This is a genomic window from Halomonas fontilapidosi, assembly GCF_014192285.1.
GTDB lineage: Bacteria > Pseudomonadota > Gammaproteobacteria > Pseudomonadales > Halomonadaceae > Halomonas > Halomonas fontilapidosi.
Window position 1 is genome coordinate 682387 of the sequence record NZ_JACHXQ010000001.1, and the last position, 94194, is coordinate 776580.

84 protein-coding genes and 8 tRNA genes (1 of these 92 only partly in view) are annotated in these 94194 nt (G+C 65.6%); 39 read left to right on the plus strand and 53 right to left on the minus strand.

Annotated features, from left to right (window positions below; all coding sequences use genetic code 11):
- On the plus strand, window positions 1–93 hold the end of the coding sequence (locus FHR95_RS03125) for an efflux RND transporter permease subunit (protein ID WP_183313303.1). It extends 3021 nt beyond the left edge of the window; 93 of the gene's 3114 nt are visible here — the last part of the coding sequence; its start codon lies off the left edge, out of view; its stop codon occupies window positions 91–93.
- A gap of 70 nt (window positions 94–163) precedes the next feature.
- Here FHR95_RS03125 and FHR95_RS03130 read toward each other — a convergent pair whose 3' ends face one another.
- Together FHR95_RS03130 and FHR95_RS03135 are read right to left on the minus strand one after the other, a co-directional pair.
- Entirely contained in the window at window positions 164–589 is a 426-nt protein-coding gene (locus FHR95_RS03130; protein ID WP_183313304.1) for a DUF3617 domain-containing protein, read from the minus strand.
- 162 nt (window positions 590–751) lie between these two features.
- The gene (locus FHR95_RS03135; protein WP_183313305.1) at window positions 752–1312 is read right to left on the minus strand and encodes a flavin reductase family protein; all 561 of its coding nucleotides are present in this window, start codon (window positions 1310–1312) and stop codon (window positions 752–754) included.
- Between the two features lie 359 nt (window positions 1313–1671).
- On the opposite strand from FHR95_RS03135, the gene FHR95_RS03140 reads away from it, so the two are divergent.
- Window positions 1672–2562: a DMT family transporter gene (locus FHR95_RS03140; RefSeq protein ID WP_183313306.1), complete on the plus strand. Its 891-nt coding sequence runs from the start codon at window positions 1672–1674 to the stop codon at window positions 2560–2562.
- Between the two features lie 78 nt (window positions 2563–2640).
- On the opposite strand, the gene FHR95_RS03145 is transcribed toward FHR95_RS03140, so the two are convergent.
- The 11 genes from FHR95_RS03145 to FHR95_RS03195 all read right to left on the minus strand — a co-directional run bounded on the left by FHR95_RS03145 (window position 2641) and on the right by FHR95_RS03195 (window position 7441).
- Window positions 2641–2728 (minus strand) — tRNA-Ser (locus FHR95_RS03145).
- Window positions 2729–2833: 105 nt separating this feature from the next.
- Window positions 2834–3337, minus strand: coding sequence for a YiiD C-terminal domain-containing protein (locus FHR95_RS03150; RefSeq protein WP_183313307.1), 504 nt, complete (start codon window positions 3335–3337; stop codon window positions 2834–2836).
- Window positions 3338–3339: 2 nt separating this feature from the next.
- Window positions 3340–3900 (minus strand): nitroreductase family protein, encoded by a 561-nt coding sequence (locus FHR95_RS03155; RefSeq protein ID WP_040186021.1) that lies wholly within the window; start codon window positions 3898–3900, stop codon window positions 3340–3342.
- Window positions 3901–3981: 81 nt separating this feature from the next.
- Window positions 3982–4818 carry an NADPH-dependent 7-cyano-7-deazaguanine reductase QueF gene (gene queF, locus FHR95_RS03160; RefSeq protein ID WP_183313308.1) on the minus strand — a complete coding sequence of 279 codons (837 nt, stop codon included), beginning with the start codon at window positions 4816–4818 and terminating at the stop codon, window positions 3982–3984.
- A gap of 1 nt (window position 4819) precedes the next feature.
- On the minus strand, window positions 4820–5593 hold the full coding sequence (locus tag FHR95_RS03165) for an ABC transporter permease (RefSeq protein ID WP_040186019.1): 774 nt from the start codon (window positions 5591–5593) through the stop codon (window positions 4820–4822).
- Window positions 5590–6552 (minus strand): ABC transporter ATP-binding protein, encoded by a 963-nt coding sequence (locus tag FHR95_RS03170; protein ID WP_040186018.1) that lies wholly within the window; start codon window positions 6550–6552, stop codon window positions 5590–5592. The genes FHR95_RS03165 and FHR95_RS03170 overlap by 4 nt, the downstream gene beginning before the upstream one ends.
- A 192-nt stretch (window positions 6553–6744) precedes the next feature.
- Window positions 6745–6820, minus strand: a tRNA-Glu gene (locus FHR95_RS03175).
- Between the two features lie 183 nt (window positions 6821–7003).
- Window positions 7004–7078, minus strand: a tRNA-Gly gene (locus tag FHR95_RS03180).
- 24 nt (window positions 7079–7102) lie between these two features.
- Window positions 7103–7178 (minus strand) — tRNA-Glu (locus FHR95_RS03185).
- An 89-nt stretch (window positions 7179–7267) separates the two neighbouring features.
- Window positions 7268–7342, minus strand: a tRNA-Gly gene (locus FHR95_RS03190).
- A 23-nt stretch (window positions 7343–7365) separates the two neighbouring features.
- Window positions 7366–7441: transfer RNA gene (locus FHR95_RS03195), tRNA-Glu, on the minus strand.
- Between the two features lie 194 nt (window positions 7442–7635).
- Here FHR95_RS03195 and msrB point away from each other — a divergent pair.
- From msrB to htpX, 4 genes are all read left to right on the plus strand, one after another.
- Window positions 7636–8037 carry a peptide-methionine (R)-S-oxide reductase MsrB gene (gene msrB / locus FHR95_RS03200; protein ID WP_040186017.1) on the plus strand — a complete coding sequence of 134 codons (402 nt, stop codon included), beginning with the start codon at window positions 7636–7638 and terminating at the stop codon, window positions 8035–8037.
- A gap of 90 nt (window positions 8038–8127) precedes the next feature.
- Entirely contained in the window at window positions 8128–9093 is a 966-nt protein-coding gene (ylqF, locus tag FHR95_RS03205; protein WP_183313309.1) for a ribosome biogenesis GTPase YlqF, read from the plus strand.
- A 76-nt stretch (window positions 9094–9169) separates the two neighbouring features.
- Window positions 9170–10399 (plus strand): pyridoxal phosphate-dependent aminotransferase, encoded by a 1230-nt coding sequence (locus FHR95_RS03210; protein ID WP_040186015.1) that lies wholly within the window; start codon window positions 9170–9172, stop codon window positions 10397–10399.
- A gap of 120 nt (window positions 10400–10519) precedes the next feature.
- A complete protein-coding gene (gene htpX / locus FHR95_RS03215; RefSeq protein ID WP_183313310.1) occupies window positions 10520–11425 on the plus strand; it encodes a protease HtpX in 906 nt (301 codons plus the stop codon).
- Window positions 11426–11582: 157 nt separating this feature from the next.
- On the opposite strand, the gene pdxB is transcribed toward htpX, so the two are convergent.
- Window positions 11583–12761 (minus strand): 4-phosphoerythronate dehydrogenase PdxB, encoded by a 1179-nt coding sequence (pdxB, locus tag FHR95_RS03220; RefSeq protein WP_183313311.1) that lies wholly within the window; start codon window positions 12759–12761, stop codon window positions 11583–11585.
- 116 nt (window positions 12762–12877) lie between these two features.
- Between pdxB and FHR95_RS03225 the strand changes: the two genes are divergently transcribed.
- Window positions 12878–13159: a hypothetical protein gene (locus tag FHR95_RS03225; RefSeq protein ID WP_040186006.1), complete on the plus strand. Its 282-nt coding sequence runs from the start codon at window positions 12878–12880 to the stop codon at window positions 13157–13159.
- Between the two features lie 13 nt (window positions 13160–13172).
- Here the strand turns inward: FHR95_RS03225 and FHR95_RS03230 are convergent, their stop codons facing one another.
- A complete protein-coding gene (locus FHR95_RS03230; protein WP_183313312.1) occupies window positions 13173–13532 on the minus strand; it encodes a glutaredoxin family protein in 360 nt (119 codons plus the stop codon).
- Complete coding sequence (gene rlmKL / locus FHR95_RS03235) at window positions 13529–15733, minus strand: bifunctional 23S rRNA (guanine(2069)-N(7))-methyltransferase RlmK/23S rRNA (guanine(2445)-N(2))-methyltransferase RlmL (RefSeq protein ID WP_183313313.1); 2205 nt, start codon at window positions 15731–15733, stop codon at window positions 13529–13531. Before rlmKL ends, FHR95_RS03230 begins: the two co-directional genes overlap by 4 nt.
- A 263-nt stretch (window positions 15734–15996) precedes the next feature.
- On the opposite strand from rlmKL, the gene rmf reads away from it, so the two are divergent.
- Window positions 15997–16203, plus strand: coding sequence for a ribosome modulation factor (rmf, locus tag FHR95_RS03240; RefSeq protein WP_082042631.1), 207 nt, complete (start codon window positions 15997–15999; stop codon window positions 16201–16203).
- 79 nt (window positions 16204–16282) lie between these two features.
- On the opposite strand, the gene FHR95_RS03245 is transcribed toward rmf, so the two are convergent.
- Window positions 16283–17308 (minus strand): quinone-dependent dihydroorotate dehydrogenase, encoded by a 1026-nt coding sequence (locus FHR95_RS03245; protein ID WP_183313314.1) that lies wholly within the window; start codon window positions 17306–17308, stop codon window positions 16283–16285.
- A 212-nt stretch (window positions 17309–17520) separates the two neighbouring features.
- Here FHR95_RS03245 and mgtE point away from each other — a divergent pair, with 212 nt between their 5' ends.
- A complete protein-coding gene (mgtE, locus tag FHR95_RS03250; RefSeq protein WP_040185984.1) occupies window positions 17521–18873 on the plus strand; it encodes a magnesium transporter in 1353 nt (450 codons plus the stop codon).
- 99 nt (window positions 18874–18972) lie between these two features.
- Here the strand turns inward: mgtE and FHR95_RS03255 are convergent, their stop codons facing one another.
- From FHR95_RS03255 to FHR95_RS03270, 4 genes are all read right to left on the minus strand, one after another.
- Window positions 18973–23814 (minus strand): NAD-glutamate dehydrogenase, encoded by a 4842-nt coding sequence (locus FHR95_RS03255; RefSeq protein ID WP_040185983.1) that lies wholly within the window; start codon window positions 23812–23814, stop codon window positions 18973–18975.
- 190 nt (window positions 23815–24004) lie between these two features.
- Window positions 24005–25111 (minus strand): tRNA (uridine(54)-C5)-methyltransferase TrmA, encoded by a 1107-nt coding sequence (gene trmA, locus FHR95_RS03260; protein WP_183313315.1) that lies wholly within the window; start codon window positions 25109–25111, stop codon window positions 24005–24007.
- 65 nt (window positions 25112–25176) lie between these two features.
- A complete protein-coding gene (gene murI, locus FHR95_RS03265) occupies window positions 25177–25953 on the minus strand; it encodes a glutamate racemase (protein ID WP_040185981.1) in 777 nt (258 codons plus the stop codon).
- A 243-nt stretch (window positions 25954–26196) separates the two neighbouring features.
- Window positions 26197–26742, minus strand: coding sequence for a hemerythrin domain-containing protein (locus FHR95_RS03270; RefSeq protein ID WP_040185999.1), 546 nt, complete (start codon window positions 26740–26742; stop codon window positions 26197–26199).
- Window positions 26743–26862: 120 nt separating this feature from the next.
- On the opposite strand from FHR95_RS03270, the gene FHR95_RS03275 reads away from it, so the two are divergent.
- Window positions 26863–28200, plus strand: coding sequence for a replication-associated recombination protein A (locus FHR95_RS03275; protein ID WP_183313316.1), 1338 nt, complete (start codon window positions 26863–26865; stop codon window positions 28198–28200).
- A gap of 164 nt (window positions 28201–28364) precedes the next feature.
- Here FHR95_RS03275 and lolA read toward each other — a convergent pair whose 3' ends face one another.
- On the minus strand, window positions 28365–28994 hold the full coding sequence (lolA, locus tag FHR95_RS03280) for an outer membrane lipoprotein periplasmic chaperone LolA (protein ID WP_183313317.1): 630 nt from the start codon (window positions 28992–28994) through the stop codon (window positions 28365–28367).
- 114 nt (window positions 28995–29108) lie between these two features.
- Window positions 29109–32330, minus strand: coding sequence for a DNA translocase FtsK 4TM domain-containing protein (locus FHR95_RS03285; protein WP_246378334.1), 3222 nt, complete (start codon window positions 32328–32330; stop codon window positions 29109–29111).
- Between the two features lie 155 nt (window positions 32331–32485).
- Here FHR95_RS03285 and aat point away from each other — a divergent pair, with 155 nt between their 5' ends.
- The 3 genes from aat to infA all read left to right on the plus strand — a co-directional run bounded on the left by aat (window position 32486) and on the right by infA (window position 34334).
- Window positions 32486–33247 (plus strand): leucyl/phenylalanyl-tRNA--protein transferase, encoded by a 762-nt coding sequence (gene aat, locus FHR95_RS03290; RefSeq protein WP_183313319.1) that lies wholly within the window; start codon window positions 32486–32488, stop codon window positions 33245–33247.
- Entirely contained in the window at window positions 33244–33981 is a 738-nt protein-coding gene (locus FHR95_RS03295) for an arginyltransferase (RefSeq protein WP_183313320.1), read from the plus strand. Before aat ends, FHR95_RS03295 begins: the two co-directional genes overlap by 4 nt.
- A 134-nt stretch (window positions 33982–34115) precedes the next feature.
- Window positions 34116–34334 (plus strand): translation initiation factor IF-1, encoded by a 219-nt coding sequence (infA, locus tag FHR95_RS03300; RefSeq protein ID WP_040185975.1) that lies wholly within the window; start codon window positions 34116–34118, stop codon window positions 34332–34334.
- 146 nt (window positions 34335–34480) lie between these two features.
- Here infA and clpA read toward each other — a convergent pair whose 3' ends face one another.
- From clpA to icd, 3 genes are all read right to left on the minus strand, one after another.
- On the minus strand, window positions 34481–36757 hold the full coding sequence (clpA, locus tag FHR95_RS03305) for an ATP-dependent Clp protease ATP-binding subunit ClpA (RefSeq protein WP_040185994.1): 2277 nt from the start codon (window positions 36755–36757) through the stop codon (window positions 34481–34483).
- Window positions 36758–36894: 137 nt separating this feature from the next.
- Complete coding sequence (clpS, locus tag FHR95_RS03310; RefSeq protein WP_040185992.1) at window positions 36895–37221, minus strand: ATP-dependent Clp protease adapter ClpS; 327 nt, start codon at window positions 37219–37221, stop codon at window positions 36895–36897.
- Window positions 37222–37449: 228 nt separating this feature from the next.
- On the minus strand, window positions 37450–38706 hold the full coding sequence (gene icd / locus FHR95_RS03315; protein WP_040185974.1) for an NADP-dependent isocitrate dehydrogenase: 1257 nt from the start codon (window positions 38704–38706) through the stop codon (window positions 37450–37452).
- 175 nt (window positions 38707–38881) lie between these two features.
- On the opposite strand from icd, the gene FHR95_RS03320 reads away from it, so the two are divergent.
- The 10 genes from FHR95_RS03320 to FHR95_RS03365 all read left to right on the plus strand — a co-directional run bounded on the left by FHR95_RS03320 (window position 38882) and on the right by FHR95_RS03365 (window position 49961).
- Window positions 38882–41119, plus strand: a complete 2238-nt coding sequence (locus FHR95_RS03320) for an NADP-dependent isocitrate dehydrogenase (protein ID WP_183313321.1) — start codon at window positions 38882–38884, stop codon at window positions 41117–41119.
- 137 nt (window positions 41120–41256) lie between these two features.
- Window positions 41257–41868 (plus strand): pseudouridine synthase, encoded by a 612-nt coding sequence (locus FHR95_RS03325; RefSeq protein ID WP_183313322.1) that lies wholly within the window; start codon window positions 41257–41259, stop codon window positions 41866–41868.
- The gene (locus FHR95_RS03330) at window positions 41865–42314 is read left to right on the plus strand and encodes an NUDIX domain-containing protein (protein WP_183313323.1); all 450 of its coding nucleotides are present in this window, start codon (window positions 41865–41867) and stop codon (window positions 42312–42314) included. Before FHR95_RS03325 ends, FHR95_RS03330 begins: the two co-directional genes overlap by 4 nt.
- 124 nt (window positions 42315–42438) lie before the next feature.
- Window positions 42439–43551: a tRNA 2-thiouridine(34) synthase MnmA gene (mnmA, locus tag FHR95_RS03335; protein ID WP_183313324.1), complete on the plus strand. Its 1113-nt coding sequence runs from the start codon at window positions 42439–42441 to the stop codon at window positions 43549–43551.
- The gene (gene hflD / locus FHR95_RS03340) at window positions 43548–44189 is read left to right on the plus strand and encodes a high frequency lysogenization protein HflD (RefSeq protein ID WP_183313325.1); all 642 of its coding nucleotides are present in this window, start codon (window positions 43548–43550) and stop codon (window positions 44187–44189) included. The genes mnmA and hflD overlap by 4 nt, the downstream gene beginning before the upstream one ends.
- A gap of 46 nt (window positions 44190–44235) precedes the next feature.
- The gene (gene purB, locus FHR95_RS03345; RefSeq protein WP_183313401.1) at window positions 44236–45600 is read left to right on the plus strand and encodes an adenylosuccinate lyase; all 1365 of its coding nucleotides are present in this window, start codon (window positions 44236–44238) and stop codon (window positions 45598–45600) included.
- Window positions 45597–46772 (plus strand): cupin domain-containing protein, encoded by a 1176-nt coding sequence (locus FHR95_RS03350; protein ID WP_183313326.1) that lies wholly within the window; start codon window positions 45597–45599, stop codon window positions 46770–46772. Before purB ends, FHR95_RS03350 begins: the two co-directional genes overlap by 4 nt.
- An 88-nt stretch (window positions 46773–46860) precedes the next feature.
- Window positions 46861–47295, plus strand: coding sequence for a GNAT family N-acetyltransferase (locus tag FHR95_RS03355; protein ID WP_183313327.1), 435 nt, complete (start codon window positions 46861–46863; stop codon window positions 47293–47295).
- A 385-nt stretch (window positions 47296–47680) separates the two neighbouring features.
- Complete coding sequence (locus FHR95_RS03360; protein ID WP_183313328.1) at window positions 47681–49279, plus strand: isocitrate lyase; 1599 nt, start codon at window positions 47681–47683, stop codon at window positions 49277–49279.
- A gap of 214 nt (window positions 49280–49493) precedes the next feature.
- Entirely contained in the window at window positions 49494–49961 is a 468-nt protein-coding gene (locus FHR95_RS03365; RefSeq protein ID WP_040185964.1) for an outer membrane lipoprotein, read from the plus strand.
- Between the two features lie 125 nt (window positions 49962–50086).
- On the opposite strand, the gene FHR95_RS03370 is transcribed toward FHR95_RS03365, so the two are convergent.
- Window positions 50087–50368, minus strand: a complete 282-nt coding sequence (locus tag FHR95_RS03370; RefSeq protein WP_040185963.1) for a hypothetical protein — start codon at window positions 50366–50368, stop codon at window positions 50087–50089.
- 230 nt (window positions 50369–50598) lie between these two features.
- Between FHR95_RS03370 and FHR95_RS03375 the strand changes: the two genes are divergently transcribed.
- Window positions 50599–51081 (plus strand): FKBP-type peptidyl-prolyl cis-trans isomerase, encoded by a 483-nt coding sequence (locus FHR95_RS03375; RefSeq protein ID WP_183313329.1) that lies wholly within the window; start codon window positions 50599–50601, stop codon window positions 51079–51081.
- A gap of 79 nt (window positions 51082–51160) precedes the next feature.
- Here the strand turns inward: FHR95_RS03375 and FHR95_RS03380 are convergent, their stop codons facing one another.
- Together FHR95_RS03380 and FHR95_RS03385 are read right to left on the minus strand one after the other, a co-directional pair.
- Window positions 51161–51805 (minus strand): CDP-alcohol phosphatidyltransferase family protein, encoded by a 645-nt coding sequence (locus tag FHR95_RS03380; RefSeq protein ID WP_040185961.1) that lies wholly within the window; start codon window positions 51803–51805, stop codon window positions 51161–51163.
- Window position 51806: 1 nt separating this feature from the next.
- Entirely contained in the window at window positions 51807–53999 is a 2193-nt protein-coding gene (locus FHR95_RS03385) for an FAD-dependent oxidoreductase (RefSeq protein ID WP_183313330.1), read from the minus strand.
- A 188-nt stretch (window positions 54000–54187) separates the two neighbouring features.
- On the opposite strand from FHR95_RS03385, the gene msrA reads away from it, so the two are divergent.
- Window positions 54188–54826 (plus strand): peptide-methionine (S)-S-oxide reductase MsrA, encoded by a 639-nt coding sequence (gene msrA, locus FHR95_RS03390; protein ID WP_183313331.1) that lies wholly within the window; start codon window positions 54188–54190, stop codon window positions 54824–54826.
- Here the strand turns inward: msrA and FHR95_RS03395 are convergent.
- The 3 genes from FHR95_RS03395 to FHR95_RS03405 form a co-directional block, all read right to left on the minus strand.
- Window positions 54823–56007, minus strand: coding sequence for an MFS transporter (locus tag FHR95_RS03395; protein ID WP_183313332.1), 1185 nt, complete (start codon window positions 56005–56007; stop codon window positions 54823–54825). The genes msrA and FHR95_RS03395 overlap by 4 nt on opposite strands.
- 98 nt (window positions 56008–56105) lie before the next feature.
- Window positions 56106–56723 carry a C40 family peptidase gene (locus FHR95_RS03400; RefSeq protein WP_246378336.1) on the minus strand — a complete coding sequence of 206 codons (618 nt, stop codon included), beginning with the start codon at window positions 56721–56723 and terminating at the stop codon, window positions 56106–56108.
- 218 nt (window positions 56724–56941) lie between these two features.
- Window positions 56942–59407, minus strand: coding sequence for a DUF1266 domain-containing protein (locus FHR95_RS03405; RefSeq protein ID WP_183313333.1), 2466 nt, complete (start codon window positions 59405–59407; stop codon window positions 56942–56944).
- A gap of 213 nt (window positions 59408–59620) precedes the next feature.
- Here FHR95_RS03405 and FHR95_RS03410 point away from each other — a divergent pair, with 213 nt between their 5' ends.
- The 3 genes from FHR95_RS03410 to FHR95_RS03420 all read left to right on the plus strand — a co-directional run bounded on the left by FHR95_RS03410 (window position 59621) and on the right by FHR95_RS03420 (window position 63180).
- Window positions 59621–61066: an NAD-dependent succinate-semialdehyde dehydrogenase gene (locus tag FHR95_RS03410; protein ID WP_183313334.1), complete on the plus strand. Its 1446-nt coding sequence runs from the start codon at window positions 59621–59623 to the stop codon at window positions 61064–61066.
- A gap of 34 nt (window positions 61067–61100) precedes the next feature.
- The gene (gene gabT, locus FHR95_RS03415; protein WP_183313335.1) at window positions 61101–62399 is read left to right on the plus strand and encodes a 4-aminobutyrate--2-oxoglutarate transaminase; all 1299 of its coding nucleotides are present in this window, start codon (window positions 61101–61103) and stop codon (window positions 62397–62399) included.
- 166 nt (window positions 62400–62565) lie between these two features.
- Window positions 62566–63180: a hypothetical protein gene (locus FHR95_RS03420; protein ID WP_183313336.1), complete on the plus strand. Its 615-nt coding sequence runs from the start codon at window positions 62566–62568 to the stop codon at window positions 63178–63180.
- A gap of 15 nt (window positions 63181–63195) precedes the next feature.
- Here the strand turns inward: FHR95_RS03420 and FHR95_RS03425 are convergent, their stop codons facing one another.
- The 3 genes from FHR95_RS03425 to FHR95_RS03435 all read right to left on the minus strand — a co-directional run bounded on the left by FHR95_RS03425 (window position 63196) and on the right by FHR95_RS03435 (window position 65234).
- Window positions 63196–64260, minus strand: a complete 1065-nt coding sequence (locus FHR95_RS03425) for an ion channel (protein WP_183313337.1) — start codon at window positions 64258–64260, stop codon at window positions 63196–63198.
- A 112-nt stretch (window positions 64261–64372) separates the two neighbouring features.
- Window positions 64373–64615, minus strand: a complete 243-nt coding sequence (locus FHR95_RS03430; protein ID WP_040185949.1) for a GlsB/YeaQ/YmgE family stress response membrane protein — start codon at window positions 64613–64615, stop codon at window positions 64373–64375.
- A gap of 70 nt (window positions 64616–64685) precedes the next feature.
- Window positions 64686–65234 carry a DUF924 family protein gene (locus FHR95_RS03435; protein ID WP_183313338.1) on the minus strand — a complete coding sequence of 183 codons (549 nt, stop codon included), beginning with the start codon at window positions 65232–65234 and terminating at the stop codon, window positions 64686–64688.
- A gap of 85 nt (window positions 65235–65319) precedes the next feature.
- On the opposite strand from FHR95_RS03435, the gene FHR95_RS03440 reads away from it, so the two are divergent.
- The 4 genes from FHR95_RS03440 (at window position 65320) to FHR95_RS03455 (ending at window position 68607) form a co-directional block, all read left to right on the plus strand.
- Window positions 65320–65538 (plus strand): hypothetical protein, encoded by a 219-nt coding sequence (locus FHR95_RS03440; protein ID WP_040185947.1) that lies wholly within the window; start codon window positions 65320–65322, stop codon window positions 65536–65538.
- 86 nt (window positions 65539–65624) lie between these two features.
- On the plus strand, window positions 65625–67019 hold the full coding sequence (locus FHR95_RS03445; RefSeq protein ID WP_183313339.1) for a YcjX family GTP-binding protein: 1395 nt from the start codon (window positions 65625–65627) through the stop codon (window positions 67017–67019).
- The gene (locus tag FHR95_RS03450; RefSeq protein ID WP_183313340.1) at window positions 67016–68086 is read left to right on the plus strand and encodes a TIGR01620 family protein; all 1071 of its coding nucleotides are present in this window, start codon (window positions 67016–67018) and stop codon (window positions 68084–68086) included. Before FHR95_RS03445 ends, FHR95_RS03450 begins: the two co-directional genes overlap by 4 nt.
- A gap of 80 nt (window positions 68087–68166) precedes the next feature.
- Window positions 68167–68607 (plus strand): universal stress protein, encoded by a 441-nt coding sequence (locus tag FHR95_RS03455; protein ID WP_040185936.1) that lies wholly within the window; start codon window positions 68167–68169, stop codon window positions 68605–68607.
- A 64-nt stretch (window positions 68608–68671) separates the two neighbouring features.
- Here FHR95_RS03455 and FHR95_RS03460 read toward each other — a convergent pair whose 3' ends face one another.
- Window positions 68672–69478, minus strand: a complete 807-nt coding sequence (locus FHR95_RS03460) for a Cof-type HAD-IIB family hydrolase (RefSeq protein ID WP_183313341.1) — start codon at window positions 69476–69478, stop codon at window positions 68672–68674.
- A gap of 224 nt (window positions 69479–69702) precedes the next feature.
- Here FHR95_RS03460 and FHR95_RS03465 point away from each other — a divergent pair, with 224 nt between their 5' ends.
- The 3 genes from FHR95_RS03465 (at window position 69703) to gpgF (ending at window position 73902) form a co-directional block, all read left to right on the plus strand.
- Window positions 69703–71643 (plus strand): exoribonuclease II, encoded by a 1941-nt coding sequence (locus tag FHR95_RS03465; RefSeq protein ID WP_040185935.1) that lies wholly within the window; start codon window positions 69703–69705, stop codon window positions 71641–71643.
- Between the two features lie 125 nt (window positions 71644–71768).
- Window positions 71769–72887: an N-acetylglucosaminyl phosphatidylglycerol synthase gene (gene gpgS, locus FHR95_RS03470; protein WP_183313342.1), complete on the plus strand. Its 1119-nt coding sequence runs from the start codon at window positions 71769–71771 to the stop codon at window positions 72885–72887.
- Window positions 72865–73902, plus strand: a complete 1038-nt coding sequence (gene gpgF, locus FHR95_RS03475; RefSeq protein ID WP_183313343.1) for a glucosaminyl phosphatidylglycerol flippase — start codon at window positions 72865–72867, stop codon at window positions 73900–73902. Before gpgS ends, gpgF begins: the two co-directional genes overlap by 23 nt.
- A gap of 8 nt (window positions 73903–73910) precedes the next feature.
- Here the strand turns inward: gpgF and FHR95_RS03480 are convergent, their stop codons facing one another.
- From FHR95_RS03480 to sdhC, 10 genes are all read right to left on the minus strand, one after another.
- Window positions 73911–74780 carry an urea carboxylase-associated family protein gene (locus tag FHR95_RS03480; RefSeq protein WP_040185930.1) on the minus strand — a complete coding sequence of 290 codons (870 nt, stop codon included), beginning with the start codon at window positions 74778–74780 and terminating at the stop codon, window positions 73911–73913.
- Between the two features lie 117 nt (window positions 74781–74897).
- Entirely contained in the window at window positions 74898–75770 is an 873-nt protein-coding gene (gene sucD, locus FHR95_RS03485) for a succinate--CoA ligase subunit alpha (RefSeq protein ID WP_040185929.1), read from the minus strand.
- The gene (gene sucC, locus FHR95_RS03490) at window positions 75770–76936 is read right to left on the minus strand and encodes an ADP-forming succinate--CoA ligase subunit beta (protein ID WP_040185927.1); all 1167 of its coding nucleotides are present in this window, start codon (window positions 76934–76936) and stop codon (window positions 75770–75772) included. The genes sucD and sucC overlap by 1 nt, the downstream gene beginning before the upstream one ends.
- 139 nt (window positions 76937–77075) lie before the next feature.
- Window positions 77076–78515: a dihydrolipoyl dehydrogenase gene (gene lpdA / locus FHR95_RS03495; RefSeq protein ID WP_040185926.1), complete on the minus strand. Its 1440-nt coding sequence runs from the start codon at window positions 78513–78515 to the stop codon at window positions 77076–77078.
- A 54-nt stretch (window positions 78516–78569) separates the two neighbouring features.
- Window positions 78570–80150 (minus strand): 2-oxoglutarate dehydrogenase complex dihydrolipoyllysine-residue succinyltransferase, encoded by a 1581-nt coding sequence (gene odhB / locus FHR95_RS03500; RefSeq protein ID WP_183313345.1) that lies wholly within the window; start codon window positions 80148–80150, stop codon window positions 78570–78572.
- A 41-nt stretch (window positions 80151–80191) separates the two neighbouring features.
- Window positions 80192–83020: a 2-oxoglutarate dehydrogenase E1 component gene (locus tag FHR95_RS03505; protein WP_183313346.1), complete on the minus strand. Its 2829-nt coding sequence runs from the start codon at window positions 83018–83020 to the stop codon at window positions 80192–80194.
- Between the two features lie 222 nt (window positions 83021–83242).
- Window positions 83243–83953, minus strand: a complete 711-nt coding sequence (locus tag FHR95_RS03510; RefSeq protein ID WP_040185923.1) for a succinate dehydrogenase iron-sulfur subunit — start codon at window positions 83951–83953, stop codon at window positions 83243–83245.
- Between the two features lie 11 nt (window positions 83954–83964).
- Window positions 83965–85737, minus strand: coding sequence for a succinate dehydrogenase flavoprotein subunit (sdhA, locus tag FHR95_RS03515; RefSeq protein WP_040185922.1), 1773 nt, complete (start codon window positions 85735–85737; stop codon window positions 83965–83967).
- A 3-nt stretch (window positions 85738–85740) separates the two neighbouring features.
- Window positions 85741–86088, minus strand: coding sequence for a succinate dehydrogenase, hydrophobic membrane anchor protein (gene sdhD, locus FHR95_RS03520; protein ID WP_040185921.1), 348 nt, complete (start codon window positions 86086–86088; stop codon window positions 85741–85743).
- A complete protein-coding gene (sdhC, locus tag FHR95_RS03525) occupies window positions 86082–86459 on the minus strand; it encodes a succinate dehydrogenase, cytochrome b556 subunit (RefSeq protein ID WP_040185920.1) in 378 nt (125 codons plus the stop codon). Before sdhC ends, sdhD begins: the two co-directional genes overlap by 7 nt.
- 445 nt (window positions 86460–86904) lie before the next feature.
- Here sdhC and gltA point away from each other — a divergent pair, with 445 nt between their 5' ends.
- Window positions 86905–88191 carry a citrate synthase gene (gltA, locus tag FHR95_RS03530; protein ID WP_040185919.1) on the plus strand — a complete coding sequence of 429 codons (1287 nt, stop codon included), beginning with the start codon at window positions 86905–86907 and terminating at the stop codon, window positions 88189–88191.
- 512 nt (window positions 88192–88703) lie between these two features.
- Here the strand turns inward: gltA and FHR95_RS03535 are convergent.
- From FHR95_RS03535 to gltX, 3 genes are all read right to left on the minus strand, one after another.
- Window positions 88704–88779: transfer RNA gene (locus FHR95_RS03535), tRNA-Glu, on the minus strand.
- 23 nt (window positions 88780–88802) lie between these two features.
- Window positions 88803–88878, minus strand: a tRNA-Ala gene (locus FHR95_RS03540).
- 58 nt (window positions 88879–88936) lie between these two features.
- Window positions 88937–90418 (minus strand): glutamate--tRNA ligase, encoded by a 1482-nt coding sequence (gene gltX, locus FHR95_RS03545; RefSeq protein ID WP_183313347.1) that lies wholly within the window; start codon window positions 90416–90418, stop codon window positions 88937–88939.
- A 160-nt stretch (window positions 90419–90578) separates the two neighbouring features.
- On the opposite strand from gltX, the gene FHR95_RS03550 reads away from it, so the two are divergent.
- Window positions 90579–91319, plus strand: coding sequence for an SDR family NAD(P)-dependent oxidoreductase (locus FHR95_RS03550; RefSeq protein WP_040185918.1), 741 nt, complete (start codon window positions 90579–90581; stop codon window positions 91317–91319).
- Window positions 91320–91442: 123 nt separating this feature from the next.
- Window positions 91443–92030 (plus strand): helix-turn-helix domain-containing protein, encoded by a 588-nt coding sequence (locus tag FHR95_RS03555; protein WP_183313348.1) that lies wholly within the window; start codon window positions 91443–91445, stop codon window positions 92028–92030.
- Window positions 92031–92034: 4 nt separating this feature from the next.
- On the opposite strand, the gene FHR95_RS03560 is transcribed toward FHR95_RS03555, so the two are convergent.
- The 3 genes from FHR95_RS03560 to FHR95_RS03570 form a co-directional block, all read right to left on the minus strand.
- Window positions 92035–92628 (minus strand): hypothetical protein, encoded by a 594-nt coding sequence (locus tag FHR95_RS03560; protein ID WP_183313349.1) that lies wholly within the window; start codon window positions 92626–92628, stop codon window positions 92035–92037.
- 39 nt (window positions 92629–92667) lie between these two features.
- Window positions 92668–93015 (minus strand): TraR/DksA family transcriptional regulator, encoded by a 348-nt coding sequence (locus tag FHR95_RS03565; RefSeq protein ID WP_183313350.1) that lies wholly within the window; start codon window positions 93013–93015, stop codon window positions 92668–92670.
- A 118-nt stretch (window positions 93016–93133) separates the two neighbouring features.
- Window positions 93134–93373, minus strand: coding sequence for a hypothetical protein (locus FHR95_RS03570; RefSeq protein ID WP_183313351.1), 240 nt, complete (start codon window positions 93371–93373; stop codon window positions 93134–93136).
- Window positions 93374–93665: 292 nt separating this feature from the next.
- Between FHR95_RS03570 and FHR95_RS03575 the strand changes: the two genes are divergently transcribed.
- Window positions 93666–93869 carry a cold-shock protein gene (locus FHR95_RS03575; RefSeq protein WP_040185908.1) on the plus strand — a complete coding sequence of 68 codons (204 nt, stop codon included), beginning with the start codon at window positions 93666–93668 and terminating at the stop codon, window positions 93867–93869.
- A gap of 117 nt (window positions 93870–93986) precedes the next feature.
- Here the strand turns inward: FHR95_RS03575 and FHR95_RS16995 are convergent.
- Window positions 93987–94194: hypothetical protein (locus FHR95_RS16995; protein WP_221199175.1), on the minus strand; the 208-nt coding region annotated here is incomplete at its 5' end.

Sequence of the window (94194 nt, forward strand, 5' to 3'; positions counted from 1 at the left end):
GCCTACGACCTGCTGGCGCGGCGCACCGGCTCACCGGGCGACGTGGCCCGACGCCTGGAGCGGGAGATGGGTGAGACGCCCGCCGGCTATTGAACCGGTAAGCGCCAAAACGACAAAGGCCACCCCGCGGGGTGGCCTTTGTCGATGGCGACGGGACGATGCGTCAGCATTCGCCGAGACGCCGCCCCTCCATGCGCGTGATCATGTTGATCTCGCCTGCGGCCGAGTCGACCAGGATGTCGACGTTGCCCTCGACGCGATCGCCGAGGAAGTCCATGCGGCCGACGATATTGGCCTCTCCGCCCTCGGCCCGGCAGACCATGCGGTAGTCCAGGCCGTCGACCGTGACCTCGTGCTCGAGCAGCTCGCAGCCCTGCTCCTCCTCGATGAAGCTGAACTCTTCGTCGTCAATATCGCCCTGGGCGATGCACTCCTGATGGGTCTCGGTCTGGTCGGGGATCGGCAGGTCACTGCGCACGGAGGTGGTGCTGATGAACTCCCACTGGCCCGGCTCGATGTTCGGGGACTCGGCAACGGCCGCCAGCGGCAGCGCCATCAGCAGGCCGGCAAGAAGGGGACGGAACGACATGCGGGAACTCTCCCTGATGATGGATGGTATGCCACGCCCTCGGCATGAGGCCCAGCATAGCCCAATCGACGCCCGTCCCCCAATGCGGCCCCGGTCGGGACAGGCGATGGCGGGAGTCCAGTACCCCAAGTCGAGGCGGAAGCTGCCGACGGTCGAGTCGCCTCACAGCATCTGCGGCAGGAACTGGCCGCGCCGGTCGATGATCTTGCCGGCGACCATGAAGACACCGTCACCCGTGTAGTGCAGCGTTTCGGGATAGGCGGGCGTCGCCCGGGCACGAGCCGCCACCACCTCCCAGATGAAGAAGTCATGGCGGTCGACCAGGCTGTCATCGACGAGCCGGCACTCGAAGTGGGCATGGCACTCCTCGATCAGGGGCACCTCCACGGCTGTCGCTTGCGACGCGGTCAGGCCGAAATGGTTGAACTTGTCGAGCTCGGCGCCGCTACTGTTGCCGATGCCGATCACCTCATCGATCAAGGCCGTGGTCGGCAAGTTGATGACGCACTGCCCGCTCCGGCGCACCAGCTCGAAGCTGTGATTGCCGGAGGAGATGACGCAGCCGACCAGGGAAGGCGAGAAAGCCATTACGGTGTGCCAGCCCAGGGTCATGATGTTGGATTCGCCCTGCCAGGCCGAGGAGACCAGCACAATGGGGCCAGGCTCGAGATAGCGGCGCACCCGCTCCAGCGGCATGGCAAGCATCTCGACATCGTCACGCATCGGTTTCTCCCCTCGAAGTGGAAACGAAAGCTGAGGCCCCGGTGCCCTTTTCCGCAGCCCTCCCCCGCTATAGTGCTACAGTCTGGCCACCATGGGACGCCCCTGCCAGCGACAGCCGCTTGCGCTGGATGACCGTCACGTCCTGCTGCGCAACCTGGGCGATGGCCTGACCCCAGATCGGCGAACTCGCGCGCTATCACCGCGTCGCTGTCGTCACCGGCCGCGCCTGATTCTGCCCCAGGCACCTTCCTCTCCAGCCTCGCCGGACAGGACAAGGGCATTGCACGACACGCCTTTAGCTGGACAATGGCGAGCTCTCTTCCCCCTCCCGCTCTCACGCAATAGCAAGGTCATGGCTCATGCAACCCGATCAGCGCACGCTTCTCGCCTCCGCCATCGTGCTCGCGACGGGGGTGCTCTGGGGAGTCTACTGGCTGCCGGTTCGCGCCCTGGGGGAGATGGGGCTGACGGGGGCCTGGGGGACGTCCGCCATCACCGCGGCCACGGTGGCGATTCTCCTGCCCGCGGCCATTCGAGAGCGCCGTCAACTGGCTCGCACCCCGCCCGTGGTCCTGATCTCGGTTGTCCTGGGTGGCGCGGCTTTCGCGCTCTATTCGATCGGTTTCCTCTACGGACGGGTCGCGATCATCATCCTGCTGTGGTTTCTCAGCCCGGTGTGGAGCACGCTGATTGGCCGCTACCTGATGGGATGGCCCACGCCCGGCCTGCGCATCATCGCCATTGTGCTTGGCCTAGCGGGACTGGCCATCATGCTGGGCGCCGACGGCACGCTCCCGCTGCCCCGGGGAGCAGGAGAGTGGATGTCGTTGATGGGCGGCATCCTCTGGTCATTCTCCACCACCGGCATCCGCGCCAGATCCACCCTCACGGCCCTGCCCGCCACCTTCGTCTTCGCTCTCGGCGCAGCCGTGACGGCCCTCGTCCTTGCGCCGACGCTTGAGCCGCTGCCGAGCCTCACCTCACCTCAGGTCATCACGATGACGGGGCTGGCACTGCTGACGGGGGGCCTATGGTGGGGCCTGTCCCTCGTGGGGTTGATGTGGGCGGCAGTCCGGCTGGAGCCCGCACGCGTCAGCATCCTGCTGATGACGGAGGTGCTGGTGGGGGCGGTCTCCGCGGCGCTGTTCGCCGATGAGACCCTGACCGGGGTCGAGATGGCAGGGGGTGCCGTCGTGCTCATTGCAGGCCTGCTTGAGGTCCTTCCCGTGCGAACGACGAGAACGGCATGAGGCATCGATGAAGGGCTAGCTACTCACACATGAAAAAAGAAAAAGCCGCTGATTTCTCAGCGGCTTATTCGGCATTCGTGGCGGAGAGGGAGGGATTCGAACCCTCGAAGCCTTTCGACTTACGCGCTTTCCAGGCGCGCTCCTTCGACCACTCGGACACCTCTCCACATTGTGCTTCTCTCGCTTGGGCACGTGGCCTTTTGCTCAAGAACGGCGCATATACTATCGACTTAAGTGCCCGAATGCAAGCCGTTTTCCCTGTATCGCGCGCTCAGCCGTCGGGCAGCACCGCATAGTCGCCGCGGGCTTCCAGGCAGAGGGTGTCACCGCACCAGAGGCGCTGGACGAGGGCGATGCGACCCTTACCGCGCTGCGCCAGCCGTTCGGCAAGGGCCTCGGGGCCGCCGGCTGCTTCGGGCTCGCAGGTCAGGCGATAGTCGCCGGTCACCGGTGCCAGAAAGCGCTGGCTGGCCTCGGCCACCACCACATCCCGGGCGAGCCCATGACGGCGCAGCCAGAGGGTGGTCCAGCACCAGCCCAGCAGCGTGGTCTGGGCGGCAAGCGCCCCACCGAAACCGGTGCCCTTGTCATTCAGGCTGGGTGTGAGCGACAGCGACCAGGCCAGGCCGTCGCCATCGCGAGTCATTTCGCGGATGCCCAGCGCGGGGACCATGGGGATCGCCTCGCCCAGCCAGGCAAGGAAGGCGGCCATGTCGTCCTCGCTGTCGGCAGCGGGCAACGGCGGGCGGGGGTGGGGAACGCCGATCTCTCGCATGGTCAATCCCAGCGCTCCACGAAGGCTTCGATGTCGTGCTCCGGTGTAGGCTTGTGGCGTCCCCCCAGAGTTCCGAGGTAGAGGAAGGCTACCACTTCGTCGTCCTCGGCAAGCCCCAGCCCCTTGTGCACCGTGGGATCGAAGGCGTACTTGCCACTGCGCCACATGGCGCCAAGCCCCTGGGCGTGGGCGGCGAGCAGGATACCGTGGGCGGCGCAGCCGGCGGAGATCACCTGCTCGATCTTTGGCACCTTGGGGATGTCGGGCGTGACCTTGGCGATCACCGCGATGATCATCGGCGCACGCCGCGGCTTCTTGCGCGCGGCGTCTAAAGCTGCGTCGCCCACGTGGGGGTCTTCGCGGAACTCCGCCTCGGCAAACAGCTCGCCGAGGCGCGAAAGGCCCTCGCCGGAGAACTCAATGAAGCGCCAGGGGCGCAGTTCCTTGTGATCTGGCGCGCGCAGGGCCGCGCGGTAGATCGCCTCAAGCTGCTCGGGGCTCGGCGGCGGGCCCATCAGCTTACCCATGGAGCTGCGTTCGTGCAGCAGCGTCAGCGCGTCCATTGAGTGCCTCCCTTGGCGGCGGTCAGACGAGAATACTTCTCGACACTTTACCAGCTGACCGATCGACTGTCGTGCCGACCGCTACTGCCTGGCCAAGCGCAGCGGCTCCGGCGGACGCTCGCCCGGCGTGGCCCGCCAGGGGCTGATATCCAGCCCGCCGCGGCGCACATAGCGGGCCAGCACCAGCAGTCGCTCAGGCTGACAGCGGGTCATCAGGTCCTGGAAGATGTGCTCCACACAGTGCTCATGGAAGTCCTGATGCTGGCGATAGCCGATCAGGTAGCGCAGTAGCCCCTCGCGATCGATCCGCGGGCCTCGATAGCGGATCAGCACACTGCCCCAGTCGGGCTGGCCGGTGACCGGGCAGTTGGACTTGAGCAGATGCGAATGCAGCGTCTCCTCGACGGTCGCCTCTCCCACCGCCAAGTGCTCCTCGCTGGGCGTATAGTCCGTGACCTCGATGTCCAGATCATCCAGGCAGTCACCGGGCAGGTGGCGCGGCGTGAGCGCCTCGTGATCGACGTCGAACAGCTCGACGACTACCGGTGCCCCGGCTGCTTCGCCCAGGTCGTGCTCCAGGGTGTCGATGACCGACTGACGGCTCTCGAAGCAGGTCTGGTTGAAGCCGTTCAGGTAGAGCTTCCAGGACTTCGACTCGATCAGATTCGGCGATTCCGCTGGCAGGCGGAAGCGCGCCACCGCCACGATAGGCTTGCCGCGGGCGTTGAGCCAGGAGACCTCAAAGGCGTGCCATTCGTCCTCGCCGACAAAGGGCAAGGCGCCCTCCTCCAGTCCCAGGGGCGCGCGATTGGCGGCGCGCGGAATGGGATAGAGCAGCCCGGCGTCATAGTTCTCGGGGTAGGCGGCCTCGCGCCCCAGGGGGGCATGCGCCAGGGTATCGGGTCGATGGTGTGACATGTCAGCTCCTGATGCCCTTGCCGCGCTCCAGCATCCACAGGGCCACGCCAAAGAGCACGCTGATGAAGGCCAGGATGGCCGCCAGCGCCCAGCCCACGGGGATGTCGGAAACACCCAAGAAGCCGTAGCGGAAGACGTTGACCATATAGAGGATGGGGTTGAGCATCGACACGCCCTGCCAGAAGGCCGGCAGCAGCGAGATCGAGTAGAAGACCCCGCCGAGGTAGGTCAGCGGCGTCAGCACGAAGGTCGGCACGATGGAGATGTCGTCGAACTTCTTGCCCAGCAGGGCGTTGATGAAGCCGCCAATGGCGAACAGCGCCGCGGTCAGTACCACCACGACGACCGTCAGCAGCGGGTGTGCCACCTCGATGCGGGTGAAGAACAGCGACACCCCGGTCACGATCAGGCCCACGCCGAGGCCGCGGGCCATGCCGCCTGCCACGAAGCCGGTAAGGATCACCCAGTTGGGCATCGGCGAGACCATCATCTCCTCGATGGAACGCTGGAACTTGTTCGAGAAGAAGCTCGAAGCCACGTTGGAGTAGCTGTTGGTGATCACCGCCATCATGATCAGCCCCGGGACGATGAAGTCCATGTAGCTGTAGCCATCCATCTCGCCGATCCGCGAGCCGATCAGGTTGCCGAAGATGATGAAGTACATGGTCATGGTGATCGACGGCGGCAGCAGGGTCTGCGGCCAGATCCGCGTGAAGCGCTTGATCTCCTTGTGCACCAGGGTCCAGAGGGCGATGGCGATCTGCGTCGGGCTCATGCGCGTGCCTCCGCTGCGTCGGCCGCCGCCTTGTCGCTGTTGCCCTGCTCCACCATGGAGACGAACATCTCCTCGAGCCGGTTGGCGCGGTTGCGCATCGACATTACCTGCAGCCCCTGAGCACTGAGCGCCTCGAAGACATCGTTGAGGCGCTGACCGCGGTGCACCACTACCGCCAGCTGAGCGGCATCGACACGATTCACTTCGAAACCTTCCACTTCGGGCGCGGCCTCGACGGGGTGCGCCAGGTCGAGCAGGAAGGTCTCGGTATCGAGTTCGGCGAGCAGGTCACGCACGCTGGTGTCACGAATGATCTCGCCGTGGTTGATGATCCCCACGTTGCGGCACAGGCTCTCGGCTTCCTCGAGATAGTGGGTGGTGAGGATGATGGTGGTGCCCTCGTCGCGATTGATGCGGCGCATGTACTCCCACATGCTGCGGCGCAGCTCGATGTCCACACCGGCGGTGGGCTCGTCGAGGATCAGCAGCTTGGGCCGATGCATCAGCGCCCGGGCAATCATCAGCCGACGCTTCATGCCGCCGGAGAGCATCCGCGCGCTGCCGTTGCGCTTGTCCCACAGGCCCAGGTCGCGCAGCAGTTCCTCGGCCCGGGGCAGCGCCTCGCGACGCGACATGCCGTAATAGCCGGCCTGAGCCAGCACGATGTCGATGACCTTCTCGAACTGGTTGAAGTTGAACTCCTGGGGCACCACGCCGAGATGATACTTGGCCCGGGCGAAGTCGCGGTCGATATCGATACCGAAGATCGAGACCTGGCCAGCGGTCTTCTGCACCAGCGAGCAGACCACCCCCAGGGTGGTCGATTTACCCGCGCCGTTGGGGCCTAGCAGGGCATAGAAGTCGCCCTCGGCGACGTCGAGGTCGATGCCTTTCAAGGCATGGAAGCCATTGCCATAGACCTTGCTCAGGCCACGGATGGACAGTGCCGGTTCGGCCATGTGCGATCCCGTCAGAGAGGAGTGAATGTTGTCGCGCAAAACCGGAGAGATGGGGGGTGACCGCTGAAACTTCAAGGTTGGCCGTGCCCAGCCGGTGAAGCAGGCAGGAGCATGCTGACTCGGATCTCACCCGACGAAGTGAAACCGGCATGGGTAGACTGTTGCCGAAGAAGGTAGGGCGTGCAGGCGAGATGGCGTCCCATAGGGGGTTCGAACCCCTGTTACCGCCGTGAAAGGGCGGTGTCCTAGGCCACTAGACGAATGGGACGCAAAGGAGATTCGAGATGCAGCGGGAAACGAGATTCGACTGGGCCGACACATCGGATCGTGACCCGAGCCTTGGCTCGATACCACTTGTTCAAGCTTGGAGCGGGAAACGAGATTCGACCGGGCTGGCGTTCCAGCTCGTGAGCCGAGCCTTGGCCTGATCAAATATGCTACCCAAACCAAATGGAGCGGGAAACGAGATTCGAACTCGCGACCCTCGCCTTGGCAAGGCGATGCTCTACCACTGAGCTATTCCCGCAGGTCTCGCAATGTCAAACCGAAGTGGCGTCCCATAGGGGGTTCGAACCCCTGTTACCGCCGTGAAAGGGCGGTGTCCTGGACCACTAGACGAATGGGACGCATGGAGCGGGAAACGAGATTCGATCGGGCTGGCGTTCCAGCTCGTGAGCCGAGCCTTGGCCTGATCAAATATGCTACCCAAACCAAATGGAGCGGGAAACGAGATTCGAACTCGCGACCCTCGCCTTGGCAAGGCGATGCTCTACCACTGAGCTATTCCCGCACTCCGTTACCTGATGAGTCGAGTGGCGTCCCATAGGGGGTTCGAACCCCTGTTACCGCCGTGAAAGGGCGGTGTCCTGGACCACTAGACGAATGGGACGCAATGTCTCGCCTCGTCGAGGTGCGGCGAATATTACCCAGGCTTCGGGATGCTGTCAAGCGCATCAGGCGGGGCGTTGATATCGCGTGTTCGATTCCTCTGCGTGACTGGAAACACCCACCCGGGTTGGTGTCAGAATGGAAGAGGAGATACGCCGGGCCCTCGACCCCGGCGCCAGGACAAGGAGAGAGGCCATGCGCAGCAAGATCCAGAAGAGCGATGCCGAATGGCAGCAGCAGCTGACACCCGAGCAGTACCGCGTCACCCGCCAGAAAGGCACCGAGCCGCCCTTCAGTGGGAAGTACCATGTGAGTGACGAGCACGGCATCTATCACTGCGTGTGCTGCAACGCCCCGCTGTTCGAGAACGAGCACAAGTTCGATGCCGGCTGCGGCTGGCCAAGCTTCGACCGCCCCTTCACGTCGAACTGCGTGGCAGAACAGACCGATACCAGCCACGGCATGCAGCGCACCGAGGTGACCTGCGCGCGCTGCGATGCCCACCTCGGCCATGTGTTCCCCGACGGTCCGCCGGAGACCACCGGGCTGCGCTACTGCATCAACTCGGTGGCGATCCAGTTCCACGCCGGGGAATAGTCTCTGCCGGTCACAGCCCTCCCCTGAGGCGGCCGCCCATCTGCTATAGTGGGCGGCCATTTTCATTGATGCGCATGCAGGAGAGGCTCGATGCTCGGCTGGTACCCGGGACACATGAACAAGGCGCGCCGGCAGATTCTCGAGTCGCTGCCGGAAATCGACGTGGTGATCGAGGTCCTCGACGCCCGCTTGCCCTACTCCAGCGCCAACCCCATGCTGGCCGAGCTGACCCGCCACAAGCCGGTATTGAAGATCCTATCGCGGGCCGACCTCGCCGACCCCGAGCGAACCCGCGAGTGGGTCGGCTTCTTCGATGCCCAGCAGGACATGCGGGCCCTGGCGGTGACCACCACCCAGGCCCGGGAGCTCAAGCGCATTCCCAAGCTGTGCCATGAGCTTGCCGGCCAGGTGCGCGCCGACCGCGATGTGCGGGTGATGGTCATGGGCATCCCCAACGTCGGCAAGTCGACGCTGATCAACGGCCTGGCAGGACGCACCATTGCCAAGACCGGCAACGAACCGGCGGTGACCAAGCGCCAACAGAAGGTGCGCATTGGCGGCCGCGTGGCACTGATCGACACCCCCGGCGTGCTGTGGCCGAAGATCGAGGACCAGGCCAGCGCCCATCGCCTGGCCGCCAGCGGCGCCATTCGCGACACCGCCATCGACTACGTGGAAGTCGCCGTGGTCGCCGCGGCCGAACTCGCCAGGCGCTACCCCGAAGCCCTCACGGCACGCTACAAGCTCAAGGCCCTGCCCGAGTACGCGCCTCACCCCGAGGCAGAGCAGGTCGAGGCCGATGGCCCGCCACGGGTCGATCTGCTCGCGCTGTCCGGCTTCGATGGCCATGCGATCCTCGCGGAGATCGCCGCCAAGCGCGGCGGCCTGCGCCCCGGTGGCGAGGTCGACCTGCACCGCGGTGCCGAGGTGCTGCTCCACGAACTGCGTGACGGCAAGCTGGGCCGGTTGACCCTGGAGACCCCGGCAGACATCCCGCCCGAGCCCGAAGCCGACGCCGCCGAGACGCTTGGTGGCAACGGTGCCAAACCCGCATAATCACCGGCAACATCACCCCGAGACGACGCCCGCCACGGCAGAGGCGGCACACCGACATCACTGGATCTCAGCGCCCATGGACACTCCCCCCCTCAGGAAATCGCACAAGCTAGCGAACGTCTGCTACGACATCCGCGGCCCGGTGCTCGAGCACGCCAAACGCCTGGAAGAGGAGGGCCAGCGCGTCCTCAAGCTGAACATCGGAAACCCCGCCCCGTTCGGTTTCGAGGCGCCCGAGGAGATCCTCCAGGACGTCATGCGCAACCTGTCCACCGCCCAGGGCTACTGCGACTCCAAGGGGCTCTACTCCGCGCGCAAGGCGATCATGCAGGAGTGCCAGCGCAAGGAGATTCCCGGTGTCGGCATCGAGGACATCTACATCGGCAACGGCGTCTCCGAGCTGATCGTAATGGCCATGCAGGCGCTGCTCAACGATGGCGACGAGGTATTGATCCCCGCGCCGGACTATCCATTGTGGACCGCGGCGGCCAACCTCTCGGGCGGCCATGCCGTGCACTACCTGTGCGACGAGCAGGCCGACTGGGCGCCGGACATGGCCGACATCCGCGCCAAGGTGACCGCCCACACTCGCGCGATCGTGATCATCAACCCCAACAACCCCACCGGCGCCGTTTACCCGCCGGCCGTGGTCCGCGAGCTGCTGGAGATCGCCAGGGAACACGATCTGGTGGTCTTTTCTGACGAGATCTATGACAAGATCCTCTACGACGGGGTCGAACATGTCTCCACCGGGGCACTGGCCGGCGAGGACCAGCTGGTGGTGACCATGAACGGGCTCTCCAAGAGCTACCGCTGCGCCGGTTTCCGCAGCGGCTGGATGATCCTCTCGGGCCATATCGCCAAGCAGCGCGCTGACGATTACATCCAGGGGCTGACCATGCTGGCCTCGATGCGCCTGTGTGCCAACGTGCCGGCCCAGCATGCCATCCAGACCGCGCTGGGCGGCTACCAGTCGATCAATGACCTGATCCTGCCTGGCGGACGCCTGCTTGCCCAGCGCGACATCACCATCGAGAAGCTCAACGCCATTCCCGGCGTCAGCTGCACCCGGCCCAAGGGGGCGCTCTACGCCTTCCCGCGGCTCGACCCCAAGGTGTTCAACATCCGCGACGACCAGCAGCTGGTGCTTGATCTGCTGCTGCAGGAGAAGATCCTGCTGGTGCAGGGCACGGCCTTCAACTGGCCCGACCCCGACCATGTGCGCATCGTTACCCTGCCTTGGGCCGACCAGCTCGAGGACGCCCTGGACCGCTTCGCCCGTTTCCTGTCGCGCTACCGCCAGTAGCTCGGGGCATGCCTTTCTGCCCGCCGCTTGAAACCCGGCGGGCAAGCGCGTATCTAAGCAACAGCTTGTGCAGGCCGCAGAGCGCGGCGCCCCCTTACCGACGACTGGAGATTTCCGGCAATGATGAGAATCCTGCTCTTCCTGGGCACCAACCTGGCCGTGATCGTGGTGGCCAGCATTACCCTGCGACTGCTGGGGCTGGAGAGCTACCTGACCGAACAGGGCATGAACTTCAATGCCCTGCTGATCTTCTGCTTCATTTTCGGCATGGCCGGCGCGATGATCTCGCTGTTCATCTCCAAGTGGATGGCCAAGCGCAGCACCGGCACGGTGATCATCGAGACGCCGTCGAATGCCACCGAGAAGTGGCTGGTGGATACCGTGGCGGAACTGGCCCGCGATGCCGGCATCAAGACCCCCGAGGTGGGCATCTTTCCGGCCCAGCAGTCAAACGCCTTCGCCACCGGCTGGAACAAGGATGACGCCCTGGTGGCGGTCTCCGCCGGCCTGCTCAACCGCATGCGCCCGGAAGAGGTACGCGCGGTGCTGGCCCACGAGATCGGCCACGTGGCCAACGGCGACATGGTCACCCTGGCGCTGATCCAGGGCGTGCTCAACACCTTCGTGATGTTCTTCGCACGGGTGGTCGCCCACCTGGTCGACGGCTTCCTGAAGAGTCGCAGCGACGGCGAGGGCGGCCTGGGCTTCATGGGCTACTTCGCGGTGGTGATCGTCGCCGAGATCGTCTTCGGGCTGATCGCCTCGGCCATCGTTGCCTGGTTCTCGCGCTTCCGCGAGTATCGTGCGGACAGCGCCGGCGCACACCTCGCCGGCAGCGGCGCCATGATCAACGCCCTCGCCCGCCTCAAGGCCGAGACCGAAATGCCGGACCAGATGCCGGACACCCTGCGGGCCATGGCCATCACCAAGGGTCAGACCCGCTCGCTGCTGGAGAAGCTGTTCGCCAGCCACCCGCCACTGGATGATCGCATCCGTGCGCTGAAGGAAGCGGCCTACCGAGAGTAACGGCGACCCGCGGCGGGGGCCACCCGCCGCTGCTCTCTGCACAGGCCGCATCCGTGCGCTGAAGAAAGCCGCCTACCGGCAGTAACCCCTGCCAGGCGATACATTACAGCGGACCCGCCAACCGGCGGGTCCGCTGTCGTTTAGCGTCCCATCGGCGTCAGGCAGTGGCGGTAGCGACCCGGAAGCCCGCGCCTGACAGCAGCGGTGCGAGCTCCCGAGCCCCCTCGAGAAGCTCTATGGCGAGGGTCGCGAACTCGCGACGCAGCGGATAGGCCGCCCGGCAGGCATCGAAGCCCTTGGCCACCCCCTGGCGCCGGGCTTCGCGGTGAAGGCTGTCATGGTCACGCCGCGCGTCATAGACGGCGCGCAGGCAAAGGCGCAGCACCTCCTCGGGCGAGAGACCACCGTCCAGGACGAGGCGCGCCACGGAAGGCGATGGCGCCAGGTCGTCCATCGTCAGGCGAGCCGGCAGGCCGACATGGCGGGCCAGGGCACGATAGATCTGGTGAGTGCCGCGCAGCTTGCCATCCAGGCTGTAGCCGGCAACATGCGGCGTGGCGATGGCGGCGAGATCCGCCAGGCCGCTGTCGATGGCGGGCTCGTGCTCCCAGACATCGAGCACCGCGCTGATATCAGCCTGCCCCGCCAGCCGCTGTCGCAGCGCCTTGCCGTCGACGCAGTCGCCGCGCCCGGCGTTGAGCAGCACGCTGCCCGGGGCCAGGGCGGCGATGCGCTGGGCATCGAGCAGCTGGAGGGTGGCATGGGGCCCCTCGCTCACCAGCGGCGTATGCAGGCACAGCACGTCGCACTGATCGATCAGGGTGTCCAGATCCGCGAAGCTGGCCAGTTTCGCGGCCCCTTCCGCCTCGACGTTCTCTGCTTCAACCCTGGGCGGGTCACAAGCCAGGCAGTCGATGCCCATGGCCGAGAGACGCTCGAGCAGCCGGCCGCCCACGTTGCCCACACCGACGATGCCGATGCGACGTTCGGCAAGCCGCCAGCCCTGGCGCTCGGCCAGGGTCGCCAGGCTGCAAAGCACGTAGTCCACCACCGCCTCGGCGTTGCAGCCCGGGGCGCTGGCAAAGGCGACGCCGCGCCCGGCCAGGGCTCGCTCGTCCACGTGGTCGGTGCCGATGGTGCAGGTACCGACGAAACGCAGCCGGGGAGCGTCGGCCAGCAGGGCCTCGTCGACGCGGGTGATGGAGCGCACCACCAGGGCGTCGGCCTCGCGCAGCGCAGCGGCATCGATCGCGCGTCCCGGCACTCGGACCACCTCGCCCAGTTCTCCGAAGCAGGTCTCTGCAGCGGGCACATTGGCATCGACGACGATTCTCATGGCTGGCTCCCATCTTGCTGGTGATACGACTTGTTCAGTGTGCCCAAGCCCTTACAATACCGCCATTGTCACTCGAGCGTCGCAGGCCAGCGGCGCCCTCCACCTCGGGAGCTGCCGTGATTGTCCGCTGGGAAACCGACCACGACTATGTGCTGGTGCATGTCCATCAGGACATGTTCGGCGACTGGATCTTCAGCCGCGCCTGGGGGCAGATCGGCACCCAGTTTGGCGGCCTCAAGCATCGCCTGGCCGATGACCACGACCAGGCGATGATGTGGCTGGCCGATGAGACCACCATTCTCAACTCCAGAGGCTTTCGCAAGGTGCTGGAGGTCGAGGACGAAAGCGCCGAGGGGCGCGACGCCGTCAGCCAGCTCTCGCTGCTGGACTCGCTCTAAGCGCTGAGGGCCATCAGCCCAGATAACGCCGCCCGCCACGCAGGGTTGCCCCCTTCGCCGCCCTCTTCGCCACCTCGGGTGACCTCTCGCCACTGAGCTGCTGCTGTAGCTGCTGCCAGGCTGTCTCGTCCAGCCAGCCCCGCGATGCCAGCCAGCCGGCCAGCCGCTCGGGCTCCATGCCGCGGTCCAGTTCTTCCCCCGTCTCGTCCGCCAGCACCGGGATGCGCACCCCGTAGTGTGCGACCAGCCCCTCGTCCTCGCTGATCTCGACCCGCTCAAGCCGGTAGCGCTCGGCACACAGGGTGGCCAGCAACGCCTCCAGCTGCTCACAGAGGTGGCAGCCGAGGGTGGTATAGAGTCGTAGCCGGATCATGCGTCCTCCCGATGGCGGATCAGGAACACATGGTGCAGGTCCGGGTTCCTCGAGAAATCGGGGTCGAAGGTGCGCGAGGAGATATCCTCCACCCGAAACTGTTCGGCGAGGTCGGCATCCATCTTGAAGCGTCGCTGGTTGTTGGAGAACACCAGGGTCCCGCCCGGTGCCAAGCGCGCCATGGCCAGGCGCACCAGCCGACCGTGGTCGCGCTGGACGTCCAGGGTATCAGCCATCTTCTTGGAGTTGGAGAAGGTCGGCGGGTCGAGGAAGATCAGGTCGAACTCGCCGCCGGCGGTCGCCAACCAACGCAGGCAGTCGTCGCGCACCACCCGATGGCGTCCGGGGTCGAGCCGATTGAGGGCGAAGTTGTCACGAGCCCACTCCAGGTAGGTATTGGAGAGGTCGACGCTGACGCTCTCGCTGGCCCCGCCGGCCGTCTCCGTGCCGTCTGTCTGAGGCCCGAGGGCCGCCTGAACCGTGGCGGCCCCGGTATAGCAGAAGAGGTTGAGGAAACGCGTGCCCGGCGCCATCTCGCCGAGCAGCCGGCGCACCGGGCGATGGTCGAGGAAGAGGCCGGTGTCCAGATAGTCGCGCAGGTTGACCCACAGCCGTGCCCGGCCCTCGTGAACCTCGAAGCGCTCACCGCTCGCCGCCTGCTTGCGGTACTGCTCCTTGCCGCTCTGCCGCTCGCGACGCTTGACCACGATCTTGCCGGCATCAACGCCGAGCGCGTCGGGAATCACACCCAGCGCCTCGTGCAGCCGCTTCTGGGCCTGGGCGGCATCGACGGACCGGGGCGCTGCATACTCCTGGACGTGCACCCGATCAGCATAGAGGTCGATGGCCAGGGCATACTCGGGCATGTCGGCATCATAGAGCCGGTAACAGCTCTCGCCACTCTTCTTGAGCCACTTCTTCAGCCGCCGGCGGTTCTTCTCCAGGCGGTTGGCGAACATCTGCGCCCCTTCGGAGCGCAACGGGGCGGCTTCGCTGGACGACGACTGCTCCGCGTCGGGAATGACCATCAGCAGCAGCTTGGCCTCCAGAGGGCCGTTGCGCAGTGCGTACTGCTTGTGGGCCCGCAGCCCGATGCGATGCCCCAGGTCCGGGTTGGCGGTGAAGACCGCCAGCTGCCAGCCGGGAAAGGCGGCCTTGACTCGCTCGCCAAGCAGGGCATAGAGGCGCACCAGCTCGGGAAGCTCGCCGAGGCGCTCACCGTAGGGGGGGTTGGTCATCACCAGCCCCCGCGGCGAGTCGGACAGCCCCGCGGGGCGCGCGAGCCCGGCCAGCGAGGCCCCCTCGAGCTCGATCAGCGCCGGCACCCCGGCACGCATGGCGTTGGCCTTCGCTGCGGCCAGCGCCGGGGGACTCTCGTCGAAGCCAAACAGCCGCGAGCGGCAGCGCTTGCGCCCGATGCTGGCCCGCGCCTCGGCCTCGCGCCTCAGTTCCGACCAGCAGCGCTCATCATGGCCGGCCCAGCCGTGGAAGCCGAAGCGCTGTCTGGCCAGGCCCGGGGCGATGTCTGCGGCCATCATGGCGGCCTCGATCAGCAGGGTACCGGCACCGCACAGCGGGTCGACCAGCGGCGCGCCCTGCCGGGCCAGGGCCGGCCAGCCGGCGCGCACCAGCAGGGCGGCGGCCAGGTTCTCCTTGAGCGGCGCATGGCCCACGTCGCGGCGATAGCCACGGCGGTGGAGGCTGTCGCCCGAGAGGTCCACGCCCAGGGTCAGCCGCCCCCGATGCAGGTGGGCATAGAGGCGAAGGTCCGGGTGTCGGGTATCCACATCGGGCCGCGGCCGTCCCTCGGCGTGCAGTCGGTCCACCACCCCGTCCTTGACGGTCTGGGCGCCGAAGCGGGTGTGGCGGATCGCTTCGCTGCGGCCATGGAAATCCACCGCCAGGGTGGCGCCCGGTGCGAGATGGCGTCGCCAGTCGACGGCTGCTGCGGTGGCGCGCAATGACTCCGGCGATTCGATGCCCTCCGCCTGGGACAGGCAGAGCACCAGCCGATTGGCCAGGCGCGACCACAGGCAGATGCGATAGGCACTCTCGAGACTCGCGCGAAGGTGAACCCCAGCCACGGTGGTCTTGCCTGGCACGGCACCCAGGGCAGCCAGTTCATCCGCCAGCAGCAGCTCGATGCCGCGCGGACAGGTCGCCAGAAAATCCAGTGAATCAGTGGGTTGTGGTTCAGTCATGACATATCCATCGGCGTAGGGCGGGTCCGTGCGGGTTGTTGTGACGTTCATGCGAACGCCTTGTTACAAATCATCGGTCGACAATCGTCATTATCCTGGGCTATGAATGACTGAGTAGCTACTGAATGACGCATGCGTATCTGTCAGCGGGCCTCGAGTCGTCGTGCAGCGCGGAGTTGCTGCAGAGACCGATGCTGCCCAGGCAACACGAATCCGGTCTCGAGGTCGGGTTCTCGTCGGTACCTTCATCAAGAGGTAGTCCAATGAAACGACAGAAACGTGATCGCTTCCAGCGTGCCTATGTTCATGGGTACAAGGCGGGTCTATCAGGTCGTTCCCGCGATGACTGTCCAAGTCAGGATATCAATCTACGCGAATACTGGATGAGCGGTTGGCGTGAAGGTCGTGGGGATCAATGGTCCGGCATGACGGGAGTCTCCGGCATTCACAAGAACCCCATGGTAATGTGACCCCGCATTTACCGAGTCGTCATCTTATCGTTAGCACCGTTGACGAACACATCAAGCCCGTGGCATCGCCATGGGCTTTTTAGTGGTCAGCGAAACGCGCCTTGAGTGCCCGAGCACACTCCCCCACCAGCCCGGGACCGCGATAGATGAAGCCGGAATAGAGCTGCACCAGGTCCGCACCGGCCGCCACCTTGGCCACCGCCGCTTCGCCGCTGTCGATGCCCCCCACGCCGATGATCGGCATGTCGGGAAGTCGGCGACGCAACTCGCCAATCACCATGTTCGACGGTTCGAACACCGGCCGCCCGGAGAGCCCGCCCTGCTCGTCGCCATGCGCTAGCCCCGCTACCGCCTCGCGAGAGACCGTGGTATTGGTGGCGATCACCGCATCGATGCCATTGGCGTCGAGGCTACGGGCCACCAGGCCGACCTCCTCGGTACTCATGTCCGGGGCGATCTTTACCGCGAGCGGAACGCGGCGACCGGTCTGCTGGTCGAGCCGGCGGCTTTCCTCGCGCAAGGCACCCAGCAGCGCATCGAGGTGCTCGCCGAACTGCAGATTGCGAAGCCCGGGCGTATTGGGCGACGAGATGTTAACCGTGATGTAGTGCGCATGGCCGTGCACCTTGTGCAGGCAGGTCAGGTAATCATCCACCGCCTGCTCCACCGGGGTGGTGAGGTTCTTGCCGATATTGATCCCCACCACCCCGGTATAGCGGCTCGCCCGTACACGGGCGACCAGGTGATCCACTCCGGCGTTGTTGAACCCCATGCGGTTGATGATGGCGCCGGCTTCGGGCAGGCGGAACAGCCGCGGCCGGGGATTGCCCTCCTGGGGGCGGGGGGTCACGGTGCCTACCTCGACGAAACCGAAGCCCAACGCGCCCAGGGCATCAAGATGGTCGGCGTTCTTGTCCAGCCCGGCGGCCAGGCCTACCCGATTAGGAAAGCGCAGCCCCATCAGTTCCACCGGATCCGCGACTCGGCCACCGCCGAGTCGCCCCGCCAGCCCGAGGCGACCGGCCATGTCCAGCCCCTTGAGGGTAACGCCGTGGGCGGTCTCGGCGTCCAGGCGAAAGAGCAGCGAACGAGCGAGCGAATACATGGCGACTCCGGACAAGGGTGGCGGACGGGGCGGCAGATAAGGGCGAAAGAGTATACCAGCGCCGCTGGCGGGAAACGACGCCATTGCCGTGTCTTGCGGCCGATGCGGCGAGAGTCGCGGCGACAGCGGAGCGCCGTTCTGTGGTCTACTGTAGGCAAGTTTTTTGCGATCACGGCCGGGTAGGCCGTGCTGACGACGCCAGGGAGACCGACATGGCCGATACCACCGAAACCCTAGAGGACCGCCTCTCGCGAATTCACCTCGCTCTGGGCGATGAGCAGCTGGATGCCGTCGACGATGTGCTGGCCGACCTGGAGCCTGCGGAAGTGGCCCTGCTGCTCGAGTCGCTGCCGCCGGCGGCTCGCATCAAGCTATGGGAACGGGTACCGGGGGAAGTCGACGGCGAGGTCCTGCTGCATGTGCATGACGAAGTGCGCAGCACCCTGCTCGATGACATGGACCATGACGAGATCGTGGCGGCGACCGCCAGCCTCGACACCACGGACCTCGCGGAGATCTTCGAGGACCTGCCCCAGCAGGTGGCCGAGGACATGCTGCGCTCGATGGACGAGCTGCAGCGCAACCGACTGCAGGAGACCCTCTCCTTCGAGGAGGACAGCGCCGGCCGCCTGATGCGCACCGATACCATCGCCGTGCGCGCCGATGTCAGCCTGGAGACGGTAAAGCGCTTCCTGCGCTGGAAGGAGACGGTGCCCGACAACACCCATGCGCTGATGGTGGTCGACCGCAACGGCTTCTTCGTGGGGGCGTTGCCGCTGGCTCGGCTGGTCTCCAACGACCCGGAAATGGCCGTCGCCGACCTGATGGACGACGCGGTGGACAGCATCCAGGTAACCATGCACTCGCGCGAGGTGGCCACCCTTTTCCAGACCCACGATCTGACCTCCGCGCCGGTGGTCGACGAGGATGGCCTGCTGCTGGGGCGTATCGTCATCGACGACATCGTCGACGTCATCCGCGAGAACTCCGAGCAGGCGCTGATGAACATGGCCGGTCTGGACGAGGAGGAGGACCTCTTCGCACCGGTGATGCCCAGCGCCAAGCGGCGCGCCGTATGGCTCGGCATCAACCTGATCACCGCCTTCCTGGCCGCCTGGGTGATCGGCCGTTTCGAGGATGCGCTGGACAAGATCGTGGCCCTCGCCGTGCTGATGCCGATCGTCGCCAGCATGGGCGGCATTGCCGGTAGCCAGACCCTGACCCTGGCCATCCGTGGCCTGGCGCTTGGTCAGATCAGTCGCACCAACAGCCGCTGGCTGTTGCGCAAGGAGATCGGCATCGCCGCGCTCAACGGTGTGCTCTGGTCGCTGGTGGTGGCCGTGCTCGCGGTGCTGTGGTTCGGCAGCATTGCCATCGGGGTCATCATCGCCTCGGCGCTGGTGATCAACATGCTGGCCGCGGGCATCGCCGGCATCGTCATACCGCTGATGCTCAAGCGCTCGGGCATCGACCCTGCCCTCTCGGGGTCGGTGATCCTGACCACGGTGACCGACGTGGTGGGCTTCATGGCGTTCCTGGGACTGGCCACCGTGTTCTTGCTGTAGCCTAGCCGCCGACCTCAGCGCGGCCTGACACCTGCCCTGCAACACGAACCCCCGCCATTGGCGGGGGTTCGTGTTGGCGGCCGGGACAGCACAAAGCCGTCAGGTCTCGCGGTTGCTCTCTGCCAGGTCGACCAGCTCGCGCACGGCTACCGCGAAGAGCGGGAAGCCACCGTGACTGCCGCTGCTCACTTCCTCGAGTAGCCGGCACCAGCGCCGGTGCATGCCCTGGTGGAGCGAGACCCACTGCTCCACCCGTTCCGAGGTGTCCTTCGATCCACCTTCCATGCCCAACACGCTGTTGGTCAGCGCCAGCTGCTGGCGATCGAGGTCATCGCGGAAGGTCTCGCGGGCCTGGGCCTGCCAGCTGTCGCGCACCTTGAGTGCAGTGATCTGCTGGCTCATCCATGGCAGCTCCAGCCGATCGCCGATCTCGTAATAGACCTCGGCGACGCGCTGCGGCTTCTCGTTGGTCTGGCGAGCCACCTGAATGATGCCGAGCGCCGCGTAGAGGCTGCCAGCCGCGGCCACGGTTGCGGCCAGGTTCTCGGGCACACCGGCTGCCATGAGTTCCTGGCGACGGGCCTCCCAGGCCTCGTGCTCCTCGCCGCGCAGGCGCTTGCCGATATTCTCCTGCAGCTGTGCCAGACGCGGGGCAAAGAAGTCGATGGCATCGCGGGTGCTCATGCCGGTGCGATTGCGCAGGAACCAGCGCGTCGCGCGCCGCAGCATGCGCATGAGGTCAAGCATCATGCTGTACTGCATCGCGCTGGGTACCTGGTTATCCAGCGCCTCGATCTGCTCCCAGAGGCGTGGCAGCTGGAAGCTGTCACGCGCCACCACGTAGGAGCGGGCGATGGAGGCACGATCGGCACCGGTGGAGTCGATCAACCGCCGGACGAAGACAATGCCCATGTGATCGACCAGATCGTTGGCCACCTGGGTGGCGACGATTTCGCGTTTCAGGCGGTGGTCGTACATCTCCTCCTTGTAACGTTCGACCAGCACGCTGGGGAAGATCCGTTCGACGAACTTGACGATGGTCGGGTCGTCGGGCACATCCGAGGCGATCAAATCGCCCTTGAGCACGCTCTTGGCATAGGAGATCAAGACCGAAAGTTCCGGCAGCAGCATGCCCTGCTCGTTGGCGGCGCGCTCCTTGAGCACTTCGTCATCGGGCAGGAACTCCAGCTCGCGGTCGATCTGACCGGTCGCCTCCAGTTCGCTGATGAAGCGACGGAAGGGCCCGATCCCCTGGCGGGAGAGGAGCTCGGCGAGATCCAGGGCCTGGGTCTGGCGGTAGTTGTCCAGCAGCACGAGGTCCGAGACCTCGCCGGTCATGTCGGCGAGCAGCTGGTTGCGCTGCTTCTCGGTCATGTCGCCACGCTTGACCACCTCATCGATGAGGATCTTGATATTGACCTCGTGGTCGGAGCAGTTGACCCCGCCAGCATTATCGATGAAGTCGGTGTTGACACGAATCCCCCGGGCGGCCGCTTCCATGCGCCCTCGCTGGGTGAGACCCAGATTGCCGCCCTCGCCAACCACCCGGCACTGCAGCTCGCGGCCATCGATACGCAGACCATCGTTGGTCTTGTCTCCCACCTGGGCGTCGGTTTCCTCGCTGCCCTTGACGTAGGTGCCGATCCCGCCGTTCCACAGCAGATCGACCTGCGACTTGAGCATGGCGCGGATCAGCTCGTTGGGGGCAAGCTTGTCCTCCTTGATGCCGAACAGCGCCTTCATCTGTCTGGAGATGGGCACGGTCTTGGCCGAGCGCTTGAATATGCCGCCGCCCTCGGAGATCAGCTCGGCATTGTAGTCCTCCCAGCTGGAGCGCGGCAGGGCGAACAGACGCTGCCGCTCGGCGAAGCTGGACGCGGCATCGGGGCTGGGGTCGACGAAGATATGCAGGTGGTTGAAAGCCCCCACCAGGCAGATCTTGTCGGAAAGCAGCATGCCGTTACCGAAGACGTCACCGGCCATGTCACCGATGCCCAGCACCGTGAACTCGTCCTGCTGGGTGTTCAGCCCCAGGCCACGGAAGTGGCGCTTGACCGACTCCCAGCCCCCCTTGGCGGTGATGCCCATCTTCTTGTGGTCGTAGCCGTTGGCCCCGCCCGACGCGAAGGCATCCCCCAGCCAGTGGCCGTACTCGGCCGAGATCTCGTTGGCGATATCGGAGAACGTCGCGGTGCCCTTGTCGGCCGCTACCACCAGGTAGGCATCGTCATCGTCGTGGCGCACCACATCCCGGGGCGGCTCGATCTCGCCCCCCACGCGGTTGTCGGTGACATCGAGCAGCGCGCGGATGAAGGTCTTGTAACAGGCGATGCCCTCCTGCTGGATGGCGTCGCGGTCTCCCCCCTCGGGGAGGCGCTTGCAGACGAAGCCGCCCTTGGCACCCACCGGCACGATCACCGCATTCTTGACCTGCTGAGCCTTGACCAGGCCAAGCACCTCGGTGCGGAAATCCTCGAAACGGTCGGACCAGCGCAGCCCGCCGCGCGCGACCTTGCCACCACGCAGGTGCACGCCTTCGACGCGCGGCGAGCAGACGAAGATCTCGTAGGCGGGCCGCGGCTTGGGCATACCGGTCACGCGAGAAGGCTGCAGCTTGAAGGAGATGTAGTCCTTGTGGCGGCCATCCGACGTCGTCTGGTAATAGTTGGTGCGCTGGGTCGCCTGGATCAGCTCCATGTAGCGACGCAGCAGCTGGTCATCATTGAGGCTGGCGACGTCATCGAGCAGCCGGATGATACGCGCGGTGCAGGCCTCGAACTCGCTCTCCGGCGGACGCTCGGCCGGGTCGAAGCGCAACTCGAAGAGCGTCACCAGCTCACGGGTGATCTCCGGATGGTTGGCCAGGGTCGTGGCCATGTAGTCCTGAGAGACGCCGAAGCGGATCTGCTTGAGGTAGCGCGCATAGCCCCGCAGCATGGCCACTTCGCGCCAATCCAGGTTGGCGCCGATGATCAGCCGGTTGAAGGGATCGTTGTCGGCTTCCCCGTTCCAGATACGTTGAAACGCCTCCACGAAGGGCTCGCGCATCTGCTGCAGGTTGACTTCGGTGCTGGTGTGGTGCTCCAGGTCGAAGTCATGGATCCAGTAGCTGTCATCGCTGGCCTGCAATTCGTAGGGCCGCTCGCCGATCACCCTGAGCCCCAGGTTCTCCATCATCGGCAGCACGTCGGAGAGCGGAATGGGCTGACCGCGCTGGAACAGCTTGAGGTTGACCCCGCTGCCCTCCTCCTCGACCAGCCGATAGAGGGACAGCGCCAGCGGATAGCCGGCATCCAGTTCGCTGATGTGCTGGAGGTCATAGACCGCGGTACGCGCCGAGAAGTCGTCGCGATAGCTGGCGGGGAAGGCATCCCGGAAGCGATCCATCAGCAGATTGGCCTGTTCCTCGCCAAAGCCCTCGATGGCGGCACCTTGCAGATCGTCGCGCCAGTTCCGGGCGAGCTGCGCCAGCTTGGTTTCCAGACGGCGCAGGTCGTAGTCTGCCGGCTGATCGCCGTTGAAGCGCAGGATGAACTGGATGCGGGCCAGTACCGACTCCGACAGATAGGTATTGAAGTCGCCGTAGGTCGCATCGAGCTCCTCGCAGAGGAGTTTCTGGATACGCTGACGCAATTCGGTGGAGAAGACGTCGCGCGGCACGAAGGCCAGACAGGAGTAGAACTTGCCGGATCGGTCCTCACGGATGAACAGCCTCACACGGCGCCGCTCGCGCATGTCGAGGATGCCCAGCGCGGTCTGAGTCAGCTCGTCGGTATCGATCTGGAAGAGGTCGTCGCGGGGATAGACCTCGAGAATGTGCAGCAGGTGCTTGCCGTTGTGCCCCTTGGGATTGAAGCCGGAGTTGTCCATCACCGTCGCGAGCTTGCGGCGCAGAATGGGAACATTGCGCGGCGACTCGTTATAGACAGTGGCGGTGAACAGGCCCAGGAAGCGCCGCTCGCCGATCACCCGCCCCTGGTCGTCATAGCGGTCAACCGAGATGTAGTCGGGATAGGTCGGTCGATGGATACGCGCATGGTAGGCGCTCTTGGCAAACGACAGCAGCTGGGGCACCAGCACGTAGCGATCGCCTTCGACGCCCTGGTCGGTGCGGATACGCTCCTGGTAGCGGGGCTGTTCGAGGCGGAACACGCCCAGCTTGCTCTCATCGACACGATCGAGACGCTGATGGCCATCGGCCTCCTGGACCACGAATTCGTCGTAACCCAGGAACGTGAAGTTGTCGTGCAACAGCCATTCGAGAAAGGCGATGGCCTCCTCGTGGTCGGCCGTACCGACCTGCTCCGGGCGCGAGGCCTTGAGCTCGGCTATCGCCTCCCTGGCCTGCTCGCGCATCGGATCGAAGTCGGCCACCGCGATACGCACGTCGCGCAGGACCTCCTGCAGGCTTGCCTCGATTTCCTCGAGCAGCGCCAGGTCCGAGTGGCGGTCGACCTCGATGGCGATCAGCGACTCCCAGGCTTGCGAGGCGCCGGCCTGCCGCGTCGGCGTGACGCGCTGAAGCCGGTGCTGATTGTCGCGCTCCGTCGCCAGCACGGCGTTGTGGATGGCGTGGACGGTCATGCCGCGTCGATTGAGCTCGATGCGCACCGAGTCCACCAGGAACGGCATGTCCTCATGAAGTACGGCAATGAACGTATGGGTCGACTGCCAGCCGTGCTGTTCGAAGTCAGGGTTGAAGACCCGCACCTTGGGATCGTCAGGATCAAACTGCTGCAGGAAGTGCCACACAGAGAGAGTGGCACCATAGATGTCATCGAGTCGACGGTCGGCCAGATCGTCGACCGGCACCGTGGCATAGAAGTGGCGGGCGAAGGCACACACCTGGGCGGCCTTGTCTTCGTCCAGACGGCCTCGCAGCCGCTCCTCGAGTTGCTTGAGCAGATCCTGGCGGGTCTCCTCATGTGCGACGTGTTGCATCCATCACCTCGGCTGCCAGCGGCCGCCGGGGGCGGCCGGATAAACTTGACGTGGCGGCCTCCTGGCCGCTTCGCCTTCCAGCTTACGTCACTTCCCGAGCTCACCCCAGCCGCATGCCCTTTCGTTCATGGAGCATGTCGGTTGCGCATCGTCACTTGACATCGCGCCAGGCACGTCAGTCGCTGGCGCCTCAGTCGCGCCGTTCGAGCAGGACCCCGCATTCACAATGGTGCGTCCAGGGAAACTGGTCGAAGAGCGCGAAACGCCGGATATCGTGGCTACGGGTCAGCGTCTCGAGATTGTCGGCCAGGGTCTCGGGGTTACATGAAATATAGACGATACGCGAATACTCGCTCAGTTGACGGCAGCTCTCTTCGTCGAGTCCCGCCCGGGGCGGATCGACCAGCACGGTGGAGAAGGCGTAATCGTCGAGAGCCATCTCGGCGACTCGCCGCCCTCCCTTGTCGCCTTTCAGAGCCTGGGAAAACTCCTCGGCGGACATGCGGCCGACCTCGGCATTGTCGATCCCGTTGGCCTCCAGGTTGATCCTGGCACTGGCCACCGAGGTCCGCGAGATCTCGGTGGCCAGCACCCGCCGGAAGTTGTCGGCCAGCGCCACGGTAAAATTGCCATTTCCGCAGTAGAGCTCCACCAGGTCACCGCCCTGACTGTCCCGGGTAACGTCCCGCGCCCAGGCCAGCATGGAACGGCAGATCTCGGCATTGGGCTGAGTGAAACTGTTCTCCACCTGCTGGTAGACCAGCTCGTCACCGTCGACCGAGAAATGCTCCCAGACATGATCCCGTGTCAGCACCAGGCGCTGCTTGCGAGCACGACCGATGATCATGATGTCGAGCGCCTGCTCCAGGCGCCGGGCCTCGTCCTCCCAGGCCGCGTCGAGCCGGCGGTGATAGATCAGCGTGACCAGCGCCTCGCCGGACAGCGTGGTGAGGAACTCGACCTGGAACAACCGCCGACGCAGCAGGTCGTTGTCGCGGATGGCATCGAGCAGGCGCGGCATGAGGTCGTTGATCTGCCGGCTGGCCACCGGGTAGTGATCCAGGCGAACCACCGTCTTGCGTTTCGGATCGTCGCGATCGACCTCGAACATGGCGTAGAAGAGGTCGTCGCCCTCGTGCCAGAGGCGGAATTCGCAGCGCTGCCGATAGTGGCTCGGTGGCGAGGCAAAGACCTCGAGCGTGGGGGGTGCGAAGCGGGCGAAGTCACGGTTGATACGCTCGCGCTTGGCCGCGAGCTGCTGCTCATAGCGGGAGGGGTCGACGACGGGAATGGCCACGGCGGCTCCTGGATGACGATGACAAGATTGAGGAGGAAATGATGATACCGACCCTCGCGGTCGGCTCAGGCCGGATGCAGCAGGCTGGGCGGAGCGAAACCGAAGGCGGCCAGGCCCTTGTCCAGGCGCTCATCGCGTGCGGTGACGAAGCTTGTCTCGACCCCCTGGCGATGGGCAACAACCGGCACCACCTGGGCCACACGCCGTGCGATGGCCTCGCTGGAATCGACCCAGGTCACCGGCCATGGCGCCGCCTCGTCCAGCCACGAGCCCAGCAGCGGAAAGTGGGTGCAGCCCAGCACTACGGTATCAAGCAGTGGATCGTCCCACAGCGGCGCGAGTGCCAGGCGCAGGTTCGTCCGATCGGGTAACCCTCCGGCCACCAGCCGCTCGGCCTCGGTGACCAGCGCATCCGCGGCCACCCGGGTTACCCGGCAATCGGCGGCGAAGTCCTGGATCAGCCGCAGGGTGTAGGGGCGCGACACGGTAGCACTGGTGGCCAGCAGGCCGATATGGCCGGTCCGTGTGACCCGAGCCGCCGGCTTGATGGCCGGCACGGTGCCGACCACGGGGATCGACAGGCAGGCGCGCAAGACCTCCAGTGCCAGGGTACTGGCCGTGTTGCAGGCCACCACCAGGGCGCTGCAGCCGCTGGCCACCACGGCGGCCTCGCAGACGGCTCGGATACGCTGAACCAGCCAGACGTCCTCACGCTGGCCATAGGGCAGCATGGCATTGTCGCAGACATAGGCCAGGCTGGCGTCGGGCAGACGACGGCGCAGTGCCCGCACCACGGAAAGCCCACCGACACCCGAATCAAAGACCAGGATCGGCCCCGCCATCAGCCGTCTTCCCGCTGGCACAGGGGCAGATCACACGAGCGGTTCGCTAGCAGTGAGAGAAGGGTCTGGATACTCATGAAAGACAACGGCCGCTGGAAACAGCGGCCATTCTACCCCAGGAACCCGTCGGATTTGACCGCCATGACGAGAGTCGGGATGTCGAGACAAGCGTCTCGTTCTGATGTGGCGGGCAGGCTCCCGAACCGGGGGCCGGGCCGAAACGCCGACCCGACGCGGGTGGAATCAGGTCGCCGGTTCGGGAGCATCTCGCAGCTCGGCATAGAGCTCGGGATAGGCTTCCTGCAGCCGCTCGAGTTGGGCCTGGGCACCTTCAGGCAGCGCCGCCGCCAAGGCGTCGAGATCCTGATCGTTGAAGTTCTTCTGGATCAGCGGGAACAGCAGCTCGCGCTCGTCACGCAGGTAGGCACGGTGACTCTCGAGGTAGGACTTGAGGTCCGCGGCGAAGCGGTCCATGGGCACCACGGCATCCATCAGGATCATGTCGAGATCGTTGGACAGCTGCTTGAGCCGTGACTGGAGAGATCGGTAGTCACGGGCCAGGCGCTCCGTGACCTCGACGCTCGAGGGATCCAACTCCTTTAGTCGCTCGGTGCAGACCTTCTCGAGGGGCCGGGTGAAACCTTCCTGATAGTCAAGGATGTAGTCGACGACCTCCCTGACCAGCTGGAAATTGGGACGTTCGCCTTTTTCCAGGGACTTCTGCTTCAGCTGCAGGACGTGCAACATGCGCGCCATGTTGGCATGATCCTGGCGCAACTGCTTCAGCATGGGCATGGCAGGAGTCTCCTATGTGGCAACAATATAGAATAGATGCCTTTTATGTTGGATTCGCCGCGACACGTCAAGTTCATCGGGTGGTGAAAGCCGTCGCGAGCCAAGGAGTCAGAAATGGATCTCTTCCAGGGCAACACGCCAGACGATGCCGCGCCGCTCGCGTTTCGCATGCGTCCCCGCCGGCTCGAGGACTATGTAGGACAGCAGGCGCTGGTGGGCCCCGGAAAACCGCTGGCGCGCATGGCCGAGAGTGGCGTGGTGCGCTCGATGATCCTCTGGGGCCCCCCGGGAACCGGCAAGACCACCTTGGCCGAGATCCTTGCCGAGGTGTCCGGCGCCCATCTGGAACATTTATCGGCCGTGATGGCAGGCGTCAAGGAAATCCGTGCCGCCGTGGATCGGGCCCGGGACATGCAGGCCCGCCAGCGACCCACGCTGCTGTTCCTCGACGAGATCCATCGCCTCAACAAGAGCCAGCAGGATGCCCTGCTGCCCCATGTCGAGTCGGGGCTACTGACACTGATCGGCGCCACCACGGAAAACCCCTCTTTCGAGGTCAACTCGGCGCTGCTCTCGCGAGCACGCGTGCATGTGTTGAAGCCGCTCAGCGAAGAGGAGCTCGTGGAGGTGATGCGGCGAGCGCTGGCTGATGAGACGCGCGGGCTGGGCACCCGACAGATCCACGTGGACGAGGGGGTCCTCGCGCTGCTGGCCCGCGCCGCCGCCGGCGATGCCCGCCGCGCCCTGGGCCTGCTGGAGACCGCCAGTGACTTCACCGTGGCCGAGGACGACGGCGAACGCCTGCCTCGCCAGGCACTGGAAGACGTCATTGGCCACCAGGCCAGCGCCTTCGACAAGCAGGGCGACCATTTCTACGACCTGCTCTCGGCCATCCACAAGTCGGTACGCTCGTCGCGACCGGACGCCGCTCTGCTCTACATCGCCCGCTTCCTGCAGGGCGGTGGCGACCCGCTGAATGTGATCCGCCGTCTCGCGGCCATCGCCTCGGAGGACGTGGGCAATGCCGACCCACGCGCCCTGCCCCTGGTGATGTCGGCCTGGGACGCCTACCTGCGCCTGGGCGACTACGAGGGTCAGCGTGCCATCGCCCACGCCGCCATTCACCTGGCGGTGGCCCCCAAGAGCAACGCCATCGACCAGGCCTGGAAGCAGGCCAAGGCCTGCGTGGCGGAGCAGCCGCAGCTGGAGGTACCCGGCTATCTGCGCAACGCCCCGACCAAGCTGATGGAATCGCTGGGTCACGGCCAGGGCTACCGCTATGCGCACAACGAACCCCATGGCTATCCGGCCGGCAGTGCCCATGACTGCTGGCCCTCGGACCTGCCCCGCCAACGCTTTTATGCGCCCACCGAATACGGTCAGGAGAAGCGCTACGGCCAGCTGATGGACTGGCGGGAACAGCTCGATGCCGAGGCGGATGAGGGCGCGTAGCGCCGAACCACGAACCGAGAGCCGTAAGCCGTAAGCCGTAAGCCGTAAGCCGTAAGCCGTAAGCCAGAATATAGCCTGAATAGAATCGCCCCCGTGGCAGGACCATGAGGGCGATTCACTGACAGCTTAAAGCTTATGGCTGACAGCTCCCGGCGAAGCCGGGATCAGTACGTATCGCGGATCACGTCGGTACCCTCGGGAATCTCGAAGGTAAAGCGGCCGTCGTCCAGGGCTTCGTTCATGCGCACGTTGTCGAATTCGATGGCGGTACGCTGCCCGGTACTGTCGGTCATCTGCAGCAGGTCGAGCGCCTCGCCGCGGAAGGTCATCTGCAGTTCCTCGAACAGGGTATCGGGATCCTTGGGCACCAGGGTGAAGGTCTCGCTGGTGCCCTGCTGGCGACGGGTGACGTCGTAGCTGCCGGTCAGTTCATCGGCACTGCCGGAGAGCAGCAGGGCCGGCGTGTGGGTCACTCGCTGGTCCAGCGCCTGCACCGTGGCCTGCTCCAGGTCGGGGTCGTAGAGGGTGACCTCCTCACCCGCAGAAACCACCAGCTGCGAGTAGGGGGCGTCCACCTCCCAGCGGAACTTGCCGGGACGCGATAGCCACATGCGGCCGCTCGCTTGCTGCAGGCGCTGGCCGCTGCCATCGAGAATCTGCTGCTCGAAGTCCGCGACATAGGTCTGGAGTGGCTGGAGGATGTCCGCCAGGCGCTCGGCCCCCTCGCTGGCCAGGGCCGACATCGGCACGGCGAGGGTCATGGTCAGCGCGGCGAAGGTCTTCTTCACTGTCATCGTCTGTGTCTCCCTGGACGGGTCCATCATGGCATCCTGTCACTCGGACCCCGGACACCCCGGCGGGTTGCGCACTCGCCGGGGCTTCCATGATTGCTGCAAGGTTGGCGCGCGTCAGTCGCCCACCGGCGGCGGGGCCAGCACCTCACGGGCACCGTTGGTACCCATGGTGGAGACCACCCCGGCCATCTCCATGGACTCGACCAGTCGCGCGGCTCGGTTGTAGCCGATCTTGAAACGGCGCTGCACCGCCGAGATGGAGGCTCGGCGACTCTCGGTGACGAAGGCCACCGCCTCGTCGTAGAGTGCATCCTGTTCGGCGTCGTCGTCACCGCCGCCGTCGGCCTCCAGGCCCGTGAGAGCCTCGGCGGAGACGCCGCCGGAGAGGATCTCGTCGATGTACTCCGGTTCGCCGCGCCGCTTCAAGTCCTCGACCACTCGATGCACCTCGTCGTCGTCGACGAAGGCACCATGCACGCGAGTCGGCATGCCGGATCCGGCCGGCAGGTAGAGCATGTCACCGTGGCCCAGCAGGTTCTCGGCGCCGCCCTGATCGAGGATGGTGCGCGAGTCGACCCGCGACGAGACCTGGAAGGCCATGCGGGTGGGGATATTGGCCTTGATCAGGCCGGTGACCACGTCCACGGAGGGGCGCTGGGTGGCCAGAATCAGGTGGATGCCGGCGGCGCGAGCCTTCTGGGCCAGCCGCGCGATCAGCTCCTCGACCTTCTTGCCGACGATCATGAACATGTCGGCGAACTCGTCGATCACCACCACGATGTAGGGCAGCTTCTCGAGCACCGGCGGCGACTGGTGCATCTCCCAGGGCTGGGGCTCCCAGAGCGGGTCGGCCACCTGGGCGCCGGCCCGCTCGGCCTCGTCGAGCTTGCCGTTGAAGCCGGCGATATTGCGCACACCCATCGATGCCATCAGCTTGTAGCGTCGCTCCATCTCGGCCACGCACCAGCGCAAGGCATTGGCCGCCTCCTTCATGTCGGTGACCACCGGTGCCAGCAGGTGCGGGATACCGTCGTAGACCGACAGTTCCAGCATCTTGGGGTCGACCATGATCATGCGCACCTCGTCGGGTGTCGCCTTGAGCAGCATGGAGATCAGCATGGCGTTGACCCCCACCGACTTGCCCGAACCGGTGGTACCCGCCACCAGCAGGTGAGGCATCTTGCCAAGGTTGGCCACCACCGGGCCGCCGCCGATGTCCTGGCCCAGCGCCAGGGTCAGCGCCGAGGCCTCGTGCTGGTAGCGGTCGGAGTCAATCACCTCGCGCAGGCGGATCATGGCGCGATGCGGGTTGGGAATCTCGATGCCCACCGTCGGCCGGCCGGGAATCACTTCCACCACGCGCACGCTCTTGACCATCAGCGAACGCGCCAGGTCCTTGGCCAGGTTGCTGATCTTGGAGACCTTCACGCCGGCCGCCGGCTTGATTTCGAAGCGGGTGATCACCGGGCCGGGCCAGGTATCGACCACCTCGGCCTTGACCCCGTACTCGCGCAGTCGCGTCTCGAGGAGCTCGGCCATCTCGGCCAGCTGCTGCTCGGAGTAGTTGCGCTGCTGGGCCTGGGGGGGCGTCAACAGCCGCAGGCTGGGCAGTTCGCCGTCAGGCTCGGGCAGCTCGTCGAGCACCGGCCGTTGGTTCTGCAGGTGCTCCACGGTCCACAGTGCCGGCCCCTCGGGGTCGTCAGCCGCCTCGCGCCCCTGCTCGGCAGAGGCTAGCTGCGGCTCGGTTTCCGGCGAGGGCGCCGGTGAGGGCTCCGGGGGAGCGACGCCCGGGTCACGGCGGCCAGCCGCTGTCTGGCTGTCTGCTGCGCTGTCTTCGCGCTGCGGAGTCCAGGCCGGTTGCGGCGCGTCCGAGTCGTCGCGCTCTTGCTCGTCACCCTCTTGCGGGTCGACCCGCCCCGGCTCGAGACGCTGACCCACATGAACCGGCGAGTGCCGCGAGATATCCGGCGTGGCCGGTGCGGGCGTCGTCGGCTCGGCGGCTTGGCGAGAGGGCTCCTCCGCCTCGGCGCTGCCGCTGGACGCCTCGACAGATGCCTCGAGGCCTGAATCATCCCGACGCGCGCGCAGCGCCGGACCGTGCCAGGCCGGAACGTCCTCCTCGTCATCGGGCAGCACCGGCTCGGGCACCGTCTCAGGAACCCGGCGTGCCTTGCCCCTTTCGCTGTCTGTCTGCCCGGAAGGCGCAGGGTTGTCGAGTACGGAAGACGCGGCATGATCAGCGTCCGGCGCCGCCTCGCGAGAGGCCGTGGGCGCCATGGCATCAGCCGTGCTGTCCTCGCTGCCGGGCGGGGAAGCGGCCACCCTGGCGTCTCCCGGCGGGTCGATCGTAACCCGCGGCTCCACGGCCTCGTGTGAGGCACGGGCAGTGTAGGCCGCCTCGGGCTGCTTGGCCGAAGGCGTGCGTTCGGGCACTTCCCAGGGAATGTCGGTCTCGCCGTCATTGCCGAAACCGGGGTCGCGACGCGAGATACCGTCGGCGGCCAGCACCGGCTCCGCCTCGCGATACTGCTCTCTGCCGCGACGCTGCCACCAGCGCGACCGGCGCTCGGCCTCGGGCGGGGCCTCGTCGCTCCCCCGCTCACTGGCCTGTATGTCCGGGCGCTCGCTTCGCTCCCCCGCCCGGTCGCTTCGCTGCTCGGCGCGCCGTTCGCGCACCAGGCCGAAACGGTCGACCACCCAGCGCCACAGCAGCAGGCTGCGATGGCCCAGTTCATCCATCACCGTCAGCCAGGAAAGCCCGGTGAACAGGGGAAAACCACAGAGCATGGCGGCTACCGCCAGCAGGCCGGTACCGCCCGCCCCCACCAGCGGCAGCAGGGCACCGACCAGGCCCTCCCCGAGTATCCCGCCCGTGGAGTAGGGCAAGGGACCCTCGGGGTGGTAGAAGTGCAGCGCCCCCAGGGTGGTGGAGCCCAGCAGCAGCAGCACCAGCCCCCCACAGCGCACCGCCAGGGCGGTGGCATCCCACTCGAAGCGCACCTGGCGTGAGCGGATCAGCCACCAGGCCGCAAAGCCGAGCATGCCGGGCCACCACAGGGCGCTGACGCCGAACAGCGAATAGAGCACATCGGCAAGCCAGGCCCCAATCGCCCCCATCCAGTTGGCAACCTCGGTCTCGGGCCCGCTACTTGACCAGCCGGGGTCATCAGCGCGAAAGCTGTAGAGCGCCAGCAGCAGGAACACACACGCCGCCAGCAGCACGATCACCACACCCTCGCGTGCCGCCCCCTGCAGCCGCAGGCCGAAGCGCTTGGCCGTATCCCTGGCATTCGCCGCCGTCACTCGACGTGACGAGGTCCTCTTATTGACACTCAAGCGGCCGTCCTCCTTGCGCCAACATGGCGTCTTGCCGGTTTCATTGCGATCAATCATACCGAGCAAGTGCTCACCATCACAGGGGCCTGCATGCCTTGAGCCCTCCCGCGCCGCACGGCAGACTGGGCGGGTCGTCAACGAGGAAGACGCTGCGCATGCTCCCCTGGCTCCCCGACCGCCCCGTGAGCTTTCCGCCCGTCACGTCGGCTCTGCGTGACCCCGACGGCTTGCTCGCCGCCGGCGGGGCCCTGACCCCCGACTGGCTGCTGGCCGCCTATCGCCGCGGCATCTTCCCCTGGTTCAGCGATGACCAACCCGTGCTCTGGTGGAGCCCTGACCCGCGCATGGTGCTATTTCCGGACGAGATCCGGGTCCGGCGCAGCCTCGCCAAGCGACTGCGCAACGGCGGTTTTCGGGTCACCGCGAACACCGCCTTCGAACGGGTGGTGGCGGCATGTGCGGCGCCACGCGACGGTCAACCCGGCACCTGGATTACGGCCGAGATGCAGGCGGCCTATACACGCCTGCATCGACGTGGCGCGGCGCATTCCGTGGAAGTGTGGCGAGCCGACGAGCTGGCCGGTGGCCTGTACGGCGTGGCCATGGGACCGGTGTTCTTCGGCGAATCGATGTTCTCGCGGCAAACGGATGCCTCGAAAGTGGCCCTGGTGCACCTGGCACGGGTCATGCAGGCCGGCGGAGGCCGGCTGATCGACTGCCAGATGCATACCGGCCACTTGGCCAGCCTGGGGGCTCGGGACATCGCCCGGAGCGAGTTCATCGGCTATCTTGAACAGTGGCTGGGCAACACATGCAGTGACCAGGGAGAGACGCTTCAAGAGGTCCCGACACCGACCTGGTCATTTGATGCAATCGACACCAGTGCATCACCGAATCAGAGGAGATGGCAGTCTTGAGCAGCAACGCCCCCCGGCAGCCGGTCAGGGACCTGCGCTTCTTCCTGACCGTGCCTCATGCCTGCAGCTACCTGGAAGGCCGCGAGGCGACCACCCTGTTCCTCGACCCCCAGGAGTCACCGGGCCAGGGGGTCTACGATGCGCTGGCGCTGCTTGGCTTCCGTCGCAGCGGTCGCCACCTGTATCGCCCCCACTGCGATGCCTGCAACGCCTGTATTTCGGTGCGCATTCCAGTGGCTGAGTTCGCGCCGAGTCGCACCCAGCGCAAGCTCGTCAACCGCAATGCTGACCTCACGCTGCAAGTGCGTCCAGCGCTCTTCGATGCCGAACACTATGCGCTGTATGCCCACTACGTCCGCACCCGTCACGCCGATGGCGACATGTACCCCCCCAGCCACGAGCAGTACCGCACCTTCCTGACCCTCGATCAGGACTATGCCCGGCTGCTGGAGTTTCGACTCGATGGCCGGCTGGTGGCCGTCTCGGCATTCGACCAGCTCGAACACGGCCTCTCGGCCATCTATACCTTCTTTGATCCAGACCCGGAACTGGAGCGTCGCTCGCTGGGCACCTTTGCCGTGCTCTCGCTCGTCCAGCGTGCCCTTGACCAGGGGCTGCCCCATGTCTATCTGGGCTACTGGATTCGCGAGTGCCGCAAGATGAACTACAAGCACTCCTTCCGGCCACTGGAGATGCTCGACGGCCGCCACTGGCGGCGCATGATTGCCCTGTAAGGGCGCCAGAGGTCGGGTTCCTTTGCCTTGACGAGCGGCATGCGGCACAATATCGCGCTATCCTGTCGGCACGGGCTGAGAAGCCGTGAGAGTGTGCCGCTTTCTTTCGTCATCATCAGCGAGGAATCGCCTATATGGCACGTGAAGACCATATCGAAATGGAAGGCGTCGTCGTCGATACCCTTCCCAATACCATGTTCCGCGTCGAGCTGGAGAACGGCCACGTGGTCACCGCCCATATTTCGGGCAAGATGCGCAAGCACTACATCCGCATCCTTACTGGCGACAAGGTCAAGGTCGAGCTGACCCCCTACGACCTGTCCAAGGGCCGCATCGTCTACCGCGCCCGCTGAGCCCAGGCCGGGCACGCCGCAACGCCTGCCCCCGCGCCAGAGCGCCAGACCATTCCGCGTCCGCCGCTTTCTCCGCCGCAAGGCCCGAACGAACAACGCCCCGTCCGCAGACAGGGCGCTGTGTGCCGGTGGGGACCTGAGCCCCGTCAAGGGGCGTCGGCCAGCTCCGATTCCGTGGAAAGCTGAAGCTCGCCATCTTCCACGCTGACGTGGACCACGCCACCGTGCTCGGACAATTCGCCGAACAGGATCAGCTCGGCCAGCGGCTTCTTGAGCTTCTCCTGGATCAGGCGGGCCATCGGACGTGCGCCCATGTCGGGATCGTAGCCCTTCTCGGCCAGCCAGTCCCGGGCGTCCTCGTCGACATCGAGCTGAACCCGCTTCTCGTCGAGCTGCGCCTGAAGCTCGATCAGGAACTTGTCCACCACGTTGCGAACCACCGAGGTCGGCAGCGCATGGAACTGGATGATGCCGTCCAGGCGATTGCGGAACTCCGGTGAGAAGGTCTTGCGGATCACTTCCATGGCATCAGTCGAGTGGTCCTGGGTCTGGAAGCCGATGGAGCGCCGCGTGGCCTGCTCGACCCCGGCGTTGGAGGTCATGATCAGGATCACGTGACGGAAATCCGCCTCGCGGCCGTTGTTATCGGTCAGGCGACCGTGATCCATGACCTGCAGCAGCAGGTTGAAGACCTCGGGATGCGCCTTCTCGATCTCGTCAAGCAGCAGCACGCAGTGGGGCTGCTTGGTGATCGCCTCGGTCAGCAGACCGCCCTGGTCATAGCCGACATACCCCGGGGGGGCGCCGATCAACCGCGAGACGGTGTGACGCTCCATGTATTCCGACATGTCGAAGCGCACCAGCTCGATGCCCATGATATGCGACAGCTGCCGGGCCACCTCGGTCTTGCCCACCCCCGTGGGACCGGCGAACAGGAAACTGCCTACCGGCTTGTCCGGGGACTTGAGGCCGGCCCGCGAGAGCTTGATCGCCGCGGCGAGGCTGTCGATGGCCTCGTCCTGACCGAACACCAGCATCTTGAGGTCGCGGTCGATGTTGGCCAGCAGCTTGCGATCGGAACTGGAGACGCTCTTCGGCGGAATCCGCGCGATGGAGGCCACCACCGCCTCGACCTGGTCCACATCGATGGTATCGACGCGCACCTCGGGCGGCAGCAGCCGCTGGTGAGCGCCCGCCTCATCGATCACGTCGATCGCCTTGTCGGGCAGATGGCGGTCGTTGATGTAGCGATCCGACAGCCGTGCGGCACTCTCCAGGGCCGCATCGGTGTACTTCAGCTGGTGATGCTCCTCGAAGCGCGAGCGCAGCCCCTTGAGGATGCGCGTGGTGTCCTCCACCGAGGGCGCCATGACGTCGACCTTCTGGAACCGCCGCGCCAGGGCACGATCCTTCTCGAAGATGCCACGATATTCCTGGAAGGTGGTCGAGCCGATGCAGCGCAGCTCGCCGGAGGAGAGCAGCGGCTTGAGCAGGTTGGAGGCATCCATCACCCCGCCGGAAGCGGCGCCGGCACCAATCACGGTGTGAATCTCGTCGATGAACAGGACGGCATTGGGCTGCTTGCGCAGCTCGGCCAGCAGGTTCTTGAGGCGCTTCTCGAAGTCGCCGCGATACTTGGTACCGGCCAGCAGGGCGCCCATGTCCAGGGAGTAGACCACGGCATCGCTGATGACCTCGGGCACGTCCTCCTCAACGACGCGCTTGGCCAGCCCTTCGGCGATGGCGGTCTTGCCCACCCCGGCTTCGCCGACCAGCAGCGGATTGTTCTTGCGCCGGCGGGCGAGAATCTGCACCACGCGCTCGAGTTCGTGATCGCGGCCGATCAGCGGATCGATCTTGCCCAGCCGGGCCTGCTCGTTGAGGTTGGAGGCGTAGCTGGTCAGCGGATTGGAACCGGTCTCGGCTCCCCCTTCCTCGGCTTCCTCGGACTCGGAAGAGGGCGACGACTGGCTCTGACCGTGACCCGCGACCTTGGAGATGCCATGGGCGATGTAGTTGACAGCGTCGACCCGGGCAACATTCTGCTGCTTGAGAAAGTAGACCGCCTGGCTCTCCTGCTCGGAGAAGATCGCCACCAGCACATTGGCCCCGGTGACCTCGCTCTTGCCGGAGGACTGAACATGGAAGACGGCGCGCTGCAGCACGCGCTGAAAGCCGAGTGTCGGTTGGGTCTCCCGGTCGGACTGATCCTCAGGAATCAGCGGGGTGGTGGAATTGATGAAATCCTGCAGGTCGGACCGAAGCTTGTCGAGATTGGCCCCGCAGGCACGCAGCACGTCGGCCGCCGAGGCGTTGTCAAGCAACGCCAGCAGCAGGTGCTCTACGGTCATGAACTCGTGGCGCTTGGAGCGGGCCACGGTAAAAGCCGTGTTAAGGGTCAGTTCAAGTTCTTTACTCAGCATGGCAGTCCCCTTCTCGCCGCCCAGGGCTTCGTGTCGGATCATTCATGGTCCGGCATCATCAACATCGGGTACAAACGGTGGCGTTGCAAGTCTGCCTTCAACGCAGGACCGTCGCTGCCCCTCTTCGACCATGCCGCTCAGTCAGCCGCCTCGATATCACACAGCAGCGGGTGCTGACACTCTCTTGCATATTGATTGACCTGATGGCTTTTGGTTTCAGCGATATCGCGGGTAAAGACACCACAGGTGGCCTTTCCCCGAGTGTGCACGGTCAACATCACCTGCACCGCCGTCTCGCTGTCCATGTGGAAGAAGGTCTGCAACACCTCCACCACAAACTCCATGGGGGTGAAGTCATCGTTGTGCAACACCACCTTGTACATCGGCGGCGTCGCCAGCTCAGGCTTGGCGGATTGTACCGCCAGGTCATCGTCGTCTTCCTCGGGACCGGGGGGGCGAGTCATGCCTCCCTGGGGGGACATCATGGCCATTCGCCACGCCACCTCATCGTCTCTATTGAACATAAGAGCCACTATCCATCTCGACAAGCCGGTGTCCGTCCATCATCTCAACCGTGATTGGACGCCACCGCGCCGTCAGGGTTCACCGCCGGGGTCAGATACGGGCGCCTCAACGCAAGAGGCCCCCACCCGCCGAGTGGCGGACGGGGGCCCCGGGTCCGACGCCGCGGGTTACATGTTGTCGGCGACGGCCTGACCGAACTCGGAGCACTTGAGAAGCTTGGCATCGTCCATCTGACGATGGAAGTCGTAGGTGACCTCACCCTTGGAGATCGCCTTCTCCATGCCCTTGAGCACCAGGTCGGCCGCCTCGACCCACCCCATGTGGCGCAGCATCATTTCCGCCGAGAGGATCAGCGACCCAGGGTTGACCTTGTCCTGGCCGGCGTACTTCGGCGCGGTGCCGTGGGTGGCCTCGAACATCGCCACGGCGTCGGACAGGTTGGCGCCGGGCGCGATACCGATACCACCCACTTCGGCCGCCAAGGCGTCGGAGAGGTAATCACCGTTGAGGTTCAAGGTGGCAATGACGTCGTACTCGGCCGGACGCAGCAGGATCTGCTGCAGCATGGCGTCGGCGATGACGTCCTTGATGACGATTTCCTTGCCGGTCTTGGGATTCTTCATGGTCATCCAGGGGCCGCCGTCGAGCAGCTCGGCACCGAACTCCTCCTTGGCGAGCTCGTAGCCCCAGTCCTTGAAGGACCCCTCGGTGAACTTCATGATGTTGCCCTTGTGCACCAGGGTCAGCGACTCGCGGTCGTTGTCGATGGTGTACTGCAGGGCCTGGCGCACCAGGCGCTTGGTACCCTCGACGGAGACGGGCTTGACGCCGATGCCGCAGTTCTCGGGGAAACGAATGTTCTGGACACCCATCTCCTCGCGCAGAAACTTGATGACCTTGTCGGCCTCCGGGGTACCGGCCTTCCACTCGATGCCGGCATAGATATCCTCGGAGTTCTCGCGGAAGATGACCATGTCCACATCGCCCGGCTTCTTGACCGGGCTCGGCACGCCCTCGAACCAGCGCACCGGACGCTGACAGACATAAAGATCGAGCTTCTGGCGCAGGGCGACGTTCAAGGAACGGATACCGCCACCTACCGGCGTGGTCAGCGGTCCCTTGATGGAGACGACATAGTCCTTGACGGCCTCCAGGGTCTCTTCCGGGAGCCAGGTGTCGGCGTCATAGACCTGAGTGGCCTTCTCGCCGGCGTAGACTTCCATCCAGTGGATCTTGCGCTCGCCGTTGTAGGCCTTCTGCACGGCAGCGTCGATGGCGATCATCATCGCCGGCGTGACGTCGATACCGATACCATCGCCTTCGATATACGGAATGACCGGCTCGTTCGGCACGTTCAGGCTATCATCGGCATTGACGGTGATCTTCTCGCCGCCCTCGGGCAGGACGATTTTCTGAAAGCCCATTGAGAACTCCCCTGTCTGTTCAGTGGAGGGCGGAGTATAGCATTCGCCCACCGGATCGGAGTAGGCTTGGGGCCATATTTGTCGACAATCTTGATAGACTTGTCCACCTCCCCCAGGGCGCCCGCGCATGGCACCCCATTCCCTACCAACGCTGTCACTAGAGGATCCACGCCCCATGCCCCAAACCCCGAAGATTATCTACACCTTTACCGACGAAGCGCCGGCGCTGGCGACCCACTCGCTGTTACCGATCATCGACGCCTTCACCGACGCTGCCGGGATCGACGTGGAAACCCGCGACATCTCCCTGGCGGCTCGGATTCTCTCGCTGTTTCCCGACTACCTGGCAGAAGACCAGCGCGTCGAGGATCATCTGGCCGAATTGGGCGCCCTGGCCAAGACGCCGGAAGCCAACATCATCAAGCTGCCCAACATCAGCGCGTCCATGCCGCAGCTTCATGAGGCTATCAAGGAGTTGCAGGGACAGGGCTACCCCGTGCCGGACTACCCGTACGAGCCGAAGAGCGACGAGGAGAAGGACGTCCAGGCGCGCTACAACAAGGTCAAGGGGAGTGCCGTCAACCCGGTGCTGCGTGAAGGGAACTCCGACCGCCGTGCGCCCAAGGCGGTCAAGGCATACGCCCGCAAGTACCCGCATCACATGGGCGAGTGGAGCCAGGCCTCGCGCAGCCACGTCTCGCACATGCACGGCGGCGACTTCTACCACGGCGAGAAGTCGATGACCCTGGATCGCCCCCGCAAGGTGAAGATGGAGCTGATCCCCGAGAGCGGCCAGGCACACGTGCTCAAGCCCGAGGTCTCGCTGCAGGAGGGCGAGGTCGTCGACAGCATGTTCATGAGCAAGAAGGCGCTCCTCGAGTTCTACGAGCGGGAAATCGAGGATGCGCGCAAGACCGGCGTGATGTTCTCCCTGCACGTCAAGGCGACGATGATGAAGGTCTCGCACCCGATCGTGTTCGGCCACTGCGTGAAGATCTTCTACAAGGATGCCTTCGAGAAGCACGGTGCGCTGTTCGATGAGTTGGGAGTCGACGTCAACAACGGCATGGCGAACCTGTACGAGAAGATCGACACGCTGCCCGAGACCCAGCGTGAGGAGGTCATCCGCGACCTGCACGCCTGCCATGACCAGCGACCGGAACTGGCCATGGTCGACTCGGCACGCGGCATCACCAACTTCCACTCGCCCAGCGATGTGATCGTGGACGCCTCGATGCCCGCGATGATTCGTGCCGGCGGCAAGATGTACGGCGCCGACGGCCGCCTCAAGGACGTCAAGGCGGTGATGCCGGAGTCGACCTTCGCCCGCATCTACCAGGAGATGATCAACTTCTGCAAGTGGAATGGCGCCTTCGACCCGGCCACCATGGGCACCGTGCCCAACGTCGGCCTGATGGCCCAGAAGGCCGAGGAGTATGGCTCCCACGACAAGACCTTCGAGGCCCCGGAAGCGGGTATCGCCAACATCACCGACCTGGAGACCGGCGAGGTGCTGCTCACCCAGACCGTCGAGGAGGGCGATATCTGGCGGATGTGCCAGGTCAAGGATGCACCCATCCGCGACTGGGTGAAGCTGGCGGTGGCGCGCTGCCGCGACTCCGGCATGCCGGCCGTGTTCTGGCTCGACCCCTACCGCCCGCACGAGAATGAGCTGATCAAGAAGGTCAGGGCCTACCTCGCCGAGCACGACACCGAGGGGCTCGACATCCAGATCATGTCCCAGGTCCGGGCCATGCGCTACACCCTCGAGCGCGTCGTTCGCGGCCTCGACACCATCTCGGTGACCGGCAACATCCTGCGCGACTATCTCACCGACCTGTTTCCGATCCTGGAGCTGGGCACCAGCGCCAAGATGCTCTCCATCGTGCCCCTCATGGCCGGTGGCGGCATGTTCGAGACCGGGGCCGGCGGCTCAGCGCCCAAGCACGTACAGCAGCTCCTCGAGGAGAACCACCTGCGCTGGGACAGCCTCGGCGAGTTCCTCGCCATGGGGGCCTCCCTGGAGCATCTCGCCAAGCAGTTCGGCAACGCCCGCGCGACCCTGCTGGCGGATGCGCTGGACAAGGCCACCGGTGAGTTCCTCGAGCACAACAAGTCGCCCTCCCGCAAGGCGGGCGAGCTGGACAACCGCGGCAGCCACTTCTATCTCGCTCTCTATTGGGCCCAGGCTCTGGCGGACCAGGACGAGGATGCCGAACTCAAGAAACTCTTCACACGCCTGGCCGAGACGTTGACGGCCAAGGAAGCGATCATTCTCGAGGAGCTGAACGGCGTGCAGGGACAGCCGGTGGACATCGGAGGGTACTACCATGCCGACCCTGAGCTGGCACGTGCCGTCATGCGCCCCAGCAAGACCCTGAACGACGCCCTGGCGCTGGTCGCCCAGGACTGACGATCACCCCGAGGCGACCTGCCGCCCACTACGGGCGGCCCTTTCGGCTCCCGTCCGCCCCTTGGCGGAGGGGAGTCGTTGCGTTATGGCATCGGGCGTTGATTGGCTCCAGGCACTCGGTATAGTGGAAGAACACGATGAACCTTTACCTGCTGCACAAGCCCTACCGCATGCTTTCCCAGTTCACCGACCGCACGCCACCGGACGGTGGGCCGCGTGCGACGCTGGGCGACGTCATCGATGTCCCCGACATCTACCCGGCGGGTCGACTCGACCATGACTCCGAGGGACTGCTGCTGCTCAGCGACGACGGCGAACTGATCCATCGCATCAGCGACCCTCGCCACAAGCAGCAAAAGACCTACCGCGTGCAGGTTGAGGGCGAGCCCAGCGAAGCCGCCCTGCGGGCACTCCGCGATGGGGTCATGCTCAAGGATGGCAGGACCCGGCCGGCGAAGGTGCGACGCCTGGCGTCGAGCGAGCTGCCCGAACGTAACCCACCCCTGGACACGAAGCGCCACCCGTGCACCCGCTGGTTGGAGCTGACCATCACCGAGGGACGCAACCGCCAGGTCCGGCGCATGACCGCCCACGTCGGACACCCCACCCTGAGACTGGTCCGCGTGGCCATTGGCCCCTGGACGCTGGAAGGCCTGGCCCCGGGTGAGTGGCGCCGCGAGACCCTTCATGCCCCGCGCAAGCCACCGACAGGCGCGCGCCGGGCCCGAGCAAGAGGAGGCCGCCGATGAGCCGCTGGCAGCCCTACATCAGCGTCGCCACCGTGGTCGAGCGGGCCGGCCGTTTCCTGATGGTCGAGGAGGAGCGCGGCAGATCCGTGACGCTATTCAACCAGCCGGCCGGCCACCTGGAGCCCGGTGAGCGGATCAAGGAAGCCGCCCTGCGCGAGCTGCGCGAAGAGACCGCCTGGCAGGTGGGCATCACCGACTATCTGGGCATGTACGTCTACCACACGCCGGATGGCCTGACCTTTCACAGTCACGGCTTCTTCGGCATGGCGCTGGCGCATCTGGGCAACGAGCTGGACCCGGCCATCCTCGCCGTGCACTGGCTGACCCTGGAGGAACTCGAGGCGCTGGACCGCGAAGGCCGTCTGCGCAGCCCGCTGGTGCTGCGGCGCGTCCGCGATGCCCTGGCGAGTCGCTTCTATCCCATGGACGTGATTCACGAGCGCTGAGGGGCAAGGGGCAAGCCCGTGGGTTTCCTTGTAGCTAGCTCGTTGCGGCTGACCGCTCGGCGCCTGGCGACAAGATCATGTATAATCGCGCCCCATTTGAGCCATACCCGATTCGAGAGCGCCCATGACCGCCACCACAGGCAAGGTGATCGTCGGCATGTCCGGCGGCGTCGACTCCTCCGTGTCCGCCCTGCTGCTGCTGGAACAGGGCTTCGACGTCGAAGGCCTGTTCATGAAGAACTGGGACGAGGACGACGGCACCGAGTACTGCACCGCCAAGGCCGATCTGGCCGACGCCGAGGCCGTGTGCGAAAAGCTCGGCATCCGGCTGCATACCGCCAACTTCGCCGCCGAGTATTGGGACAATGTGTTCGAGCATTTCCTGGCCGAGTACCAGGCAGGGCGCACCCCGAACCCAGATATCCTCTGCAACCGCGAGATCAAGTTCAAGGTGTTCCTGGAGTACGCCGAGATGCTGGGTGCCGAGAAGATCGCCACTGGGCACTATGTGCGCGGCGGCATTCGCGACGGCAGACCGCGCCTGCTCAAGGGGCTCGACCCCAACAAGGACCAGAGCTACTTCCTGCATGCCGTTCCCGAGGCGGCCATCGCGCGTACCCTCTTCCCGGTGGGCGAGCTGGAGAAGCCCGAGGTGCGCGCCATCGCCGAGCGCCATGACCTGGTCACCGCACGCAAGAAGGATTCGACAGGCATCTGCTTCATCGGCGAGCGCCGCTTCCGTGATTTCCTCAAGCAGTACCTGCCCGCCCAGCCCGGCGTGATCGAAACGCCCGACGGCGAGGTCATCGGCGAGCACATGGGGCTGATGTACTACACCCTGGGCCAGCGTCAGGGCCTGGGCATCGGCGGGCTCGCCCATCATCCGGACGCCCCCTGGTACGTCGCCGCCAAGGACCTCGAGCGCAATGTGCTCGTTGCCGTACAGGGCAAGCACCACCCGCTGCTCTATACCGACGCGCTGGCCACCGAAGCCATGGACTGGGTGGCCGGCGAACCGCCGGCCGCGGAGGGCCGCTACACCGCCAAGACCCGCTACCGTCAGGCCGACGTACCCTGCCGGATACGCGTCACCGCCGAGAACGGCGTCGAGGTGCGCTTCGATGAGCCACAGCGTGCCGTCACTCCCGGCCAGTCGCTGGTCCTCTACGATGGCGAGATCTGCCTCGGCGGTGGGGTGATCCACGAGACCTGGAACGCCACGGAGCCTGCCTCATGACCGCGTCTACCCCGATTCACCGCGCCCCCGACACCCCGACGGCCCGCCAGGCGCTGGCACTTGCCGGCGTCTTCCAGGCCGCCAGCCTGGTCGATGAACTTGCCCGCACCGGCCAGGTCGACGAGCGTGCCTGGGAAACGCTGATCCGCGCCACCCTGGATACCAACCCGGAGAGCTTCGAGGCGATCTACGGCGGCCATCCCAACAACCTGCGCCGCGGCCTCGAGGTGCTCGAGAGCGTGGTCGGCCGCCAGCAGGCCAACCCGGTGGTGCTGCGCTACGGTTTCTCGCTGCTGATGCTGATGAACAAGCTGCGCGGCAACGGTGCCATGCTGGATGACCTCGGCACGCGCCTGACCCGTATTCAGGGCCAGGCCGAGCACTTCGGTGAGACCCACGAGAACGTCATCGCCAGTCTCGGCGAGGCCTACCAGGAAACCCTCTCGACGCTAAAGACCCGTATCGTCGTCCAGGGGGACCCCTCGCTGCTGCAGAGTCGCATGATGCCCGAGCGGGTCCGCGCTATCCTGCTCGCCGGCATTCGTTTCGCGCTGCTCTGGCACCAGCAGGGGGGCCGGCGCTGGAAGCTGGTCTTCCAGCGTGGCGCGCTGAAGAAGACCCTCGACCAGCTGGGCTGACCCTTCCACTTCCCTCGACCGGAATCCGACCATGCAAGCCGCTTCCCTGCCCCTCTCCGCCCTGACCGCCCTCTCCCCCGTCGACGGCCGCTACGCCGGCAAGGCCGAAGCCCTGCGCGAGCACTTCAGCGAGTTCGGACTGATCCGCGCCCGGGTCATCGTCGAGATTCGCTGGCTCCAGCGCCTCGCCGAGCATCCACATATCACCGAGGTCCCCCGGCTCTCCGCCGAGGCCACCGCCTTCCTCGAGGCCTTGCTGCGCGACTTTTCGCTGGAGGACGCAGAGCGCATCAAGCAGATCGAGCGCACCACCAATCACGACGTCAAGGCGGTGGAGTATTTCATCAAGGAGAAGATCGCCGGGCAGCCCGAGTTGCACGCCGTCACCGAGTTCGTGCATTTCGCCTGCACCAGCGAGGACATCAACAACCTCTCCCACGGCGTGATGCTGACCGATGGCCTGAAGAGCCTGCTGCCGGTGATGCACCGGGTGGCCGACGAGATCGCCCGGCTCGCCCACGAGCACGCCGCCCAGCCGATGCTCTCGCGCACCCACGGGCAGACGGCGAGCCCCACCACCCTGGGCAAGGAGATGGCCAACGTTGCCTATCGCCTGCGCCGCCAGCTAGCGCAGATCGAGGGCGTCGAGATCCTGGGCAAGATCAACGGCGCGGTGGGCAACTACAATGCGCATCTCGCTACCTACCCGGAGGTGGACTGGGAAGCCAACGCCCGCACCTTCGTCGAGGGCCTGGGGCTGACCTTCAACCCCTTTACCACCCAGATCGAGCCCCATGACTACATCGCCGAGCTGTTCGATGCGGTGTGCCGCTTCAACACTATCCTCGTCGACTTCGATCGTGACGTCTGGGGCTACATCTCGCTGGGCTACTTCAAGCAGAAGACCGTCGAGGGCGAGATCGGCTCCTCGACCATGCCCCACAAGGTCAACCCCATCGACTTCGAGAACTCCGAGGGCAACCTGGGACTGGCCAATGCCATCCTCGGTCACCTGGCCCAGAAGCTGCCGATCTCCCGCTGGCAGCGCGACCTCACCGACTCCACGGTACTGCGCAACCTGGGCGTCGGCCTGGCCTACGGTCTGATCGCCTACGAGGCCTCGCTTAAGGGCATCAGCAAGCTCGAGGCTAACCCGGCGCGCATCAATGAAGACCTCGACGCCAGCTGGGAGGTACTCGCCGAGCCGATCCAGACGGTGATGCGCCGCTACGGCATCGAGAAGCCTTACGAGAAGCTCAAGGAGCTGACCCGCGGCAAGCGCATCGACCAGACCGGCTTCGCCGCCTTTATCGATACGCTGGCGTTGCCGGAGGCGGTGAAAAGCGAACTGAAGGCGTTGAGCCCGGCCACCTATATCGGCAACGCCGAAGCGCAGGCGAGGAAGCTATGAACTCCGATACGCCGCTGACCATGCTCGGCGGCCTGACCGCCGCCGAGTTCCTGCGCGACGTCTGGCAGCAGAAGCCGCTGCTGATTCGCGGCGCCTTTCCCGATTTTCAGTGCCCGCTCGATCCCAACGAGCTGGCGGGACTCGCCTGCGAGGAAGGCATCGAGGCCCGACTGGTAGAAGAGCATGGTGCCGCCGGCCCCTGGCAGGTTCACCACGGTCCCTTCGATGAGACCACCTTCGCCCGGCTTCCCGAGCGCGACTGGACGCTGCTGGTGCAGGCCGTGGACCACTATGTGCCCGAAATGGCCGAGCTGCTCGAGCAGTTCAGCTTCCTGCCCCGCTGGCGCCTCGACGACATCATGGTCAGCTACGCCCCGCCAGGCGGTAGCGTCGGCCCCCACGTCGACCAGTATGATGTCTTTCTGCTGCAAGGCAGTGGCCAGCGCCGCTGGCAGCTGGGCGGCAAGGTCGGCGACGACGCCCCCATCCTCGAGGGCATCGACCTGCGCATCCTTGAACGCTTCGAGGTGGAAGCCGACAGTGACTGGCTTCTCGAGCCGGGCGACATGCTCTATCTGCCGCCCGCCTGGGCCCATCATGGCGTCAGCCATTCCGACGACTGCCTGACCCTCTCGGTGGGCTTTCGCGCCCCCTCCGCGGACGAGGCGATCACCTCGTTTGCCGACTACCTGGGCGAGCAGCTGCCGGCGTCGAAGCGCTATGCCGATGCCGGCATGGCTCCGCCCGAGGATCCCGCCGAACTCGACGATGCCGCCGTGGCGCGCATGCGCCGCCTGATCCTGGACACCCTGGACGAGCCGGCCCAGCTGGCCCAGTGGTTCGGCCGCGTGATGACTCAGCCCAAGTACGTCGACCAGCTGGTCCCTACCGAGACGCCGACGGATCCTGAGGAGCTCGTCACCGCCCTGCAGGAGGGCGAGACGCTGGTCCGCAGCCCCGGGTCACGCTTCGCCTGGCGGGCGCTGGATGATGACCGTGCCACCCTCTTCGCCGATGGCGACGGGCTGAACTGTGCACGTCCTCTGGCCCTTGCCCTGGCCGCGGCTGAGCCGCTGGACGAGAGCCTGCTTGCCTTGCCCGGCGCCGCCCCACTGCTCGCCCGCCTGCTCGATATTGGCAGCCTGGCCTGGGCGGACGAGTTCGAGGAGTAACAGGGGGCAAGGGGCAAGGGGCAAGGGGCAAGGGGCAAGGGGCAAGGGGCAAGGGGCAAGGGCATCAGGTTCGAGACAGGAAGGTGAGATGCAAGACGCAGCGCTAGAGATTCTTGAGGGTAGCTGGGAGGAACTCGGTACCGAGGCATCGGAGATCCGCCGGGTGGTCTTTATCGAGGAGCAGCGGGTGCCTCAAGAGGAGGAGTGGGACGGCCGCGACCCCGGGTGCTGCCACTTCCTGGCCCTGCTCGACAACCGCCCTGTGGGCACCGCCCGGCTGCTGCCCGATGCCCATATCGGCCGGGTCGCCGTGCTCCCCCAGGCCCGCGGCCTGGGGATCGGCGCGATCCTGATGCGGTCCGCCATCGAGGCCGCTCGCCGCGATGGCCATGCCGCGGTGGAGCTCGCCGCCCAGACCCATGCCCTGGCCTTCTACGAACAGCTGGGATTCATGGCCTTCGGTGAGCCCTTTCTCGATGCCGGCATTCCGCACCGCAGTATGCGCCTCATCATCGACGATTGAGTCGCGCCTATCACCTTCCTCGCGGGAACTCGACTACAGCAAAGGGCGCTCGGTGGCCCGCTGTGTAGTCGGGTTACAACGCCCTCTGCTCCCAAGGGTCAATTGCTGAAGCCCGGCATCAGGGGCCATAGTGGGATCCATGGCGAGGATGAAACGGCCGTTTGCCGTCGACCGACGAGATCAGGCACAGCGGCTGTCACTCCCTCCCCCAAGGTTCGACCAAGGGCGTAGAGACAAGCCCTGGCATCTAGTCGACCCTGAAAGCACTTCGCAGATGCAGCATAAGGCATTGCCGAATAATGCAGCAGGCGATTCCAGCGGCCGCGACACCGGTTTTCCGACATCGCGATCACGAGATTCCACTCCTGACCCGAAGGATGGCCCCATGACGACATTCAAAGACGAACTCAAGGCTCTGGCTCAACTGCGCGAAGCCCAACAGGGCAAGTGGGACAACATCAACCCTGAACATGCGGCTCGCATGCGCCTCCAGAACCGCTTCCAGACTGGCCTGGACATCGCTCGCTATACCGCCAAGATCATGCGCGCGGACATGGCCGCCTACGATGCGGACACCTCGCAGTACACCCAGTCGCTGGGCTGCTGGCACGGCTTCATCGGTCAGCAGAAGATGCTCTCGATCAAGAAGCACTTCGGCACCACCAAGCGTTCCTACCTGTACCTCTCCGGCTGGATGGTCGCCGCCCTGCGTTCGGAGTTCGGCCCCCTGCCCGACCAGTCCATGCACGAGAAGACCACCGTGCCGGGCCTGATCGAGGAGCTCTACACCTTCCTGCGCCAGGCCGACGCTTGGGAGCTCAACCATCTTTTCCGTGACCTGGACGAGGCAAAGAAGGCAGGCGACAACGCCAAGGCGGATGAGCTGGTCGCCAAGATCGACAGCCACGAAACCCACATCGTGCCGATCATCGCCGACATCGATGCCGGTTTCGGCAATGCCGAGGCCACCTACCTGCTGTCCAAGAAGATGATCGAGGCCGGTGCCTGCTGCATCCAGATCGAGAACCAGGTCTCCGACGAGAAGCAGTGCGGCCACCAGGCCGGCAAGGTGACAGTGCCCCACGAGGACTTCATCGCCAAGATCAACGCCGTACGTTACGCCTTCCTGGAACTCGGCGTGGAAGACGGGGTGATCGTTGCCCGCACCGACTCGCTGGGCGCCGGCCTGACCCAGAAGATCGCCGTGACTCAGGAGCCGGGCGACCTCGGCGACCAGTACAACAACTTCCTCGATGGCGACGAGATCGCCTCGGCCTCCGACATCAACAACGGCGACGTGGTGATCAAGCAGCAAGGCAAGCTGGTCAAGGTCAAGCGCCTGGCCTCCGGCCTCTACGAGTTCAAGCCGGGCACCGGCGAGGACCGAGTGGTGCTGGACTGCATCACCAGCCTGCAGAACGGCGCCGACCTGCTGTGGATCGAGACCGAGAAGCCCCACGTCGGCCAGATCGCCGGCATGGTCAACCGCATTCGTGAAGTGTGTCCGGATGCCAAGCTGGTCTACAACAACTCGCCGTCCTTCAACTGGACCCTGAACTTCCGCCAACAGGTGTTCGATGCCTGGGAACAGGAAGGCAAGGACGTTTCCGGCTACGACCGCGCCGACCTGATGAACGCCAAGTACGACGACAGCGAGCTGGCGGCGGTGGCCGACGAGTGGACCCAGAACTTCCAGCGCGATGCCGCCCGTGAGGCCGGTATCTTCCATCACCTGATCACCCTGCCGACTTACCACACCGCGGCCCTCTCCACCGACAACCTGGCCAAGGGCTACTTCGGCGACGAAGGCATGCTGGCCTATGTTGCCGGCGTGCAGCGCAAGGAGATCCGCGAAGGCATCGCCACCGTCAAACACCAGGACATGGCCGGCTCCAACATCGGTGACGACCACAAGGAGTTCTTCCACGGCGAAGCGGCACTCAAGGCCGGCGGCAAGGACAACACCATGAACCAGTTCGGCTAAGGCCGCTGGCGGTAACGGCGGGACCCCCGAGGGAGGCCACTGGCCTCCCTTTTTTCATATTATTGATCGCACGGCGACGCTACACTCTGGCCAAGCATCGGCGCGCTGGCCAAGCCGGGGCGCAATGGATAGACTCGTTAGAGAACGCTGTCCGCTAACCCTTCATCCCCCCTTGGGGACCGATTGTCCATCACGGACATCAAGGAGATCCTGCATGAAACGCCTTCTTCCCGTTCTGGCCATCGGCATCCTGACCCTTGCCGGCTGCGCCAACACCGCCCCCTACTCGGGCAATGTCTACAGCGGCAACCAGGCCAAGACGGCCCAGAACGTCACCTTCGGCACCATCACCGCCCTGCGCCAGGTGCAGATCCAGGCCGACAGCCGGGCCGGCGGCCTGCTCGGCTCCGGCGGCGGCGCGGTGATCGGCGGCCTGCTCGGTAACCAGGTGGGTGGCGGCAGCGGACGCCAGCTGGCCACCGTGGCCGGTGCCATCGGCGGCGCCGTAGCCGGCACCAAGGTCGAGGAAGCGACCAACCGCATCACCGCCTGGGAAATGGAAATCCGCCAGGACAACGGCCAGACCGTGGTCGTGGTCCAGAAGGCAGACCAGAACTTCCAGGTCGGCCAGCGCGTCCGCCTGATTGGCAGCGGCACCAACGTCAGTGTGGCCCCTTACTGAGGTTGCCCACGGCCGCCTGAAAGGTCGCCAGAATGAAGAAGGCCCGCGGTGCGATCCGCGGGCCTTGCTCGTTACGGTCGCTACGTCAACGGCCAGACGCTATGCGAGTGCTGCTGGATACAGAATCAGTGCTGGTCGACCTTGTTCATGACCCAGCTAGCGAGCTTGGTGCCGATCGACGCCACTAGTCCGATCACGATCAGCGTGAACAGCATGTCCACGGGGCGCACGATGAAGGTGGCACCCAGAACCGCCAGGGCCGGGCACCAGACCCAGCGATCATCCTCGCTGCGCAGCACGGCAGGCAGCAGCGCATCGAGAATGCTGCTGACGGAGACGTCCCAGCGCTTGAGGAAGAGAAACAGAAGCACGGCGAAGGCAATCAGCCAGATCAGAGTCAAGGTCATGGCACTCTCCAGGAAAGGGTCGCTTGGGGGATGGGAAAATCGGACCCCGCAAGGGTATCCCCGCCCGGTAGGCCGCGCAACCGTCCAAAGGTCCCCGCTAGCGCGACTGTATGGGCGTGAATGCGGCTCAGGCTCGCCCCTCACATCCTGAATTTCCTCCATGCCCCTGACAGCCGCTTGACTGCCGCGTTACCATGTCGCGCTACATGCACTCACCGAAAGGTTCATCAATGCAGATTGCGCAGAATTCCGTTGTCGCGTTCCACTACACCCTGACCAACGATTCAGGTGAAGTGCTGGACAGCTCGGAAGGCCGCGAGCCGCTGACCTACCTCCACGGCGCCGGCAACATCATTCCGGGCCTCGAGAAGGAGCTGGAAGGTCATGCCACCGGCGAAAAGCTTCAGGTCAAGGTTTCCCCCGAGGAGGGCTACGGCGACGTCCAGCCGCAGCTCGTTCAGGAAGTGCCGCGCGATGCCTTCCAGGGCGTCGAAAACGTCGAGCCGGGCATGCAGTTCCAGGCCCAGACCCAGGGCGGCCCGCTGATGGTTACCGTGACCCAGGTCGATGGTGACACCGTCACCGTGGATGGCAACCATCCGCTCGCCGGCCAGCCGCTGAACTTCGACGTCGAGATCGCCGAGGTTCGCGAGGCCAGCGAGGAAGAAGTCGAGCACGGTCACGTGCACGGCGAGGGCGGCCACGAGCACTGAGGGCTCGCGTCGACCGCACCGGCCGCCGACAGGCGAATCCGGATTCCGAAGGGGCAGCCACTGGCTGCCCCTTCGTCGTTCAGTTGCTCGGCGGCGTGCGACGCCCCTGCTCGAAGGCTCGCAGCGTGCGATGGCCGCCCCACAGCCGGGTGGCGGTCGTCACCAGGCAGGCCGCGCCGAAGACCATCGCCAGCAGCGGGAAGTGGTTTGGCAGCAGGCAGAAGAGCACAAAGGCCAGCACGGTCTCCGTCCCCTCGGTCAGGCCATGCAGGTAGTAGAAGGCCTTCTGCTGGAAGCGCGGCCGTTCCAGGCCGTAGCGCGTGGCCATGATGGCGAAGGCCAGGAACGAGGTCCCGGTGCCGATGAAGGCAAACAGCAGAAAGGCCGCCGCCAGGGCATTGGCCGCCGGTTCTGCCAGGGCGAACCCCAGTACCACCGCCGCGTAGAAGACGAAGTCCAGGCCGATATCGAGAAAGCCCCCGGCATCGCTGGCCTCTCCCGTCAGCCGGGCCAGGGCGCCATCCAGCCCGTCGCCGAGGCGATTGAGCAGGATGGCCACCAGCGCCGGCAGATACCAGCCAAGAGCCAGCAGCGGCAGGGCCAGCATTCCCACCAGGAAGGCGACGACCGTCACCTGGTCGGGGCGCACCCTCAGCGCCACCAGGCCGCGGGCCAGCGCCAACAGCGGCCCTTGGGTCAGGGGCATGGTCCAGCGGTCGAGCATGCTACCTCCCTGCCTCGTCGACGCTGTTGTCACCCCGCCGCCAGGCGAAATAGCGCTTAAGCCAGCCCAGCAGGCGTTCCGGCTTGTGGGCATTCTTCCACACGCCGGCCGTAGCCTTGACCGCCTCGCTGTGGGTCGGATAGGGATGAATGGTGCCCAGCAGCTTGTTGAGCCCGATGCCGCGGGTCATCGCCAGGGTGAACTCGGCGAGCATTTCCCCCGCCCCCTGGCCGACGATGGTGGCGCCGAGAATCCGGTCACGACCGGGCACGGTCAGTACCTTCACGAAGCCGCGTGTCTGGCCCTCGGCGATCGCGCGATCCAGCTCACTCAAGGCATAGCGCGTGACCTCGACCTTGACGTGCGACGCCAGGGCTTCCCGCTCGTTGAGCCCGACCCGCGCCACCTCCGGATCCGTGAAGGTGACAGCCGGCAGGGCCCGATAGCTCACTCTGAACCGCTTGAGCTCGCCGAACAGGGCATTCACCGTAGCATGCCAGGCCTGGTGGGCGCTGGCATGGGTCAACTGGTAGGGACCCGCCACGTCACCGCAGGCCCAGACGTTGGGCAGCACGCTCTGCAGCGACTCGTCCACCGCCAGGGTGCCGTCGGAACGCGTCTCGACGCCGAGGGCCTCGAGGCCTAACCCCTCGACATTGGCCTGGCGCCCCACCGCCACCAGCAGGTGGGAGAAGGGCAACCGCTCACGCACTGGCTCACCCTGGGCATCGTGACGCTCTACCTCCAGGGCATGGCCACCGCCCTCCTCGCTCACCACGCGCAGCGCCCGGGTGGCGAGATGCAGATCCAGGCCCTCCTCGCCCAGCCGGGCCTCGACCTCGCTGGCCACGTCGCGGTCTTCACGAGGCAGCAGTTGGCCGCCCATCTCCACCAGCGCCACTCGGCTGCCCAGCCGGGCGAAGCTCTGGCCCAGTTCACAGCCAATGGGGCCACCGCCCAGCACCACCAGTCGCTCGGGGAGGGACTCGAGCCGCCAGAGGTTATCGGAGGTAAGCACCTCGATCTCGTCCATACCGGGCAGCGGCGGTATCCGCGGTCGCGCTCCACTGGCGATGATCACATGACGCGTGGTCATCACCCGCTCGCCGGACGTCTCGCGAACACGCACCCGCCAGGGATCCTCGAGGACGGCTTCCCCGGCAACCACCTCCACGCCCAGCCCTTCGTAGCGCTCGCGACTGTCGTGGGGCTCCACCTCGCGGATGGCGCGGTGCACATGGTCCATCACGGCGGCGAAATCCACCTCGGGTTCTCCGGCGCTGACCCCGTAACGCGGGGCGTCGCGGATCTCGCTGGCGATGCGGGCGGCGCGGATCAGTGCCTTGGAGGGGACGCAGCCGGTATTGAGGCAATCGCCGCCCAGCCGATGGCGCTCCACCAGCGCCACTCGGGCCTTCACTGCCGAGGCGATGTAGCTCGCGACCAGCCCTGCCGACCCGCCACCGATGACCACGATGTCCTGATCGAAATGCCGTGGACGCGCGAAGCGGCGGGCCAACTGGCGCCGCTTGCCGATCGCCACCAGGGCGCGCGCCAGCCAGGGAAAGAGGCCGATCAGCACAAAGGAGCCGATCAGCCCCGGAGAAAGCACGTCGGAGAGCGACTCCAGATTGCCGAGCTCGCGCCCCGCGTTCACGAACACCGCCGTGCCCGGCAGCATGCCGACCTGACTGACCCAGTAGAAGGTCCAGAGCCGCATGCGGGTCAGGCCCATCACCAGATTGATGACAAAGAAGGGAAAGAGCGGAATCAGTCGCAGGGTAAACAGATAAAAGGCGCCTTCGCGCTCGATGCCGGCATTGATGCGGGCCAGCTGGGTAGCAAAGCGCTGCTCAAGTGGCGCGCGCGCCAGGGTGCGGGCGATCAGCGCGGCCAGCGTGGCGCCGAGGGCGCTGGCGAAGGAGATCAGCAGCAGCCCCCAGCCAAAACCGAACAATGCGCCACCGAGCAGGGTCAGCAGGGTGGCGCCGGGCAACGAGACCGCCGTGATGGCCACGTAAGCCAGAAAGAAGCCACCACCGACGGTCAGGGGCTCAGCGGCCAACCAGGCCTGGAACTGCGCCTGCTCGGCCTGAAGGTTTTCGAGGGTCAGGGCCTGGTCGGCTCCGCTGACGAAGTAGGCCGCGACCAGCAAGGCAATCACGGCCGCGAGTATCAGGCGTCGTCGTGTCAAGGGTGGTCTCCCGTAAGTCAATGATAATGGCACCGCATCCGCGGATGATGAAGTCGACCCTATGTCGTGGTGGGCAGCGATAACTTACGCCGCAGCGATCGCGGCGTAGTGTAAGGAAACGGATCAATGCGGAACTCAACGTCTCTCCGCCTCTCCAACTTACCAGCCATCAGCAATGGAGCCATGAAATGCGCCTGCCGTCCCACGCCGCACTTCGTCATCTCGCACTATTCGCACCGCCCATCGCACTTGCAATCGCCCTGTCCGGCACCTCCCAAGCCAATCAAGAGACCGCCAGTGCCGTCTTTGCCGGCGGCTGCTTCTGGTGCATGGAGGAAGCCTACGACAAGGTGGAAGGCGTGCAGGCCACCATTTCCGGCTACAGCGGCGGCCACACCGAGGACCCGACCTACCAGCAGGTCACGGCCGGCGGCACCGGCCATGCCGAAGTGGTCAAGGTCGAGTACGACCCCGAGCAGGTCGACTACGCGACCCTGCTGCACGTGTTCTGGCGAAACATCGACCCGTTCGCCGTGGATCGCCAGTTCTGCGACCAGGGCGCCTCCTACCGCAGCGCCATCTTCCCCATGGATGCCGAGCAGCGCGCGCTGGCCGAGGCCAGCAAGCAGGCCGCGGCCGAGCGTTTCGACCAGCCGATTGCCACTGAAATCAACGACTTCGAGGTCTTCTATCCGGCCGAGGCGTATCACCAGGACTACTACATGGAGAACCCGGTGCGCTATCGCTTCTACAAGTCGGCGTGCGGCCGGGTCGAGCGCCTCGAGGAGGTCTGGGGCGAGGAGGCCGGTGCCAACGCGGCCTCCTAATGCCCGCGACGCTCTCGCCGCCACAGCCAGGCAGCCAACCCCAGGGTCACCGCCAGCATCAACCAGGACGCCAGCACCACGCCCGGCCAGCCGGCGGCTCGCCAGAACGGTTCCAGCCAGAATCCGCCCAGGCTGGCACCGCTGTAGTAGAACACCAGGTACAGGGCCGAGGCGCTGCCTCGGGCCCGCAGAGCGTGACGCCCCACCCAGCTCGACGCCATGGAGTGAGCCAGGAAGAACCCGAAGGCGTTGACGGTCAGCCCGACAATGATCCAGCCGAGCGAGCCGGCCAGGGTCATGGCCGTGCCGCCGCTCAGGATCAGGATCCCCAGCATCATGCACACCGGCTGCGGCCAGCGAGCAGCGAATCGTCCGGAGAGCGACGAACCGAGGGTACCCCCCAGGTACGTCAGGAAAATCAGCCCCAGCACGCGGGTACCCAGACCATAGGGCGCATCGGCCAGTCGGAAGGTGATATAGCTGTACTGATTGATGAAGATCAGGAAGTTGAGCCCGCCAAGCAGGTAGGCGCCGAGCAGCAGCGGGTTGCGCAGGTGGCCGCCAAGATCGGCCAGGGCGCCGCGCAGCTCGAAGCGCCGCGGGGTGAAGGCCTGGGCGGCGGGCAGCAGCTTCCAGAACAGCGCCAGCCCCACCAGCGTCATCAGACCCACCGCCAGGAAACTGGCCGGTGTCCCGCCGACCTCGGCCACGGCGCCGCCCACTACCCGGCCACTGATGCCGCCCAGGGAGTTGGCGCCGATATACAGCCCCACTGCTGACAGCAGCGCCGGTCGCTCGAACTCGTCGCCCATCCAGGCGATCGCCACCGCCGGCAGCCCGCCCAGCACGAAACCCTGCAGAGCGCGCATCGCCAGCAATGTCTCGAAGTTCGGCGCGAACGCCAGCCCCAGCGAAAACAGCGCGGCCGCCAACAGGGTCACACGCATGATGGCATCCCGGCCGATGGCATCCGAGAGCGGACCGAATACCAGCAGCGAGGCGGCCAGCGCCAGGGTGGCGACCGACATCACCAGACTGATGCCCAGCGTCGAGACCTCAAAGGTATCGCGCAGCGCCGGCAGCAAGGGCTGGGGGGCGTAGAGGTTGATGAAGACCAGAAAGGAGCCCAGGCACAAGGCCAGGGTCGCGCGCCACCATGCGCGGCTATGGGCGGCAATCATGGTGCCCTCCGACCAAGCAGGCCATGATCCACCGGCAAGCGTCTCTGCCGGGGCCCTCCCCGACGTGGTGTTGGCCCGCCACGAGACACTCCAAGCGACTAGCCTTCGCCAATACCGCCCAGACGCTGAGCCAGACGGGTCGGCTCAAGGGTTCGCCTGGCCTGCCAGAAGTGACGCTGCCAGTAACGATTGTCGATGTCGGAGATCATGACGCCCCGCGAGGTGGAGGCGTGCAGGAAGCGACCCTCGCCGACATAGATGCCCACATGGCGATACACGCCGGGGGGGCGAAAGAACACCAGATCGCCGGGGCGCAGCGCATCTCGCTCGACCTCGAGCCCTGTGCGGACCTGTTCCTCGGTGGTGCGCGGCAGGTCGAAGCGGAAGGTGTCGCTGAAGACGTTCTGTACCAGGGCCGAACAGTCGATGCCACGAAAGGAGCTTCCACCGAGCCGATAAGGCGTGCCGGCCCAGCGCTCGTGCTGAGCCAGCAGGGCTCGGCGAATTAGCGACGGGGGCGGGTTGTGAAGACCGCGGGCTTCCAGAATGGGGTTGTCCACGGGAGACATCAGCGGGTCGGCGGGCATCCCGGGCAGGTCCCTGGCAAAGTAGCCCCCGATGGCCGACTCTTCGCTACCACTCGACGCCGCACAGCCTGACACCAGCGCAATGACGCCACCCATGGCGCCAATACGGCACATGCGTTTGATTTGCATCCTGCAACGACCTCGTTCCCTGAACCGCACCTTGGGCGTCGACGCACGGCGTCCGACGCCATCGGGCGTGGTCGCTGTGGCAGTGCTGCCGGAAACCACCGGTATCACTGCCAGAGCGGCCTGTCGGCGGTTCACCATCTGTCGAAGGCTCCCGACAGGTGGAGCCATGGCAATAATGTTGATGATTATAAGCCAAGCTCTCTTGACAGGGCCAGGCTTCAGTGGAGAGCCCGGCTGTCGCCCGGCAGCGTATCGATGTGCAACGGCGCCCAGTGGCGCGGCCGTGCGCCGGGAAAGTCGAGGCTGGCCCAGGCACCCGCCAGCGGCGGAGCCCCCGAGAGCCATGCCACCAGGGCATGGCGAAAGCCGGCCAGGAAGCTCTCGCGCTCCGGGGTCTCGCCCATGAAGAACGAGAAGCCGGCGTGCAGGCCATGGGCATAGGTTTCCCAGCTCGCGTAGTGCCTGCCGGCCAGCGCATGGGCACGCTCGAGCAGCCTTAGAAAATCTGGCTCGTCGAGCCATCCCAGTTGGCGGCCGGCGATGGCCAGATCCACGGCCTGGGCGATATCCCAGGCCGCCAGATCGACTTCGTTGCAATCATCTTCGTTGTCCCTGACGCGCTGCAGGCGCAGCAGGTGGGCCCCCTCCTCGTCGCTGCACTCATCGCTCTCCAGAATCGCGATCTCGGCGGCCAGCCGACCGTGATTGAGCGTATAGGGGGCATAGTTGATCTGGTATTCCTGACGGTCACCGACCTCGATCAGGTAATCGAGAAACTCTTGCAGCTCCGCCTCCCCATGTAGGGCGTAGTGGCCGTCGACCCAGTCGCGGATGGCGACGCACTCGCGCTCGCTCTCCGGTTGCGGCAGGCTCCAGGCCGGACTGTTGAGCGGTCCGACCAGCGCCATCGCGGTGAAATGGGCAAGCGTTGGCCGCGGCCCGGGCTCCTGCCAGGCGCCGCCGCGCCAGTCGAGCCAGTGGAAGAGGCTGCCGGGATCCTCCAGATGCCAGCGGATCTCGGCGACCATCGGGGGCTGCTCGGGCTCGGGTAACAGGCTCTCCCAGTGGGCCCAGGCCTGTAGCAGGCGACGGGCATCGGGATAGAAACGACACAGCGAGCTTTGCAGGGCCCCGGCCAGCTTCGCCAGCCGGCTTGCATCGAAGTCTCCACTGTCCATGGCCATCTGCAGGTGAAACGCGAACTTCTCGGCCATGTGGATGGTGGCCGCGTGACGGCTCGCCTGCCGGAGGGCATCGCGGCTTGCCAGCTCGGCCGGAATGGGCTGACCAAAGGGGGTCGCGGCCGGCGGCAGAGCCGCATGGGCGGCATCTGCCGCCAGCTGGTTGAGATGGTGGGCCTGGGCCGGCAACCAATAGCGGGAGAGTGCCTCGACACCCTCGTCGGCATGCAGGTCGAGGGTCTCGGCCAGGTATCGGCGCGCCTCCTCGCGTCGCGCGGCCGACAGTTCAAGGCATGCCCCTTGACGGGCCGCGAACTCGGGCTCGCGTACCGCCGCCAGCGCCAGCGCCCAATGACGAGGATCACCACGCCAGGCTCGCAGGGCATCCCGTGAGGCGGCGATGCAGGCCTCGGGAATCAGGCCCTGCAGGGCCGGACGCCAGGGACTCACCGGCGAATGCAGCAGCAGCGCCCAGTCCGCATCGAGGGCAGGCAGCCGATTGCGGCCCTCGAACAGGCTGCGCCCCCGCTGGTAGGCCCGCGCCAGGGCCGGCCAGTCACTGTAGCGACGCAGCGCCAGGTCGGCCCCGTGGTGGGCAAAGTCGCGGGCTTCCTGTGCCTCGAGCCAGCCCAGGCAGGCACCCGCCCAGGCCAGGTCGATCAGTCGCAGCCAGTCCCAGGCGGCCCATTCGAGAGGCTCCCCTTGATCGAGGAAGCCCAGCATGACCCGTCCGTAGTCGCGCTCGCCCCCCGCCAGGGCCTCCCACCATTGCCGACGCGCCTCGGCATCCGCCTCGATCAGTCGCCCGGCATCCAGGTCCCAGGTCTGGCGGTCGCCTTGGGAGGCCAGCCGCAGCAGGCTGCGGAGCAGATCCTCACGGCTACGAATCTGCCAGGCTTCTTCCAGCCAAGCTTCCACCCCCTGCCAGTCGTGTGGGCCGGCGGGCAGCTCAACGACCGGTGAAAAGGGGGCACGAAGACGCCAGACCTGCTCCTCGGGAGCCGTTGACCAGAGTGCTGCCGGGGTGGCATGGGTGGCCAGCCACTCCTGCAGCATCTCCCAGGTCACTCCCTCCCCATCGTGCTCCAGCGCCGAGAGTGCTTCACAGGCTTCATAGAAGCCGTCGTCACCGCGCACCCAGCCTTCGGCACTGCGGGCATGCAGCAGCGCCTCCAACCAGGCATCCAGGCTAGTGTGGTGAGCGCTGACCTCTTCGGTCAGCCGCTGCGCCCAGGCCCGGGCATGGGCTTCACCGAGCCAGCCTGCGGCGCCGCCCAGGGCGATGACCTCCAGGCCAGCGAGCAACCTGCCCGGGTCAACGCTGGTGCCCCCGATGCCCAGGGCCTCCAGCAGGCACCAGCCCAGTTCGCCGCGGTCGGCGACCCCGAGAGCGGCCAGCCGCTCGACGGCCGCCTCGGCCTCTACCGTCAGGGGATCGGGGGTGAAGGCCCAGTCACACAGCACCAGCTGCTGGGCCCACCAGGCATTCAGGGGATCGACCAAGGCTCACCTCGCCATAAAAACCGGAACAGGAACATGCCGTGCCGCGCAGCTCAGCGCAGCAAGTCGGCGCCATAGTGTAGCGGAAAGCGTTGCCGGCGCCGATGCCCGAGCGACCGCCGATCATGCCATTCGAGGGGCCAGGGGCTTGGCGAGTTGTTTTAAATAATGCACACTCGTCCAACAAGATGATCAAACTCCCGACGAGGAACCCCCATGTCCGCGGAACCCCAGCTGCTGATCGACAAGGCCTATGTGGCGGGAGAGTGGCGCGAAGGCGCGCGCCGCTTCGCCGTGACCAACCCCGCAACCGGTGAAACGCTCGCCGAGGTACCCGACCTCGACGCCGAGGAAGCCAGGGAAGCCGTCTCTGCGGCGTCGGCGGCCTGGCCGGCCTGGAAGCGACGGACCGCCAAGGAGCGCGCTACCCTGTTGCGCGCCTGGTTCGACGCCATCATGGCCAATCAGGAAGCCCTGGCGCGGCTGATGACCCTGGAACAGGGCAAGCCGCTGGCCGAGTCGCGTGGCGAGGTCGCCTATGGCGCCTCCTTCGTGGAGTATTACGCTGAGGAAGCCAAGCGCGTTGCCGGTGAGACCCTGCCCAGCCATGGCGTGGACAAGCGCATCCTGGTCTTCCGAGAGCCGATCGGCGTGGTGGCCGCCATCACGCCGTGGAACTTCCCGCTGGCCATGATCACTCGCAAGTGTGCCCCGGCCCTGGCCGCCGGGTGCCCGGTGGTGATCAAGCCGGCCGAGGCCACCCCACTCACTGCCCTGGCACTGGTCAAGCTCGCCGAGGACGTCGGCTTCCCGGCCGGCGTCATCAACGTGGTGACCGCCTCCCGCCCGGCCGAGATCGGCGAGGTACTGACCACCGACCCGCGCGTTCGCAAGATCTCCTTTACCGGCTCCACCCCGGTGGGCAAGCGCCTGTTGGCGCAGTGTGCGGGCACCGTCAAGAAGGCCTCCATGGAGCTGGGGGGTAACGCCCCCTTCATCGTCTTCGATGACGCCGACCTGGATGCCGCCGTCGAGGGCGCCGTGGCCTCCAAGTATCGCAACTCCGGCCAGACCTGTGTCTGCACCAACCGTCTGCTGGTGCAAGCCGGTGTCTATGACGCCTTTCTGGACAAGCTGGCCAGACGCGTCGCCCAGCTCGAGGTCGGCAACGGCCTCGACGAGGGGGTGGTGCAGGGCCCGCTGATCAATGCGGCCGCCGTCGAGAAGGTGCAGAGCCATGTACGCGACGCCCTGGACAAGGGCGGGCGGCTGGTCTGCGGCGGCGAGCCTCATGCGCTGGGCGGCACGTTTTTCCAGCCGACGATCATCGCCGACGTGACCAACGAGATGAAGGTGGCCACCGAGGAGACCTTCGGGCCGCTGGCGCCAGTGTTCCGCTTCGAGAGCGATGACCAGGCCATCGAGATGGCCAACGCCACCGAGTTCGGCCTTGCCGCCTACTTCTATGCCCGCGACTATCGTCGTATCTGGCATGTGATGGAAGGGCTGGAATATGGCATGGTGGCGGTGAACGAAGGCATTCTTTCCACCGAGCTGGCGCCCTTTGGTGGGGTCAAGGAGTCGGGGTTGGGACGCGAGGGGTCGCGCCACGGCCTGGACGAGTACACTGAGCTAAAATACGTCTGTGTCGGCGGCCTGTGATCGCCCGCAACGTCTTATCAAGGAGACTGGATTCATGAACAACGCAGAACTCAACGAACTCAAGCAACGCTACGTGGCCAGCGGCGCCGCAAGCCCGGCCACCCAGTTTGCCGACCGCGCCGAGAACGCCCTGGTGTGGGACGCCGATGGCAACCGCATCGTCGATTTCGCCGGCGGCATCGGCGTGCTCAACATCGGCCATCGCCACCCCAAGGTGGTCCAGGCCGTCAAGGACCAGCTCGACAAGGTCATGCACACCTGCCAGACCGTGATGCCCTACGAGGGCTATGTGAAAGTGGCCGAGAAACTCAGCCAGGTCACTCCGGTGCGTGGCCATGCCAAGGTGATGCTCGCCAACTCCGGCGCCGAGGCGCTGGAAAACGCCGTCAAGGTCGCCCGCGCGGCGACCGGCAAGAACAACGTGATCTGCTTCGACGGCGGCTACCATGGCCGTACCTTCATGACCATGGCCATGAACGGCAAGGTTGCGCCCTACGCCACCGACTTCGGCTCCATGCCGGGCAACGTCTTCCGCGCCCCCTACCCGGTGCCCTACCACGGCGTCAGCGAGGACGAGGCCCTGCGTGGCCTGAAGATGGCGCTCAAGACCGATGCCAACCCCAAGGATACCGCGGCGATCGTGCTCGAGCCGGTCCTCGGCGAGGGTGGCTTCTATCCGGCGCCGGCGAGCTTCCTCAAGGCGATCCGCGAGATCTGTGACGAGCACGGCATGCTGATGATCATCGACGAGGTGCAGTCCGGCTTCGGGCGTACCGGCAAGCTGTTCGCCATCGAGCACAGCGGCGTCGAGCCCGACATCATCACCATGGCCAAGAGCATGGCGGACGGCATGCCGATCTCCGCCGTGGTCGGCACCGACAAGCACATGGACGCCTCCGGCGCCAACTCGCTGGGCGGTACCTACACCGGCAGCCCGGTCTCCTGCGCCGCGACCCTGGCCGTGCTCGAGGTCTTCGAGCAGGAGAACATTCTCGAGAAGAGCCAGGCGCTCGGCGACAAGCTGGCCAAGCGCTTCGCCCAGTGGCAGCAGGACTTCGACTGCGTCGACAACGGTCGCAACATGGGCGCCATGGCGGCCATCGATCTCGTGACCGACAAGGCCAAGCATACCCCGGATGCCGACCTGGCGGGCGCGCTGTGCAAGAAGGCCCGCGAGAAGGGGCTGATCCTGCTTTCCTGCGGCCTCTACGGCAACACCATCCGCTTCTTGATGCCGGTTACCATCGAGGATGAGATCCTCGAGGAAGGGCTCGCCATCGTCGAGGAATCCCTCAAGGAGCTGGTCGGCAGCAAGAGCGCCGCGACCGCCTGATAGGGTTCGCCCGGAAGACGACGCAAGACCCACCGCCCGGCTGGCAACAGCCGGGCGGTTCGCGTTGGCAGCCCCCGGCGTTGACGCTCAGAAGCCGATTGACTGCTAGTCTCGCCGCTTGTCGGCTCGTTCCTTCGCTCATTCGCTCGCCCACCGGTAAGGCACCATGATCCTTCGCACCCTCTCCCTGCTGCGCTCCCTGCAGGGCGCTCATCAAACCGCCAGCGATGCCCAAGCGCGAATCCAGCAGGCCTGCGACTACCGCTGGCTCAGGCGTCAGCTGGGGCACGGCATCATTGACACCCGACAGACCTCGATGGCCGACGGGACCCCCGCCGTCTCGGTGGTAGTGCCCTTCGTGGCCACCCCGGCAAGGCGTCGCGGGGGGCGCTGGCCGCAGGATCTCGATGAACGGGAGCGCTGCTTCGTGGAGGGGGCCCATGCCTGTCGGGCGGCCGGCGCCCCGGCCTATCGCAAGCTGGAGAGCCTCTCCCAGGGCTTGGCAGAGGGCGGCTGGGCGGTGCTCAAGGACGCGACACGCTTCCAGTACCTGCTCGACCAGCAGGCCCTGCGACTCACCTGGCGGCGCCCAGGCTCTCTGGCGGCCGATCTCGCCCGGCAGCTCGGCCGCCGCCTGCCCGACGCCGATGCCGAACGCTACGGCCTCTTCCTGCTGACCCTCAAGGTGCCCGCCTCGCGCCCCCAGAGCGCGCCCAGCGGTGCCTGGCTGGACAGCTGCCTGGATCGCTATCGGCGCATCCTGCCGACGCCGGCTGGCTGAACCACCTCGGACGGGCTAGTCCCCCTCCGCGGCGAGGTAGTGGGCCAACTCGTCGGCCTGTAGCCGGCGCCCGGCGATGTAGAAGACCTCGTCACCCGCCGCCAGCACAACCTCGTCGTCGGGATTGAGCACCGGATGCAGCTCCGCGGCCTGGCGAATCGCGATCAGCGAGGCCCGGCACTGGCGGCGCAGGCACCTCGACACCCGCTCGACGGAGAGCGGGAGCGACTGTCCCGTGAGGCGGGTCGAGTACTGGGTCTGTGCCTGATCGGCGTCGACGAGCAGGCGCATGACCTCCTCGCTACCCGGGTCGAGGGCGGCCTTGACCAGCATCTTCTGATGCAGGGAGGGAATCACGTTCACCTTGGGACAGTGGGTCTCGAGCAGACGCCCCACCATCTGGTTCTTCACGTAGGCGGTGATCCGGCAGCGCTCGTCGACCAAGGCGGAGAGGTGCATGCAGACCAGATTGGTCTCGCTGTCATCCTCGACGTCGACCACCACCAGAGAGGCGTCCCTGGCCGAGGCGCGCTCGTAGAGTGTCTCGTCAGACAGCGAGGCGGCCCGGAAGTACTCCACTCCCTGTTCGAGGAAAGGATTACGCGCCGGGGCGTTCGCCCCCACGCAGAGCGCCACCAGCTGTCCGGGCCGCGCCTCCTCGCGAACCTGCCCGACCAGGGACTCGGTGTAGGCATTGAAGCCGACAATGACGATATGGTCCTTCTGCACGATCGATTGCTCCCCGTTGAGGCGCCGGGTGAACTGGGAGATCACCAGGGCGGAGGCCTTGCCCAGCAGAGTGGCGAACAGGCCGATGCCCACCGGAATGATGAAGAACACGACCATCAGCTGGCCGCCCCGCGTCACCGGGGAGTAGTCCCCGTAGCCGACGGTCGAGGTGGTGACGATCATGTAGTAGAGAAAGGTGGTCGGCGAGTCGACCAGGGCCGTCTCGCCGGTGACGGCCAGACCGAGCCAGGCGAGCAGCAGGTAGGCGAGCAACAGCAGGCCAAGCACCCCCCACCCCATATCGGCCACGCCGCGGACCAGCACCGCGCCGAGTCGTTTCAGTACATACATGGGGGCCCCTTGATCGCACCTGGCCATGCCTCATGACCAGGCCACAGAGAAAACGCCCCCGCCCCGACCACCTGCCGGAACGAAGGCGTTTCGTATCGCCGCGGCGCGTCAGTCAGGCCTTCTTGACCTTGGCAATCACCCACAACAGCACCACGGCCCCGACGATGGCCGTGACCAGCGAGCCGATGAACCCGCCGGCCTGCAGGCCCAGCAGGTTGAACAGGCCACCGCCGACGACGGCACCCACCACGCCGACCCCGATATTACCGAGAATGCCGAAGCCGCCGCCGCGCATGATATGGCCGGCGATCCAGCCGGCGAGGCCACCGATGATCAACCAGGCGATGATTCCCATGGCATACCCTCCTGTCTGCTTGGTTAAGGATGTTACCGATGGTGCCTTGCCAGGCGCCGGGAGAAAAGCCTCAAAAGGCGGAACCGGGCTGCGCGAGGAAGGCCAGCTCCTCGCGGGTGGATTCGCGCCCGAGGATGGCGTTGCGATGGGGATAGCGCCCGAAGCGCTCGATGACCTCGCGGTGGCGGTGTTCGTGGCGCAGGTTTTCCTCCAGCCCCGGCTGGGCAAAAAGGCGCTCTGCCTCGTCATGGATCGCCAGCGACTCGCTGTGCATGAAGGGCATGAACAGGAAGGCCCGCCAGGGCACGTCCAGCAAGCGGTCCGCGCGCTGCGCAACCGCCTCCTGGGCCAGCACCAGGGCCACCGGATCCCAGGCATAGGCGCGCGGCGCTCCCCGGTGGATGTTGCGCGGAAACTGATCGAGCACCAGCACCTCGGCCAGCCTGCCGCGGGCGGACGTCCGCCAATGCCAGAACTCGCCACGCCCCGCCGCCTCGAGCCACGCACCGAAGCGACGTGTCACCTCGGCATCCAGGACCGGATCCTTGCGGAACCACTGGGGGGGAGTGAGTTCCTTGAACCAGAAGTCGATGACCGCTTCCGGGCGACGCTCTTCCATGATCACCTCCTCATCGCATTGGAGTGGAGCTGGTATCATCACAGGTTAGCCGCCCCACCACCTGCCCACCAACGAAGGAGACCCCATGACCGCCTACGAACTGCTGCAGATGCTGGGTTACGTCTGCAACATCCTCGGCCTGCTGGTCTGTATTGGCGGCCTGACCCTGGCGCGTCGCACCGAACGACGCCTGCTCGGTGGTAGCCTGGCGGTACTGGGCTTCGTGATCGCCGCGGCCCCCGTGCTGGCACAGCTCTTCGGACTGGTTGAGCCGGTGCCGGCGGGCGCCCTGCCGCCGCGCTAGTCGCACGGCGCTTAACGTCCCAATGCCTCGCCAGATGGTCGTCCAGCCCAGCCATTATCCAGTCACCGACCCTGCAAGGATGCTCCATGCGCAACCCGCTTGCCCGTGAACTCCATGACCTGCTCGAGCGCGGTCGTGACCGTCAGCTGCGTCTGGCCGTGACCGGCCTGTCACGCTCGGGCAAGACGGCCTTTCTGACCTCGCTGGTCAATCAACTCCGTCATGCCGGCCTCGAGGCGCGACTCGAGCTGATGCCGGCCGCCCGCGAGGGGCGACTCCTGGGAGCCCGGCGGGTAGCGCAACAGGACCTCGGCGTGCCGCGCTTCCCCTACGACCATGCCATGCAGGCGCTGGATGACCAGCCACCGCGCTGGCCCGAGCCGACACGTGGCATCAGCGAGCTGCGACTGGCGATCCGTTACCGACCCGCCCGGCGCGGTCTGCTCGGCGGCGAGACACGCCAGCTGACTCTGGACCTCTTCGACTATCCCGGCGAATGGCTGCTCGACCTGCCACTGCTGAACCACGACTACCTGAGCTGGAGCCGGGCTCAGCGGCATGACGGTGGCAGCGAGCGCGCCGCCCTGTTCGCCGACTGGCATCGGGCGGTAGCGGCACTCGACCCGGCAGAGGAGGTCGACGAGGCGCGCCTTGCCGAGATCGCCGAGCTGTACGCGACGGGGCTGCGGACAGCTCGGGAGGCCGGCTTCGCCGACCTGCAGCCGGGACGCTTCCTGTTGCCCGGGGAGCTCGAGGGCGCACCGGTGCTGCAGTTCTTCCCCCTGCCGGGCATCAAGGAGGCCGACCGCGCCGAACTCGCCGCCCTGCCGGCCGACAGCCTCTATGCCACCCTGACGCGGCGCTTTCGCCACTACCAGCAGCATATCGTCAAGCCCTTCTATCGCGAGCACTTCCGCCGCTTCGACCGCCAGATCGTGCTGGTCGACGTGCTCGGGGCCCTCAACGCCGGGCCGGAGCGCTTCGAGGATCTCTCACGGGCCCTGTCGAACCTCATGCAGAGCTTCGATTACGGCAGTCGCAGCCTGCTGACCCGGCTGTTTGCCCCGCGCATCGACCGGCTGGCCATCGCCGCCACCAAGGCCGACCATGTCACGCCCGAGCAGCATGGCCGCCTGGTCGCCCTGCTCGAGGCCCTGCTCGCTGACCCGCTGAAGGACCTGCGCTTCGCCGACGTACCGGTTCGGGCCCTCTCGCTGGCGGCGATCCGCGCCACGCAGAGCCACGAGGTCAACCAGCAGGGGCGACGCACCCCGGCCCTGCGCGGCACCACCCTGGCCGGCGAGACGCTGCTGCTGTTTCCCGGCGAGGTGCCCGACCGGCTGCCGGCAAGGGACTTCTGGGCCCGTCAGGGCTTCGACTTCACGGCCTTCCGCCCCCTGCCCCGCGACAAGGGGGCGCCACTCCCCCACATCCGCATGGATGCCGCCCTGGACTGGCTGATCGGAGACAAGCTGTCATGACCTCTTCCCGCGAACGGGATCCGCGCCCGGGCGAACGCTTCATCCTCGATGACGTGCCACCCCCGGAGACCGACCCCGGCGATCCCCGGCCCGGGCAACACTTTGATGCCGAGATGGCGAGCCAGCCACTGGCCGACCCGCAGGCCGATGCGGCCCCCGGCGAGCGGGCACTGGAGCATGGCCTGATGCGACCGCGCCGGCGTCGCTGGGGGCTGCTCAGCCTGCTGGGCGGCAGCGTGGGCCTGGGCGTCGTAGAGGCCGGCCGGACCCTGCATGCTGCCAGTCTCGGCGGCGACTGGCTCGCCGGCGGCTGGAGCCTGCTGCTGCTGCTCGCCCTGGGGCTTGGCAGCTCGGCCCTGCTGCGCGAGCTGTGGCGCCTGCGCCGCCTGGCCCGCCACGCTCGCCTCCGCGAGCGCCTCGCCGAACTGCCCGACGCCGCCCCGGCCCAGGCGGCGTCGCTGGCCGGACAGCTGCGCCGCGACCTTGGCCTCGACGACGACCATCCCCACTGGCAGGCCTTCCTGGCCGCTCGCGAGCCCCATCATGATGGCCGCGACACGCGGGCACTGCTGACCCACCACCTGCTCGCCCCCCGCGACCGGGAGGCCCGCCGGCTGATCTCACGAATGTCCGGCGAGACCGCGGTCATGGTGGCCGTCAGCCCCCTGACGCTGGTCGACATGGCACTGGTGGCCTGGCGCCACCTGGCGATGGTCGACCGCCTGTGCCGGCTCTACGGGCTGGAACTGGGCTATGCGGCTCGCCTGCGACTGCTGCGCAGCGTGCTCTATCAGATGGCATTCGCCGGAGTCAGCGAGATCGCCAGCGAGGCGAGCATGCAGATGCTGTCGATGGACCTGGCCGGCAAGCTCTCGACACGTGCCGCCCAGGGACTGGGCATCGGCCTGCTGGCGGCGCGCCTGGGGCTGCGCACCCAGCGCCTGGCCCGGCCGCTGGACTTCAGCGTGGACGAGGCGCCACGCATGGCCGGCCTGCGCCGCGACCTCTGGCAGCAGCTACGCCGCCTGGACGCCGGCGATGAGAAGGCCAAGCCGCGACACCCTTGATCCGGATCATGACAGCCGGCGGGCGAGTGACTAGGCTCCTCGGTAGGTTCCACCGTCATCTCACAGCAAGGACACCGATCATGTTCCACTCCATTCTGGTTCCCGTCGACGGCTCCGAGCATGCCAAGAAGGCGCTGTCCGTAGCCTGCCAGCTGGCCCGTCAGGAAGACACCGCCCTGCATCTGCTGCACATACCCGAAGAACTCGCTCACGAGACCACCCTGGTCTGGGGCATCGGTGCCATCGCCGTCGAGGCGTCGCGTGAGGAGCGCGAGGCGATCGGCAAGCAGGTCGTGGACCGGGCGGCCGACGCGGCCCGTGAACTCGGCGCCACCAACGTCGAGACGGCCATCGAGCAGGGCGACCCCGCTCGCACCATCATCAGCGAGGCCCGCCGCCGCGGCGTCGACGCCATCGTCATGGGCAGTCGCGGGCTGAGCGACCTCAAGGGGCTGGTGGTCGGCAGCGTCTCCCACAAGGTCGGCCACGCCGCCGACTGCACGGTGATCACCGTGCGCTGACGCCGGGGGCAGCCAACCTATCGACGTCGACCGTCGATACCCTCTCTGAGCTCAGGTTACAAGCTCAGGTGGTGGAGACGCCGAAACGCTCGCGCAGCGTCGCGGCCACGGCCCGCTCATCGTGGTGGCCGATCCGCCGGGCCCCGGGCACCCGGTCGGCCAGTTCCGGATGGGCATTGGCCATCACGTGGGCCTCGCCGGCCAGGGCCAGCATCTCGGTATCATTGAGATTGTCGCCGAAGGCCAGGCAGGCTTCCGGGCCCAGACCCAGGCGCTCGAGCAGCGCCGCCAGGGCGGTGCCCTTGTTCACGCCCTCGGCCATGATTTCCAGCGACGTGGCCAGCGACCAGGTGAGATGCAGCCGCTCGCCGTGACGGGCCCGAATCGTCGCCTCCAGCCGCCTGACCGCATCCGGCTCACCGATATACAGCACCTTGCCCACACCTTCGCCGTCCAGTTCCTCGGGGTCGGCGACCCGGTAGCCAAAGCCGGTATGGGCATGCAGCGCCAGCAGACCGGGCGCCTCGGCATCGATCAGCCACTCATGCTCATGGTAGAGGTTGAGGCGCACCTCGGCGGGGCGCGGCAGGGCAATCAGCTGCCGGGCCAGCGACGCCTCCAGGTGACGGGCAGTGATCAGGCGACCCTCGGTGTCGTGGAGATAGGCGCCGTTGGTGCTGATCACGTGCACCGGGATGCCCAGGCGCTCGCGAAAACGCTGCATGTCCTGGAAATGGCGACCCGAGGCGAACGCCAGGTGGTGCCCCTGCCCTGCCAGGGCACGCAAGGTGTCGATGGTCGTCGGGTGGAGGTCATGGTCGGCCCCGAGCAGGGTGCCGTCGAGGTCGGTGACGATCAGTCGTGGGGTCATGAGGGCATCCGCATGGGGTGAGGCGTTCAGGCTACCGAAGCTCTCCCCGTCTGTCTTCCTGCCGAATGCCGCCGTCACTGTGCCGCGTTCGGCATCCGGCATTTGCTCGCCGCCGGCCCGGAGACGCTGCAAGCAACTGATTGCGCATGATGCTCGGCGCACCGTTTGGCGCCGGGGTCGCGAATCCGTATAGTGACCCTCCTACTCGCCAACCGATCGTGACCATGCTGCAGAACAACTCGGCGCTTGCCCAGCTCAAGCAACAGATCCGCTCCAACACCCCTCGCGTCGAGGGCGTGATCAAGGCCACCGACAGGGGCTTCGGTTTCCTCGAGACCGACGACGGTGAGTCCTACTTCGTGCCGCCGCCCGCCATGAAGCAGGTGCTTCACGGCGACCGTGTCGAGGCCGTTCTTCACGAGGAGGGCGACAAGAAGTCCGTGGAGCCGGACACCCTGATCGAGACCGGCATGCAGCGCTTTATCGCGCGCGTGCAGAAGCGTGACGGTCGCCTGGCGGTGGTCCCCGATCACCCCATGATCAAGACGGCCCTCAAGGCGCGCATCAAGCGCAGTCTCGACGAGGCGAGCATCGCCGACGGCGACTGGGTGGTGGCCCGCCTGGTGCGCCACCCCCTGAAGCCCGACGATCGCGCCTTCTTCACCCAGATCGACGAGCTGGTAGCCAAGACCGACGACCCGGCCGTGCCGTGGCGCGTGACCCTGGCCCGCCATGCCCTGGAGCAGGAGTGTCCGGACGCCGGCGACGACTGGCCGCTGCGTGACGAGGGTCTCGAGCGTGAGGATCTGACCGCCGAGCCCTTCTTCACCATCGACAGTGAAAAGACCCGCGACATGGATGACGCCCTGCGCATCCGCGCTCGCGACGATGGCGGCTGGTCACTGACGGTGGCCATTGCCGACCCCACCGCCTACGTGGAAGAGGGCCATGCCGCCGACCTGGAGGCCCGTACCCGCGCCTTTACCGTCTACCTGCCGGGCCAGAACGTCACCATGCTGCCCGAGCAGTTGGCCGACGACCTCTGCTCGCTTTGGGAGGGCAAGGATCGCCCGGTGCTGGCCTGCACATTGGAGGTCGGCGCCGATGGCAGCCTCGGTGACTACCGCTTCTTCGCCGCCACCGCCCGCTCGCACGCCAAGCTTGCCTATGAGCGGGTCTCCGACTGGCTCGAGGGTCAGGGCGACTGGGCGCCTGCCGAGGAGATCGGTGAGCAGCTCAAGGCCCTGGAAGCCATGACCGAAGCGCGCAGCGCCTGGCGCGCCGCCCACGCGCTGGTATTCAAGGACCGCCCCGACTTCGTCTTCGACCTCGACGACGCCGGCAATGTGCTGGATATCCGCACCGAGCATCGACGCATCGCCAACCGCATGATCGAGGAATCGATGATCGCGGCCAACGCCTGCTGCGCGCACTTGCTCGCCGAGCACGTTGGTCACGGCATCTTCAACGTTCATCGCGCCTTCGAGCCGGAGAAGGCCGAGGCCGCTCAGGAGTTCCTGGCCAGCCAGGACATCCAGGTCGAGCGCGAGCAGCTCACCGAGCTGCCCCGCTACACCGAGCTCAAGCGTGAGCTCGAAGGCCGCGACGATGCCTGGCTGGATGCCCGTCTGCGGCGCTTCCAGGGCTTCACCAGCATGTCGGCGCTGCCCGGCCCGCACTTCGGCCTGGGGCTTGCTGCCTATGCCACCTGGACCTCGCCGATCCGCAAGTACGGCGACATGGTCAACCACCGCCTGATAAAGCGAGTGCTCAAGGGCGAGCAGGCGCCGGCCGAGGCCAGCCAGCAGCTCACCGAGCAGCTGACCGAGCGGCGCCGGCTGAACCGCATGGCCGAGCGCGACGTCAAGGACTGGCTCTATGTGCGCTATCTGACGCCGTCCGCCGAGGCTCAGGAGTCCTTCGAGGCCGAGATCATTGCCGTCAATCGCGGCGGCATGCGGGTTCGCCTGACGGCCAACGGCGCCACCGCCTTCATCCCGGCCCCGCTGATGCACAGCGACCGCGCCAAGGTGGCGATCGACGACAAGGAAGGGCGCGTGGTGATCGAGGACGAGGAGCGTTTCAAGCTCGGCGACGTCATCCGCGTGGTGCTGACCGAGGCCCGCGAGGAGACCCGTTCGCTGGTGGGCCGCCCCGCGGACTGACCCACCGGCAACGCCCGGCGATGCGAGACGGCGACCTAAGGGTCGCCGTCTCGCGTTGCGGCTGTCGCACAACTGTCGCATTACCGCCCTAGGCTGGCAGCAAAGACCGATGCCAGGAGGGCGGCTTGCATATCGTCGACGTCACCATGTTCCATGCCCCTGCCAGCGGCGGGGTGCGCACCTATCTTCAGGCCAAGCATCGCGTGCTGGCCACACGACCGAGCTTGCGCACGAGCCTGCTGGTACCCGGCGCCGAGCATGGTTCGCTTGGCGGGGTCCATACCCTCCCCGCGCCACGGATTCCGCTAGGCCAGGGCTACCGCTTCCCGCTGCGCCGTCGCCCCTGGCGCGAGGCTCTGATGACGATGGCCCCCGACCTGATCGAGGCCGGGGATCCCTATGTGACGGCCTGGGCCGCGGCAGAGGCCGGCCAGGCCATGGGCGTCCCCACGGTAGGCTTCTTCCACTCGGACCTGCCAAGACTGATGGGAGACCGCTTCGGCACCGCGGTGCGTCACCGTCTGCAGCGCTACGTGGGCGATCTCTACGGCCACTTCGACAGCGTGCTGGCGCCCTGCAGCGCCATGGCCGCGCGACTAGCCGACTGGGGCGTGGAGAATGTGCGCGTGCAGCCGCTGGGCGTCGACCTCGAGGCCTTCCACCCTCGCCATGGCGACCCCGAACTCCGCCGACGCCTGAGGCTGGGCGACCGCCAGCGGCTACTGGTGTTCGCCGGCCGTCACTCGCCCGAGAAGCACATCGACGTGCTGCTCGACGTGATGCAGCGGCTGGGTGCCGATTACCACCTGCTGCTGATGGGGCCGGGGATGCCCACTCGCGTCCCTGACAACGTCAGCGTGGTGTCCCGCTACTGCCCGCCCAGCGAAGTCGCCACCGCCCTGGCCAGCGCCGACGCCATGCTGCATGCCGGCACGCGCGAGACCTTCGGCCTGGTGGCGCAGGAAGCCATGGCCTGCGGGCTACCTGTCGTGGCGGCGAGAGCAGGCGCCTTGAAGGAGTACGTGCCGCTGGGTGCCGGCGTGCTCTGTCATCCACGCGATGCCGGCGCCATGGCGCGTGCCGTGCAGGAGCTGTTCCTCAACGATCCGGTGGCCATGGGCCGGCATGCCCGCCGACACGTCGAGCGCCACTTCGGCTGGGCGTGGGTCATCGATGACCTGCTGGACCACTATCGACAACTGCGTCACGGCAGCGAGCGCCATGCCATCCACCGAAACGGCTGATTCTCGCCGGGCCTTGCCGCGCTGGCGGCCGCTGCACGGCCTGCTGATCGTGTTGGCGCTGATGGCGCCACTGCTGGTGACCAGCGGGCTGGGCGGGCCCGACGCCCTGGCAAAGGTCACGCATTTCCCGCTCGGCCTGCTGGCCCTGATGCTTACGATGGCATTCGTCTGCTGGAACCTCAACGCTGCCCGACTGCGCCTGATGCTGGATGGCCGGGCCGGCCGGCTTGGGCAGCGCGGCGCACTGGGCATCGAACTGGCGTCCAAGTTCGCCCTGTGTGCCACGCCCGGCGGCAGCGGAGGCCCGGCCACGCTGCTGGTTCTGCTGGCCCAGCGCGGCCTGCCGGCCTCCAAGGGGGCCGCCGTGTTCCTGATCGACCAGGGCTGCGACCTGTTGTTCTTCCTGTGCATGCTGTCGGGGCTGGTGGCCTACTCCTGGCTGGGCGAGACCCAGTGGCCCCATCAAACGCTGATCCAGATCGCCCTGGCCGCGCTGGCCCTGGTGGCCGTCGGCTTTACCCTCGCGATGCGCTACCTGCCAGCGCTGCTGCGCTATACAGCATCGCCCGTCGCACGCTGGCTGAGCGGTGCTCGGCGCCGCTGGCTGGTCCGCCGCCTGTTGACCTGTCGGCAAGCCCTGCGGGCCACGTTGCGGCTGCCTGTTGCGACGCTGCTGGCGATGCTGGGGCTCACCACGGCGCATTGGCTGCTGCGTTACAGCCTGCTCTACCTGGCGGTGCTGGGCGTCGGTGGACATGCCGACTGGCTATGGACCTTCCTGACCCAGACGATGGCCATGGCCGCGAGCCAGTTCAGCTTCCTGCCCGGAGGTGCCGGGGCGGCCGAGCTGGGGGTTGGCGGGCTGCTGCTGCCGCTGATGGCACGCGAAAAGGCGGCCGCCGCGGTACTGGTCTGGCGCCTGGTCTCCTACCACCTTTACCTGGCTGCCGGAGCCCCGGTATTTCTGCTCTGGGCCTACCGGCTGACGCGACGCACCTCGAACGGGCAAGCATGAAGGCCGTCTCAGGGTTTCAAACGCCGCTGCTTCTGCGCCGTCCAGTCGATGGCGGGGCCGCGCATGCCGTGCCCGCCTTGGTAAGGCGCATAGGCCGGCGGCTCCCACCCCGCCAGCAGCGACGGTTCAAGACGAAAGACCTCGACCCCGATGGGGTGGCAGGTTTCCAGGGGATCACGCGCCTCGGGGCCCCACAGGTCGACCGAAAGGTCGCCACCCGGACAGCACGACAGCGCACACAGCAGGTCGACCTCGGCGAACAGCTCCAGATAGTCGCCTTGCCGGGCCGGACAAGCCTTCATGAAGTACTGGTCGTCGTCATTGAGACCGGTGCACTGAAAGACGTTGAGCACGTCGTGCACGTCGAACTCGGTGAGGCCGAACGGCGCGACCGCGCGTACCAGGTTGGAATGGCAGTGGTGGTCGAAGTCCTGGCCGGTCAGCAGCTTGTTGACGTAGGGGTCGCAGCGCGTGCCCAGCAGGTCATGCACGCGCCCACCGTCGGCGTCCGTGCCATAGCGCGCCAGGGTATCGTCGATGATGGTGGCCAGGGGCCGCAGAAACGGCAGCGTCGACCACAGGCGATCGAAGGTCGACACATGGGCACGCTGCAGCTGACGCGTGCGGGAGGCCCAGAAGCGCTCCCGCGGGTTGTGGCGATGCCAGAGGTTGAGATCTCCCACCTGCGGGCCCTCCAGCGTCGAAAGGCGCAGCACATGGCCGGCCGGCACCTCCCAGGCCAGCCCCTGGCGAATCGGCACGACCCGCCGATCGACGCGCTCTCTGGCTCCTGGCGTCGTCAGCCGGCCGTAGAAGTCTCGATCCACGTCGAGGATGGAACCCTGCGTGGCGCGATAGGCGGCGGGTACCTTTGCCATGGCGATCTCCGAAGCATCGTCTTGAGACTCGAAGCCTAGCCGCTGGGACGAAAAGCAGAAAGGGCACCCGAAGGTGCCCTTTCCGTATTTCGTGCTGCGCCATGCGCCGCGCTTGGCTTACCAGCCGGTCGCGGCCTTCAGGGCATCGCCGATCTCGGCCAGCGAACGCACGGTCTTGACGCCTGCGGCTTCCAGGGCAGCAAACTTCTCGTCCGCGGTGCCCTTGCCACCGGCGATGATGGCGCCGGCGTGGCCCATCCGCTTGCCGGGAGGTGCGGTGACGCCAGCGATATAGGAGACCACCGGCTTGGAGACGTTGGCCTTGATGTAGGCGGCAGCCTCTTCCTCGGCGGTGCCGCCGATCTCGCCGATCATCACGATCGCCTCGGTCGCCGGATCCTTCTCGAACTGCTCGAGGATATCGATGAAGTTGGAGCCCGGAATCGGGTCGCCGCCGATGCCCACGCAGGTGGACTGACCGAAGCCGTGGTCGGTGGTCTGCTTGACAGCTTCATAGGTCAGGGTGCCGGAACGCGACACGATACCGACCTTGCCCGGCTTGTGGATATGGCCCGGCATGATGCCGATCTTGCTCTCGCCGGGCGTGATCACGCCCGGGCAGTTCGGCCCGATCAGGCGCACGCCCAGTTCGTCACACTTCACCTTGACGTCGAGCATGTCCAGCGTCGGGATGCCCTCGGTAATGCAGACGATCAGCTTGATCCCGGCGTTGGCCGCCTCGAGGATGGAGTCCTTGCAGAACGCTGCCGGCACGTAGATCACGCTGGCCTCGGCACCGGTCTCGGCCACGGCTTCCTTGACGGTGTTGAACACCGGCAGGCCGAGGTGCTCCTGGCCGCCCTTGCCCGGCGTCACGCCGCCGACCATCTGGGTGCCGTAGGCGATCGCCTGCTCGGAGTGGAAGGTCCCCTGTCCGCCGGTAAAGCCCTGGCAGATGACCTTGGTGTTCTTGTCGATCAGGATGCTCATTACTTGCCCTCCGCTGCCTTGACGACCTGCTGAGCCGCATCGGTCAGGCTGGTAGCAGCGATGATGTTCAGACCGCTGGACGCCAGCTTCTCGGCACCCAGCTCGGCGTTGTTACCTTCCAGACGCACCACCACCGGCACGTTGACACCGACCTGCTCGACGGCACCGATGATGCCCTCGGCGATCATGTCGCAACGCACGATGCCGCCGAAGATGTTGACCAGCACGGCCTTCACGGAATCGTCGGAGAGGATGAGCTTGAAGGCCTCGGCCACGCGTTCCTTGGTGGCACCGCCGCCCACGTCAAGGAAGTTGGCCGGTTGGCCGCCGTTGAGCTTGATGATGTCCATGGTGCCCATGGCCAGGCCGGCGCCATTGACCATGCAGCCGATGTTGCCTTCCAGGGCCACGTAGTTGAGTTCCCAGGCGGCCGCCTCGGCCTCGCGCTCGTCTTCCTGAGACGGGTCGCGCATGGCCTGCAGATCCGGATGACGATACAGGGCGTTGCCATCCAGGTTGATCTTGGCATCGAGGCAGTGCAGGTTGCCTTCGTCGGTCACCACCAGCGGGTTGATCTCCAGCAGCGCCAGATCCTTGTCATGGAACAGCTTGGACAGGCCCAGGAAGATCTTGGTGAACTGCTTGACCTGGTTACCCGACAGGCCCAGCGCAAAGGCCAGCTCACGCGCCTGGAACGGCTGTGCGCCGACCAGCGGATCGATTTCGGCCTTGAGGATCTTCTCGGGGGTCTCTTCCGCGACCTTTTCAATCTCCACGCCGCCCTCGGTGGAGGCCATGAACACCACGCGACGGGTGCCACGATCGACCACGGCGCCGAGGTAGAGCTCGTTGGCGATATCGGTGCAGGTCTCGACCAGGATCTTGGTGACCGGCTGACCGTTCTCGTCGGTCTGGAAGGTCACCAGGTTCTTGCCCAGCCACGACTCGGCGAAGGCCTGGGCCTCCTCCGGGCTCTTGATCAGTTTGACGCCACCGGCCTTGCCACGCCCACCGGCGTGGACCTGGGCCTTGACCACCCACTTGTCGCCACCGATCTTCTTGCAGGCTTCCGCCGCCTCTTCGGGGGTGTCGACGGCGAAGCCCTTGGAGACCGGCAGGCCATAGTCGGCAAACAGCTGCTTGCTCTGATACTCGTGAAGGTTCATCGGTTCATGCCATTGGTTGCATGTGACTCGAACGATGACAGGGCTCGCGGCCTCTGGGCAGCGGTCGCCGTGTCACCACCGTTCGCCTCCGATACTTGGCCGGAAGCGATGCGCCACCTCTCGGTGGCGCTTGTTGTCCTTACTTCTTCTTCTTGCGGTTAGCCATGTGGATGGCGTGGCCTTCCACCGCCAGAGCCGCCTCGTGCACTGCCTCCGACATGGTCGGGTGGGCGTAGCAGGTCAGCGCCAGATCTTCGGCGCTGGAGCCGAATTCGAGCGCGATGACGCCCTGGGCAATCATCTCGCCGGCATGCTGGCCGACGATGTGCATACCCAGCACGCGATCGGTCTCGGCATCGGCGATGATCTTGGCCTGGCCCTCGGTGGCGTTGTTGGCCATGGCGCGGCCGCTGGCCGCGAACGGGAAGGCGCCCGTCTTGACCTCGATGCCCTTGGCCTTGGCATCCTGCTCGTTCAAGCCGACCCAGGCCACTTCGGGGAAGGTGTAGATGACGCAGGGGATGGCATCGTAGTTCATCTCGGCCTTATGACCGGCGATGATGTCCGCCACCATGATGCCTTCCTCGGACGCCTTGTGGGCCAGCATCTGACCCCGCACGCAGTCACCGATGGCAAAGACGCCCGGCAGGCTGGTGCGACACTGGTCGTCGACCTGGATGAAGCCGCGCTCGTCCAGCTCGACCCCCGCGCCGTCGGCCACTACGCCCTTGGTGTAGGGCTTGCGACCCACGCAGACGATCAGCTTGTCGAAGGTCATCTCCTGCTCGCCCTTGGCGTCGGTGTACTTGACGACCACCTCCTCGCCCTTGACTTCGGAGCCGGTGACCCGTGCGCCCAGCTTGATGTCCAGTCCCTGCTTCTTGAGCAGCTTCTGGGTCTCCTTGGCGATGGCGGTGTCGACCATCGGCAGGAAGTCATCCATGGCCTCGAGCATGGTCACTTCGCTGCCCAGGCGATTCCACACGCTGCCCAGCTCCAGGCCGATGACGCCGGCCCCGATCACGCCCAGGCGTTTGGGGGTCTCCTGGAACTCCAGGGCGCCGGTGGAATCGACCACCAGCCCTTCCTTCAACGGCGTCGGCGGAATCTCGACCGGCACGGAGCCTGCCGCAATGACGATACTGTCGGCGTCGTAGGTGGTCGCCTTGCCGTCCTGATCGGTGACCTCGACCTGGCCCTTTGACAGCACCTTGCCGGTGCCGTCGATGGCGGTAACGCCGTTCGCCTTGAACAGACCGGAAATGCCGCCGGTCAGGTTCTTCACGATCGTGTCCTTACGCGCCATCATCTTCTTGACGTCCATGCTGACGTCGCCTGCCTGGATGCCCATGTCGTCGAAGTCGTGCTTGGCCTCGACGAACTTGTGGGACGCCTCGAGCAGCGCCTTGGACGGAATGCAGCCCACGTTCAGGCAGGTGCCACCATGCACCACCTTGCCTTCCTTACCGATCCATTTCTCGACACAGGCCGTCTTCAGGCCCAGTTGGGCAGCACGGATGGCGGCCACGTAGCCACCGGGGCCCGCACCGATCACGATCACATCAAACTTGTCGGCCATGTTGGCTCCTGTTCGTTGCAGTTCGCAGGGTTTCTTCTGCGGTCAATCGCGGAATCAGATGTCCAGCAGCAGTCGAGCCGGATCCTCGAGCAGCTCCTTGATGGTCACCAGGAACTGTACCGCGTCCTTGCCATCGATCATCCGGTGATCATAGGAAACCGCCAGGTACATCATGGGGCGGATCTCGACCTTGCCATTCACTGCCATCGGCCGTTCCTGGATCTTGTGCATGCCCAGGATAGCGGTTTGCGGCGGGTTGATGATGGGCGTGGACATCAGCGAGCCGAAGATGCCGCCGTTGGTGATGGTGAAGGTGCCACCCTGCATCTCGTCGATGCCGAGCTTGCCGTCACGGGCCCGCTTGCCGAAGTCGACGATGGATTTCTCGACGTCGGCGATCTTCATGCTGTCGGTGTCACGCAACACCGGCACCACCAGGCCGCGGTCGGTGGAGACGGCGACGCCGATGTCCTGGTAGCCATGGTAGACGATGTCGGTGCCGTCGATGGAGGCATTGACGTCCGGGAAGCGCTTGAGCGCCTCGGAGGCTGCCTTGACGAAGAAGCCCATGAAGCCGAGCTTGGTGTCGTGGGCCTTGAGGAAGGTGTCCTTGTACTGGGCGCGCAGGTCCATTACCGCGCCCATGTCCACCTCGTTGTAAGTGGTGAGCATGGCGGCGGTCTGCTGGGCCTGCACCAGGCGCTTGGCGATGGTCTGGCGCAGACGGCTCATCGGCACGCGCTTCTCGGGACGCTCGCCTTCCACGGCCGGCGCCGCGGCGGCAGCCGCCTGGGCGCCACCGGCCGGCTTGGCGGAGGACTTGGCGGATTTCTTGGCGGACCCTTCCTTCACCGCACGCTGCACGTCCTCCTTGAGAATGCGACCGCCCTTGCCGGTGCCTTCAATGGCATTGACGTCGAGGTCGTGCTCGGCAACCAGCTTGCGCGCCGCCGGCGCGAGGATCTTGTCACCCACCTTCTCGTCGCTTGCCCCGTCATCGGCGGAGGCTGCCGCCTTGCCTTCGCCGACCTCCGGGCCGGCACCGCCGCCGGCACCCTCGCTGAAGGTCGCCAGCACCGCCTCGGATTCGACCTGGCTACCCTCCTCGGCCTTGATCTCGGCAAGCGCGCCATCGGCTGGAGCAACGACCTCGAGCACGACCTTGTCGGTCTCGATCTCGGCCAGCACCTCGTCACGCTTGACCGCTTCGCCAACCTGCTTGTTCCAGCTGGCCACGGTGCCTTCCTGGATCGACTCGGGGAAGGTCGGCGCCTTGATCTCGTGGGTCTTGCCGCCCCCGGCCGGCGTGGCCTCTGCCTCGCCTTTCGACGCTGCCTCGTCCTTTTTCTCGGCCTTGTCATCGGCCTTCTTGGCCTCCGACTTGCCACCCTCGGCCTTGCCCTCGCCGATCTTGCCCAGCACCTGCTCGGACTCCACGGTATCGCCCTCTTCCACCAGCACCTCGCTGAGGGTACCGGCCTCGGGGGCCACGACCTCGAGCACTACCTTGTCGGTCTCGATCTCGACGATCAGCTCGTCACGTTCGACGCTGTCGCCAGGCTTCTTGTGCCAGGCCGCCACGCTGCCTTCGGCGACGGATTCCGGAAAGGTAGGTGCCTTGATATCGGTAGCCATGTCGTATCCCTTGTCTGTTCTCTCTCGTCCCGGTGGGCGCCTTAGAGGTTAAAGGCGTCTTCCACCAGCTGGCGCTGCTGTTCGGTATGCACGGACATGTAGCCCGCCGCGGGTGCCGCGGATGCCGGGCGACCGGCGAACTTGAGCTTGCCGCCCAGGCCGTCACGCAGCATGTCGGCCACGGCCCGCATGTGGTGCTGGCTCGAATACCAGGCGCCCTGGTTGAGCGGCTCTTCCTGGCACCACACCACATCGGTGACGTTGGTGTAGTTCTTGATGGCCTCCAGCAGCTCCTCCTTGGGGAAGGGGTAGAGCTGCTCGATGCGCAGGATCGCCACATCGTCGCGGGCGTTCTCCTCGCGCCAGTTGGCCAGGTCGTAATAGACCTTGCCGGCGCAGAGGACGATGCGCTCGACCTTCTCGGCCTCTAGCTTGCCCTGATCGGGCAGCACCATCTGGAAGCCGCCGTCCGCCAGTTCCTCGAGGCTCGAGGTCGCCGACTTGTGGCGCAGCAGGCTCTTGGGGGTCATCACCACCAGCGGCTTGCGCAGCGGGCGGATCACCTGGCGGCGCAGCAGGTGGAAGATCTGCGCCGGCGTGGTCGGCACGCAGACCTGCATGTTGTGCTCGGCACACATCTGCAGGAAGCGCTCGAGACGCGCCGAGGAGTGCTCCGGGCCCTGCCCCTCGTAGCCGTGAGGCAGCAGCATGGTCAGACCGCACAGCCGCTCCCACTTGGTCTCGCCGGAGGAGATGAACTGGTCGACCACCACCTGAGCGCCGTTGAAGAAGTCGCCGAACTGGGCTTCCCACACGATCAGCGCGTTGGGCATGGTCGTGGCGTAGCCATACTCGAAGGCCAGCACGGCCTCTTCCGAGAGGAAGGAGTCGTGGATGGTAAAGCGCGGCTGACCGTCGGCCATGTGCTGCAGCGGCACGTAGGCGCTGCCGTCCTTCTGGTTATGCACCACCGCATGGCGGTGGGAGAAGGTACCACGGCCGACGTCCTGGCCGGTGATGCGCACCGGATGCCCCTGATCGATCAGGGTGGCGTAGGCCAGCGTCTCGGCAAAGCCCCAGTTGACCGCCAGGCCACCGGCCTGCATCTTGCGCCGGTCGTCGTAGATCTTGGCCACCTGGCGCTGCACCTCGACGCCATCGGGAACCTCGCACATCTTGCCGGCAAGACGCTGCAGCCGCTTCATATCCACGGTGGTGTCGGCATGGCCGGTCCACTCATGGCCTAGGTAAGGCGTCCAGTCGACGAACAGCGACTTGTTGGGCTCCTGCACCAGGGCATTGGCCACGTGGTTGCCGGCCATCAGGTCGTCGCGGTACTTCTCCATCATCGCCTTGGCGTCATCGTCGCTGAGCAGCCCCTGGCTGACCAGCCGCTCGATGTAGCGGCTCCGCGAGGACGGATGGTCCTTGATCTTGCTATACATCATCGGCTGGGTGCCGGAGGGCTCGTCGGCCTCGTTGTGCCCGCGGCGGCGGTAGCACACCAGGTCGATGACCACGTCGCGATTGAACTGCTGGCGATAGTCCAGCGCCACCTGGGTGGTGTGCAATACGGCGTCAGGGTCGTCGCCGTTGACGTGGAAGATGGGCGCCTGGACCATCTTGGCGATATCGGTGCAGTACTCGGTGGAGCGCGAGTCCTCGGGGTGCGAGGTGGTGAAGCCCACCTGGTTGTTGATCACGATGTGGACCGTGCCGCCCGTCTTGTAGGCACGGGTCTGCGACATCTGGAAGGTCTCCATGACCACGCCCTGGCCGGCGAAGGCGGCATCACCGTGGACGTTGATCGGCAGCACCTTGTTGCCGACCGGATCGTCTCGCCGATCCTGACGGGCACGCACCGAGCCCTCGACCACCGGGGCAACGATCTCCAGGTGGGACGGGTTGAACGACAGCGCCAGGTGCACCTCGCCGCCCGGGGTCATCACGTTGGAACTGAAGCCCTGGTGGTACTTGACGTCGCCCGAACCGCGCTCGATGACCTTCTTGCCATCGAACTCGTCGATCAGATCCGAGGGGTTCTTGCCGAGGATGTTGACCAGCAGGTTGAGGCGCCCGCGGTGCGCCATGCCGATCACCACCTCCTTGGTGCCGTAGCCGCCGGCGCGCTGGATCAGCTCGTCCATCATCGGAATGAAGGCTTCACCGCCCTCGAGGCCGAAGCGCTTGGTGCCCGGGTACTTCGAGGCCAGGTAGCTCTCCAGGCCCTCGGCGGCCGTCAGCCGCTCCAGCACGTGCTTGCGCACCTCGGGACTGAACTTGGGTGCCGAGCGCACCGACTCGAAGCGCTGCTGCAGCCAGCGCTTCTCCTCGGTATCGACGATGTGCATGACCTCGCAGCCGATGGAGCGGCAGTAGGTCTGCTCCAGGGCGCTGACGATCTCCTTGAGCGGCGCCTTGTCCAGGCCCATGAAGAAGGAGCCGGTCTGGAACTCGGTGTCCAGGTCGGCCTTCGAGAGCTGGTGGAAGGAGAGGTCGAGGTCGGGAACGGGGGTGGGGCTGCGCAAACCGAGCGGGTCGATGTCGGCCTTCTGGTGCCCGCGGAAGCGGTAGGCGTTGATCAGCTGGAGAACCTTGACCTGTTTCTTGTTCTCGTCACTGGCGGCAACAGCCTGGGTGGTACGCCGATGACGACCCAGCTGGTAGAACTGCTCGCGAATGGGCTCGAGAGGTACGTCCTCACTGGGCCCGCCGTCGGGGCGCGGCAGCTGGTCGAAGTACTGGCGCCATTCGTCGGGAACGGCGGAGGGATCATCGAGGTACTGTTCATAGAGCGCTTCCACATAGTGAGCGTTGCCGCCACTCACGTGGGAGGAGCGCCACATCAACTCCATTATGCCTTGTTGCATCTCTTGGTCACCCTGCACTGATGGGGTGGTATCGGCGCCGACACGACTCGACCGCATCGACATCGGTGGTGCCCTGCCTGAGGGAGGGCATCCTGAATTCCATGGTCAAGAGCCGGTGCCCTGGGCACCGGCTCTGAGCATCATGCTCCGTACCGGACTCGACTGCGACCACTTGCCGCAGTCCAAGGGGGACAAGCATGATAACAAGCTGGACGCCACGATTTAAGTGGCATTGGCCAGCAGCATCTCACGGATCTTGCCGATCGCCCGGGTCGGGTTGAGTCCCTTGGGGCAGACCGCGACGCAGTTCATGATCCCGCGGCAACGGAACACGGAGAACGGGTCCTCCAGCTCCGCCAGGCGCTCGCTGGTGGCCATGTCGCGCGAATCGGCCAGGAACCGATAGGACTGCAGCAGGCCCGCCGGGCCGACGAACTTGTCCGGGTTCCACCAGAACGACGGGCAGGCGGTGGAGCAGCACGCACACAGGATGCACTCATAGAGGCCGTCGAGCTTGTCACGCTCCTCCGGCGACTGCAGGCGCTCGATGGCCGGTGCCGGCTCATCGTTCTGCAGGTACGGCTGAATGCGCTCGTACTGCTGGTAGAACAGCCCCATGTCGACCACCAGGTCACGGATCACCGGCAGCCCCGGCAACGGCCGCAGGGTCAGCTTGTTGCCCTTGACCACCTCGGAGAGCGGCGTGATGCAGGCCAGACCGTTCTTACCGTTCATGTTCATGCCGTCGGAACCGCACACGCCCTCACGGCAGCTGCGACGATAGGCCAGGCCGTTGTCCTGCTCCTTGGCCAGGTGCAGGACGTCGAGCACCATCAGGTCGCGGCCCTGGGTGTCGACCTGAAACTCCTGCATGTAGGGCGCGGAGTCGGTTTCCGGGTTGTAGCGGTACAGGGATACCTGAAGCTTGGACATCGTGACTCCCCTTAGTAGGTGCGGACTTTCGGCTCGAACATGTCGACGGTCTTGGGTGCGAAGTTGACATCGCGCTTGCCCAGTCGTTTCTCGGCCGGGAAGTAGAGCGAGTGCTTCAGCCAGTTGACGTCATCGCGGTCCGGGTAGTCGTAGCGAGAGTGAGCGCCACGGCTCTCCTTGCGCTCCAGGGCTGCGATGGCAGTCGCCTCGGCCACTTCCATCAGGTTATCCAGCTCCAGGGCCTCGACACGCGCGGTGTTGAAGGTGTTGGACTTGTCCGGCAGGTAGGCGTTGGCGATCCGCTCACGCAGCTCTTCCAGGCGCTTGACGCCCTCAACCATGTTCTCCTCTTCGCGGAACACGCCGAACGAGGTCTGCATGATGTCCTGCAGCTCGCGCTTGAGATCGGGGACGGTCTCGCCACCCTCGGACTCGTTCCAGCGCGTGATGCGTTGCATCGCAGCGGCGACATCGGACTCGGAGGCGTCGAGGTACTCGATACCCTCGTTGAGCGCACTCTCGATGAACATGCCCGCCGCACGGCCGAAGACCACCAGGTCGAGCAGCGAGTTGCCGCCCAGACGGTTGGCGCCATGCACCGACACGCAGGCTGCCTCGCCACAGGCGAACAGGCCGTTGACGATCTGATCGCTGCCGTCGGGCTTCTGCATGATCGCCTGACCGTGCACGTTGGTCGGGATCCCGCCCATCATATAGTGGCAGGTCGGCACGACCGGGATCGGCTCCTTGGCCGGATCCACGTGAGCGAAAGTCTTGGAGAGCTCGACAATGCCGGGCAGGCGCTTGCCAAGGACATCCTCGCCCAGGTGATCCAGCTTGAGGAAGACGTGGTCGGCCTTCTCCCCACAGCCACGACCCTCGAGGATCTCCATGACCATGGAGCGCGCCACCACATCGCGACCGGCCAGGTCCTTGGCGTTGGGCGCGTAACGCTCCATGAAGCGCTCGCCGTCCTTGTTGACCAGGTAGCCACCCTCGCCGCGACAGCCCTCGGTGACCAGGGTCCCCGCGCCGTAGATACCGGTCGGGTGGAACTGCCACATCTCCATGTCCTGCATCGGGAAGCCGGCGCGCAGCGCCATGCCGATGCCGTCACCGGTGTTGATCAGGGCGTTGGTGGTGGAGGCGAAGATGCGCCCTGCCCCGCCGGTCGCCATGACGGTGGCCTTGGACTTCACATGCACCACTTCGCCGGTCTCGATGTCCATGGCGATGCAGCCCACCACGTCGCCGTTGGCGTTCTTGACCAGGTCGACGGCATACCACTCGTTGAGGAAGGTGGTGTTGTTCTTCAGGTTGTTCTGATAGAGCGTGTGCAGCAGGGCATGGCCGGTACGGTCGGCGGCGGCACAGGTCCGCGCCGCCTGGCCGCCCTTGCCGAAGTCCTTGGACTGGCCGCCGAACGGGCGCTGGTAGATACGCCCGTTGTCGAAGCGGGAGAAGGGCAGGCCCATATGCTCCAGCTCGAAGACCGCCTTGGGGCCCTCGGAGCACATGTACTCGGAGGCGTCCTGGTCGGCGATATAGTCGCCGCCCTTGACGGTGTCGTACATATGCCAGCGCCAGTCGTCGTTGGGATCCGCGGAGGCGATGGCGCAGGTGATGCCGCCCTGGGCAGACACGGTGTGCGAGCGGGTCGGGAAGACCTTGGACAGCACCGCGGTCTTCTTGCCGGACTTGGCCAGCTCGAGGGCGGCCCGCAGGCCGGCACCACCCCCGCCGATGATGATGGCGTCGAAAGACAGGCTACGCATGGTAGACATGTATCAGGCTCCCCACAGAACGATGATGCCCCAGACCAGGAACACGAAGATGGCCAGGATGATGATGAGCTGGGCGGCGACGCGAATGCCGGTCGGCTTGAGGTAGTCGGTAGTCACGGTCCACAGCCCGACCCAGGCGTGGGCGGCCAGCGAGATGAAGGCCAGCAGCGAGAAGATACGCATCCAGGTCTGGGAGAAGAGGCCGCTCCAGGCCGCGAAGTCCAGCCCGGGACTCAGGAGCAGGAAGCCGACGATAAAGAGTGTGTAGAGCGCCAGAACAACGGCAGAGACGCGCTGCAGCAGCCAGTCGGAGAGACCACTGCGCCCGAGATTCGTGATGTTGGTTACCATACCCAGACTCCAGCCAGAATGATCAGGACCACGCTCACCACCACGGTGATCTGCGCCTTCTTGACACCCCCCTCGAGGGTCACGCCGATATCCATGTCCATCAGCAGGTGCTTGATGCCAGCCACGAAGTGGAAGGCCAGGGCGGACAGCAGCCCCCAGGCAACCAGCTTGGCCAGGAAGTTGTGGGCCAGGGCGTCACTCACGGCCGCGAAACCGGCCGGCGATGAGAGCGACGTATCTAGCGCCCAGAAGGCGAAGATCAGGCCGATAAAGAGGATGACGCCTGTGATGCGATGGGCAATGGACGTCAAGGCGGGAAGGGGGAACTGTATCGTGGACAGGTCCAGATTTACGGGTCGTTTGCTATTCACGGCTCTACACACTCTCTTGGCCCGCTATTCGGTCGTCGGACAAGGCCCGAGCGGGCGGTGGTTTCGGGAAGGGACACGTTCGTGGCCGAGTTGGACACGACCACCGGTTCCTGCCAGTCGCGCGCTAAGATTATAGGGACATCGCACCGCCATGACAAATGGACACAGGACGCACTCGACCATGGTGGAAGGCCGATTTCTCGGCGCTGGCGGCGTTTTGCGGGGTATTCGCAGACGTTGCCAGACAGCATGACACACCATTGTGGTGCAGGGCACCATTTCCTATACAGCAACGATATCATTAACGCGTTAATGTACAACACTAGCCGCCCAATGGTGGAATTGACAATCGCTGGGACGCTTCTATAGTGGGCGAACCTTTTCGCCAGCACCATCAGCGAAGCAACGACTTTTCGTCCCACCAGTAACTCGAGAGGAGGCCAGCATGGCTGACAGGAAAGCGACATTGACGGTAGACGGTCTGGAAAAGCCGATCGACCTACCGATCTATTCCGGCACCCTGGGCCCCGACGTCATTGACGTTCGCGGTCTCGGTGCCGAAGGCCTCTTCACCTATGACCCCGGCTTCATGGCCACATCCTCCTGCCAATCGGCGATCACCTATATCGATGGCGGAAAGGGGGTGCTGCTGCACCGCGGCTATCCGATCGACCAGCTGGCGAAAGAGTCCGACTTCGTCGAGCTATGCTACCTGCTGATGTTCGGCGAACTGCCCGACGACGCCCAATACGCAGACTTCGAGTCGCGGATCAGCAACCACACCATGGTCCACGACCAGATCAACAATTTCTTCAAGGGCTTCCGCCGCGACGCCCACCCGATGTCGATTCTGTGTGGCGTGGTCGGCGGCCTGGCCGCCTTCTACCACGACCACCTCGACATCAATGTGGTCGAGGACCGCGAGATCAGCGCTATTCGCCTGATCGCCAAGATGCCGACCATTGCGGCGATGTCCTACAAGTACAACATCGGCCAGCCGTTCAACTACCCGCGTAACGACCTGAACTATGCAGAGAACTTCCTCTACATGATGTTCAGCAACCCATGCGAGCAATACAAGATCAACCCGGTCTACGCCAAGGCCATGGACCGCATCTTCATGCTCCACGCGGACCACGAGCAGAACGCCTCTACCTCTACCGTACGTCTGGCAGGCTCCACCGGCGCCAACCCCTTCGCCTGCATCAGCGCCGGCATTGCGGCTCTCTGGGGTCCGGCCCACGGCGGCGCCAACGAGGCGGTGCTGAACATGCTCGACGAGATCGGCGATGAATCCGAGGAGAACATCCAGCGCTTCGTCGACAAGGCCAAGGACAAGGACGACCCGTTCAAGCTGATGGGCTTCGGCCACCGGGTCTACCGTAACTTTGACCCCCGCGCCAAGGTGATGAAGGAGACCTGCGACGAGGTGCTCGCCGAGCTGGGCATGGCCGACGACCCGCAGCTCAAGATCGCCAAGCGGCTGGAACAGATCGCCCTGGAGGACGACTACTTCATCGAGCGCAAGCTCTACCCGAACGTCGACTTCTATTCCGGCATCATCCTCAAGGCCATGGGCATCCCCAAGAACATGTTCACGGTGATCTTCGCCGTCTCGCGCACCATCGGCTGGATCTCCCATTGGCATGAGATGCTCAGCGACAGCTACAAGATAGGTCGCCCGCGTCAGCTCTACACCGGCCACGAACAGCGCGACTACCCGACACGCTGAGCCGACCCCCACCCCCTCAGCAAGGCCGCCCTCGGGCGGCCTTTTGCGTTGACGGGCCATGCCAGTGGCTCGCAGGCCCAGTGGCTGATGGACGTCATACCCAAGTACGCGACAACTCCTTCAGCGGGGTTGACTTTACTGCTTGCTCAGCCTTCTTACTGGTCTGCCCCGTTTTCCACACATTCTGTGGATAAGCCTGTTCAAAACCTCTCGAAAAGGTCGCAGAATCGCCATGAGCAGCGGGGCCGGCTTAGATTGATCAATTTTTGACCTATCCTAACTTATTGAAATAAAAGGGAATTTGCAGGAGGCCGGCAACCATGCGGGTTCCGGGCGAGACTATGCACAGGTCGACTCAAGCGAGTCGTGAAAGTGGACAAGTCAAGGGGGTTGTCAAGCCGATATCGCCCAAAATGCTGGGATGAGCGACGCGCCATGGGATCGCAAAAAGGCACCAGGCGAACGAATCGTCAGGCGTAGTGCGATTGGAAAGATACAGCGAGGGAAGAAGGTGGCGTCCCATAGGGGGTTCGAACCCCTGTTACCGCCGTGAAAGGGCGGTGTCCTGGACCACTAGACGAATGGGACGCAATATCTTCGGTGCGAGACGTTGGTGGAGCCTAGCGGGATCGAACCGCTGACCTCGACACTGCCAGTGTCGCGCTCTCCCAGCTGAGCTAAGGCCCCGTATCTCTCGAAGACGGGGCGCATGTTACTGATTAACCCCGTCTTCGTCAACACAGAATCACGCGAGTTCGCGAAACTCTTTTTCGAAGCGCTTGGCCTGCTTCTTCGAGACCCCGCCCAGCACCTCGATGGCGTGGCGCAGGCGCGCCCGGGTCATGTCAGACCCCAGGATCGCCATGGCGTCCATCACCGAGGTGCTCGAGCTGGAGCCGGTGATGGCGATGAACACCGGGGCCAAGAAGGCCTTCATCTTAAGCTCGAAGTGGCCAGCCAGTGCCTTGACCTCCTCCAGCAGCGCCGCCTTGTGCCAGGCCGGCACAGCCTCGAAGCGCCACACCAGGAACTGCAGCAGCTTGAGCAGCTCCTCGCGGGAGAGCTTGACCTCGTCGAAGCTCTCCTCCTCGATGTCCGGCAGGCCCGAAAAGAAGTGCCCGGCCAGGGGTACCACCTGAGAGAGCGTCTCCACCCGGGGACGCACCTGAGGCAGGATCTGGCTGACGTACTCCTCGTTGAAGGCCCATTCCATCAGCGCCTTGAGAAAGGCCTTGTCGTCGAGCTCCTCGCGGATATAGACGCCGTTGAGCCAGGTCAGCTTCTCCAGGTCGAATACCGGCCCCCCCAGCGACACGCGCTGGATATCGAAATGGCTCATCATCTCGTCGAGGCTGAACTTCTCGCGCTCGTCGGGCATCGACCAACCCATGCGGCCCAGGTAGTTGATCACCGCCTGGGGCAGGAAGCCCATGCGCCGGTAGTAGTTGATGGAGGTCGGGTTCTTGCGCTTGGAGAGCTTGGACTTGTCGGGATTGCGCAGCAGCGGCATGTGACAGAGCTGCGGCATCTCCCAGCCGAAGTATTCATAGAGAAGCTGGTGCTTGGGCGCCGAGTTGATCCACTCCTCGCCACGCAGCACGTGGGTGATGCCCATCAGGTGGTCATCGACCACGTTGGCAAGGTGGTAGGTGGGCATGCCGTCGGACTTGAGCAGAATCTGCGCGTCCACCTGAGCCCAGTCGACCTCGATCACGCCGCGCAGCATGTCGTCGACCACGCAGCTGCCCGAAGCAGGTACTTTCATGCGCACCACGTAGGGCCAGCCCTCGCGCTCACGACGCGACTGCTCCTCGCCAGGCAGGGCAAGGTCGGAAGGCTTGAGGGCCAGGTGCATGCCGGCTTCCTTGCGCGCCTCGCGCAGCTCATCGAGCTCCTCACTGGTGCGGTAGCACTTGAAGGCATGGCCGGCCTCGATCAGCTGACGGGCGAATTCCCCGTAGATGTCGCCACGTTCGCTCTGGCGATAGGGGCCATGGGGGCCGCCCACGTCGGGCCCCTCGTCCCACTCCAGCCCCAGCCAACGCAGCGAATCGAGGATCATCTGCTCGGACTCGGGCGTCGAGCGCACGCGGTCGGTGTCCTCGATGCGCAGGATAAACTGGCCGCCGTGCTGGCGGGCGAAGCAGAGGTTGAACAGGGCGATATAGGCGGTGCCCACATGGGGATCGCCGGTGGGTGACGGCGCGATACGAGTACGAACGGTCATGTCGTCCTTGGTCCTGTCGATGGTGTGGGACTTGCCCTGGCGAGCGGGCGAATGCCACACATTATACGCACCTGGTCGGCGCCGGGCAGCCGTGCCCAGGAATCATTCCCTCCCCGCGTGGTCCATGCTGGAACCTGAACCCTCCGCACAAGGATTCACCATGCTCTCGCGACTCCCCGACGGTTTCACGGCCCTGGTCACTGGCGCCTCCGGCGGCATCGGCCACGCCGTGGTCAACGCCCTGCTGGAAAGCGATCGGCCAGGCCGTGTGATCGGCGTCAGCCGCGCCGGCCATTCACATCCTGACCCCCGCTTTGAGTCACTCGCTCTGGACATCAGCGAAACGCAGGGGCTCGCCGCACTGGAACACGCTCTGGACGCCGCCCCGCTTCATCTGGTGTTCAATGCCATCGGCATGCTGCATGACGACGAGCTCGGCATCGGCCCCGAGAAGAAACTCGACGATCTGGACGCCGAGGCCCTGAGCCGGCTCTACCATGTCAATGCGATCACCCCGGCATTGCTGCTCAAGGCCTTGCAGCCCAGCCTCAAGGGGCGCCATCCGGCGCTGGTGGCGAGTCTCTCGGCGCGGGTCGGCTCGATCGGCGACAATCGGCTGGGCGGCTGGTACGCCTACCGGGCCAGCAAGGCCGCCCACAACATGCTGATGAAGACCGCTGCCGTGGAACTGCGACGCCTCAATCCCGAGGCCTGTGTCGCCTCGCTGCATCCCGGCACCACGGATACCGCGCTTTCAAAACCCTTCCAGGCAAGGGTTCCGGACGACAAGCTGTTTACAGCGAGGTTCGTCGCCGAGCGGTTGCTCACGGTACTGGACGACTGCGGCCCGGAGCAGAGCGGCACCTTCCTCGACTGGGCCGGCGAAGCCGTTGAGTGGTGATGCCCGGTGAGGGGTGCCGCGATGGCCATAAACAGAGCAGAATTAGCGTTGATGCACGCCCTTGCACGCTGAAAATCGATCGCAGAAGATCACACCCTCTTAATTTCCCCACAGGATGTTGCAATGGACACACTCGGCCCTCGGATCAAGGAACTTCGGCTGGAGGCCAAGCTCAACAAGGCGGCCCTGGCGCGCAGGGTCGGTGTATCCGATGTGACCATCTCCTATTGGGAGTCGGGCGCCATCCGACAGATCGGCCACGAACGGCTCGTGGCGCTGGCCCAGGCCCTGAACTGCCCGCTGTCGCGGCTGCTGGAGGAAACGGGAACCCGCGCCGGCCCGCTCTTTCTGCGCAGCCGGATGCCGCTGCCGTGGCAGGATGGCCGGCAGAAGGGAATCGAACTGCCGATCGAGATGGTGCCCGGTCAGCACTGGGACGGTGACTGCTTTCTGGTTACCCCGGCCCCGGGTGAGCAGTTTGACTTCCTCAAGGAGGGCGACCTCGTCGCCATTGCCCCCAGCGACATCTTCCGCCAGTCCGGACTCTATCTGATCGATGATGATGGCACGCTGGCTATCCGCCACGTCGACCAGACCCCCACTGGCGAGCTGATATTTCATCGCGAGAACAGCGACGAGGCCATGCCCTGGGCCCCGGCCTGCCGATTGCTCGGCAAGCTGGTCGCCCATTGGCGAATGCAGTCGCTGTGAGGAATCACTCCACCTCCATCACCTCGACCTCATCGAGAGTGCGGCGGGTCTCACTGCCCACCAGAAAGCGTTGGCTGTAGCGAGCGATCTGGCCCAGCCCATGACGCGACGTTTGCACCAGGGGCCCGCTGAGATGCTCGTTCTGCTCGCCGAGACGCGCTCGCACCGACCTCGGCTGCACGCTGCCCTCCTGCACCTCGACGATGACCCGGTAGCCGCCATCCGGTAAGCCACTGCCGGGCCCGAACGGACCGGCATCGAAGCCGCCCTCTTCCACCGACACGCGTTCGCGCCAGCGCACGCCGCTGAGTTCGCGTTCCACGATGACCAGCAAGCGGGTCGCCCCGGGCAGATTGGTGTCGCCCTCCACCCTCAGGCGTCGGTCACTGCCCAGGCTGGACGAGACATCGATCGTCACTGCCTGGTCGAAAGGCGGCACCTCCGGAACGTCGGGAGCGGGCTCCGGTGGTGACTCGCTAGCCTCGGCGGTGGTCGCCGTCTCGGCAGGCTCGGATGTTGCAGCCTCCTCGCTACCACCGCATCCCGCCAGCCCTATCATCAGCAGGCCTGCTGCCATTGCTCGATACCAGACCGTCATGCACGCCTCCCGTCGCGTCGATGAGAGGCCAGACTAGCATCATTCCCCACCGCCGCGCGTGGCCTCGGGCAGCTCGGCGCAGTCGCGGCAGAGCGTGGTGTAGGGCACCGCCGATAGCCGGCGCGCGTCGATGGCCTCGCCGCACTCCTCGCAGAGATCGCCCTCACCGTTGTCGATGCGCTCGAGCGCATGCATCACCTGGCGAAGTTCGTCCTCGGCTTCCTGCTGAAGCGCCTCGATCACGTCGTCGTTCTGCAACTCGATGGACTGTTCTTCCATGTCCTTGTCCAACGGACCGCCCCGCTGCTCCTTGTGGGCCTTGTAACGCTCGAAACGGTCGATGAGCTCGTCGCGCAGCGCTTCCAGCTCCTGCTTCCTGTGCGCCATGGTGTCGTCTCCTGTAATGCCGACAGTGCCTAACAAGGGCCCTGCCTGTATTGCCTCTAGATAGCCTATCGCAGCCAACACCCCTGCATGAGGAGGGTCAAGCCGCCGCCCCCTCCGTTCAAGCCATGCCCAGGGCGTCGTAGCCTTCCGGCGTCAGGGTAATGCGCTCGGGCTCGTCGCTGCCCCGCGTCCGGTCGACGCGAATCAGGCGCCTGGCTTCCAGGGTGTCGATGTCTTCCAGCACTTCCTCCAGCAGACTATCCTCGCCCGGGTGACCGAAAGGCGAGGCCAGTGTCCCGCCGTGCTGCAGCACGCGCGACAGCAGCTCTATCTGGTGCTCGGTAAGATCGCCGCTCATGCGTTGCTCCCTCTGATGGGTGGATGCTTGCCAGTCAGTATGGACGAAGGCCGCCTTGTGCGGCATCGGCCTCCTCTCTGATCCATCATCGGGATGACCGAGACGCCATACAAGGCATTGACGCCGGGCGCCATTCGTGACACAGTGCGTGCAGTTGGTAAGCAAGATGCATATTGTCAGTAGTAGTCGAATCCTTTCGGTTGTCTGGTTATATCCCCTTGTTTGACCCACTAGCAGTCGGGGCATTACCCGGTAATTCGTAACACGCGCACAGCGCGAGAGGAGACACATCATGGCTACTGGCACAGTCAAGTGGTTCAACGACGCAAAAGGCTTTGGCTTCATCACCCCGACCGACGGCGGCGATGACCTCTTTGCCCACTTCTCCGAAATCAAGGCAGACGGCTTCAAGTCCCTCCAGGACGGCCAGCAGGTCTCCTTCGACGTGGTTCAGGGCAAGAAAGGCCTGCAGGCTTCGAACATCGAAGTCATCTGATCGTCGATCAGACAGACCTATCGCGTCGCAAGACGCCGAGCACCAAGGCCCGCTGATGCGGGCCTTGGTGTTTCTGCGTGTCCGGTTTTCTTGCACCAGCCAAGGCCCGCGAGCCTATCACCCGGCCAGCATTGGCCAGAAATTGACCGGCACTGGTAGAATGCCACCTTTCTGACCGACACCTCGTGATGCCGATGCCCCAGCTCGACCGTACCTTCTCCGTCGCGCCGATGATGGATAGGAACTGAGCTCCGCCACTCCGGCATTCATTGCCATCACGTACCAAATTTCTACCAACGATTTTCCCTTTTCTTCTCGCCAGCAT

Coding starts and splice junctions, on each gene's coding strand:
- icd (WP_040185974.1), bottom strand. CDS start 38,706: ATGGGCTTTCAGAAAATCGTCCTGCCCGAGGGCGGCGAGAAGATCACC.
- FHR95_RS03440 (WP_040185947.1), top strand. CDS start 65,320: ATGACCGCCTACGAACTGCTGCAGATGCTGGGTTACGTCTGCAACATC.
- FHR95_RS03255 (WP_040185983.1), bottom strand. CDS start 23,814: ATGCAACACGTCGCACATGAGGAGACCCGCCAGGATCTGCTCAAGCAA.
- FHR95_RS03360 (WP_183313328.1), top strand. CDS start 47,681: ATGACGACATTCAAAGACGAACTCAAGGCTCTGGCTCAACTGCGCGAA.
- FHR95_RS03135 (WP_183313305.1), bottom strand. CDS start 1,312: ATGCGTGACGATGTCGAGATGCTTGCCATGCCGCTGGAGCGGGTGCGC.
- FHR95_RS03325 (WP_183313322.1), top strand. CDS start 41,257: ATGAACCTTTACCTGCTGCACAAGCCCTACCGCATGCTTTCCCAGTTC.
- gltX (WP_183313347.1), bottom strand. CDS start 90,418: ATGACCGTTCGTACTCGTATCGCGCCGTCACCCACCGGCGATCCCCAT.
- murI (WP_040185981.1), bottom strand. CDS start 25,953: ATGGCGGGGCCGATCCTGGTCTTTGATTCGGGTGTCGGTGGGCTTTCC.
- FHR95_RS03445 (WP_183313339.1), top strand. CDS start 65,625: ATGCGCAACCCGCTTGCCCGTGAACTCCATGACCTGCTCGAGCGCGGT.
- FHR95_RS03275 (WP_183313316.1), top strand. CDS start 26,863: ATGGATCTCTTCCAGGGCAACACGCCAGACGATGCCGCGCCGCTCGCG.
- FHR95_RS03395 (WP_183313332.1), bottom strand. CDS start 56,007: ATGATTGCCGCCCATAGCCGCGCATGGTGGCGCGCGACCCTGGCCTTG.
- FHR95_RS03130 (WP_183313304.1), bottom strand. CDS start 589: ATGTCGTTCCGTCCCCTTCTTGCCGGCCTGCTGATGGCGCTGCCGCTG.
- FHR95_RS03330 (WP_183313323.1), top strand. CDS start 41,865: ATGAGCCGCTGGCAGCCCTACATCAGCGTCGCCACCGTGGTCGAGCGG.
- sucC (WP_040185927.1), bottom strand. CDS start 76,936: ATGAACCTTCACGAGTATCAGAGCAAGCAGCTGTTTGCCGACTATGGC.
- sucD (WP_040185929.1), bottom strand. CDS start 75,770: ATGAGCATCCTGATCGACAAGAACACCAAGGTCATCTGCCAGGGCTTT.
- FHR95_RS03420 (WP_183313336.1), top strand. CDS start 62,566: ATGATCCTTCGCACCCTCTCCCTGCTGCGCTCCCTGCAGGGCGCTCAT.
- FHR95_RS03245 (WP_183313314.1), bottom strand. CDS start 17,308: ATGTATTCGCTCGCTCGTTCGCTGCTCTTTCGCCTGGACGCCGAGACC.
- rmf (WP_082042631.1), top strand. CDS start 15,997: ATGAAACGACAGAAACGTGATCGCTTCCAGCGTGCCTATGTTCATGGG.
- FHR95_RS03140 (WP_183313306.1), top strand. CDS start 1,672: ATGCAACCCGATCAGCGCACGCTTCTCGCCTCCGCCATCGTGCTCGCG.
- FHR95_RS03210 (WP_040186015.1), top strand. CDS start 9,170: ATGGACACTCCCCCCCTCAGGAAATCGCACAAGCTAGCGAACGTCTGC.
- FHR95_RS03230 (WP_183313312.1), bottom strand. CDS start 13,532: ATGATCCGGCTACGACTCTATACCACCCTCGGCTGCCACCTCTGTGAG.
- rlmKL (WP_183313313.1), bottom strand. CDS start 15,733: ATGACTGAACCACAACCCACTGATTCACTGGATTTTCTGGCGACCTGT.
- FHR95_RS03165 (WP_040186019.1), bottom strand. CDS start 5,593: ATGAGCCCGACGCAGATCGCCATCGCCCTCTGGACCCTGGTGCACAAG.
- FHR95_RS03450 (WP_183313340.1), top strand. CDS start 67,016: ATGACCTCTTCCCGCGAACGGGATCCGCGCCCGGGCGAACGCTTCATC.
- mnmA (WP_183313324.1), top strand. CDS start 42,439: ATGACCGCCACCACAGGCAAGGTGATCGTCGGCATGTCCGGCGGCGTC.
- msrA (WP_183313331.1), top strand. CDS start 54,188: ATGCGCCTGCCGTCCCACGCCGCACTTCGTCATCTCGCACTATTCGCA.
- FHR95_RS03510 (WP_040185923.1), bottom strand. CDS start 83,953: ATGTCCAAGCTTCAGGTATCCCTGTACCGCTACAACCCGGAAACCGAC.
- FHR95_RS03570 (WP_183313351.1), bottom strand. CDS start 93,373: ATGAGCGGCGATCTTACCGAGCACCAGATAGAGCTGCTGTCGCGCGTG.
- odhB (WP_183313345.1), bottom strand. CDS start 80,150: ATGGCTACCGATATCAAGGCACCTACCTTTCCGGAATCCGTCGCCGAA.
- FHR95_RS03565 (WP_183313350.1), bottom strand. CDS start 93,015: ATGGCGCACAGGAAGCAGGAGCTGGAAGCGCTGCGCGACGAGCTCATC.
- gltA (WP_040185919.1), top strand. CDS start 86,905: ATGGCTGACAGGAAAGCGACATTGACGGTAGACGGTCTGGAAAAGCCG.
- ylqF (WP_183313309.1), top strand. CDS start 8,128: ATGCTCGGCTGGTACCCGGGACACATGAACAAGGCGCGCCGGCAGATT.
- mgtE (WP_040185984.1), top strand. CDS start 17,521: ATGGCCGATACCACCGAAACCCTAGAGGACCGCCTCTCGCGAATTCAC.
- FHR95_RS03355 (WP_183313327.1), top strand. CDS start 46,861: ATGCAAGACGCAGCGCTAGAGATTCTTGAGGGTAGCTGGGAGGAACTC.
- FHR95_RS03460 (WP_183313341.1), bottom strand. CDS start 69,478: ATGACCCCACGACTGATCGTCACCGACCTCGACGGCACCCTGCTCGGG.
- gabT (WP_183313335.1), top strand. CDS start 61,101: ATGAACAACGCAGAACTCAACGAACTCAAGCAACGCTACGTGGCCAGC.
- FHR95_RS03505 (WP_183313346.1), bottom strand. CDS start 83,020: ATGCAACAAGGCATAATGGAGTTGATGTGGCGCTCCTCCCACGTGAGT.
- FHR95_RS03550 (WP_040185918.1), top strand. CDS start 90,579: ATGCTCTCGCGACTCCCCGACGGTTTCACGGCCCTGGTCACTGGCGCC.
- FHR95_RS03365 (WP_040185964.1), top strand. CDS start 49,494: ATGAAACGCCTTCTTCCCGTTCTGGCCATCGGCATCCTGACCCTTGCC.
- FHR95_RS03480 (WP_040185930.1), bottom strand. CDS start 74,780: ATGGCAAAGGTACCCGCCGCCTATCGCGCCACGCAGGGTTCCATCCTC.
- lolA (WP_183313317.1), bottom strand. CDS start 28,994: ATGACAGTGAAGAAGACCTTCGCCGCGCTGACCATGACCCTCGCCGTG.
- FHR95_RS03155 (WP_040186021.1), bottom strand. CDS start 3,900: ATGGACGCGCTGACGCTGCTGCACGAACGCAGCTCCATGGGTAAGCTG.
- queF (WP_183313308.1), bottom strand. CDS start 4,818: ATGTCACACCATCGACCCGATACCCTGGCGCATGCCCCCCTGGGGCGC.
- htpX (WP_183313310.1), top strand. CDS start 10,520: ATGATGAGAATCCTGCTCTTCCTGGGCACCAACCTGGCCGTGATCGTG.
- FHR95_RS03425 (WP_183313337.1), bottom strand. CDS start 64,260: ATGTATGTACTGAAACGACTCGGCGCGGTGCTGGTCCGCGGCGTGGCC.
- FHR95_RS03455 (WP_040185936.1), top strand. CDS start 68,167: ATGTTCCACTCCATTCTGGTTCCCGTCGACGGCTCCGAGCATGCCAAG.
- FHR95_RS03430 (WP_040185949.1), bottom strand. CDS start 64,615: ATGGGAATCATCGCCTGGTTGATCATCGGTGGCCTCGCCGGCTGGATC.
- FHR95_RS03375 (WP_183313329.1), top strand. CDS start 50,599: ATGCAGATTGCGCAGAATTCCGTTGTCGCGTTCCACTACACCCTGACC.
- sdhA (WP_040185922.1), bottom strand. CDS start 85,737: ATGTCTACCATGCGTAGCCTGTCTTTCGACGCCATCATCATCGGCGGG.
- FHR95_RS03270 (WP_040185999.1), bottom strand. CDS start 26,742: ATGCTGAAGCAGTTGCGCCAGGATCATGCCAACATGGCGCGCATGTTG.
- gpgF (WP_183313343.1), top strand. CDS start 72,865: ATGCCATCCACCGAAACGGCTGATTCTCGCCGGGCCTTGCCGCGCTGG.
- FHR95_RS03560 (WP_183313349.1), bottom strand. CDS start 92,628: ATGACGGTCTGGTATCGAGCAATGGCAGCAGGCCTGCTGATGATAGGG.
- FHR95_RS03555 (WP_183313348.1), top strand. CDS start 91,443: ATGGACACACTCGGCCCTCGGATCAAGGAACTTCGGCTGGAGGCCAAG.
- clpS (WP_040185992.1), bottom strand. CDS start 37,221: ATGACTCGCCCCCCCGGTCCCGAGGAAGACGACGATGACCTGGCGGTA.
- FHR95_RS03170 (WP_040186018.1), bottom strand. CDS start 6,552: ATGGCCGAACCGGCACTGTCCATCCGTGGCCTGAGCAAGGTCTATGGC.
- pdxB (WP_183313311.1), bottom strand. CDS start 12,761: ATGAGAATCGTCGTCGATGCCAATGTGCCCGCTGCAGAGACCTGCTTC.
- hflD (WP_183313325.1), top strand. CDS start 43,548: ATGACCGCGTCTACCCCGATTCACCGCGCCCCCGACACCCCGACGGCC.
- msrB (WP_040186017.1), top strand. CDS start 7,636: ATGCGCAGCAAGATCCAGAAGAGCGATGCCGAATGGCAGCAGCAGCTG.
- FHR95_RS03370 (WP_040185963.1), bottom strand. CDS start 50,368: ATGACCTTGACTCTGATCTGGCTGATTGCCTTCGCCGTGCTTCTGTTT.
- FHR95_RS03465 (WP_040185935.1), top strand. CDS start 69,703: ATGCTGCAGAACAACTCGGCGCTTGCCCAGCTCAAGCAACAGATCCGC.
- FHR95_RS03400 (WP_246378336.1), bottom strand. CDS start 56,723: ATGCAAATCAAACGCATGTGCCGTATTGGCGCCATGGGTGGCGTCATT.
- FHR95_RS03380 (WP_040185961.1), bottom strand. CDS start 51,805: ATGCTCGACCGCTGGACCATGCCCCTGACCCAAGGGCCGCTGTTGGCG.
- aat (WP_183313319.1), top strand. CDS start 32,486: ATGCTCCCCTGGCTCCCCGACCGCCCCGTGAGCTTTCCGCCCGTCACG.
- FHR95_RS03350 (WP_183313326.1), top strand. CDS start 45,597: ATGAACTCCGATACGCCGCTGACCATGCTCGGCGGCCTGACCGCCGCC.
- FHR95_RS03575 (WP_040185908.1), top strand. CDS start 93,666: ATGGCTACTGGCACAGTCAAGTGGTTCAACGACGCAAAAGGCTTTGGC.
- FHR95_RS03410 (WP_183313334.1), top strand. CDS start 59,621: ATGTCCGCGGAACCCCAGCTGCTGATCGACAAGGCCTATGTGGCGGGA.
- sdhD (WP_040185921.1), bottom strand. CDS start 86,088: ATGGTAACCAACATCACGAATCTCGGGCGCAGTGGTCTCTCCGACTGG.
- clpA (WP_040185994.1), bottom strand. CDS start 36,757: ATGCTGAGTAAAGAACTTGAACTGACCCTTAACACGGCTTTTACCGTG.
- FHR95_RS03320 (WP_183313321.1), top strand. CDS start 38,882: ATGCCCCAAACCCCGAAGATTATCTACACCTTTACCGACGAAGCGCCG.
- infA (WP_040185975.1), top strand. CDS start 34,116: ATGGCACGTGAAGACCATATCGAAATGGAAGGCGTCGTCGTCGATACC.
- lpdA (WP_040185926.1), bottom strand. CDS start 78,515: ATGGCCGACAAGTTTGATGTGATCGTGATCGGTGCGGGCCCCGGTGGC.
- FHR95_RS03435 (WP_183313338.1), bottom strand. CDS start 65,234: ATGGAAGAGCGTCGCCCGGAAGCGGTCATCGACTTCTGGTTCAAGGAA.
- FHR95_RS03150 (WP_183313307.1), bottom strand. CDS start 3,337: ATGCGAGAGATCGGCGTTCCCCACCCCCGCCCGCCGTTGCCCGCTGCC.